112 protein-coding genes and 2 other RNA genes (1 of these 114 only partly in view) are annotated in these 115343 nt (G+C 32.5%); 12 read left to right on the plus strand and 102 right to left on the minus strand.

All coding sequences use genetic code 11. The features are described from left to right. From B5D14_RS07415 to B5D14_RS07620, 42 genes are all read right to left on the minus strand, one after another. Positions 1 to 811: the 5' portion of a family 4 glycosyl hydrolase gene (locus B5D14_RS07415; protein ID WP_078711968.1), read on the minus strand. The gene continues 596 nt to the left of window position 1, outside the view; 811 of the gene's 1407 nt are visible here — the first part of the coding sequence; it begins with the start codon at positions 809 to 811; its stop codon lies beyond the left edge, outside the window. A gap of 206 nt (positions 812 to 1017) precedes the next feature. Further along, a complete protein-coding gene (pyrR, locus tag B5D14_RS07420) occupies positions 1018 to 1527 on the minus strand; it encodes a bifunctional pyr operon transcriptional regulator/uracil phosphoribosyltransferase PyrR (protein WP_078711969.1) in 510 nt (169 codons plus the stop codon). Between the two features lie 49 nt (positions 1528 to 1576). Beyond that, complete coding sequence (locus B5D14_RS07425; RefSeq protein WP_078711970.1) at positions 1577 to 2080, minus strand: hypothetical protein; 504 nt, start codon at positions 2078 to 2080, stop codon at positions 1577 to 1579. Between the two features lie 14 nt (positions 2081 to 2094). Beyond that, the gene (locus tag B5D14_RS07430) at positions 2095 to 3279 is read right to left on the minus strand and encodes a nucleotide sugar dehydrogenase (protein WP_078711971.1); all 1185 of its coding nucleotides are present in this window, start codon (positions 3277 to 3279) and stop codon (positions 2095 to 2097) included. 233 nt (positions 3280 to 3512) lie between these two features. After that, positions 3513 to 4088: a dTDP-4-dehydrorhamnose 3,5-epimerase gene (gene rfbC / locus B5D14_RS07435; protein ID WP_078711972.1), complete on the minus strand. Its 576-nt coding sequence runs from the start codon at positions 4086 to 4088 to the stop codon at positions 3513 to 3515. A gap of 873 nt (positions 4089 to 4961) precedes the next feature. Then, entirely contained in the window at positions 4962 to 5882 is a 921-nt protein-coding gene (gene rfbD, locus B5D14_RS07440) for a dTDP-4-dehydrorhamnose reductase (protein WP_078711973.1), read from the minus strand. A gap of 1171 nt (positions 5883 to 7053) precedes the next feature. Then, positions 7054 to 8514, minus strand: coding sequence for a flippase (locus B5D14_RS07445; RefSeq protein ID WP_078711974.1), 1461 nt, complete (start codon positions 8512 to 8514; stop codon positions 7054 to 7056). Positions 8515 to 8759: 245 nt separating this feature from the next. Further along, entirely contained in the window at positions 8760 to 10052 is a 1293-nt protein-coding gene (locus B5D14_RS07450) for an O-antigen polymerase (RefSeq protein WP_078711975.1), read from the minus strand. 33 nt (positions 10053 to 10085) lie between these two features. Beyond that, complete coding sequence (locus B5D14_RS07455) at positions 10086 to 11219, minus strand: glycosyltransferase (protein WP_078711976.1); 1134 nt, start codon at positions 11217 to 11219, stop codon at positions 10086 to 10088. A gap of 1 nt (position 11220) precedes the next feature. Next, positions 11221 to 12189, minus strand: coding sequence for a glycosyltransferase family 2 protein (locus tag B5D14_RS07460; protein WP_078711977.1), 969 nt, complete (start codon positions 12187 to 12189; stop codon positions 11221 to 11223). Further along, a complete protein-coding gene (locus B5D14_RS07465) occupies positions 12164 to 13093 on the minus strand; it encodes a glycosyltransferase family 2 protein (protein ID WP_078711978.1) in 930 nt (309 codons plus the stop codon). Before B5D14_RS07465 ends, B5D14_RS07460 begins: the two co-directional genes overlap by 26 nt. Positions 13094 to 13103: 10 nt before the next feature. Then, complete coding sequence (locus B5D14_RS07470) at positions 13104 to 13931, minus strand: glycosyltransferase (RefSeq protein WP_078711979.1); 828 nt, start codon at positions 13929 to 13931, stop codon at positions 13104 to 13106. A 7-nt stretch (positions 13932 to 13938) separates the two neighbouring features. Continuing rightward, complete coding sequence (locus B5D14_RS07475) at positions 13939 to 14553, minus strand: sugar transferase (protein WP_078711980.1); 615 nt, start codon at positions 14551 to 14553, stop codon at positions 13939 to 13941. 716 nt (positions 14554 to 15269) lie between these two features. Further along, positions 15270 to 15782: an antiterminator LoaP gene (loaP, locus tag B5D14_RS07480; RefSeq protein ID WP_078711981.1), complete on the minus strand. Its 513-nt coding sequence runs from the start codon at positions 15780 to 15782 to the stop codon at positions 15270 to 15272. Beyond that, on the minus strand, positions 15779 to 17602 hold the full coding sequence (locus B5D14_RS07485; RefSeq protein ID WP_200804778.1) for a polysaccharide biosynthesis protein: 1824 nt from the start codon (positions 17600 to 17602) through the stop codon (positions 15779 to 15781). Before B5D14_RS07485 ends, loaP begins: the two co-directional genes overlap by 4 nt. 210 nt (positions 17603 to 17812) lie before the next feature. Further along, on the minus strand, positions 17813 to 18835 hold the full coding sequence (locus B5D14_RS07490; protein ID WP_078711982.1) for an LCP family protein: 1023 nt from the start codon (positions 18833 to 18835) through the stop codon (positions 17813 to 17815). Positions 18836 to 18838: 3 nt separating this feature from the next. After that, positions 18839 to 19606 carry a tyrosine-protein phosphatase gene (locus tag B5D14_RS07495; RefSeq protein ID WP_078711983.1) on the minus strand — a complete coding sequence of 256 codons (768 nt, stop codon included), beginning with the start codon at positions 19604 to 19606 and terminating at the stop codon, positions 18839 to 18841. After that, positions 19606 to 20319 carry a CpsD/CapB family tyrosine-protein kinase gene (locus tag B5D14_RS07500; RefSeq protein WP_159443755.1) on the minus strand — a complete coding sequence of 238 codons (714 nt, stop codon included), beginning with the start codon at positions 20317 to 20319 and terminating at the stop codon, positions 19606 to 19608. Before B5D14_RS07500 ends, B5D14_RS07495 begins: the two co-directional genes overlap by 1 nt. Continuing rightward, positions 20312 to 21025 carry a YveK family protein gene (locus tag B5D14_RS07505; RefSeq protein WP_159443756.1) on the minus strand — a complete coding sequence of 238 codons (714 nt, stop codon included), beginning with the start codon at positions 21023 to 21025 and terminating at the stop codon, positions 20312 to 20314. Before B5D14_RS07505 ends, B5D14_RS07500 begins: the two co-directional genes overlap by 8 nt. A gap of 226 nt (positions 21026 to 21251) precedes the next feature. Continuing rightward, positions 21252 to 21953, minus strand: coding sequence for a biosynthetic peptidoglycan transglycosylase (locus B5D14_RS07510; protein ID WP_078711986.1), 702 nt, complete (start codon positions 21951 to 21953; stop codon positions 21252 to 21254). Between the two features lie 71 nt (positions 21954 to 22024). Beyond that, on the minus strand, positions 22025 to 22237 hold the full coding sequence (locus B5D14_RS07515; protein WP_078711987.1) for a YneF family protein: 213 nt from the start codon (positions 22235 to 22237) through the stop codon (positions 22025 to 22027). Between the two features lie 66 nt (positions 22238 to 22303). Next, a non-coding RNA gene (gene ssrS / locus B5D14_RS07520) (6S RNA) lies at positions 22304 to 22464 on the minus strand. Positions 22465 to 22511: 47 nt separating this feature from the next. After that, entirely contained in the window at positions 22512 to 24164 is a 1653-nt protein-coding gene (locus B5D14_RS07525; protein ID WP_078711988.1) for a Na/Pi cotransporter family protein, read from the minus strand. Between the two features lie 163 nt (positions 24165 to 24327). Next, positions 24328 to 24483, minus strand: a complete 156-nt coding sequence (locus B5D14_RS07530; protein ID WP_078711989.1) for a rubredoxin — start codon at positions 24481 to 24483, stop codon at positions 24328 to 24330. A 100-nt stretch (positions 24484 to 24583) separates the two neighbouring features. Continuing rightward, the gene (locus B5D14_RS07535) at positions 24584 to 27115 is read right to left on the minus strand and encodes an FAD-dependent oxidoreductase (RefSeq protein ID WP_078711990.1); all 2532 of its coding nucleotides are present in this window, start codon (positions 27113 to 27115) and stop codon (positions 24584 to 24586) included. A gap of 100 nt (positions 27116 to 27215) precedes the next feature. Beyond that, a complete protein-coding gene (locus B5D14_RS07540; protein ID WP_078711991.1) occupies positions 27216 to 27902 on the minus strand; it encodes an alpha/beta fold hydrolase in 687 nt (228 codons plus the stop codon). Positions 27903 to 27995: 93 nt separating this feature from the next. Continuing rightward, the gene (gene tsf / locus B5D14_RS07545) at positions 27996 to 28883 is read right to left on the minus strand and encodes a translation elongation factor Ts (protein ID WP_078711992.1); all 888 of its coding nucleotides are present in this window, start codon (positions 28881 to 28883) and stop codon (positions 27996 to 27998) included. 2 nt (positions 28884 to 28885) lie between these two features. Beyond that, complete coding sequence (gene rpsB, locus B5D14_RS07550; protein WP_078711993.1) at positions 28886 to 29935, minus strand: 30S ribosomal protein S2; 1050 nt, start codon at positions 29933 to 29935, stop codon at positions 28886 to 28888. Between the two features lie 157 nt (positions 29936 to 30092). After that, on the minus strand, positions 30093 to 31013 hold the full coding sequence (gene xerA / locus B5D14_RS07555; RefSeq protein ID WP_078711994.1) for a site-specific tyrosine recombinase/integron integrase: 921 nt from the start codon (positions 31011 to 31013) through the stop codon (positions 30093 to 30095). Beyond that, on the minus strand, positions 30983 to 32290 hold the full coding sequence (gene trmFO / locus B5D14_RS07560; protein WP_078711995.1) for a methylenetetrahydrofolate--tRNA-(uracil(54)-C(5))-methyltransferase (FADH(2)-oxidizing) TrmFO: 1308 nt from the start codon (positions 32288 to 32290) through the stop codon (positions 30983 to 30985). Before trmFO ends, xerA begins: the two co-directional genes overlap by 31 nt. Continuing rightward, positions 32287 to 34308: a type I DNA topoisomerase gene (gene topA / locus B5D14_RS07565; RefSeq protein ID WP_078711996.1), complete on the minus strand. Its 2022-nt coding sequence runs from the start codon at positions 34306 to 34308 to the stop codon at positions 32287 to 32289. Before topA ends, trmFO begins: the two co-directional genes overlap by 4 nt. Positions 34309 to 34396: 88 nt before the next feature. Continuing rightward, a complete protein-coding gene (dprA, locus tag B5D14_RS07570) occupies positions 34397 to 35131 on the minus strand; it encodes a DNA-processing protein DprA (RefSeq protein ID WP_200804779.1) in 735 nt (244 codons plus the stop codon). Between the two features lie 46 nt (positions 35132 to 35177). After that, a complete protein-coding gene (locus B5D14_RS07575) occupies positions 35178 to 35798 on the minus strand; it encodes a ribonuclease HII (RefSeq protein WP_078711998.1) in 621 nt (206 codons plus the stop codon). Continuing rightward, positions 35791 to 36666, minus strand: coding sequence for a ribosome biogenesis GTPase YlqF (gene ylqF / locus B5D14_RS07580; RefSeq protein ID WP_200804780.1), 876 nt, complete (start codon positions 36664 to 36666; stop codon positions 35791 to 35793). Before ylqF ends, B5D14_RS07575 begins: the two co-directional genes overlap by 8 nt. 22 nt (positions 36667 to 36688) lie before the next feature. Then, the gene (gene lepB / locus B5D14_RS07585; RefSeq protein ID WP_078711999.1) at positions 36689 to 37240 is read right to left on the minus strand and encodes a signal peptidase I; all 552 of its coding nucleotides are present in this window, start codon (positions 37238 to 37240) and stop codon (positions 36689 to 36691) included. 51 nt (positions 37241 to 37291) lie between these two features. Beyond that, positions 37292 to 37639 carry a 50S ribosomal protein L19 gene (gene rplS, locus B5D14_RS07590; protein ID WP_078712000.1) on the minus strand — a complete coding sequence of 116 codons (348 nt, stop codon included), beginning with the start codon at positions 37637 to 37639 and terminating at the stop codon, positions 37292 to 37294. Positions 37640 to 37801: 162 nt separating this feature from the next. Beyond that, positions 37802 to 38527 carry a tRNA (guanosine(37)-N1)-methyltransferase TrmD gene (gene trmD, locus B5D14_RS07595; protein WP_078712001.1) on the minus strand — a complete coding sequence of 242 codons (726 nt, stop codon included), beginning with the start codon at positions 38525 to 38527 and terminating at the stop codon, positions 37802 to 37804. Next, positions 38524 to 39030: a ribosome maturation factor RimM gene (rimM, locus tag B5D14_RS07600; RefSeq protein WP_078712002.1), complete on the minus strand. Its 507-nt coding sequence runs from the start codon at positions 39028 to 39030 to the stop codon at positions 38524 to 38526. Before rimM ends, trmD begins: the two co-directional genes overlap by 4 nt. 42 nt (positions 39031 to 39072) lie before the next feature. Further along, positions 39073 to 39327: a KH domain-containing protein gene (locus B5D14_RS07605; RefSeq protein ID WP_078712003.1), complete on the minus strand. Its 255-nt coding sequence runs from the start codon at positions 39325 to 39327 to the stop codon at positions 39073 to 39075. Positions 39328 to 39329: 2 nt separating this feature from the next. Beyond that, a complete protein-coding gene (rpsP, locus tag B5D14_RS07610) occupies positions 39330 to 39605 on the minus strand; it encodes a 30S ribosomal protein S16 (protein WP_078712004.1) in 276 nt (91 codons plus the stop codon). Positions 39606 to 39691: 86 nt separating this feature from the next. Continuing rightward, entirely contained in the window at positions 39692 to 41041 is a 1350-nt protein-coding gene (ffh, locus tag B5D14_RS07615) for a signal recognition particle protein (protein ID WP_078712005.1), read from the minus strand. A gap of 82 nt (positions 41042 to 41123) precedes the next feature. Beyond that, on the minus strand, positions 41124 to 42353 hold the full coding sequence (locus B5D14_RS07620) for a S1C family serine protease (RefSeq protein ID WP_200804781.1): 1230 nt from the start codon (positions 42351 to 42353) through the stop codon (positions 41124 to 41126). Between the two features lie 141 nt (positions 42354 to 42494). Between B5D14_RS07620 and B5D14_RS07625 the strand changes: the two genes are divergently transcribed. Next, positions 42495 to 43259 (plus strand): Cof-type HAD-IIB family hydrolase, encoded by a 765-nt coding sequence (locus tag B5D14_RS07625; RefSeq protein ID WP_078712006.1) that lies wholly within the window; start codon positions 42495 to 42497, stop codon positions 43257 to 43259. A 25-nt stretch (positions 43260 to 43284) separates the two neighbouring features. Here the strand turns inward: B5D14_RS07625 and B5D14_RS07630 are convergent, their stop codons facing one another. Together B5D14_RS07630 and B5D14_RS07635 are read right to left on the minus strand one after the other, a co-directional pair. Then, the gene (locus B5D14_RS07630; protein WP_078712007.1) at positions 43285 to 44727 is read right to left on the minus strand and encodes a nicotinate phosphoribosyltransferase; all 1443 of its coding nucleotides are present in this window, start codon (positions 44725 to 44727) and stop codon (positions 43285 to 43287) included. Continuing rightward, positions 44717 to 45304: a cysteine hydrolase family protein gene (locus B5D14_RS07635; RefSeq protein WP_159443757.1), complete on the minus strand. Its 588-nt coding sequence runs from the start codon at positions 45302 to 45304 to the stop codon at positions 44717 to 44719. The genes B5D14_RS07630 and B5D14_RS07635 overlap by 11 nt, the downstream gene beginning before the upstream one ends. A 109-nt stretch (positions 45305 to 45413) precedes the next feature. Here B5D14_RS07635 and yfmF point away from each other — a divergent pair, with 109 nt between their 5' ends. The 3 genes from yfmF (at position 45414) to B5D14_RS07650 (ending at position 48389) form a co-directional block, all read left to right on the plus strand. Further along, positions 45414 to 46667, plus strand: a complete 1254-nt coding sequence (gene yfmF / locus B5D14_RS07640; RefSeq protein ID WP_078712009.1) for an EF-P 5-aminopentanol modification-associated protein YfmF — start codon at positions 45414 to 45416, stop codon at positions 46665 to 46667. Then, positions 46660 to 47940 (plus strand): EF-P 5-aminopentanol modification-associated protein YfmH, encoded by a 1281-nt coding sequence (yfmH, locus tag B5D14_RS07645; protein ID WP_078712010.1) that lies wholly within the window; start codon positions 46660 to 46662, stop codon positions 47938 to 47940. Before yfmF ends, yfmH begins: the two co-directional genes overlap by 8 nt. A 119-nt stretch (positions 47941 to 48059) precedes the next feature. After that, a complete protein-coding gene (locus B5D14_RS07650) occupies positions 48060 to 48389 on the plus strand; it encodes a single-stranded DNA-binding protein (RefSeq protein WP_159443758.1) in 330 nt (109 codons plus the stop codon). 48 nt (positions 48390 to 48437) lie between these two features. Here the strand turns inward: B5D14_RS07650 and B5D14_RS07655 are convergent, their stop codons facing one another. The 27 genes from B5D14_RS07655 to B5D14_RS07780 all read right to left on the minus strand — a co-directional run bounded on the left by B5D14_RS07655 (position 48438) and on the right by B5D14_RS07780 (position 76237). Further along, on the minus strand, positions 48438 to 48875 hold the full coding sequence (locus B5D14_RS07655; RefSeq protein WP_078712012.1) for a GNAT family N-acetyltransferase: 438 nt from the start codon (positions 48873 to 48875) through the stop codon (positions 48438 to 48440). Positions 48876 to 48980: 105 nt separating this feature from the next. Further along, positions 48981 to 49151: a hypothetical protein gene (locus B5D14_RS12160; protein WP_159443759.1), complete on the minus strand. Its 171-nt coding sequence runs from the start codon at positions 49149 to 49151 to the stop codon at positions 48981 to 48983. A gap of 164 nt (positions 49152 to 49315) precedes the next feature. Further along, entirely contained in the window at positions 49316 to 49876 is a 561-nt protein-coding gene (locus B5D14_RS07660) for a TetR/AcrR family transcriptional regulator (RefSeq protein WP_078712013.1), read from the minus strand. A gap of 74 nt (positions 49877 to 49950) precedes the next feature. After that, positions 49951 to 51714, minus strand: coding sequence for an FAD-dependent oxidoreductase (locus B5D14_RS07665; protein WP_078712014.1), 1764 nt, complete (start codon positions 51712 to 51714; stop codon positions 49951 to 49953). A gap of 122 nt (positions 51715 to 51836) precedes the next feature. Then, the gene (locus B5D14_RS07670) at positions 51837 to 52796 is read right to left on the minus strand and encodes an ABC transporter permease (protein WP_078712015.1); all 960 of its coding nucleotides are present in this window, start codon (positions 52794 to 52796) and stop codon (positions 51837 to 51839) included. Further along, complete coding sequence (locus tag B5D14_RS07675) at positions 52793 to 53905, minus strand: ABC transporter permease (RefSeq protein ID WP_078712016.1); 1113 nt, start codon at positions 53903 to 53905, stop codon at positions 52793 to 52795. Before B5D14_RS07675 ends, B5D14_RS07670 begins: the two co-directional genes overlap by 4 nt. Continuing rightward, entirely contained in the window at positions 53898 to 55433 is a 1536-nt protein-coding gene (locus tag B5D14_RS07680; protein WP_078712017.1) for an ABC transporter ATP-binding protein, read from the minus strand. Before B5D14_RS07680 ends, B5D14_RS07675 begins: the two co-directional genes overlap by 8 nt. Before the next feature lie 126 nt (positions 55434 to 55559). After that, entirely contained in the window at positions 55560 to 56651 is a 1092-nt protein-coding gene (locus tag B5D14_RS07685) for a BMP family lipoprotein (RefSeq protein WP_078712018.1), read from the minus strand. Positions 56652 to 56865: 214 nt separating this feature from the next. Then, the gene (locus B5D14_RS07690; protein WP_078712019.1) at positions 56866 to 58365 is read right to left on the minus strand and encodes a YjjI family glycine radical enzyme; all 1500 of its coding nucleotides are present in this window, start codon (positions 58363 to 58365) and stop codon (positions 56866 to 56868) included. A gap of 3 nt (positions 58366 to 58368) precedes the next feature. After that, complete coding sequence (locus tag B5D14_RS07695; RefSeq protein WP_078712020.1) at positions 58369 to 60612, minus strand: DNA translocase FtsK; 2244 nt, start codon at positions 60610 to 60612, stop codon at positions 58369 to 58371. Between the two features lie 16 nt (positions 60613 to 60628). After that, positions 60629 to 62293, minus strand: a complete 1665-nt coding sequence (locus B5D14_RS07700; protein ID WP_078712021.1) for a ribonuclease J — start codon at positions 62291 to 62293, stop codon at positions 60629 to 60631. 78 nt (positions 62294 to 62371) lie between these two features. Continuing rightward, positions 62372 to 63811 (minus strand): tRNA (N6-isopentenyl adenosine(37)-C2)-methylthiotransferase MiaB, encoded by a 1440-nt coding sequence (miaB, locus tag B5D14_RS07705; protein ID WP_143254414.1) that lies wholly within the window; start codon positions 63809 to 63811, stop codon positions 62372 to 62374. Between the two features lie 113 nt (positions 63812 to 63924). Continuing rightward, positions 63925 to 64098, minus strand: coding sequence for a 4Fe-4S binding protein (locus B5D14_RS07710; RefSeq protein ID WP_078712023.1), 174 nt, complete (start codon positions 64096 to 64098; stop codon positions 63925 to 63927). 128 nt (positions 64099 to 64226) lie between these two features. Further along, positions 64227 to 65006, minus strand: a complete 780-nt coding sequence (locus B5D14_RS07715; protein ID WP_078712024.1) for a TIGR00282 family metallophosphoesterase — start codon at positions 65004 to 65006, stop codon at positions 64227 to 64229. Continuing rightward, positions 65006 to 66562: a ribonuclease Y gene (gene rny / locus B5D14_RS07720; RefSeq protein WP_078712025.1), complete on the minus strand. Its 1557-nt coding sequence runs from the start codon at positions 66560 to 66562 to the stop codon at positions 65006 to 65008. Before rny ends, B5D14_RS07715 begins: the two co-directional genes overlap by 1 nt. 94 nt (positions 66563 to 66656) lie before the next feature. Then, entirely contained in the window at positions 66657 to 69443 is a 2787-nt protein-coding gene (locus tag B5D14_RS07725; RefSeq protein WP_078712026.1) for an ATP-binding protein, read from the minus strand. Position 69444: 1 nt separating this feature from the next. Further along, positions 69445 to 70059 (minus strand): DedA family protein, encoded by a 615-nt coding sequence (locus B5D14_RS07730; RefSeq protein ID WP_078712027.1) that lies wholly within the window; start codon positions 70057 to 70059, stop codon positions 69445 to 69447. Between the two features lie 90 nt (positions 70060 to 70149). Continuing rightward, positions 70150 to 70461 (minus strand): hypothetical protein, encoded by a 312-nt coding sequence (locus B5D14_RS07735; RefSeq protein ID WP_078712028.1) that lies wholly within the window; start codon positions 70459 to 70461, stop codon positions 70150 to 70152. Positions 70462 to 70473: 12 nt separating this feature from the next. Beyond that, positions 70474 to 70938, minus strand: a complete 465-nt coding sequence (locus B5D14_RS07740) for a GyrI-like domain-containing protein (RefSeq protein ID WP_078712029.1) — start codon at positions 70936 to 70938, stop codon at positions 70474 to 70476. 88 nt (positions 70939 to 71026) lie between these two features. Next, positions 71027 to 71620 (minus strand): nitroreductase family protein, encoded by a 594-nt coding sequence (locus B5D14_RS07745; protein ID WP_078712030.1) that lies wholly within the window; start codon positions 71618 to 71620, stop codon positions 71027 to 71029. Positions 71621 to 71706: 86 nt separating this feature from the next. Then, positions 71707 to 72051 (minus strand): DUF6054 family protein, encoded by a 345-nt coding sequence (locus B5D14_RS07750; RefSeq protein WP_078712031.1) that lies wholly within the window; start codon positions 72049 to 72051, stop codon positions 71707 to 71709. Positions 72052 to 72085: 34 nt separating this feature from the next. Further along, the gene (locus B5D14_RS07755; protein ID WP_078712032.1) at positions 72086 to 73336 is read right to left on the minus strand and encodes an MFS transporter; all 1251 of its coding nucleotides are present in this window, start codon (positions 73334 to 73336) and stop codon (positions 72086 to 72088) included. Positions 73337 to 73445: 109 nt separating this feature from the next. After that, the gene (locus B5D14_RS07760; protein ID WP_078712033.1) at positions 73446 to 73757 is read right to left on the minus strand and encodes a nucleoside triphosphate pyrophosphohydrolase; all 312 of its coding nucleotides are present in this window, start codon (positions 73755 to 73757) and stop codon (positions 73446 to 73448) included. 48 nt (positions 73758 to 73805) lie between these two features. Next, positions 73806 to 74837, minus strand: a complete 1032-nt coding sequence (recA, locus tag B5D14_RS07765) for a recombinase RecA (RefSeq protein WP_200804782.1) — start codon at positions 74835 to 74837, stop codon at positions 73806 to 73808. 44 nt (positions 74838 to 74881) lie between these two features. Continuing rightward, positions 74882 to 75475 carry a CDP-diacylglycerol--glycerol-3-phosphate 3-phosphatidyltransferase gene (gene pgsA, locus B5D14_RS07770; RefSeq protein WP_078712035.1) on the minus strand — a complete coding sequence of 198 codons (594 nt, stop codon included), beginning with the start codon at positions 75473 to 75475 and terminating at the stop codon, positions 74882 to 74884. Positions 75476 to 75570: 95 nt separating this feature from the next. After that, positions 75571 to 75913: RNase P RNA component class B (gene rnpB, locus B5D14_RS07775), an RNA gene on the minus strand. A gap of 6 nt (positions 75914 to 75919) precedes the next feature. Continuing rightward, the gene (locus tag B5D14_RS07780; RefSeq protein WP_078712036.1) at positions 75920 to 76237 is read right to left on the minus strand and encodes a DivIVA domain-containing protein; all 318 of its coding nucleotides are present in this window, start codon (positions 76235 to 76237) and stop codon (positions 75920 to 75922) included. 103 nt (positions 76238 to 76340) lie between these two features. On the opposite strand from B5D14_RS07780, the gene recU reads away from it, so the two are divergent. Both recU and B5D14_RS07790 read left to right on the plus strand, forming a co-directional pair. After that, positions 76341 to 76919 carry a Holliday junction resolvase RecU gene (gene recU / locus B5D14_RS07785; protein ID WP_078712037.1) on the plus strand — a complete coding sequence of 193 codons (579 nt, stop codon included), beginning with the start codon at positions 76341 to 76343 and terminating at the stop codon, positions 76917 to 76919. After that, the gene (locus tag B5D14_RS07790; RefSeq protein WP_078712038.1) at positions 76916 to 79690 is read left to right on the plus strand and encodes a transglycosylase domain-containing protein; all 2775 of its coding nucleotides are present in this window, start codon (positions 76916 to 76918) and stop codon (positions 79688 to 79690) included. The genes recU and B5D14_RS07790 overlap by 4 nt, the downstream gene beginning before the upstream one ends. Before the next feature lie 63 nt (positions 79691 to 79753). On the opposite strand, the gene B5D14_RS07795 is transcribed toward B5D14_RS07790, so the two are convergent. The 3 genes from B5D14_RS07795 to B5D14_RS07805 are packed head-to-tail and all read right to left on the minus strand — an operon-like array spanning position 79754 to position 81231. After that, entirely contained in the window at positions 79754 to 80053 is a 300-nt protein-coding gene (locus B5D14_RS07795; protein ID WP_078712039.1) for a prepilin-type N-terminal cleavage/methylation domain-containing protein, read from the minus strand. 1 nt (position 80054) lies between these two features. Further along, positions 80055 to 80696, minus strand: a complete 642-nt coding sequence (nth, locus tag B5D14_RS07800; RefSeq protein ID WP_078712040.1) for an endonuclease III — start codon at positions 80694 to 80696, stop codon at positions 80055 to 80057. Beyond that, positions 80683 to 81231 (minus strand): DnaD domain-containing protein, encoded by a 549-nt coding sequence (locus tag B5D14_RS07805; protein ID WP_159443760.1) that lies wholly within the window; start codon positions 81229 to 81231, stop codon positions 80683 to 80685. Before B5D14_RS07805 ends, nth begins: the two co-directional genes overlap by 14 nt. A 95-nt stretch (positions 81232 to 81326) precedes the next feature. On the opposite strand from B5D14_RS07805, the gene B5D14_RS07810 reads away from it, so the two are divergent. Further along, a complete protein-coding gene (locus B5D14_RS07810; RefSeq protein WP_078712042.1) occupies positions 81327 to 81872 on the plus strand; it encodes a DUF6568 family protein in 546 nt (181 codons plus the stop codon). 113 nt (positions 81873 to 81985) lie between these two features. Here the strand turns inward: B5D14_RS07810 and B5D14_RS07815 are convergent, their stop codons facing one another. The 7 genes from B5D14_RS07815 to B5D14_RS07845 are packed head-to-tail and all read right to left on the minus strand — an operon-like array spanning position 81986 to position 86570. Then, entirely contained in the window at positions 81986 to 82669 is a 684-nt protein-coding gene (locus B5D14_RS07815; protein ID WP_078712043.1) for a 5'-methylthioadenosine/adenosylhomocysteine nucleosidase, read from the minus strand. Continuing rightward, positions 82663 to 83358 carry a class I SAM-dependent DNA methyltransferase gene (locus B5D14_RS07820; protein WP_078712044.1) on the minus strand — a complete coding sequence of 232 codons (696 nt, stop codon included), beginning with the start codon at positions 83356 to 83358 and terminating at the stop codon, positions 82663 to 82665. Before B5D14_RS07820 ends, B5D14_RS07815 begins: the two co-directional genes overlap by 7 nt. Then, entirely contained in the window at positions 83355 to 83693 is a 339-nt protein-coding gene (gene rsfS, locus B5D14_RS07825) for a ribosome silencing factor (RefSeq protein ID WP_078712045.1), read from the minus strand. Before rsfS ends, B5D14_RS07820 begins: the two co-directional genes overlap by 4 nt. After that, entirely contained in the window at positions 83686 to 84714 is a 1029-nt protein-coding gene (gene nadD, locus B5D14_RS07830) for a nicotinate (nicotinamide) nucleotide adenylyltransferase (protein WP_078712046.1), read from the minus strand. The genes rsfS and nadD overlap by 8 nt, the downstream gene beginning before the upstream one ends. After that, positions 84711 to 84998, minus strand: a complete 288-nt coding sequence (gene yhbY, locus B5D14_RS07835) for a ribosome assembly RNA-binding protein YhbY (RefSeq protein WP_078712047.1) — start codon at positions 84996 to 84998, stop codon at positions 84711 to 84713. The genes nadD and yhbY overlap by 4 nt, the downstream gene beginning before the upstream one ends. Further along, positions 84998 to 86047, minus strand: a complete 1050-nt coding sequence (gene yqeH / locus B5D14_RS07840; RefSeq protein WP_078712048.1) for a ribosome biogenesis GTPase YqeH — start codon at positions 86045 to 86047, stop codon at positions 84998 to 85000. The genes yhbY and yqeH overlap by 1 nt, the downstream gene beginning before the upstream one ends. After that, on the minus strand, positions 86034 to 86570 hold the full coding sequence (locus B5D14_RS07845; protein WP_078712049.1) for a YqeG family HAD IIIA-type phosphatase: 537 nt from the start codon (positions 86568 to 86570) through the stop codon (positions 86034 to 86036). The genes yqeH and B5D14_RS07845 overlap by 14 nt, the downstream gene beginning before the upstream one ends. A 90-nt stretch (positions 86571 to 86660) precedes the next feature. On the opposite strand from B5D14_RS07845, the gene B5D14_RS07850 reads away from it, so the two are divergent. Beyond that, positions 86661 to 87305 carry an HAD family hydrolase gene (locus B5D14_RS07850; protein ID WP_159443761.1) on the plus strand — a complete coding sequence of 215 codons (645 nt, stop codon included), beginning with the start codon at positions 86661 to 86663 and terminating at the stop codon, positions 87303 to 87305. On the opposite strand, the gene B5D14_RS07855 is transcribed toward B5D14_RS07850, so the two are convergent. The 8 genes from B5D14_RS07855 to parE all read right to left on the minus strand — a co-directional run bounded on the left by B5D14_RS07855 (position 87306) and on the right by parE (position 96994). Continuing rightward, the gene (locus tag B5D14_RS07855; RefSeq protein WP_078712051.1) at positions 87306 to 87623 is read right to left on the minus strand and encodes a nucleotide pyrophosphohydrolase; all 318 of its coding nucleotides are present in this window, start codon (positions 87621 to 87623) and stop codon (positions 87306 to 87308) included. Between the two features lie 57 nt (positions 87624 to 87680). Beyond that, on the minus strand, positions 87681 to 88319 hold the full coding sequence (locus tag B5D14_RS07860) for an ABC transporter permease (RefSeq protein WP_078712052.1): 639 nt from the start codon (positions 88317 to 88319) through the stop codon (positions 87681 to 87683). Beyond that, positions 88319 to 89311, minus strand: coding sequence for an osmoprotectant ABC transporter substrate-binding protein (locus tag B5D14_RS07865; protein WP_078712053.1), 993 nt, complete (start codon positions 89309 to 89311; stop codon positions 88319 to 88321). The genes B5D14_RS07860 and B5D14_RS07865 overlap by 1 nt, the downstream gene beginning before the upstream one ends. Continuing rightward, entirely contained in the window at positions 89304 to 89957 is a 654-nt protein-coding gene (locus B5D14_RS07870; RefSeq protein ID WP_078712054.1) for an ABC transporter permease, read from the minus strand. The genes B5D14_RS07865 and B5D14_RS07870 overlap by 8 nt, the downstream gene beginning before the upstream one ends. Further along, the gene (locus B5D14_RS07875; RefSeq protein ID WP_078712055.1) at positions 89950 to 91140 is read right to left on the minus strand and encodes an ABC transporter ATP-binding protein; all 1191 of its coding nucleotides are present in this window, start codon (positions 91138 to 91140) and stop codon (positions 89950 to 89952) included. The genes B5D14_RS07870 and B5D14_RS07875 overlap by 8 nt, the downstream gene beginning before the upstream one ends. 353 nt (positions 91141 to 91493) lie before the next feature. Next, positions 91494 to 92468, minus strand: coding sequence for an SPFH domain-containing protein (locus B5D14_RS07880; protein ID WP_078712056.1), 975 nt, complete (start codon positions 92466 to 92468; stop codon positions 91494 to 91496). Positions 92469 to 92546: 78 nt separating this feature from the next. Beyond that, positions 92547 to 95075: a DNA topoisomerase IV subunit A gene (gene parC, locus B5D14_RS07885; protein WP_078712057.1), complete on the minus strand. Its 2529-nt coding sequence runs from the start codon at positions 95073 to 95075 to the stop codon at positions 92547 to 92549. After that, the gene (gene parE, locus B5D14_RS07890; RefSeq protein WP_078712058.1) at positions 95075 to 96994 is read right to left on the minus strand and encodes a DNA topoisomerase IV subunit B; all 1920 of its coding nucleotides are present in this window, start codon (positions 96992 to 96994) and stop codon (positions 95075 to 95077) included. Before parE ends, parC begins: the two co-directional genes overlap by 1 nt. Positions 96995 to 97132: 138 nt before the next feature. Here parE and plsY point away from each other — a divergent pair, with 138 nt between their 5' ends. Continuing rightward, positions 97133 to 97750, plus strand: coding sequence for a glycerol-3-phosphate 1-O-acyltransferase PlsY (gene plsY / locus B5D14_RS07895; RefSeq protein ID WP_078712059.1), 618 nt, complete (start codon positions 97133 to 97135; stop codon positions 97748 to 97750). A 14-nt stretch (positions 97751 to 97764) separates the two neighbouring features. Here plsY and B5D14_RS07900 read toward each other — a convergent pair whose 3' ends face one another. From B5D14_RS07900 to B5D14_RS07935, 8 genes are all read right to left on the minus strand, one after another. Next, the gene (locus tag B5D14_RS07900) at positions 97765 to 98265 is read right to left on the minus strand and encodes a GNAT family N-acetyltransferase (RefSeq protein ID WP_078712060.1); all 501 of its coding nucleotides are present in this window, start codon (positions 98263 to 98265) and stop codon (positions 97765 to 97767) included. After that, entirely contained in the window at positions 98262 to 99662 is a 1401-nt protein-coding gene (locus B5D14_RS07905; RefSeq protein ID WP_078712061.1) for a M24 family metallopeptidase, read from the minus strand. Before B5D14_RS07905 ends, B5D14_RS07900 begins: the two co-directional genes overlap by 4 nt. Positions 99663 to 99781: 119 nt before the next feature. Beyond that, a complete protein-coding gene (locus B5D14_RS07910) occupies positions 99782 to 101152 on the minus strand; it encodes an aminopeptidase (RefSeq protein ID WP_078712062.1) in 1371 nt (456 codons plus the stop codon). Positions 101153 to 101204: 52 nt separating this feature from the next. Beyond that, positions 101205 to 102761 carry an amidohydrolase gene (locus B5D14_RS07915; protein WP_078712063.1) on the minus strand — a complete coding sequence of 519 codons (1557 nt, stop codon included), beginning with the start codon at positions 102759 to 102761 and terminating at the stop codon, positions 101205 to 101207. Between the two features lie 2 nt (positions 102762 to 102763). Continuing rightward, positions 102764 to 103780 carry a Gfo/Idh/MocA family protein gene (locus B5D14_RS07920; RefSeq protein WP_159443762.1) on the minus strand — a complete coding sequence of 339 codons (1017 nt, stop codon included), beginning with the start codon at positions 103778 to 103780 and terminating at the stop codon, positions 102764 to 102766. Positions 103781 to 103848: 68 nt separating this feature from the next. After that, positions 103849 to 104544 carry a polyphosphate polymerase domain-containing protein gene (locus B5D14_RS07925; protein WP_078712065.1) on the minus strand — a complete coding sequence of 232 codons (696 nt, stop codon included), beginning with the start codon at positions 104542 to 104544 and terminating at the stop codon, positions 103849 to 103851. 549 nt (positions 104545 to 105093) lie between these two features. Then, a complete protein-coding gene (locus tag B5D14_RS07930) occupies positions 105094 to 105429 on the minus strand; it encodes a hypothetical protein (RefSeq protein ID WP_078712066.1) in 336 nt (111 codons plus the stop codon). Next, on the minus strand, positions 105419 to 106039 hold the full coding sequence (locus tag B5D14_RS07935) for a hypothetical protein (protein ID WP_078712067.1): 621 nt from the start codon (positions 106037 to 106039) through the stop codon (positions 105419 to 105421). The genes B5D14_RS07930 and B5D14_RS07935 overlap by 11 nt, the downstream gene beginning before the upstream one ends. Positions 106040 to 106558: 519 nt before the next feature. Between B5D14_RS07935 and B5D14_RS07940 the strand changes: the two genes are divergently transcribed. Next, positions 106559 to 107128, plus strand: coding sequence for a GHKL domain-containing protein (locus B5D14_RS07940; RefSeq protein ID WP_078712068.1), 570 nt, complete (start codon positions 106559 to 106561; stop codon positions 107126 to 107128). 329 nt (positions 107129 to 107457) lie between these two features. On the opposite strand, the gene B5D14_RS07945 is transcribed toward B5D14_RS07940, so the two are convergent. Genes B5D14_RS07945 through glpK form a run of 5 tightly spaced genes read right to left on the minus strand, consistent with a single transcriptional unit; the run spans position 107458 to position 112554 of the window. Next, positions 107458 to 108012 (minus strand): CDP-alcohol phosphatidyltransferase family protein, encoded by a 555-nt coding sequence (locus B5D14_RS07945; RefSeq protein ID WP_159443763.1) that lies wholly within the window; start codon positions 108010 to 108012, stop codon positions 107458 to 107460. Beyond that, positions 107996 to 108385 (minus strand): DUF1667 domain-containing protein, encoded by a 390-nt coding sequence (locus tag B5D14_RS07950; RefSeq protein WP_078712070.1) that lies wholly within the window; start codon positions 108383 to 108385, stop codon positions 107996 to 107998. The genes B5D14_RS07945 and B5D14_RS07950 overlap by 17 nt, the downstream gene beginning before the upstream one ends. Beyond that, positions 108382 to 109632, minus strand: coding sequence for an NAD(P)/FAD-dependent oxidoreductase (locus B5D14_RS07955; protein WP_078712071.1), 1251 nt, complete (start codon positions 109630 to 109632; stop codon positions 108382 to 108384). Before B5D14_RS07955 ends, B5D14_RS07950 begins: the two co-directional genes overlap by 4 nt. Further along, complete coding sequence (locus B5D14_RS07960) at positions 109619 to 111058, minus strand: NAD(P)/FAD-dependent oxidoreductase (RefSeq protein ID WP_078712072.1); 1440 nt, start codon at positions 111056 to 111058, stop codon at positions 109619 to 109621. The genes B5D14_RS07955 and B5D14_RS07960 overlap by 14 nt, the downstream gene beginning before the upstream one ends. After that, positions 111058 to 112554 (minus strand): glycerol kinase GlpK, encoded by a 1497-nt coding sequence (glpK, locus tag B5D14_RS07965; RefSeq protein WP_078712073.1) that lies wholly within the window; start codon positions 112552 to 112554, stop codon positions 111058 to 111060. Before glpK ends, B5D14_RS07960 begins: the two co-directional genes overlap by 1 nt. A gap of 87 nt (positions 112555 to 112641) precedes the next feature. On the opposite strand from glpK, the gene B5D14_RS07970 reads away from it, so the two are divergent. Both B5D14_RS07970 and B5D14_RS07975 read left to right on the plus strand, forming a co-directional pair. Beyond that, the gene (locus B5D14_RS07970) at positions 112642 to 114357 is read left to right on the plus strand and encodes a glycoside hydrolase family 13 protein (RefSeq protein WP_078712074.1); all 1716 of its coding nucleotides are present in this window, start codon (positions 112642 to 112644) and stop codon (positions 114355 to 114357) included. A gap of 34 nt (positions 114358 to 114391) precedes the next feature. After that, the gene (locus tag B5D14_RS07975) at positions 114392 to 115291 is read left to right on the plus strand and encodes a class I SAM-dependent methyltransferase (protein ID WP_078712075.1); all 900 of its coding nucleotides are present in this window, start codon (positions 114392 to 114394) and stop codon (positions 115289 to 115291) included. The last annotated feature ends 52 nt before the right edge of the window (positions 115292 to 115343 follow it).

Here is a 115343-nt window from a genome sequence, read left to right on the forward strand (position 1 = left end):
ACAAGTTATAGGTATTAGGTAATGAATAAGGGAAATCCTTAATCATTTTTAGATGATTGTAGAATACAATACCCCAATGATCATCATCATTTCTTATTCTTTCTTTTGCTTGTGCACGTAGTTCCTCATAATGTTCTACAATATACTCAAGCAATCCTGGTAACAAATCTTCGCCTGTCTTCTTATCTAATACTGCTGTAAACCAACCAAAATGATTTAATCCAAAATAAATGCAATCTACTTCACTACGTTTTTTACCTATCAATGGTAAGTAACGTCCAATTACATCCGTAGGCATATCACATATATTTACGATTTTCTTATCATTAGGGAAAACTTTTTTACATGCTTCAGCTACAATTGCAGCAGGATTTGAATAATTGATGATCCATGCATCTTTTGCATATTCTCTAACATCCTTAATAAGCTCTATCATTTGTACTACACTTCGTACTCCATAAGATAATCCACCTGCACCACATGTTTCTTGTCCGATTCTTCCATATTTATATGGAATTTTCTCATCGTTCTTTCTTTGTTCCAAGCCCCCTGCACGAATTTGTACAAAGACGAAATCCATTCCTTCAAATGCTTCCTTTTTATCTGTAGTATAGTAGAATTCAACCTCTGGATAATATTCTTTAAAAAGAACTTTCCCAAATTCCCCTACTATCGATTGACGCTCAGCATCAATATCGTATAAAACCACTTTATTCAATGGAAATGGTTTTTGTAACATGACAAGTAATTCCATCATATCTGGTGTATAGGTACTACCACCCCCACAAATAACAACATTGTACTTCTTCATAATTCCTCCTTTTTCTGTTCAACTAATTTACCGGCATGTATTGATCAGTCTTCTATGCTTTCATTCTAGTTGATAAAATTCGGAAATAAATAGCTGAAACAGAGATAGGTTTTTGTTTCAATATGTTGGTACATGTTTCACTATAAAACTAAATAAACAAAAAAAGTAGTAGTATCTATTTAGACACTACTACTTTACAAGTTATACTATTCAATACAAATACTATCTACTTCATCAACTTCCGCCATTTTAACTGAAACGATTTCTTTTTTAGATGTTGGTAAATTCTTTCCCACATAATCAGCACGAATCGGTAATTCTCTATGACCTCTATCCACCAAGACAGCTAAATGAATCTCAGCAGGACGAGCATAGCTCATAATGCCATCCATCGCCGCACGAATCGTACGTCCAGAGAAAAGAACATCATCTACTATAATGACGATTTTTCCCTTTAGATCAACATCAATTGCAGGTATCTCTCCTACCTTTTTCTTTTCATCATCTCGCCAGTAGTTGATATCAATACCTACATAAGGAACTGATGTTTCTTCAAATAGACTAATTTTCTCAGCTAAACGCTTAGCTAAAAACTCTCCTCTTGTTTTAATACCAACAAGTACAATGTTATCAGTACCTTTGTTCTTTTCTATTATCTCATGCGCAATTCTTGTAATGGAACGAGACATTCCTATAGCATCAACAATTTCTTTCATAGTTATTCCTCACAAAGGATATCATAGCATATTTCGTTTCAATAATTAACTATTTCTCGTTCATTAAGTTAGTATATTCTTTGATTTTATCTTCTATTTTTGATTTATCATCATAAAGATTAGACTTCTCTTTTAAGAAGTCAATTGTTTCCTTATACCCTTTATCATTAGCAATATCTTTAGCTTCATTCAAAACTAAGTCTAAATAAGAATTAAGTGCAGATGTCTTTAAATTATTAACATGATATAAACTTTGTTCTTTCTTGCTTAATCCATTGATATAATTAATCGTATTTAAATATCTTGCATCTCTCATATATGACATAATATCTTCAACAATTTCATCTTCTCTATCTTTGGTAAGTTCACAGTTTTTTCCAAAAAAAGTACATAACTCAATTTGAATCTTATCTAAATTGATATAGGTGAACATTCCAATAATTATTGATACACCTATTGCTGCAGACACAAAAATTCTTACATTCTTCTTAAAAACAAATGCAAAGATTAGTAAACCTAGAAAAATAAGAATCAACAAGATTAAGTAAATCATACTACCTCCTAGAATCAGTCTCTACTAAACAAATCTCTAGTATATACTTTTTCCTCAACATCTTTAATTTCATCTGATAATCGATTTACAACAATTATATCAGATATTTGCTTGAATTCATTCAAATCCTTAATAACTTTAGAGTTAAAAAAGAAATCTTCATTCATAGCAGGCTCATATAATACAATTTCAATACCCTTAGCCTTAATTCTTTTCATTACACCTTGAATCGCAGACTGCCTAAAATTATCTGAATCCATTTTCATTGTTAATCGATAGATTCCAACTATTTTTGGATTTCGTCTAATGATCATATCTGCAATATGATCTTTGCGTGTCCGATTTGCATCAACTATAGCAGACATAAGATTTTGTGGCACATCTTCATAATTTGCAAGTAGTTGTTTTGTATCCTTAGGTAAACAATATCCTCCATAGCCAAATGAAGGATTATTATAATGTTCTCCTATTCTTGGATCTAGGCAAACCCCTTCGATTATTTGGCTAGTATTCAACTCTCTTAGCTCAGCATATGTATCTAACTCATTAAAAAATGACACTCTCAGTGCCAAATAGGTGTTCGCAAATAATTTAATCGCCTCTGCTTCTGTAAATCCCGTATAGCGAACTTCAATATCTTTTTTCAATGCACCTTCTTTTAATAAATTGGCAAATATTTTCGCAGCTTCAACAAGTTTTGAATCATTTAAATCTGTTCCAACAATAATACGGCTTGGATATAAATTATCATGTAATGCTTTACTTTCTCTAAGAAATTCTGGGCTAAATAATATATTTTTATTCCCTGTTTTTTCTCTTATGCATTCTGTATATCCAACAGGAATTGTAGATTTAATTATAATTATTGCCTTTGGATTAATCCTTGTTACATCCTCAATAACACTTTCAACAGAAGATGTATCAAAGTAATTCTTTTGCGAATCATAATTTGTTGGTGTAGCAACAACTACAAAATCTGCCATTTTATATGCATCAGTAGCATTTAATGTAGCAATTAGATTTAAATTCTTTTCATTAAAAAATCTCTCAATTTCATCATCTTGAATTGGAGAGATTCTCTTATTAATCATATTCACTTTATCCTCTATTAAATCTACTGCTATTACTTGATTATTTTGTGATAATAACGTAGCAATTGATAATCCTACATATCCTGTGCCTGATATAACAATATTCATATTATTACCTCTTTCCATCGATATAAAAATCTGTGTATAATTTTAAAAATAATCTTCAACAGTTAATTATAATTGTATTCGCTTTATAAATATCTCAAAATAATAATAAAGTAAATTTAATTAGCGAATATACTCCAATATTATATTACTATTTTTTCATTAATTATTACGAACATATTTTTATACATAATTCTCAACTAAATACTAATAAGAATGTATATAAAGATATTTTATTAAAAAAATTTAAAATCTCCCTCTTTAAATTCTTTAAAAGTAGGATGTTTTTTATCTTTCTCACTAACTATAATTTCATCAATAATACTTATTGGCCAATCTATAGCTATTTCTTCATCATTCCACAATAAGCCACCTTCATCTTCAGGATGATAAAAATCTGTACATTTATATGAAAATATCGCTTCATCAGAAAGAGCAACAAAACCATGTGCAAAACCCTTTGGTATATACAATTGAAAGTGATTTTCACTTGTTAACTCTATTCCAAAATATTTACCATAAGTCGGACTTCCACTTCTAATATCTACAGCAACATCAAATACAGAACCCTGGATTACTCTTACTAATTTTGCTTGCGAAAATTTTTTTTGAAAATGTAACCCTCTCAATACACCTTTAGTTGATAAACTTTCATTGTCTTGAACAAAATCAATATTAACACCAAGATTATACATTACACTTTTATTATATGTTTCACAAAAATAGCCTCGTTCATCTAAAAATACTCTTGGTTTTATTACTATTAAACCTTCAATATTATTAGGATTTTTTTCTATTGATAATTGTTTCATTTTTTCCTCCATGACCACGCTTTACGTGGTCTCAAATAGTTCACCAAACTCATCTCATCTTGCAGTTGTAGAAAGTCCTTATTATGATACGTGTAAGGAGTGATAAACTACAGAGAACGAAAAGGAAAGTAGGTAATTTGTACCTTGAATATCCTGAATAATTATAAGTCGCCGCCATCTTTACAAGCACAAATAAATAGGACTCAGAGCCTGGACACTTATCATTGATTTTATCAATTGAATAAAGTTCGCTAGATGGCAGTCAATGTCACTCCTCCATTTTTTAAGGGAGGGGTTTTTTATGAAAGTGATTCGACCCATTTGTTGTGGCATAGATGTCCACAAAAATCTTGTTGTCGCTATCATCGCAACGACCGACAACTCAGGTATTGCACAGTATCTTCAATCATCCTTTTCTACTCAAAACTATGACTTGCTTAACCTTAAGTCTTGGTTGAAAAGAATTAGACAATCATATTGTTTGATTCTTTCTTCCACATCACCAAATTACCTGGTATCTCATCGATTACTGCTATTAAATCTAAACAAGAATCTTATTTCAGAATCAAATACAATTGTATCAAGAAACGTCGTGGTCACAAGAAGGCACTTGTTGCAACTGCCATAATGCTACTTGTTTCTATCTATCATATGATTCAAACAGGTGAAGACTTTCATCCTTCTGATTACGATCCTCTTAAAATCCTACTCCTGTAAAATCTGTTTTAACTCCTGAAATTGCTTTAGACTATTTAAAGTCTCTTGGTGTTGATATTTCTTCTCTTCAACTCCCTGCGTGACTCTTTTTCAGGCTATTTTCAAATACTCGACTTGGTTCGTTCTTTTTTTCGTGCTCACTTTTGCTAATTTGTTTTACACTTCTAACTCCTTTAAGAATCGACTGACTGCATCCTTCCATACTGGCAAAGGTTTAAATCCATTTTCAATTATCTTCTCCTTATTTAATCTACTATTCAAAGGTCTAATAGCCTTATTAACACCATACTGTTCGGTTGATACAGGTATAATTTTTGTTGAAATTTCCTTTTGGAAAAAAACTTCTTTTGCTAATTCATACCAGCTTATATACTCTCCCTCATTAGTTATATGGTAATATCCATATTTATCAGTTTCAATCATATCAACAATTAAACGAGAAAGATCGAATGAATAAGTAGGTGAACCGATTTGATCATTTATTACTTTTATTTCATTATGCACTTTGCTTAATTCAAGGATTGTCTTAATAAAATTCTTACCATTTTTCCCAAAAACCCACGATGTTCTAACAATAAAATATTTTTCAAGAGCATTAGTTATTTTCATTTCTCCATATAACTTAGTTAAACCATAGAAATTTAAAGGATTATAATTATTACAATCTGGCTTCCATGGATCCACACCCTCTCCATCAAATACATAATCAGTGCTAATATAAACTATTTTTATATCCAAATCTTTGGCGCAAGATGCTAACACTTTAGTACTTTCAACATTTATCTTTCTAACTAATTCTTGATTTTCTTCAAATTCTGCCAAATCAACCGAAGTCCAAGCAGCACAATGAATAATTATATCTGGAGTAACTTTGTTAATAACATCCCTAAGAATGTCTTCATTTTTAATATCTAATTGAAAATACATTATTTCATCATTAAATTTAGTTAATAAATCATAGTCACATAATTCACATAAATCTGTCGCAATTACTTCATATTTTCTATTTAGTAGTTCATTTACTACATCTACACCTATTTGGCCACAAGCACCAGTAACAAATATTTTTTTACTCATGTTATCCTCCTTTTTATATAAAAATTATTTATTTAAAATCATTTTAAACTATATTTTGATAGTAACTTTTTGTTATCTCTCATATTTATTTTTATTTTATCGAAATTGAGTAGATATTATAATCAAAAATATAATTTTGTAATATTTGTAATTCTAAAACATTTACATTTAAGGTAATGTAATTTTTGTCAATAAAAACATAAAATGATGACAAATAATTAAAACTTATTAATAATTAGATAAATGCATATACAACTTAAATTTATAGCTTTAAGATAATTTAATTTTCTTAATGATTTAGTTATACTTTAATGTCATAACAATTAACCTTTAAAAACCATATGATTCTATTCTCTTTCCCTCACTTATCACGACAACCACTTTGTAGAAATTTTAATGACTGTCTTTTCAAAAACTCTTTTGAATATTGCTTCAATCATAAATCTAAAAATATATAAACCATCTTTAAAATGATAGATTCATTCAGATATTCAATAACTTTTTCTTTTAAATTTTTTGAATAGATATTTGTATAATTAGAATTAATTCAGGCATGAAGTTAGTGATATATATGGGGTTTTCTTCTTAGCTCAAAATATTTCTCTCGAGTTGGAAATTAATGAAGCTAAGTACTTGAATAATACTTAGAATTATATAAACAAATGATTGTTATAAATATATGATTTTCATGCAATATTTTGGTTTTCTAAAATTATCATAATTACGCCAAGTATACAATTTACTTCTGAAAAATTAATAAGTAAGTTATCGACTATTTATTAGAAAATATTTTACTTTTCTACTTGTTAATATAGTTATCTATAATATATTTAGATAAAAATCATACATGTCGAATATTTACAATTTATAGCAATCATTACATTGGCTATCAAACGCATACCCATAATAAATACGAAAATATTAGCATATTTTATACTCTGCATATATTAATATTCTGAAAAATAATAATATATGCATTATCAAAAATAAAAGCACCCAATAGAAGTGCATTGATAAACTCAAAAATAATATGCAGTAAATCAAACCAATTCACTTACAGTAACCTTAAAAGTATAGATTCTCTCGTAATTATATGATGCAAAATATTCATAATAATTAAGAATATTTTAATATAAGATCCTCTATTTTTCTTTTCCTCCTTCATACATTCTTAATTTCTTTTCAAATATTTATTCAACGTAATCTTTACTCGATTAGCTAATAGTGAATTAGAATTAAACAAATACACTCCTATGCCCACGCAATACACAATGATTCCGAAAATCACTTGAACAATTAGTGATGTTAATGTTATTCCCAAATACCTCCCAATACCTCTCGTAAATATTGACATCGCAAAACCAGGAATAATGAATATAATACTATTCTTAAAAAACATATAGACCGGTAGTTCTTTCCTTACTGCCCAAGTTTGTATGAATGCTACAACGAATTCAGCAAATATAGTTCCAACTACTGCCCCAATATCTTTTAATCTAGGGATTAAAATTAAATTTACAATTAAATTTACTATAGCTCCGACACATACAGATAAAATATATATCTTATCCTTACCACACGGTATAAGATATTGTGTGCGGATTACATTTGCCCATGCAATAAATATTATCGTGATTGAAAAAAGCTCCATCATAAAACTGGTTCCCTGAAATTCTCCTCCAAAATAAATAATCGTAAATGTTGGTGCAATTGCTGCTAATCCAAAAGCAATAGCAACTGAAAAAAAAGAAGAAAACTGCATAGACATATCAATGTAAGTATTTACTTCATCTCTTTTACCATTTGCTACAAGATTCGCTATTCTTGGAAGCATAACAATTCCCAATGCAGTAACCAATCCAGTCGGTATTGTCATTATTTTTTGTACATTATCATAGAAACCTAAGTTTTGCATTCCAGACATTTGACCAAGCATTATTTTATCCATTACTGTATAGATACTAACTGCAATAACTGGAATAAAAAGTATAAAATTCGACTTAAAATGTGAATATACCAAAGAGATTCGTGGTAATTTGAACGATACATATCGATGTAATTTTGTCCATAAAACCACTGCGCTCAAAACAAAGCTTCCAGAAATCAGTGCAATATATATATTTATATCATTTTGAGAACGAACAAATAAAAATATTCCTATAGTGGTTAGTATCTTGATTACAACATTTCTAAATACTGTAATAGAAAATTTTTCGATTCCCCAAAAAAACCAATTTATATCAAAAAGTCCGGAAATAACATATGGACTCCAAATTACTGATGGAATAAAATATATACTAGTTGTCGTATATAAATATATTAAGTATAAAATATATATACTCGCTACTATAATACCGAAAGATATCTGCATAACTATTAGTTCTGAGAATACCGTATTCATTTTTTTTTTATCATCTCTAACGCTAGCAATAGATCTATTTCCATAGTTAGAGATTCCTAGCATAGCAAACAAGTAGAAATAATAAGCAACAGAATTGGTATATGAATATATTCCTAATTTTTTTGCTCCCATTACACGGGTCAAATAGGGAGCTGTAATCAATGGTACAATTATAATCAGTATTTGATATAAAACACTATATATGTAATTTTTTTTAATACTTGATTTCATGATATTACCTTTATACTTCCTAAATTGCTATACTAGAATACTATTGTATATAGAAGAAATTCTTTAATCCAAAAAGTATTCCAATAACGCAAATATGCTATAATTATCTCTTTTTACTCAAAAGCGAAATAACCAATTTCAGCATGTATCTAAATATTACTGTATTTGATGTTATTTTTTCATTCACTGTAGTTCCTTATTCACTTCTAATCTCTAGACTGCAGTAATTTGATTGGGTAAGCAATCTATTTTCCCCTCTTATAACAAAAATTCATATAAAAATATGCAAACGCAAAATAGACAAGCGATGGACTGAATCTTATCATACTAGTTGCAATATATATTATAATCAATAGATATTTTGCAAGCCTCTTTTTGTTATATTCCCTCACGCTTTTAAAGAATACAGTTCCACAAAATAGCCCATACAAAAATGATTCAATAACAACCGCTATCACCCCACCATCAAAATAAAAATAATAAAATGGAAGAACAAAAGCATTAAATGTATGCCCCTCACTTATCTTTACTGCGGTTTGAAGCGTGACCCCAATATCAATTGTTCTTTGATAAATAGCAGGAAATTGACCACTTCCCAAATATTTTAAAACAAGCATAATCGGTCTTAATAGTCCTGAGATAAAAGTCATTCCATATGTGTAATCAAAATTTACAGTTTCTAATCTCAACGAAGTATGTGGCATACACCCACAAAAATAAACATATATCTGATAAAAGAATTCATATGTTCCACTACCAGTTCTATTTATTGATAATTGATACATCACATACACCAAGAACGCTAAAACAATTAAAATAACAATATTACGTTTATTGTTACGTAGTTTAACACGATTACTATTTTTTATAAATCGATGGGATAAAAAAGCCATTACTAAGACAACTGATAAATTATAAATTAACACACGCCCACCCGAAACAATACATGACAGCACAATCCAGACTAATGCTATTACTATGGTTCTAGTTCTCAGCTCTTTTTCTTTCTTACCATGAGTTAACTCTATTGATACTATAGGAATGAGTGCATAGAGAAATGGTAAATTGACAAACATTTCAACAATCGTATCAATTCTATTATAAGAATAGCCTGCTACATCATTACCGAAATATACCATTCTTATCATATCTAATGAATAACCACCACGCAACATTGGCAAAACCATTGTTACAAAACGATATAAAGTCCAAATTAGCAAAACTGTAACCAGAGCAAAAATAAACTTATCATTTACAATATTTCTCTTAGTTCCTAACAAATCTAATTTCTTGTTATTTATCTTGAATGTATATTTATGGCTAATAGATACTCCAATAGAATAAAAAACAACACCTAGTATTACCAGAATATATGTAAAATCACTTGTTTGTGATAATCCGAAAAGTCTCAAACAAGACAAAAATGAAATTATTCCTATAAATCCACAGAAAAGTACTTGGGGATTCATAATATTCTTATAAGCTATCAATGCAAATACCGCACAACCTATACATATAATTGTGGTTAACAATCCCATAAGTTATAACCCCCTTGCAATGTTTTTGATAAATTATTCATTTTTCAAAAAATCTAAAACAGATTTCATTGTTATTTCATAAGTAAAATGATCATTTGCATATTTTCTAATCTCGCTTCTTACATCAACTGTATTTTCTCCACAATAGATTTCATCACAAAAATTATGTACCTGTTCAAAGTCAACAGGTGTATCATCTGCAGGAATTCTCTTATAATATTTATATGTTTTATCATAATCTAACTCTGTTTTTACTCCAGAAATAATAGGTAAGCCTTTTGCAACATATTCTTTTCCTTTTAAAGAACTATTATAACTAATACCCGAACGATGACGCCCCATACTATCAAACCCAATATCACATTGTTCATATACCAAATCCAATTTTTTGCCAAATAGTTTTCCATGTAAAATAACATTGTTATTTAAGTCATAGGAATTAATCATTTTTTTCAACTTGTTATACTCCTCTCCATCTCCAACTATATGTAATATGAAGTTGACTGTTCCACCATTCTTATAATATTCATTTAAGCCTTCAATAGCCCTATCATAACCATGCCAATAAGACAATGTAGCACATAACATTACATTTATTTCGCTTGATTTATACTCTTTAATATTTGCGATTTTCACATCATATGCATCCACAGCATTTGATATTTGTATTGTTGGAATCTCAAAAATGACATCATCATCTGAATATGTTGCTATTCTATCAATATATTTTCTTAAATATCTTCTCCAAAACTTGTCTTTTAATACTAAAGGAATATTTGTCAAAGCATATCCTTCTTTGTCATATGGATAAGTCGGAATTTCTAGTACAATCCTAGCTTTAGGATTATTTTTTCGAATATTTTTTAGATTTAAAATCAAATCTCCATCCATATGCCATGGCTTTCTAATATAAATTCCCTTAATAGTCTTAATTTTTAGTTTTGGCTCATCCCACTTTGTAAAGCAAAAAAAAGGAAGTCTTCTTCTAATTCGTCGCTTAAGTATTTGCTTTTTTTCATATGGATTAATGAAATTAATTTTTAATTGTGCATTCTCAAACGTCTTATACTGCCAATAAATTTTTTTCTTTATTCCGCTTTCGCATTTTGAGTACTCTTTGCCTGAAATTAAACTAAATTCAAAAGCAATATAATAATAGTTTTCCATTTTAATCTCCCTTAGTAATCAATTTTCTAATACCAACCAAAGTTAAATCAAATATTATTGAAAAAGATAAATTATTTCGAATCAATCGATTTACTTTATACTGGATAAAATATTTTCTTATTTTTCCCCGATAATATTTCGATTTTAAACAAAACGGACACAAAATAGTTCCTAATATATTTCTTACAATAATATTACTTAAATATCCTCCATGAATCTCCATATCTTTCCGTAGCTCTTCAAGCTTATTTGCAATATATATTTTGTCTTCACCAAGTTTAACTCTACGAATAATATCTTGATTATTTCTTGTTGACCCCAAATTATCTCGTCTATAAAAATATACTATGGTATTAGAATGCATTATTCTCTTTGCGCTTAAAATAGCATACGAAGAGTCATAAGCATCTTCAGCATAATGTCCTTCAGTGCATTTAAAATTAATTTTTTTCATATAGGAATGTTTATAGAGTTTATCGCAAGGTGATAGACTTGGTTTAAACTCAAAGAATTCTTTCCCATCATATATTTTCTGTTCATCAATTCTCAAGAAATATTTATTTCCAAATACTTTTTTTTTCATAAAAACATCTTGATAGCAGCATTCCATAATATCCAAATTATGTTTTTCGCATGCCTGAATCATTATTTCAAACATTCTAGAATCAATAAAATCATCAGCATCAACAAAAGAAATATACTGACCTGATGCCTTTATTAAACCTGTGTTTCTAGCTTTCGCCTGACCACCATTTTCCTGTTGCAACAAAACAATATTCTTATACTTTTTTGCAAGACATTTTGCAACTTCAAAAGTAGAATCCTCTGATCCATCATCTACTAATATAACTTCTATATTCTTATATGTTTGTTTTTCTATACTATCAACACATTCCTCCAAATATTTCTCAACATTATACATAGGTACAATTACAGAAATATAATTATTTCTTTTCTGTATACATTCCATAACAGCCTCCAAAGTAATCTCTAAATCCTGCTAAATAATATTTGATATTTTTTGGTTTCAAAAGCATGTTAATTAATCTTGAAGCAAAAAAATACATGTAAAATAATAATTTCTTCCCAGTTGGTTCTGTCAGTTTAGATGCAAAAAGCATACGATTTCGCGTATTATAGTATGCTATCACTGGTTTAAATTCAGATGATCTGCTTTCTTTATGGTAAATAACTGACTCCTTTGTACATGTCAGTTTATACCCCTCATTTTTCATTCTATAACAGTAATCAACATCTTCTACATATAGAAAAAATCTTTCATCAAGCTTTCCAATCTTCTTAATTGCTTCCAATCGAATGAGCCAAATACAACCAGATAAAAATGATACAGATTGCTTGTTTGCCTTTTCAGTATCATAAAAATGATATCCTGAGCATTTACTTGTATCAATATATCCACCCAATGTATATTTTTCTCTATTATAATATTCAACAATTTTACTACCCACCATTCCTACCGAACGATCATCCTCTATTAAATCAATCATAGGTTCAAGAAAGTTTGATTCAAGAACAGTATCATTATTTATCATTAAAATATACAGTGTACCTAGTTTTTCCGCTATATCTATTCCTAAATTATTTCCACCAGAAAAGCCAAAATTCTGAGATGACTGACAAAAGATGACCTTTTTAGATTCCAAATCATTTAAACTTTCCGTACATATACATTCTTCATAGTCACTTTCTAAAATCCATTTTCGAAGAATTTTAACTGAATCATTGGTAGAACCATTATCAATTAAAATTAAGTGAATATCATCATTTTGCAGAGTGTTCCTTAAACTATTTAAACACTCAATGGTATCTTTCCAGCCATTATAATTTAATATTATAATTGATACTTTAATCATATTATTACCTCTATTCTTTTCTCAATATCAATTTATATACAATCTCTTTCAATCCAACTGACATATAGATAAATCCTCTGACTGCTATCATATTTCTATAATATTCAAATCTATTTATCATTCCATTATGCAACATATAACTACTTAGTACTTTCCAACTCTTTATGTATTCTCTATTTCCACGACGTTTTATCATACAATTTCCAACACGTGCATGTACTAATACACTATCAATATTAGCTAATTTTTTTCCATTAATTATTGCTCTGACCCATAATTCATAATCTTCCACATATGGAAGATTATGATATGAACCAATCTCAATAATATCTCTTTTTCTAAACATTACTGCCATATGATTCAATGGATTTCTAAACTTTGCCATGTTAACTAACTCAGCATGTTTTAATGGCAATTTTTTTATATTTTGCGGTTTTGTATAATCTGTATTAAACTCATCTATATATGAACTAATAATTGAAATTTCAGGATGTTGTAACATAAATATTAATTGAATTTCGAATCTATTTTTTTGACAAATATCATCACTATCAGCTCGTGCGATTAGTTCATATCTACATTTAGTTAGTCCAAAGTTTAATGCTTTTCCTAATCCTTGATTATTCTTCTGTCTATAAACCTTCAAAATATTAGAAAATTTTTTCTCGTATTTTTCAATAACAGCATCTAATTTTTCATTTAATGCTCCATCACAAACTAAAATAAACTCATTTGGTATTTGAGTCTGTTCTATCAAAATACTTCGGAATGCTAATTCCAAATTACTTGGATCTTCTTTATAATATACTGACATAAGTACAGAAAATGCATTTCCCATTATTTTTCTATCCTTTCTCGCCTTTTTTTGTATCTCCAGTTCCACCTTCAACTACACCTTCTCTTTTCAAAACCTTAAGAACAGTGCCACTGAAACAGCGTAAATCCATTATAAATCCTTGCTTTTTTACATAATCTCCATCTAGCTTTGCTTTTTCTGAAATTTCTAACTCATCACGTCCATTAATTTGAGCCCATCCCGTAAGTCCAGGCTGAATATTATTGGCTCCATATTTATCTCTTTCCGCAATCAAATCATCTTGATTCCATAACGCTGGTCTAGGTCCAATAATAGACATATCACCCTTAAAAATATTCCACATCTGTGGAAGTTCATCAATACTCGTCTTGCGAATAAAAGTTCCCACTTTTAATATGTACTGTTTAGGACTTTCCAACATATGTGTTGGTATATCATGTGGTGCATCCACCTTCATGCTTCGGAACTTATATAAATTAAAAAACTTCTTATTTTTTCCAACTCTCTTTTGTTTAAATAGCACTGGACCATGATCTTCTTTCTTAATCATTAAAGCAATGATTCCCATCGGTACAGCTAACACAATCAAACCAATTCCTGAAAGAATGATATCAATTAATCTTTTAAAAAATTTTATATACACACCAAACTCCTCCTTTTTTCCTGATTTTATATAACGACAAGGATATATTCTACAAAAAATTATCCGATTTTAATCTTTATTAAAGTATCAACTAGATTACATACATTAGTAATAGAGCGTAGGCTTATATAAACTCTAACCTCAACATTTGCATTATTTAATTCAAAGGCCATTATTTAACATATATTCCTATCCAATAATTTCATTATCTTAATCTTCCTTCATCTATTTCCAACTACAAAAAAAGACACTATTTAGAAAATTTTCTTCGATCCGAATCCTTTTTATAAGATATAATTTCTTGATTACTCTATCAACCCACACAAAAAAACTCAATTTAACGGAGAGTTATTGGCTTATTTCATAATCAAATTCTAGTAATTACAAGGATTTTTGTCATTGAACCTAAAGTTATCCAGCTACAACGAAAATTATCTGTTACTTCACTAATCTCAATATTCGAAATATTATGAGGAGAAAATGAAACATTTTTTCACATTACTTATTTAAACTTTTCTTTTAACAAATTATATTACAAGTAATAGTATTGCTTAATTAAATTTTTCTATTGTTTATATCAACTTTTTAACAACCGATGTACAATCTAGTAAATTACTACTGATTAATGACGCAATTTTCCAACCCAGACTACCTCTAGGCATGTAATTATATCTTTAATTTGTGTTATAGTGCCTCAACAACTAATAACTTACAAACTATGTCTTTGTTAATATTTCTAATGATACTGTAACTTCTCTTTTTGATCCCAATAAATCAATTTCTAGTTTTGCTTCTTTTTTGTGACGATTAATATATACGATGCTACTTTCAAATCCCATAAGAGGACCATCCGTGATGATTACCTGATCATTCTCAATCAACCCAATTGATGATTCGACAATTTTGTTTAATCCCAAAAGTTTTTTAAGAAATTGAATTTCATCATCTCGTAAAGGTGGTGTTCCTTCAATATCATAGCGTAGTTGTTTAATCAAGTTTTTGTTTTTGATTTTTATCTGATTAAATGTTTCAGTGAATTCTATGTAATTTTTATCAGATTCAATGAAGACATAATTTGAAAACAAGATTTGATGAACTTTCAGTAATTTCCCATCCTTCTTATGATATTTTTCTTTCATAGGGATGAAAGATGTCAAATGATGTTCATTCAGAAATGTACTTATCTTGTTTTCTTGTCCACCTCTTACATAGATGATATACCACATCATTTGATTGTCTCCAGAAGTTCATGTCTTATTTTTTCTAGTGGCAAATCTTTATACATAATCGTCTCTAATTGATTGATCTTTGATAGCAAATCATCCAATTGTATATCCATAGGCTCATTGATGAAAATCAAATCATTTTTTGTTTTGTGCCTAATTTCTTCACCAAGCGATAATTCTTCATACATCTTCTCACCAGGTCTAAGTCCTACATATTTAACTTCAATTTCTTCATATGGTCTTAATCCAGATAAGCGAATCAAATCTTCTGCAAGCTTTGAAATCTTAACTGGAATTCCCATATCCAACACAAAGATATCTCCTTTATTAGCATATACCCCTGCTTGAAGCACAAGCTGTGTTGCTTCAGGTATTGTCATAAAGTATCTTGTTATTTCAGGGTCTGTTACAGTAACTGGACCCCCTGATTCAATTTGTTTTTTAAATAGAGGTATCACTGAACCACTAGAACCAAGAACATTACCAAAGCGTACTGCACCAAGTTTTGTAACGCCATTGTTTCTATAAGCTTGTATTATAAGTTCACACATTCGTTTAGTAGCTCCCATGACATTCGTTGGATTGACAGCTTTATCTGTTGAGATAAGTACCATCTTTTCAACTTTATTTTGTATACAAGCTTGCACCACATTCAATGTCCCAAAAATATTATTTTTTACCGCTTCTCGTGGTGAATCTTCCATTAGAGGTACATGTTTGTGTGCTGCCGCATGAAATAGTACGTTTGGATTGTATTTATTAAACACATAGTTTAATCGGTTCAAATCTCGTATAGAACCGATTAGAAATATAACCTCTGTATCAAGATAATATTTGTTTTTTCGTCTTTCAATTTCAATTTCTTGCTGCAAGTCATATAAAGAATTCTCATTGATATCAAAACAGATTAATTGTTTTGGCTTAAATTTTAATAACTGTCTACATAACTCTGATCCAATTGAACCACCTGCGCCTGTTACACAAACAACTTTATTTTCGATATAATCACTGATTTCATCTTGCTCAAGATGGATTTCTCCTCGTCCAAGTAAATCTTCAATAGATACATCACGAATCACTGGTTTATTAAACTCTTTGACTTCTGCGATGCTCATAATTCTTACACGCACATTTGATTTTTGACAAACATTCAAAATTCTTCTTAATTCTTCTTTTTTAGCACTAGGAATTGCAATGAAAATTGTTTTGACTTCATAATTATTCACAATGCTTTCGATATCATCACATGTACCTAATATTTTTACACCATTAATGAATCTTCCGATTTTACCTCTATCATCATCAATAAATCCAATTACTTTATTCTCATACATAGGATTCGAATTAATTTCTCTTAGTAGAAAATAACCACCATCACCTGCACCAATAATTAGTGATTTAATATTCTTATTCGCAGATTTTCTTTGTATTCGTAAATAGCGATAAATGACACGTGATCCAATGGTTCCCACGATAATCAAAATCGTTGCAATGATATATACTCCTCTTGGTATTAAAGGAAAATGTGCAATGATAAGTAGCATTGAAGCCAAACTATTTGCTACTACTGTAGATATTGTAAGTAATAGGGCTTCTTCGATACTTACATATTTCCAAAGGCTTCGAAAAACACCTAAAGAAAGATATAACGCAAGGTGAATAAGTAGAATAATAGGTAATGCTTTAAAAATGGCATATGCATAGTTCAAATGATTCATAATTTTAAAATCAAATCTTAATACATAGGCTAAAAAATATGAAAGAGTAATTACAATCATATCTAAGCATATTAATGCGATTACACGTAATTTGCGTATTGTCACCCTAATCTCTCCCTTAAAAAAAAACAGATTTTGTGTTCTGTGTTTTCTTCTATAAAATTATATCATTTTAGCATTATGGTTTTATTGATATGAAATCGCGTTTGTTTCATTAACTCTTCATTTTATTACATTACTATACTTTAGGTAAAATAAAAGAATGTACATATAAGCAAAGTACATTCTCAATCGATTTTAATATCGCTTTACTAATTAATTTGGGCTTACAAATTCTCCAAAGGTATCAATGATTCTTTGCTCATTAGTCACTACATTTTGACTAACATGGTAATCATCAATTCCATAAATATCTTTGTGGATCTTTTTCACTTGCTCTTCATAACTTCTTAACTGATATACAGGATTATATCCTTTATATGTACGAGAATTTGTATCGTTAAAGTCATCATTAGGAACATGATATTGATTTATATTTGTTAGATTAAACGAAAGAATATCTGTTAAGTAATCTTTGATTTCATTTGTTGATAAGTTTGTTTCTACATAAGGTAATACCTTGTTAACGATATCTAGAATTTCTAATACATTTTTAGATTTTATTTTATTAATTACAGCGATGATAACTTTAGTCTGCCGATCCATTCTGCTGTAATCACTATCAATTTTTCGAATACGTGCATATTCCAATGCTTTCTTACCACTTAAAGTTTGGTTTCCCGATCCCATATGAATCCATCCTGCCTCAGGTCCACTTAACTCAATTTCTACGCCACCTACAATATCAACTATTTTCTCCAACGAACTGAAGCTAAGCGTTACATAACGATTAATATCTAAATCAAAATTATAGTTAATTGTTGCCATTGCAAGATTTGCACCACCATACCAGTATGCATGATTTATTTTATCAAAATCATTGGATTCATCAGCTAAAACAATCATCATATCTCTTTGAAGCGATGTAATCGAAATGTTTTTTAAATCATAGTTAAGCGAGATAACCTTAATTGCATCAGAACGATCTGTATCTGTTTTGTTGCCGTCATTATCTGTGCCAAATAAAGCAAAATTGACAACTTTATACGCTTTTTTTTGTTCTTTTACAGTTTCATCGATAGCTAGTTGTGAATCATCAACTCTTTTTGTTTGATTCATTCGAGATAATAATGAATCCACATAGACATTAGCTAACAATGCTCCTGCAAGTATTGTTGATAAAATAATAATTGTGATTAATATGACAATATTTTTAATGTTGTATTTTCTTTTTTTCATACATTACTTTCTAAAAATGCTAAATACACTTTTCTTTTTTATTTCTAAATTAGTAGATAGTAGTTTTTGATTCATGATAATTCGTTTCGGATTATCACTCATTAATAAATCAGCAATATCTTTTCCATAGCTATCTAAAACAAAATCATATGCTTCATCTAAATCTATTCTTCTATTCTTACTATGCGCATCACTTGATATAATATGTACTAGATTATTTTCTAATAGAGTTATAGCAGTTTTCTTTGCATCTCTGCCATTGTATCCCAATATACTACTCGCATTAACTTGAATGTAACACCCTTCTTTAATAAAATCATTCACGATATCTATTTTCTCTTGAATAAATTTATATCGTTCTGGATGGGCAAGTATTGGATGATAACCAGAAATATTACTATCATACATCTCTCCAATGATATCTTTGTTGAAGCTTGTAAAATTTAGTTCAAATAGATAATAAGCACTACCTGCCAATGTGTGTACAACTTTATTTTCTAACATATCAACTAAGCTTTGATTGTTGTAGTAAATTTCATTTCCTAAGTGAACTGTAATTGGAATATCTAGAATTTGATCTTGAAAATGATCGAATAAAACCTGGGTCATTTTATATTCGAATTTATAATTTCCATTTTCTATAAAATGAGGTGTACAGATAATGTCTGTTATTTCCATCTTTACCGCATCAAGTAATAGTTCTCTAGATTCTTCAATGCTTTTACACCCATCATCTATGTTAGGTATCAAATGCGTATGAATATCAATCATTATTTCTTCTTCCTTTTTCTCGCTTTTGGTTGATATTGATAATTATAATGCGAATAATATTTCTTTCCAAAATCTGCTTTTGTGATGACAACCCCGAGAACCTTACTTTCGACTTCATCAAATTGATATTTTACTCTTATTAATGTTTTTTTATCGTTTTTGTCTGACTCGCAAACTAATATAGTTCCATCACTATATTTACTAACAATCAACGCATCCGTTACAATACCAACAGGCGGACAATCAAGTAAAATAATATCGTATTCATCTTTCATTCTTTCTATAAAATTCATTAATGCTGTTGATTGAATAAACTCTGAATGATAAATGATTTTAGTTCCTGTCGTTATGACATCAATATTCTTGAACACAGGTTTAACAACATTATCGACTGTTGCTCGTCCATTTAATAAATCAGTAATCCCCATTGTATTTCGTATGCGTAATTTTTTATGAATCGTAGGAATTCTTAAATCTAAATCCATGACCAGGACTTTCTTATTCAGTTGAGAAAAAACAACTGCTAAATTCAAACAGGTTGTACTTTTTCCTTCTCCTTGTGTAGCACTTGTTATGTTAATGACCTTTATTGGTGCATCAAAGTTTTTGTACATTATATTTGTACGCAAAGCACGATATGCTTCTGTTGCTGGGTTGCTGCTATCATAAATTGAAATTAAATCTTTCAACATCTTATTTTCAACATTAGTCATTTGATTTCTCCAATCTAGCCATCTCATCTCCAAAATCCGGAATAACTCCAATTATTGGATATCCTAGAGCATCTTTGAATTCTTGTTCAGATTTGATTGTTGTATCCCTAAAAACATAAACAAAGACTATAATTCCGCTCAGCATAATACCAATTACAAGACCAATTAACATGTTTTTTATTAAGCTTGGGCTATCTTGATATTCAGGAAGTTTAGCTTCATTGAGAACACTAACATTTTCCACATTCATAATGTCATAGATTTCATTTTGGAAAACATCAATAATAGTATTTACCATATTGGTTGCTTCTTGAGCATCTGGAGATACAACTGAAATATTAATAACTTCTGTATTACTTGCAGCACCTACTTTAACCATTTCCTTATACTCATTTGAAGAGAAATCAAGTTGTAGTTTTTCTAATACTAGATCACTAATTCTTTCACTCAATAAAATTTCAGAATAAGTTGTAACAAGTTTTTGACTGACATTAACATCATTGATATTTAATTGCGAATTCTGCGCATCACTTCTTTGAACTACAATAATTTTTCCTGTTGCCTTATACTTTGGAGTAATTAGAAAATTGGTTATTAAAAATGATAATGCTAATGAAGCAATACATACCACCACACATCCAACCCAAACTCTTTTAAAGGCTTCCCAAATTTTGACTAAATCAATTTCCATATAATTATCTTCCACAATTAATCCTCCCCCAACTAAGTTAATAAATCTTTCCTTAAACAAAATAAAAAGATGATATATATAAATCAGTCTTCTTAATATTTCAAATGTGATAATTTTATTATCAATTTGAGCATATTTATTATATATCATCCAATATTTTTATTTAGTTATATGTAATGTATAGCATATTTAATGTAATATATCTATCGCGAATAAGACGCTTAAGCTCTCATTGAGCTCCTTATTTCACTTGTTGTAAAAGAACTTCTTCTCTCTGACTATTATTGATATAACCATACTCAACCATTGCATTCAAAATCTGTGATTGCCTTTTATTGATTAATTCATAACCGTTACTCAATTGAAATCTACTAGGTGATTGTGGGAAGCCCGCTAACATTGTTGCTTCGTATAAAGTCAAATCATTTGGTGCTTTGTCAAAATATCCTTTTGCTGCCTGTTTAATACCGTAGTAGCCATCACCATAATAGATAATATTTGCATACATTGCAAAAATTTCTTCTTTGGTATAATGATCTTCTAAATCCCATACAAAGAATACTTCAGCTATCTTTCTTGTAAATGAAGGCTTATTGCTAAAATAAATATTTTTCGCTACTTGTTGAGTAATAGTGCTACCACCTTGTTGAATTTCTTTTGATACTAGATTCGCCACTAATGCTCTTCCAATCGCAACAACATCAACACCTTTTCGTTCAAAGAAACGATGGTCTTCTATCGCTATCAAAGCATCTACAAAATCAGAATCTATTTCAGCAAAGGAAACATAGGTTGGATCGCTTTGAATATTACTTACTGCAATTGCTAATGGAAGTTCTTTTATTGCTTCTTTATAGCGATTATATCCTTCCAAGGTAAAAAAGCCTCCAATTGCAAGCCCTAGAATCAATATAATTAATAGCATTCTCTTAAATAGTTTCATAATACTCCTTGTCGAATATTCCATTAGAATTATAACCTACACAGACAATAAAAAAAAGGGATATCCCTTTTTTATTGACCCATTGATTTCATAACAGCACGAATTTGTGCTTCTGATGGTTTACGTCCCATTTGCATAAACATTGCACGAATCATTTTTTCGCTTACAGGAGGATTTTCCTTCATTTGTTTTTCAAAAGTACGACGAGTGAAATAGAAACCCAATCCACCACCAATAAGTAATCCAACTACTAAACTTGATACTGATGCCCAAAACATATTCATAACTTCCACCACCTTCAATTAATTTACTCTATTATTTTAACTGGTTTAACACCATTTTACAACTATATAAGCCCAAAAGGGTTGATATTTATCCCTGTTAAGTACAGGTGGGTATTCTGCTACTAATTTTAGGATTCTTAATCGTATTAAGCTTTCACACAACTACTAGACATCTGAATTCCCTTATATCACTATGTAGGAAATATATGTGTTCCCTTTTGGGACTTCATTATAGCACAAGAAAATCGAAAAGAAAGGAATTGACTTTTAATCATCAATCCCCTTGCCTTAATTCTTCTCTAAATTCTTTTAAACTTGAATGCAATTCTGCAAGATTTAAAATATGATCTCCAATACGTTCATAATCTGATAATAATTCTGAGTAAAGAATAGCAGACTCAATTTGACATTTTTGGCTATTCATTCTTTGAATTTGATTTGTTCTAAACAGTGATGTGTTATCATCAATAATTTGTTCAATTTGCCCCGCTTTGATAAGAAGTGCATCTTTATGAATATCCTCAGTAAATAAGTTCAAACCTTCTAAACAATCTTTTTTCATTTCAATAATTTCTGAAGTTGCTTCTTTTGTAATGTCCCAATTGTTTTCACTTATTGTTTGAGCATATTCTGCAAAATTCATTGCATGATCACCTATACGTTCTAAATTTGTTAGAGCTCTAAAATAATCATTAAGTACTTTCACTTCTTTATAAGATTGTTCAATAGATAATACTTTTGATATCTTTTTAGAAACACTATAATTCAATTTATCAATCTTATCTTCATTCTCTTTTACTGAGTCAAATACCTTAGCATCATATTTTGATAATAAATCAAACCCATTATCAATATTATTGCGTACAAGTTTAAACATATCGCCAACCTCTTGCCCAATGTAATGAATTGCAAGAATTGATGTTCCTAGTACATAATTACTATTCATAATTTCATCCAACCACTTATCTTCATCTTCCACTGTTTCAGATTTCTTATCAGGTAAAATCATAATTGCTAGTTTTGCAAGATAATTACCAAATGGAAGCAAGAGTAAGGTTGTTGCTATATTGAATACTGTGTGCACATTTGCAATTTGTGCTGCAGCATTGTTTGGTGTAAATGACTCCATGAAAGGTACAAATGGTGTGTTCATACAAATAACAACAAATATCACTGTTCCTATAATATTAAATAACAAGTGAATAATCGTTGTTCGCTTGGCATTTCTATTGGTTCCTATCGATGCAAGCACAGCCGTAATACATGTTCCTATGTTTTGACCGAATAAAACATAAACAGCACTATCTAAACCAATTAAGCCGCTCATAGCCAAAGCTTGTAATATTCCAACTGAGGCAGATGAGGATTGAATGACAGCTGTAAAAAGAGCCCCTGCTAAAATTCCAAAGAAAGGATTTTTGAATGTTGTCATTAAACTAATAAAAGCTGGTGAATCTCGAAGTGGTAACATTGAATCACTCATGATTCCCATACCAATAAATAAAATACCTAATCCAGCAATAATTCCACCAATAAAACCAAGTTTCTTACTCTTGCAAAACATGATCATAACAACCCCTGCAAAAGCAATGAGCGGTGCAATCATACCTACATCAAGTGCAATTAACTGTCCTGTTATTGTAGTACCGATATTTGCACCCATGATAATCCAAACAGTTTGTTGTAGTGTCATTAAACCTGAATTAACAAAACTTACTACCATGACAGTCGTTGCACTAGAAGATTGAATTAAAGCCGTTATACCAGCTCCAACTGCAACACCAAGGAAACGATTAGCAGTAAGTTTTTCTAAGATACCTTTTAGTTTATTTCCAGCTATACCTTCCAAATTGGTACTCATCATGTGCATACCATATAAAAAGAGCGCTAGCCCACCAAGTAAACTTATAACATTCCCTATTCCCATATTTATCCCTCAAATATATTCTATATCCACAACAATTCTAACACTTTACATTAACTTTACAAAGACTTTACAAAAGACTTTACATAGATTTAACAATCTTTATTTTAGCTAAATTAAAAACTCCCTAGATAGAGAGTTTTTAATTAGAAGTTAATCTTCTATACTAAATTTTTTCAAAAACGTCCTTTGGTGCTCCACATACTGGACAAACCCAGTCTGCAGGTAAATCTGCAAATGCTGTTCCAGGATTTATTCCATTAGCTTCGTCGCCTACTGCTGGGTCATAAATATAACCGCATGGGCATTGATATTTATCCATGATTAACCCTCCTTATTACTTATAGTTTCCTACTTTTTGAACTATTTGTAAAGCAAAGTACACTGTATCATTAAGAAATTGAATAAATATGAGCTTTCACTTATTTCAACACATCTGCGAATGATGCTTTCGCAAGATATGCATTTGTTAATTCCTTCATCTTCTTTAAATCGCCTAGCAAGATAAATCCACAAATTAAGTTGTTTGCGAAATACAATTTTTCATAAGTTCCTTTTTGTGAGTCACTAACTTCTACCGTTTTATATTGAATATTTGGATTTTTCCCAGTATCACCTATTGCGTATAAATTTGTATTCAATCCAAAGAAAGATAATGCTCCTAAAACAGTTGTATACGCTTTATCATCTCCTGCTGCATTAGCACCAGCAACTTTTCCCATTTCAACTGCTTCTGACCAAAGAGAATAATTAATTTGATCAAACTCTGCGCAATCTCCTGCTGCATAAATATCCTTATTACTTGTTTCCATATGATCATTGACTACAATTGCACGATTGACTTCAATACCTGCATCTTGAGCAATTTTCGTATTTGCACGTACTCCAGCAGATATAAGAACAAGATCCGCAGGAATTACTATTCCATCTTCTAATTCAATACCTTCAACTTTTGTTGTTCCTAAGATTTTCTTTATCTTTACACTTGTATGTAGATCTAAACCATTCTTTTGCAATACGTTACGTAAAACATTGGAAGCACCTTCATCAAGTTGGCGTGGCATTAAGTGTGGTAATAATTCCAATACAGTTACATGGCATTTTGATTTATGCATCTCCCATGCAGCCTCAAGTCCTAGAACTCCTCCACCAATTACTACAACATTTTTAGTGTTTGGTAATAATTCAGTAATACGTTTTACATCACTTACGCTGCGAATTGAAATTACCTCTTGAAGTGTACTTCCTTCAATTGGGGGTACAAATGAGGTTGATCCAAGTGCATAAATACATTTGTCATAAGTAATCACTTCACCTTGATTTAAGGTAACTTCTTTTTTATTTGGATCTAAGCTAACTACTTTTGTATTTAATCTTAAATCTATTTTATTATTTTTATACCATTCTGCTTTTTCAATTGCCATTTGGTTTTCTGTAAAGTTTGCAAGTAATGCTTTAGTCAACATTGGCCGATTATATGGTAAATATGCTTCCTCTGATATCATCGTAATCTTGCAAGTATCATTTCTAAAACGAATTTCACGTGCAGCGTTGTATGCAGCTACACCACCACCTAAGATAACAAAATGTTCTTTCGTATCGTGGTGATGGGTTAAAGTTAAATCTTCCACTGCTATAAAGTTTTCTTTCCCTACACCACATACTGGGCAAATATCTTCTGTATCATCCAAAATCGCACCACAAATCATACATTTAACTTTACCACTTTTCTTTGGTTCTAATTTTTCATTTTTTTTATCTAAAAGTACACAACCAAAGTTATATCCAAAGTCGTATGCTTCAACCAGATTTGCTTCACTTGGTTTAAAACGAATTCTAAAACCATCTACTACTTTTAAACGAACTTGTTTCAAACGCTCAATAATGTGCGGAACACCTTCACCACTCCAACCATAGCTTCCAAAAGCACTTGCAAGTTTACCACCATGAACAGGTCCATGAAGAGAAATCGCTAGCTCCCAGATAGGTTCTAATGCTTCACCAACTATAGTTGGTGTACCAAACAAGATACCATCTGCATACCCTATCTCTTCAAGCACTTTTGCTTTATCAGAATGATTCATATCATAAAGTCGTACATCTACCGTTCCACTTGCCTTAATACCCTCTTTAATCTTATTCGCAAGTTGTTCCGTGTAGCCATAAGCACTAACATATGGAATGATCACGGTTTTTCTAACATTTGGGTTCTTCGCTTCACACCATGTTCTATACGTCTTCATAATTTCATCAATCTTGGTATCTAAAACAGGTCCATGTCCCGTACAAATCATATCAATCTCTAAATCTTGAATACGGTTTAAACCCTTAACCATGAATGGATTCTTAAATGGTCCAATAATATTATCAAAATAATATTTAAGTGCTTCTTGGTAATCTTCTTCATTAGTTACCTTGCTTCTTAAAACATCTTCAAAACTGTAGTGTGCACCAAAAGAATCACATGTAAATAAAGTCTTATCTTCATTAATGTAGGTAAACATTGTATCTGGCCAATGAAGATTTGGTAATGGCATAAAATAAAGTGTCTTATCACCTAGTGATAAAGTATCCCCTTCTTTAACGGGTAAACTGTAAAAATCACGATTCATAATTTCTTTCAAGAATCCAATAGCAACTGGTGTTGCAACAATAATAATGTTTGGATTAATCTCAATTAATTTTTCTAAGCTTCCTGTATGATCAGGTTCAGTGTGATTCAGTACAATATAATTAATTTTTGAAATATCTATTAATGATTTTAGTGTTGATAAATAATCTTCAAAGAAATTTAATTTTGCAGTTTCTATCAATGCAATTTTTTCACTACCTTCAACTAAATAAGAGTTGTATGTAGTTCCAAACTTAGTTTCCATAATGATGTCAAATATTTTTAGTTCCGGATCAAGTACCCCCGTCCAAGTAATTCCTTTTTTTAGTGATAATGTTTTCATATGTATCCCTCCAATGATATCTTATTCCTTCTAAATATTGGTTGCAACAGATTTACTCTTCTTCTTAACCACTATTTTTTAGTTCGTAAAAACTAACCATTTAAACCAACTTATTTTCTATAAATTCATCCACCACTTTATTAAATAATTCTGGATTTTTTTGTGCTATAAAATGATCTCCTGGAATGATTTTAAGTTGGCTATCTTGAATCATTTCAGCTATCAATTGTGTATGACTCTCTTTAATATCATCCTTAGAACCTGCAATCACCAGTGTCTTCGCTTTTATCTTCTTTAACTCTTCTATGTGTATGTTTGGATCTTTTACCATTAAGCGTACCATCTCATAGGTTGATATTGCTTTTTTATTAACCCTTGAATAGAGTTTATACCAATTGTATTGTAGTGTTGTTGGAATCTGAAATCGTAGTTTAACCCCTCCAGTATTCAAATTAGCACCATTGATGATTAACTTATCTACGACATGGGGATACTTTGCAGCAAAAAGAAGTGCAATATTACCACCATCTGAAAATCCTAACAAATGGAATTTATCAATCTTATTTACAGTAACATAGTCATATAAATCCTCAACAAACTGTCTTATTGTAAATGGTTTAGTACCTCTTGGTGACAAACCATGACCTCTTGTATCAATCGTAATTACTTTATATCGTTGACTAAAGTATTCCACTTGGTAATTAAAATAACTACTATCTTCATTGTTACCATGTAATAGAATGAATACTTTACCCTCTCCTTTTGTTTTAGAATAGAGTTTTATCATATAATCCTCCTCATAACTAAATTCATTATATCACCATGAATCATCATGAATACAAAAAAAATCCCATCAAATGATGGGATTCATATCTTTGAATTAAGCTCCGATTTTTGCTACTTCTTCAGCAAAGTTTTCTTCACGTTTCTCAATACCTTCACCTACAGCATAGCGAACGAATTCAACTACTTCAGTGTTAGCTTCTTTTAAAACTTGACCAACTTTTTTGTCTTGATCTTTGAAGAAGATTTGATCAACTAAACTCATTTCTTGTAGTGATTTGCTTACACGACCTTCAACGATTCCTTGTAATACTTTTTCAGGTTTTCCTTTTAAAGATTCATCATTTTTCATGATTTCTTCTTGGATTGAACGTTCATGTTCAACGATTTCTGCAGGCATATGAGCTCTTGAAACATAGCTTGGGCTCATTGATGCAACTTGCATTGCCATATCTTTAGCAACTTCAGCATTTGTACTGTCTTTTAATACAACACATGCACTGATTTTTCCACCCATATGGATGTATGAACCAAAGATATCACTATCGTTTTTAGTTAATACTACGAAACGACGAAGAGTAATTTTTTCTCCAATTGTAGCTGTAGCATCTACAAAACATTCTTCAACTGTTTTACCTTTCATAGAAAGCTTATTTGCTTCTTCTAAAGTAGTAACACCAGCATTTAATAATGTTTCAGTAGTTGTATTTAATAAATCTAAGAATTGATCATTCTTAGCAACGAAATCTGTTTCTGAGTTAATTTCCACTAAGCAAGCTTTGTTTCCATCAACGATAACTTTTGATAATCCTTCAGCAGCAATACGATCAGCTTTCTTTGCTGCTTTAGAAATTCCTTTTTCACGTAACCAGTCGATAGATTTTTGGATATCGCCATCACACTCAGTAAGTGCTTTTTTGCAATCCATCATTCCAGCGCCAGTAATTTCTCTTAATTCTTTTACTTGTGCAGCAGTAATTGCCATGTTTATTCTGCCTCCTTAGTTTCTTCTACTTTTTTTCTAGGAGCTCTTTTAGGTTTTGCTTCACCCTCTACTGCAGCTTCTTCAGCTACTTTTTTAGGAGCTCTTTTTGGTTTTGCTTCTTCAGCTTCTGGAGCAGTTGCTGCTACAGGTGCTGCTTCAGTTTTTGGAGCTTCTTCTATATTTTCTCTTTTAGTAAATGAGCGACGTTCACCGAATTGACGACGGTTTTGACCATCTCTAGGACGGCGTTCTTCCATTCTTTGACGACGACGTTTTTCATTTTCTTCAGCTTGTTGTTCAACATTGATGATAACATCTTTCATTGTGATATCTTCAACTGACATATCTTCTTGATATGCAACTGTTAATAAACCACCCTTAGCTTCAACGATAGCATCAGCCATAAGTCCAATCATTAATTTAACTGCACGAATAGCATCATCATTAGAAACAATTGGGTAATCCAACATATCAGGATCAGCATTTGTATCGATAAGACCAAATACAGGGATGCCTAATTTTTTAGCTTCTGCAACTGCATTGTGTTCTTCAGTAGGATCTACTACGAACAATGCATCTGGAAGTTTCTTCATTTCTTTAATTCCGCCTAAGAAGTTTTCTAGACGAGTTTGTTTTTTACGCATTAATGCGATTTCTTTCTTTGGATATAAATTAATTGTTCCATTTGCATCCATTTCTTCAATTTCTAATAAACCTTTGATTGATTTTTGAATTGTACGGAAGTTTGTTAAAATTCCTCCCAACCATCTTTGGTTTACATAGAATGAACCTGAACGTAAAGCTTCTTCAAGAATTGGAGTTTGAGCTTGTTTCTTTGTACCAACGAATAATACTTTACCACCTTTTTCAGTGATATCCTTCATTGCTGCATAAGCATCATCTAACATAGTTTGTGTTTGTGCTAAGTCGATAATGTGTACCCCATTCTTTGCTGTGTAGATATATGGTTTCATCTTAGGATTCCATCTACGTGTTTGATGTCCGAAATGAACACCATTTTCTAATAACTTTCTCATTGAAACAACTGACATTTTAATTTTCCTCACCTTCCGTTGTTTTCCTCCACCATTTCTAACATTGACAACTCTAACTTGAGCACGGAGTCAATGAATCCATGATGTGTGAATTAAGCACTGTCGTGCCGAGGTATAATATAGCATAAAATCCCTTTAATTACAAGGGATTTTGTTATTTTCTAGACCGCGGATGTGACATCTTAACAACTTTCTTCAAACGATCTACCGTAATATGGGTATAAATTTGAGTAGTTGCTAAATTTTCATGTCCCAAGAGTTCTTGTACAACCCTCAAATCTGCACCATTATCAAGCAAATGCGTTGCAAAAGAGTGCCTTAACATGTGGGGATGAAGCTCCAAAGGAATACCACAACGATCCCCAGCATCCTTCAACATGTATTGTACATATCGATTTGAAACTGGTTTACCACTCTTTGAAACAAAAAGATAACCATGTTCCTCTTTGATAAATTGACTACGCGCTTCTTGAATATATTTTTTTAGTAATCTGCCACATTTAGGATAAAAAGGAATCATTCTCTCTTTATTTCCTTTTCCAAGTACAATTAAAACTTCTTGATCAAAATGGACATCATTTACTTTAAGTGTAGTTGCTTCACTTACACGTAAGCCACAAGCATAGATAGTTTCAAGGATTGCTCGATCACGCAAACTTCCAGGATCTCTTATATCAAAGCTCGAAAGAATATCTAGCACTTGATCCAGTGTTAAGAAATCTGGCAACTTCTTGCTCGTCTTTGGATTTTTAAATCCTTGCACTGGATTGTTTTCAATATTTTCATAGCGATTCAAGTAACGAAAAAAAGACCGCAAAGAAGAATACACTCTAGAAATACTTGAGTTGGTAACTTTCCTGCCACCAATTTTACCATTTCTAAGTAGTGCAACATAATCCATTACAATCTCTTTGGTTACATCTTCAAAAGAAGACACATCTAAACTAATCAAGTATTCAATAAAACGGTTGATGTCTCTACGATAAGCATCTTCTGTTTTACTTGAGCCTGATTTACTCATTTTTATATAATTTAAGAATTGATCTAAACTTTGATCAAGGGTATCACTTCGCATAACTTATCTTGTAGTACTTTAAGAGCTTGAGGTGCATAGGCATCCTTCTTATCTTTTTTCTTAAAGTCTCCTTCTAATCTAAGTATACCAAAGTTCGCATTCATTGGTTGAAAATGTTTTGCATCAGCATGAGTAATATAGTGCACCATTGCCCCCATCATGCATTTGTTTCCCAAGATGACTGGTTCTTGTTTCTTTAATACTTGAGCCATGTTGATTCCTGCAAGCAATCCCGACGCAGCACTTTCAACATAACCTTCAACTCCAGTCATTTGTCCTGCAAAAAACAAATCATCTCTTTTTATAGATTGATAAGTTTCTTTTAAACATACTGGCGAATTTATAAATGAGTTACGATGCATGACACCATAACGTACAATTTGACAATTTTCCAAACCAGGAATCATATTTAAAATTCTTTTTTGCTCAGGCCAAGTTAAATGAGTTTGAAATCCAACAACATTATAAAGAGAGGCAACTGCATTATCTTGTCTAAGTTGAACCACTGCATAAGGACGAACTCCATTGTGTTCAAGTCCTACTGGTTTCATTGGACCAAAAAGTAATGTTTGCATTCCTCTTTTAGCCATTACTTCAAATGGCATACATCCTTCAAAGTATACTTCTTCTTCAAATTCTTTAATTGGTACTGTTTGTGCTTGTATTAATTCACGATAAAAAGCATCAAACTCATCTCTTGTCATTGGACAATTGATATAGTCAGCTTCACCTTTATCATAACGTGATTTAAAATATGCCTTAGAAAAATCAATACTCTCTTTTTCAATAATAGGCGCTGCTGCATCATAAAAGTAAAATTGCGCAGATTCTAAGAAAGCTTGAATACTTTTCGATAATGGTTCACTAGTAAGTGGTCCACTTGCTAAAATACAAGGACCCTCTGGTATTTCTATGATTTCATCCATGACTACTTCAATGTTTGGATGATTATGTATTTCTTCACTAACACGACGAGAAAACTCTTCACGATCAACCGCCAATGCACTTCCAGCAGGAAGTTTTGTTTCATCTGCAATTTTCATAATTAAAGAATTGCACATTCTCATTTCTTGCTTCAGTAAACCAACTGCATTGGTTAATGCATCACTGCGCAATGAATTTGAACATACAAGTTCTGCAAATTTTTCTGTTTTATGAGCAGGTGTCATTTTCTTTGGACGCATTTCAACGAGTTTCACTTTAAAACCTTGATTTGCTAAATGCCAAGATGCTTCACATCCTGCAAGTCCTGCTCCAACTACAGTTACATCACTCATTTTTTCTTTGCTGCCTTTCTTCTAAACTTAGGCGCTTCTTCACCTTCAATGTTTTCAATATGTTTACATTTAGGAAAATTACTACATCCTAAGAAGTAATTACCATAACGACTTTTGCGTTTTAATAATTCTGCACCACACTCTGGGCACATTTTACCTGATGGTTCTGGTTTTTCTTTTTCAGGTTGTTCAATCTTACGTGTATATTTACACTCAGGGAAAGTACTACATGAAATAAATTTACCAAAACGACCTACACGATAAACTAAATCATTTCCACACTCTGGACATGCTTCACCCACTTTTTCAGCTTCGATCTTTTCCATATTTTCATATGCATGATCTACAAGTGGTTCAAAACGATTATAGAAATCTCTTAATGATTTAACATAATCTGTTTCCCCATCAGCAATTCCATCTAATTCACTTTCCATTTGTGCTGTATATTTAACATTAATGATGTCATTAAAATACTGATCTAATTTCTCAGTTGTTAACTCACCTTGCTCTGTTGGGAAGAATACTTTCGTCTTTGATGTTTCTGTACTTTTTTCTAAACTTACATAACCTCTAGCTTGAATCGTATCAATGATCATTGAATAAGTACTTGGTCTACCAATACCTTCTTCTTCCATTTGTTTAATTAAACGAGCTTCACTGTAACGAAGTGGTGGCTCAGTAAAGTGTTGATTGCTTTTTAATTCTTTTGCATTCATTGTTTCTTTTTCATTTAGTTCTGGTAAAATTACATCTTTACTTGATTCATAATCAGAATAAACAGCCAAATAACCATCAAATGCCAGCTCTGTTCCATTGGCAGTAAAATCATGTTTATTTTGTGATAAGGTAACCGCAACTGTATTTGTTTTTGCAGGTGCCATTAAAGATGCTAGTGCTCTAGCATAAATCATTTTATAAAGTTTATATTGTTCTGCACTTAAATAGTCTTTCACTTCTTCTGGCGTATTCGCTAAATTAGTTGGACGAATCCCTTCATGGGCATCTTGACTGTTTTCATCATTCTTAACTTTATAGTTTCCTAAATAATCCTTACCAAAATCATCTACGATTTTTTCGTGAGCTGCTTTAATAAATACATCACTTAAACGAGTACTATCGGTACGCATATAAGTAATTAACCCCTCTGTACTACTTTTTAATTCAATCCCTTCATAAAGTCTTTGTGCAATTGACATAGTTCGTTTTGCACTAAATCCTAACTTAGTTGATGCTTCTTGTTGAAGAGTAGAAGTAATAAAAGGTAGTTTTGGTTCTTTCTTACGTACTTGTTTCTTAACGTTGGTTATTTCAAATTCACCAAGACATGCTTCATAAGCAGCTTTTGCATCAACTTCATTTTTAAGTTCTGCTTTCTTGCCATTTATCTTAGCTAAGCTCGCATTGAATTCTTTACCATCCTTATTAAAGATAGCATCCAGTGTCCAATACTCTTCTGGAATAAATGCTTTGATTTCTTTTTCTCTATCTACAATCAATTTTAAAGCAACAGATTGAACTCTACCTGCAGATTTACTCTTAATTTTATTTTTCAATAGTTTTGATAATTTAAATCCAATGATACGGTCTAAGATACGACGAGTTTCTTGTGAACGCACAAGCCCCATATCAATGGTACGAGGATGATCAAAAGCACCCAATACGGCATCTTTTGTGATTTCATTGAAAACAACACGATTGACATCATCCACATCTAATCCTAATACTTGTGCAAGATGCCATGAAATTGCTTCTCCCTCACGGTCCGGGTCAGTTGCAAGATAGACTTGATCTACTTTTTTAGCACGAGCCTTTAAATCTTTTACAACATCCTTCTTTTCCTTACTTACAGAATAGCTAGGTGCAAAATCATTTTCAACATCGACACCGAGTCCATCTTTTCCTTTTATTGCAAGATCACGAATGTGTCCCTTACTTGAGACAACTTCGAAATCCTTTCCTAAATATTTTTCAATTGTTTTTGACTTTGATGGTGATTCCACAATCACTAAATTTTTCATACTTTTCACCTCGAAATGTTATTATCCAAACTCTTGTATTGTTTACGATATCCTAAATTAACACACTTTTCAACACATTGCAATGTATTTAAATTTCTATTTTATCAAGCGATGGAATGATTTGAGCTCCTTGATCAATCAATAAATTGCATCCCTCACCCTCTTTTTCACCCAAACGATGAGGTACCACATAAACCTCTTTTGATAAGGAAATAGCCTCATTTACCGTGAGCATTGTGCCACTTTTAATCCTTGCTTCACACACAATACAAGCTTTAGATAATGCTGCAATGATGCGATTTCGCCAAGGAAAATGATGACGTTTTACTTTGGTATAAAACGGATATTCTGATAAAATCAGATGTTTATTCTTTAGTTCATCATATATCTTTTGATTACAACTTGGATAATTTATGCTCAATCCACTTCCAATAACTGCAATTGTTTTACCCTTTTTCAAAGCTACTTCGTGCGCTTTTGCATCAATTCCTTTAGCAAGACCTGATACAATTACATAGCGATTCGCCAAATCTTCAACTAATTTCTCCGTTACAAAATTTCCATATTCACTTGGATTTCGAGTACCAATAACACTCATACATGATTTTTTAGTTAATGATAAATCTCCTTGATAAAATAAAATCCAAGGAGGAAATCTTAAATCTCTTAATTGATTTGGGTACTCATGATCAACAATGGTCACATATTGTTCCAGGATAGGTGTAATTATAGGTTCATCATGATTTTTGATTTTGAGTGCAATTTTATCCCAATCACCTTCTACTTCATAAGCATAGTAAGCTATTCTCTCTGAATATTTCATCATATCACCTACTTTTATATACGAAATAAAAAGTGGTTTCCCACTTTTATAAATCCAATTTCATTTGCAAGCAGTTTTGAACAGGTCCATAACTTCTTCTATGTATTTCTAAGACACCATACTTTTCTAGTGCTTCTAGATGTTGTTTGGTAGGATATCCTTTATGTTGCTTAAATCCATACGCTGGATACTGTTTATCATATTCAATCATGATGCGATCACGTGTTACTTTTGCAAGAATACTTGCAGCAGCAATACTTATACTTTTTTGATCACCTTTAATTAAAGAGACAACTTCTTTTGTTTGGTTTGGTAAAGGCATTGCATCGGTTAAAACAACCCCTACACTTGCCTTTGATGCAATTCGATCCATTGCATTTTGAGTAGCGCGATAAATATTCTCATCATCAATTACTTTTGGTTCTATAATTTCAATAAAATATTCTTTTGCTTCTTCAAGAATTAAATCATAAAGTGATTCTCTTTTCTTTAATGATATCCCTTTTGAATCATAAATATCATCATTCTCATATCCTTGATTAAACACAACACCCGCAACAACCAAAGGCCCTGCAAGTGGTCCTCTTCCTGCTTCATCAAGTCCAACAATCAGTCTTGATTGTCCCCAATAAAGAGTTTCGTATTCGTTTGTAGTATGCTTAGACATCTACTTTCTCCCACGTAATTCTCCCACATTTGTCAGCTCTAACATCTTTGATAAAGAAATCAACGGAACGATCATAATCCACTTCATTATTTGCTTTAATTAAGTTTTTACTTCTTCCAATTTCTTCAATCATTTTGTAAGGATCATCCACCACTTCTATACCATAAAGATGGGTAAGATTTTCTGGATATTGTGCAATTAATCGTTTCATCGCAAATGCTGCAATTTCTTCTAAATTTAAGATTTCATCTCTTATTGCACCTGTCAATGCCAAATAATATCCTACTTCAGGATCTTCAAATTTTGGCCACAACACACCTGGTGTATCCAATAATTCTAAATCTTTATTTAACTTAATCCATTTCAAAGCACGTGTAACTCCAGGTTTATTGGCAGTTTCCGCAACTTTCTTCTTAACAATGCGGTTAATCAATGTAGATTTACCAACATTGGGAATTCCACACACCATCGCTCGAATTGCTCGTGGTCTTATCCCTCTTGAAATTTGTTTATCAATCTTAGGCTTCATTACTTTCTTACAAGCATTTACAATAATTTCGACAACGTTATCATGGATTAAATCTACCGAAACAACCATCGTTGTATCATTCGATAATGCTTGAATCCATTTCTCGATTTCTTTGTTATCCCCTTTATCTTTTTTAGATAAAAGAATTAAACGAGGTTTACCTTGAATAAGCTGTTCAATCATTGGATTTTTACTCGCATTGGGTATACGACTATCTCTTAATTCGATGACCATATCTACAGTTTTCAATGCTTCTTGCATTTGCCTTTTAGCACGAGTCATATGACCTGGAAACCAGTTAATATTCATCATTTCTTGATTATTCTCATTCTCTGGCATAACTTCACCTCCTCTTTATTATTTAATCAACACTTCCAAAACGATTAAATGGATAAAGAATAAAAATTCCTTTTCCCATTACTTGTGATTCTTTAAATGGACCATACTCTCTTGAATCTTTTGAATAAGGACGATTATCACCTAAACAAAATATTTCATCAGGTCCTAGTGTAATTTCTTGTATATCATTTGTAAATAAACCAAATTTTTCTTTTTCTTCATCTACATATTTTTGATCAAAGAATGGTTGTTCAATAGGTAGTTCATTAATATAAAGTACATCATTCTTAAAAGATAATGTTTCATTAGGTAATCCAACTACTCTTTTAATTAAATTCTTCCCATCATCCGTTTTGACCACAACAATATCAAATCGATTGATATCATGCAATACTTCTACTGAGAAAATATTGGTTACTCCCACAGATTGATCAATCACTGTTGGATACATTGAATTTTGATTAACACGTACTGGCCTTGCAATAAACTTTGTAATTACAAAGATGATAATAAAACTAATTAACAATGTTTTTAAGAAATCCAATATTTCAGCTTTCCAATTTATATCTTTCATCACCGACACCTCATGTCTATTATACAATAAAAGCCGGATAACCGGCTTAAATTAACGAATTTCTTTAATACGAGCAGCTTTACCAGAAAGTCCACGTAAGTAGAATAGTTTAGATCTTCTAACTTTACCTTTACGAACTACTGTAATTTTGTCGATAATTGGTGAATGAACTGGGAAAGTTCTTTCTACCCCAACACCACTACTAATTTTACGAACAGTGAATGTTTCTCCAATACCTCTTCCTTGCTTAACGATTACTAATCCTTCGAATGCTTGGATACGAGATTTGTCTCCTTCTTTAATTCTTACGTCAACGCGTACTGTACAACCTGGACGGAAGTCAGGAATGTCTGTGCGAAGTTGATCTTTAGTAATTTCATTTACTAAGTTTAAATTCATCTTCATTTTCTCCTTTTCATCAAGTAAATCAATTGTTCATTCATCCAGTGATCAGCGGAACATTGACGCCATTAGGCTAGAAAATGATACCATAGTCCTACTTGAATTGCAAGTAAACATTTAGTGGTAATCTTTTCTTTATTTCAATGTCTTCATTCTATCTTAAAGTTTATTTTCTGATTTTATAGCTTCAAGTAGCTTTACTTCTTCTTTGCTAAATTCACGATTTTCTAACAAATCTGGACGATTTATATAAGTATTCTTTAGTGATTCTTTTAAGCGATATTGTCGAATGTTTTCGTGATGTCCAGATAAGAGTACATCAGGAACTTTTTTACCATCATATTCAACCGGTTTTGTATAATGTGGATACTCCAATAGTCCATTTTCAAAGGATTCATCTTGGTGACTCTCTTCCATAATGACACCATCTAATAAACGAATAACTGCATCAGAAACAATCATCGATGCTAATTCTCCACCTGTTAAAATATAGTCACCAATGCTAAGCAACCCATCAACATAATCATAAATACGGGCATCTAACCCCTCATAGTGACCACAAATTAAGATCAAGTGTTCAATTGATGCATACTCACGAGCTTTCTTTTGTGTAAATGTTTCCCCTGCTGCCGCAAGTAACAATACCTTTGAATTCTCAGTTCTTACCGATGCCAATGCATCCAAAACAGGTTGGCACATCATCACCATGCCACGACCCCCTCCAAATGGAGTATCATCAACATGATTGTGCTTATCCAATGTAAAATCACGGATATTTATACATTCAACTGTCACTTTTTCTTGCTTGATAGCACGAGCAATAATACTCGTATGAACAAATCCATCAAACATTTCAGGGAATAGCGTTAAAATTGTTATTCTCATAACAATCCCTCAATAACTTTAATTTGGATGATTTTCTTTGCCATATCCACACGCAATATAAATGCTGGATTATATGGAACAAGGCCTGTAGAACCATCTAATTTCTCTATGCGTAATAAGTTGTGAGCTAAGCCTTCTTCTACTCTTAATACAGTACCCAAAGGATCTCCTGTTTCATTTACAACTGTAAGACCTACTAACTCAAAGAAATAATATTCACCATTTTTAAGAGGATGTAAATCACTTTTGTTAATATACAACTCAACGCCTTTAAAACATTCTACATCATTGATATTTTCATATCCTTTGAATTGAATGATCATCATTCCTTTATGCTCTTTAGCACTTTGGATTGTCATTTCTTTGTACTTGTCCTGAATGAGCAGTTCCACTTTACTTCCTTTTGCAAATCTTTCCTCAGTAAAATCAGTGAAACTTTTTATTTTTAGTTCCCCTTTAATGCCAAATGTATTTGTAATAACGCCTATTTTTAATTTATCCATCGTATTTCTCCTATCAAGAAAGAAAAAGGATGCACAAGCATCCTATAGTGTTAATGTTTCAAATTTGATCGTAATCTTCTTATCTTCAATTCTAGAAGCAATAGACATCATTTGTCTAAGTGCTGATGCCATAGAACCTTGACGTCCAATTAAACGAGCAACATCTTCACTCTTAGCGTAAACATAAAGTATGATTTCGTTCTCATTTAAGCTAGGCATCTGACGAACATCCAAAGAATTTGCCTCTTCCACCATTGGTGTTACAAGATTAAGCAATACTTTTTCTAATTCTACCATAACTATTTTGCGCTTTTCTTAGATTCGTGGAAAGTTTTCATAACACCTTCTTTGGATAAGATATTACGAACTGTATCAGAAGGTTGAGCACCTACACTTAACCATTTCATCGCTAATTCAGTATCTAATTTAACTGTAGCTGGTTGAGTTGTAGGGTTATAGAAACCGATAGTTTCAATGTCGCGTCCATCTCTTGGAGAACGTGAATCTGCTGCAACAATTCTATAGAAAGGAGCCTTCTTTGCACCCATTCTTTTTAAACGTAATTTAACTGCCATTGTGATTTCCTCCTTGTTATTTAACCTTTACTATAATATAAGAAACGAAACAAGGTGTCAAGTCTTTTTGCTTAACACCTTGAAATTTATTTTTTACCAAACATACCACCAAGATTTGGTAGTTTACCACCTTTACTTAAAGCACCCATCTGTTTCATCATTTTTTGCATTTTCTCAAACTGACTTACCATCTTGGATACTTCTTGTGGCGTAGAGCCACTTCCCTTGGCAATTCTATTCTTTCGACGATTATTTAATATGGAAGGATCTTCTCTTTCTTCTAGTGTCATACTTTGAATGATTGCTTTTTGCTTCTTTAATCCTTTTTCAGCATCTGCATCATTAATCATGTCAGCATATTGGTTCATGCCTGGAAGCATCTTTAAGATACCACCAATAGGACCCATCTTCGATACTTGTTCAAGTTGGCTTAACATATCCTCCATCGTGAATGTACCTTCCATCATTCGTTTTGCAGCTCTCTCAGATTCTTCTAAATCCATTTTTTCTTGGGCTTGCTCAACAAGAGTAACAATATCACCCATACCCAAAATTCGATCAGCCATACGATCTGGATAGAATAACTCTAAATCATCAATCTTTTCACCTTGACCAACAAACTTTACAGGAACTTGTGTAATGGAACGAACAGATAGAACACCACCACCACGAGAATCACCATCAAATTTAGTAACAACTAAACCTGTAACATTCAATTGTTCATGGAATGATTTCGCCACTTGGACAATATCTTGTCCTGTCATTGCATCTACTGTTAATAAGATATCATTAGGATGAACTAAATTCTCGATTTCTTTTAATTCATTCATCAATTCTTCATCAATGTGCAAACGTCCTGCCGTATCAATGAACACTGTATCATAGCCTTTTTCTTTTGCATAAAGCATCGCTTGTTTTACAGTTTCTGTAGCCGGTGTTTCAATTCCCTTTGTAAATACTTCAACATCAATAGATTTACCCAATGTTTGAAGTTGTTCAATTGCTGCTGGACGAATAATATCCGCTGCAACAAGAAGTGGATTACGATTATGTTTTTTCTTAACTAAATTCGCAACTTTTGCGATAGATGTTGTTTTACCTGTACCTTGTAACCCAACCATCATGATGACAGTCATACCATCTTCTGCATAATTAAGAGTTGCTTCTTGTGTTCCTAATAGTTCAACGATTTCATCGTGTACAATTTTAACCACCATGCTTGAAGGATCAACTGCTTCCAATACATCTGTCCCGAGTGATTTTTCCTTAACACGCACTAAAAAATCTTTTACGATTTTATAATTTACATCTGCCTCTAGAAGTGCAATTCTGACTTCCTTTAGCATATCCTCCATATTTTTTTCTGTAAGTCTTCCTTTACCTGATAAATCACGTAAAGCTTTATTCAGTCTATTACTTAATGAATCAAATGCCATAATATCAACGCCTTTCCACACTATGATACCATAAAACAAAAGAAAACAGACGCATTTTTTGCATCTGTTTTATAAGTTTATCCTATTGTTTTGATTCAGTAAGCGTTACATCTGTAACAATTTGTTTACCATCACGTACCACAGTCATTTGGATTGTATCACCTACATTGTATTCTTTAATAATTTTCTTCAAATCACTATAACTTGTAATTTCTGTATCACCTACAAAGATAATACGGTCATAAGCTTGAAGTCCAGCCTTTTGAGCACCTGATCCTTCAATAACTTCACTAATGTATAACCCAGGAACAACTTGTCCATTGTTTTGTGTTACTTCTGATAAATAAACACCAATTGTTGCACGATTTGAAACATAACCATTGTTGATAAGTTGGTCTGCAACATTGACTACATCATTCGATGGAATCGCAAATCCCAATCCTTCAACATCGCTACCACTTGATTTTGCATTAACAATTCCAATTAACTCACCAGCACCATTAAATAGTCCACCGCCTGAGTTACCAGGGTTTACTGCAGCATTGGTTTGAAGTAAATTCATCGTTTCGTTATCGATTGTGATTTCACGATTTAATGCACTAATAATACCATCTGTAGCTGATCCACCAAGGGTACCTAGCGGATTACCAATAGCGATAACCCCATCACCAACTTTTAAGTTATCTGAATTTCCAATAACTGCCGCACTTAATCCTTTTGCATCAACCTTAATGACTGCCAAATCTGTCGTTGGATCTGTTCCAATTAATTCAGCCACATAAGTTGTACCATCTGATAAGGTCACATTGATGTTTCTTGCATTGTTGATGACATGGTTATTTGTAACAATATACCCATCACTTGTAAGCACAACACCTGAACCTGCACCTTCTGATACATATTCTTGAAGCATGAAGCCATTAGAAACTGTTTCCGTTCTAATTTCAACCACACTCGGTGCTGTATTTTCAATAATTTTTTGCATTGATAAACCATCACTACCTAGACTTGTATTGGCAATATTTGACGTACTATTTTGAACAATAGTACTACGTGGTCCTTGAATTTGATTTGCTAAATAACTTCCACCAAATCCAAATGTTCCCGCCACTAGTGCAACTGAAACAAGTAATTTAGTTGTAGAGTAATTTTTAGGTTCTTTTCTTTCAACCTTTACCGATTCTTTTACAGGTTCACTTTCAACTTTTACTTCTTCACGTACTTCTTCTGTTTTCATTTCTTCTTGTTTTTCTTTATTTTCTGTCTCATTCCAGACTTTATTAATCAATTTATCATTTTTTGATTCAAACATTGTATTTCCTCCTTTGTACGTTCATACTATACCAACTCTTTGTGAAAAGAAAATGTTTTGAACTTGAACTTTATGTGAAGATGTACTTATATTATAGTTAATTCAGGAGTATTATAATAGGTAAAAAGGGAGGTTTGACATATGAAATTATTAGCTATTGATTTAGACCAAACACTACTCCATACAGACAAACTAGTTTCCGATTTTACAAAAAATGTATTTGCAAAATTAGATAACAGGGACGATATCAAAGTAATTGTCGCGACAGGACGCTCTTATTTAAGAGCGAATAATTATGTTGAAGCTATTAAAGCGGATGGGATTATATCCTTAAATGGTGCAAAAACTAGTTATCATTCTAAAATAGTCAGTGAATATCCAGTTGATGAAACAAATGCAAAAGACCTAATTGAATCCTTATTAAAACTACCTGATACCTATGTAAACATAACTTATCCCGATGTAATCCTTACAAACAATGAGACTTTAGTAACAGGCGATCATGTCCATGAATATACTAATTACTCTTTAATTAATACAAAAGAAATACAAAAAATCTCTCTTGTTACAAGGCATCCTGAATTAATACTCAATTTTGACACAAGTCCTTATCATTGCAAACTCATTACCGCAAAGAATAATCCAACATACTTTGTACTACTCAATGAGAAAGTATCAAAACTAACAGGTTTAGAAGATTTGTGTAGACACCTTAACATAACACTAAAAGATGTCATTGCTTTTGGTGATGATTACAATGATCTTGACCTATTGATGAATGCTGGGCAAGCAATCGTTGTAGATAATGGCGCACCTGAAATCAAACAATATGCTACTACTATTTGTGAGTCAAATGATCAAGATGGTGTCGCTAAATGGATTGCTCAACACATCCTTAATGAATAAATCAAAAACACGGTTTCCCGTGTTTTTATATATCCATCGTATTTTGTTTAATTAAATCATTTTTCAAATCAAATAATTTTTGCGAATAATCAACATAATAACGATGTGGATAACGCAAACGCTTTACTTCTTCCCACAATGTATCCATTTGTTCAACGCAATATTGTCTTACTTCTTCTGTACTTGGTGCATGATAGACACATTGACCATTTACGAAAATAGGGACTTGAAGTTCAACATAGTGATAGTTACGAATTCGTTTTTGTTTCCATGGTGCTGTTGGATCAAATAGTAAATATTCATCTTTACTAATCACTTCATCTTTAAGCGCTAAAATATCCGCAATAGCTTGATTTGTATCATTATCATAGAAACGAATGACTTTCTTAAATCCAGGATTTGTTACTTTCTCTACATTGCCACTGATTTTAATCTTTGGTATAATTTCACCATTCTTTTCATTGGCTACCACTTTGTATACACCACCAATAACAGGTGTACTCTTTGCCGTAATCAAATTCTCACCTACACCAAATGAATCAATCTTCGCATCTTGTAAAATCAAATCATCGATAATGTATTCATCTAGTGAATTGGATACTACAATTTTACAGTCTTCTAACCCTTCTGCATCCAACAATTTACGTGCTTTTTTTGATAGGTAAGCTAAATCGCCTGAATCAATACGAATTCCTTTTAAGCGATGACCATTTGGAATTAAATATTCTTTGGCTACTTTGATTGCATTGGGGATCCCTGAATGAAGGGTATCATAAGTATCCACCAACAAGGTGCAATTATCTGGTGTTACTTCCGCATAACTTCTAAATGCTTCAAGTTCTGAATCATGTAATTGAATATAGCTGTGAGCGATTGTACCCGTTACTGGCACACCATACTTTTCACCAGTCGCTGTACAAGCAGTTGCACTACAACCTGCAATATAAGCTGCTCTAGCACCCTCAATCGCTGCATCCACACCATGGGCACGACGAGAACCCATTTCAAGTACTCCTCTTCCCTGAGCTGCACGAGCGATACGATACGCTTTGGTTGTAACTAGCGTTGAATAGTTTATACAAATTAATAAGATTGTTTCTAGTAGTTGTGCTTGAATAAGTGTTCCACGAATTGTTACTAACGGTTCATTCGCAAAAATAGGTGTACCCTCTTTTACTGACCAAACATCTACATTGAGTTTCAAATCTTTTAAATAAGCTAGAAATTCTTCATCGAAATAATTTGTCTTACGCAAATAATCAATGCATTCCTCATCAAATTTAAAGTCCTTCACAAAATCAATAAAACGATGAAGTCCGTTAAATATCATAAATCCGCCACCATCAGGTATTCTTCGAATAAACATATCAAAATATGCAATTTCATTGTGCTTGTTTTGCTTGAAGTAAGCATATGACATCGTAAATTCATAGAAATCAGTCATCAACATCAATTCTTTAAAGTCCATTGCAAATCTCCTTTGCACTTTCAGCTATATAAATACCTGCACCTCTTAAAATAGAAAATGCCATTTTATTGTATTCATTTTGACTATGCCCTGGCATTCCAAAAGTTTCAACACTATCTTGAACTACTGTAACTTTAATATCTAAATTGTGTTCATTAATATAACTTTGAAGAGATATCGCAAATTGTAGAACACAAATATCTGTACAACAACCCACACAAATATATTCATCACAATCCAATGCATTAAATGTTTCTAAAAATTTAGGAGCCATAAATCCATTCGTTGAATTTTTAAGTATTGTAACCATATGATTTTCATATGGTTTTAATGCATCTATTAATTGAGATTCACTTGTTCCTTCTAAACAATGAGGAGGAAATGCTCCAAATTCTTTACTCTCTTTTTGATGAGAATCTCTAAAATTTAATATTGGATACTCTTTCTCAATAAACTTTTTTGATAAATCAGAAATATTACTTGTGATTGAATTTATTGATTGATCGCTTAGCGCTCCTTCAAAGATAAATCCATTAATCATATCAATTACTACTAAACATGGTTTTCTCTTGTTCATATTTGTCATCTCCATTTTATTTATTATAAACTTTTTGTATCAAGAATTAAAGGCATAGGCGTGCTAATTCAATCGAAATACGCTATACTTGTTAGATAGGAGGAATCATATGAAAACACTTGAAATCAGCAAAAATGTGAATTTACATCACCATAAAACTGAAAAGTTTAATGATATTACTTTATCATTTCGTTATAAAAACTTAATTTCTAATACCAATCGTGCAGCACGTACCTTTCTTACCCAAATATTAAATGATACGTGTATTGCCTATCCAACTAAAGATGCGGTGACACGCTGTTTAGATACATTATACGGTTCAAATTATAAAGTCTTACGCGATACTTATGGCAAACTAGATGTGATTGAATTTCGTCTATCAACACTAAATGGGAATGTGGTAAATGAAGATTTACTCACAAAGCAAATTGATGTCTTGAATGAATTTATTTATCACCCTAGAATTATGAATGGTCTTTTTGATGAAACACTTTTTAAAGAAATGAAAGAGCGATTAGTACTTATGATTCAATCATTTCATGATCAACCAGGTAATCACGCAAATGATCAAGCAAAGCGTCTTTTCAATACAACACAAGAGTTAAAAGCATTGCCTACCATTGAGGAAATAAAGAGTTGTACAAATGAAGATGTCGTTAAGGCATATCATCAACTTATTGAAGACGATGCTTTGGATATCTTTGTACTTGGAAATTATGACGAAGAGGATGTTACAGCAAGAATACAATCAAAGTTTAAATTCAATGAAAAACATTCTATTCTTGATGTCCTTGATAAAAACATTCGCGAAAATCATGATGAGATTATTGAGCAAAAAGCAATCTCACAAACACGTGTTGTCATGATGTTTACAACAAATCAAACCATGTTGGATGAGAGTTACCCTGCTATACTTCTTGCTAATGGGTTATTTGGAAGTTTCCCAACATCCTATCTATTCCAAGAAGTAAGAGAGAAAAGAAGTCTATGCTATAGTATTTCATCACGTATTGATAATTATGATGGATTAATTACAGTTCAAACTGCAATTGATGGAAAGAATTATGAAGAAGTAAAAGACTTAATCCTTAAACAACTTCAACGTATCAAAGAAGGTGACTTTGATGATGAATTACTTGAGACAACAAAGAAAATGAACATCAACATCCTACGTTCAAGTATTGATTCACAAAAATCATGTCTAACTCTTGATTATCGTGAAGTCTTGTTTAATGATTCCTTGCGTATAGAAAATGTAATTGAAAAATTAAGGCAATGTACAAAAGAAGACTGCATCAACGCATTCAAACAAGTTGAACCAAAACTTACTTATTGTTTAATGCAGGAGGATCATCATGAATAAATTAAAAAACACACTCAATGAAATGATTTACACCGATACTTGCGATAATGGTTTAAAGATTGTTGTTTGGCATAAGCCAGATTTTGCAACTACAGCCTGTTTATTCGCTACACCCTATGGAAGTTTAGACTCATCACAAAAAACAAGCGATAATCAAATTCTTAGCTTTCCAGAAGGTATTGCCCATTTCCTTGAACATAAATTGTTTGAATCTGAAGAAGGCGATGTTATGAATGAATATTCAGCACTAGGTGCAAATGTAAATGCCTTTACCTCATACAATGAAACTGTATACTATTTTGATACAAGTGATGAAGATGTTGATAAACCATTAAATCTTCTTCTAGATTTCGTACAAGATTTAAGAATAACAGAGCAATCTGTTGAAAAAGAAAAAGGAATTATTTGCCAAGAATTAAACATGTACCTTGAGATGCCAGATAGCCGATTAATCTTTGAAACCTTTAAATCAATGTACAAAAATCATCCAATTAAAAATGATATTGGTGGTACCTGTGATTCAGTAAATAAAACAACTAAACAAGATTTAGAAACATGTTACTCTTTAAATTATCATCCTCAAAAAATGACACTTATTGCTGTAACTCCAAAAAATCCTGAAATGATTATTCAATTGATTAAAGAAAATCAAGCAAGAAAAACATTTCCTGAATTCAAAGAAATTAAACGCTATTTTGACAAAGAGCCAAATGAAGTCTTACTGCAAGAGAAGATAATTCATATGGATGTTCAGAATCAAAAAACATGTATTGGATTTAAGTTCAGTGGTTTAAATCAAACCGACTTAAATCGTGTTAAAACAGACTGGGCATTTCGTTTTATCTTTGAAAGTCACTTTACTACAATGAATCCCGATTACCAAAAGTGGATTACAAATCACAAAATATCGCCTTACTTTGATTATGAATCAGAGTTTTCAAAAGATTATGCACTTACCCTTTTCTTTGATGAAGGAATTAATGAGAAAGAATTCGAACAATTTATTCTAGATGAAATCCAAACACTCAAAGAAAAAGGAATATCAAAAGAAGCTTTAATGCAATTAAAGAATCGATCACTTGGTGAAACTTTATCGGTATTCAATCAGCCAGATAACATCACAGTTCAATATTTTAGACATGAGTTAACTGGTGTTAATATGTTTGAAACAATTGATGTGATTAAGAATCTCACAGTCGAAGATTGCAATGAAATTGTTAAAGAGATGGATTTTAGTAATTATTCTATTTCAATTATCAAATCTGCTCAATAACCACCAAATATACAAATACACCTAGGCCATATTTGCTTAAACACACCCGTTTATGCAAATATGGCTTTTTGCATGATTACTTTTCTCTATTTATACTAATTTTAGAAATGGAGGGTTTTATGTTAAATCAATGTGTATTGGTAGGAAAAGTTAAAGAGATGCCAGTTATTAAAAAAACAGCAAATGGTATCGCAAATGCAACCTTGTTACTTGATGTAGAGCGAGGATTTAGAAATGCTAACGGTGAAGTTGACATTGATACATTCAGTATTACACTCTGGCGTGGTGTTGCTGAGGAATGCATGTCAATTTGTACTCCTGGATCATTGATTGGAGTTCGTGGTAGACTTCAAGCAAATGTTCATAGCGCTAACAACGATGTCACTTATTACAATGCAGAAGTTATTGCAGAGAAAGTATCATTCTTATCAAGAGACTCAAAAGATTAATACTTCGTTTGCATAAAAAAGGTTCGGATCTCCGAACCTATTATATCGTTATAAACTTAAAATCATTTCAATGTGAGGAATTCCATCCTCCAGAAATTCTTCACTACTTTGAACAAAGCCAACATTTTCATAGAATGTTTTAGCATAGGTTTGTGCTTCTATTTTAATTTGTGAAGCATTATACTTATTTTTTGCAACATCAATTCCTGCCTTAATTAAGGTTGTACCTAAACCTGTTCTTCTTTGTTTAGAAATTACACGTCCAATAGAAACATCCTCATAGGAGATACCCGCTTCAAGAACTCTTAAATAAGCTTGAATACCCTCATCATCTTTTAAATAAACATGATATGCAAATTGGTCTTTATTATCCACTTCAGGATACGGACAATTTTGTTCAACAACAAAGACATCAGTTCTTAATTTTAATATTTCATACAATTCATAGATTGTTAACTCTTCAAATTTCTTTATCACTAATTCCATAGTTCTACCTCAACTTTATTATCCTTACTATATCATATAAGAAATAAAATAAGGAAGCATTGCTTCCTTATTTAATAGATTGTTTTATTCTTTTTTGTAGTTTTCTTAGAAGCTACGTCGGGCAGAAAAAAGTGAACTCAAACTATTGAAAGTTTGGTTTTCCATAGATTTTTTGTTTGAGTTATCATTTAACAATTCAGTTAAACTTGAATACTCCTTAACTTCATCTTCTACTTGAAACATTTCTAATTCTTCAATACCATTAAACTCTTTCATACTTTTTTCCTCCTAAGAATGAACATAGTGTAACGCAAATGTAAATTTATTTCAATAGTTTTCTGTAAATTTTACATATTTTTGAAACAAATAGCAATTATCCTGCCATTTTATCTCATTTTCGTATTAAAAAATGACTTCCTTAGTGAAAGTCATTGTATCAATCATTTTTCAATAATACGTGCTAAAGATTTTTTAATCATCTTTAAGTCGCTTGAATCCTTCTTAATCCAAGATGAAATCATAGAACCATGAATCAGTGCAAATACAGCTTGTGCTTTTTCATAAGACTCTTCTTTTGAATAACCAAAGTCGAAAAATTTTTGGGCATATAATGCTTGCCATTCATCATAAATATGTTTGCATGTTTGGTTGACATCTTCATCAAGATAGACAGATTCAATGGATATCATTGTTAATAACAAGGAACTGAAGTAAGATCTTTTTTCAACGTTTGCAGCCAAGAAGTCAGCCATATTTTCAAATGCTTTGAGGGGATTTGTCTCATTCTTAAAATGAGAGTTTTCTATGCCAGTTTTCATTTGAATGTAACTTGCATCTAAAACCTCTTTAATCAGTTGGATTTTACCATCTGGAAAATAATAATAAAAACTTCCTTTTGGAATCTCACAAACTTTCAGCAGTTCTGTAAGTCCAACTCCATAGTAGCCTCTTTCTGAAAATAAATAAGCCGCATGCTGTATGATCATTTCTTTTTTATTCATAATTCCATTATACAAGAAAATAAAAAATTACGAAATAAAAACCACAAATTCATCTGAATTCATGGTTTATTACTTTATTCTTCAATTACACTTAAACCAGCATTATGACCACTTGTAACAGCCCATCCAAATAATGATCCACCATAGTAGATATCTCCTTCAAGACCACCAACAACTTCTCCTGCTGCATATAAACCTTGAATTGGTTCATTCTTTGTATTGACTACTTGCATGTTGTCATTGATTTTTAAACCACCCAATGTTGCATAATAACGTAACCACATTTGAATTGCATAATAAGGCCCTTCTGTTGTGATTTCACCCTTTAATTCACGACCATATTCATCTTTACCTTGTTTTACACTTGCATCAAATTTCTCGGCAGATGCATTAAGTGATCCCCCTGGTAAAGAAAGACTTGTTTCTAAATCAGCAAGTGTTTTTCCTTCAATCATGACTGGATTTGAAACTCCTGCATTTGCTAACCATTCTTTTACATCATCTTCGCTATAAATTTTACTAGCCATCATTCCTTCATTGAATGCATTGAATGCTTCTTCATTTAGAATTAAGTAGTTTGCTTTGTTTACTTTCATTGCTTGAATTAAATCATATGCATTGCCTTGTTCGTTAGTAAAACGTTCACCATTTTCATTTACTAAGAATGCTCCTCCTACTGCGTAAGCTTTACCAACACCAGGATTTGTATATTGTCCAAGACCGCTTGGCATAACAATACTATTTGGTTGAACATTGATGAATTCCATATTGATTGTAGCTGCATCAACTGCCTCTGCCATCTTTAATCCATCACCATCTGCACCAGCTGCACCTGCATATACATATTCATTTTGAATTTCTTCTGGAATCATTTCATCATTGTTTCCAAAACCACCTGTTGCTAAGATAACTGCATCTGCATGTATTGTATATTCTTTACCCTTTGCAGTTGCCTTAATACCTTTTACAACGTTATCTTCTACAATAAGTTCAGTTCCCTTTGTTCCTAAGTAAAGAGTACCTCCACCTTCAGTAAAAGAGTTTGTCAGGCTAGTTACAACACCTGCTCCTCTTCCTTCAGCAGAATATGTTCTTCCTCCACCCTCAGTACGTACATAAGGAACATGAGCACCCTCTTCACTTACGATCCAATCAAATGCCGCACCTACAGTATTGACAAAGATATCAAGAGTAGCTTCATCATTGTAGTTGTGACCATTTTTTAGCATATCTTCCTTTAATGATTCAGGAGAATCTTTATAACCGTCCTCTTGTTGCCATTTACTACCAGTTGCAGTTGTACCTGCTCCTGCCATTGCAGATGCACCACCCGCAATGTTCATTTTTTCAACTAAAATAACTTTCCTTCCTTGTTGTTGTGCTGTTAAAGCAGCAGATAATCCTGCAACCCCACCACCTACGACAACAACATCAGTTGTTTCTTCTACTTGTTCAATACTCTCATTTCCACTAGCATTTGAAAACTTCGATAAGTCTGCTCCCGCTTGTGTCATCGCATCCTTTAATGCTACCTTAAATCCTTCTGATGTAATTGTTGCACCTGTTACTACATCAACTTCAACGGTTTGATCCTTTACAGCTTGCTCTACTAAACTAGGTAAAGCCGCTTTCCCAATACCCTCTGTTTCATTTTCATCTGTTACTTCAATTGACTTAATACTGCCACTATCAACAGTTACCGCAATTGTAATATCACCATGATAACCTGCTGCTGAGGCAGTATAAGTACCTGCCTTCATTGAATCATTGTTATTTGTTGGTGTATTACACCCAGCAATCAACAACAATGAAAGTAATAAAGAAATAATTTTTTTCATGTCATCCCCCTTTGTAGACGACCGGTCTACTTTTAATATGATAAATCAATTCACTTGTTAATTCAAGCACAAGTTCAAATTAAGTATTAAAAAAGAGTTAGTTTAGAACTAACTCCTTCTTGTTATCGTTTACCAGAATCGTAGATTTCTCCCGCCGCCTTAGGTCCCACTGTTTTACCACTAAATACAATTAGGGCAATGATTGTGAATACATAAGGAATACATGCGAAGAATTCCGACGGTAGTTTATTAAGTATTGGAATCATACTTGCATAAACACCTAGTGCTGATGAGAAACCAAAGAAAATGGCTGCACCAAGAACTCCAAATGGATTCCATTTACCAAAGATTAATGCTGCAATTGAAATGAACCCTACTCCATGAATTGAAGCGATTGTGTATTGAACACCTGAAGTAAGAACCATGACAGCACCTGCTAATCCACCAAGACAACCTGATAGGATGACACCTGCATATCTCATCTTATATACGTTGATACCCATTGAAGCACTTGCTTGTGGATTTTCACCACATGAGCGAAGTCGTAATCCAAAAGGTGTTTTGAATACAACGAAGTAAACAATGAATACAAGGATTACCGCTAAGAAAATTGTTGGATAAATATTTTTAAACATCATATCACCAAGAATAGGAATATCGGATAGTATTGGAACTGCTTTTACTTTTGAAATTCCTTTTGCAAATGATTGTGTTCTTTGTTGATTAAAGATAATTTGGCACAAGTAAATTGTAATACCACCTGCAAGTAAGTTAAGCGCTGTACCTGCAATTGTATGATCCGCTTTGAAGTTGATTGTTGAAACAGCAAGCAGAATTGAATAAAGAGCTCCTGCTACTAAACCTGCTACAAGCCCAATCCAACCCGCATAAGGACCTAGTGCTGGATTTGTTTCAAGAAGAACACAAACAGTTGCGCCTGCAAAACCTCCAACCATCATAATTCCTTCAAGAGCGATATTTACGATACCTGAACGTTCTGAGAATAGACCACCTAGAGCACAAATGATAATTGGTGCTGCAATCATGAGTACTGATGGAAACATAGAAATAATTAAACTCATTTCACATCACCTCCTTGTGGTTGTAACTCTTGTTTTTTCTTTTTCTTACCTGATGTAAATTTAAGCAGATAATATTGAATTGCATATTGTAGTGCAACGAAGAATACGATTGAACTTGAGATAATTTCTCCAATTTCTTTTGGAACTCCGAATGTTTGAAGTAGTGGTTGCGTTACTTTTAATAATCCAAATAACATTCCCGCAAACGTAACACCCAACGCTGTACATCCACCAACTAAAGCAACTGCAATTCCATCAAATCCATAGTTATCCATCGCAACCATAACACGTCCATAACCGAAAGTACCTTGTACTACGATAGCCCCTGCAATTCCTGCAAGGAAACCAGAAATCATGATTGATAAAATGATACTCTTATTAACTTTAATTCCAGCATAACGTGCACCTTCTTTATTAAATCCTGTTGCACGTAATGAATAACCAAATGATGTTTTTTCAATAATAAACCAAAACAGAACAACTGCAATAATCACGATAATAAATCCCCAGTGGAAACGAGAATTATTTGTGATTTGTTTAAACAGTTCACTTCCAAGCATTGCATTCTCTGGAATATTCACTGTTCTTTGTGCACTTGATCCAGGTAATGCACGCAAGAAATAGTTTGCACCATATAAAGCTGTATAGTTTAACATAATCCCTGTTACTACTTCTGAAATATTAAATTTCGATTTAAGTAATCCTGGAATAAAAGCCCAAAGAGCTCCAGCAATTCCACCCACTATGATACAAACTACAACAGCAATAAAATTAGGCATAGGCACTAAAATTGCAACCATACAACTTACTAAACTACCCATAATAACTTGACCCTCACACCCGATATTAAACATACCTGTACGATAAGCAAAGCTAATTGATAATCCAGTTAAGATAATTGGCATTGTACTTACTAGGAATTCTCCTGGATATCGAAGATTAACTGCAGATCCTGCTTTTAACATATCATATCCTGTTAACCCTTTTACAAGTCCTGCAAATAGAGTTGCTATATCTTTACCTGATAAAAGTAAGATAATCATTCCCACTAAAATTCCTAAACCAACTGCTATTAATGGGATAATGATTTTTTCGTTTTTCTTACTCATGATCACTTACCCCCTCAATTTTAGATCCAGCCATCATTAGACCAAGTTGTTTTTCATCCGTTTCTTTGTCATTAACAATACCAGTAATACCACCATTGTACATAACTGCAATACGATCACTTAAGCCTAAGATTTCATCTAATTCAAATGAAACTAGTAATACTGCTTTACCAGCATTTCTTTCATTTACAATACGACTATGAATGTATTCAATTGCACCAACATCAAGACCACGAGTTGGCTGAACAACAATTAATAAATCTGGACTACGGTCAATTTCACGAGCAATAATTGCTTTTTGTTGGTTTCCACCTGACATTGAACGCGTAATAGTTTCTTTACCTTGTCCGCTACGTACATCAAATTCATTAATTAATTTATCTGCATATTGATCAATCTTTGTAAAATTAAGAATTCCATTTTTACTAAATTGTTCAGTATTGTATCCATGAATAATAAAATTTTCTTTTAATTTGAAATCAAGAATCAAACCGTGTTTATGACGGTCTTCTGGAACATGTCCAATTCCCGAATCAATACGTTTCTTGATTGAAAATCCTGATACATCTTTACCATTAAGAATTAAAGTACCTGACGTAATTGGGCACAACCCTGTAATTGCTTCTACTAATTCTTTTTGACCATTACCATCAATACCTGCAATACCTACAATCTCACCAGATCGAACAGATAAAGAGAAATTTTCTACAGCACGTGTACCACGTGTATTTTTAACACATAAATCTTTAATCTCTAAAACTTTATTACCAAGTTGAATTTCTGGTTTATGAATTTTAAAATCAACCTCACGACCAACCATCAACTCAGCCATTTCTTTTTCAGATGTTTTGCTTACTTCAACTTCAGCAATAAATTTACCTCTTCGAAGTACTGTACACTTATCTGCAACTGCTTTAATTTCTTTTAACTTATGCGTAATTAGAATAATTGTTTTACCCTCTGCCGCTAAGCTTTTCATAATTGCGATTAACTCATCAATTTCTTGTGGTGTTAAAACCGCAGTTGGTTCATCAAAAATTAATATATCTGCATTACGATACAACATCTTTAATATTTCTACACGTTGTTGCATCCCTACTGTAATATCTTCTATCTTTTGTGATGGATCTATATCAAATCCATATTTCTTCGATAGTTCATCAATACGTTTCGCTGTTGTTTTTGTATCAACAGTTCCAAACTTAGTTTTAGGTTCACTACCTAATATAATATTTTCAGTAACAGTAAAATTATGTACCAACTTAAAGTGTTGGTGAACCATCCCTATACCCAAATCATTAGCAACATTGGGATTAGTTATTTTTACTTCTTTCCCATTAACTTTAATGATTCCTTCAGTTGGCTCATACAAACCAAATAAAATCGACATTAGTGTAGATTTACCTGCACCATTTTCACCCAACAAAGCATGTATTGTACCACGTTCAACTTTTAATGTAACATTATCATTTGCACGTATGCCTGGGAAGTCTTTGGTTATGTTAAGCATTTCAATAGCATAATCCATTTGATACCCCTTACTAGTAAGCTAACCGCTTACAAATCTAGAATAATTATACCATTAATTGTTGCAATTAAAAAACCCCAAATTGCAAAAAAAAGGTACTCTTTCGAGTACCTCGTAGCACATAAACTATTTGTTAGAAGCTCCGTTTGCAATTACAGGAACAGCACTAACTTCGATTTCTCCGCCTTTAATCTTTGTAGCATATTCTTCGATAGCTTTAATTGTTTCATCACTTAAATTACGTCCTGTTGAAAGTTCAGCTCCAACACCTTCGTTTTCAAGATTGAATACAACTGGCCCACCTTGGAATTTGCCTTCAAGGATTGCTTGTGCAGCTGTTTTTGTAGAAATGTCTACACGTTTAATCATTGATGTTAAGATAATTGATTTTCCATCAACTTCTCCATCTTTGTATTGGTCTTTATCAACACCGATAGCCCAAACACCACCGCGTTCTTTAGCTTCTTTGATAACTCCATTACCAGCAGCTCCAGCAGCTTGGTAAATTACTGTAGCACCAGCATCGTATTGTTTAACAGCTAATGCTTGACCTTTTGAATCATCACTGAATGAATCAGCATAGTCAACATAAATTGTTGCATCTGGGTTAGCAGCAAGAACACCTTGTTCATAACCAGCTTGGAACGCACCAATTAAGTCACCTTCCATACCACCAACGAATCCAACTTTGTTAGAACCGTTAGCTTTAGCTTCAAGACCTGCAGCAATACCTACAAGGTATGAACCTTGTTCAGCATTATATACAGCACTCATAACATTTGCATTTTCTGAAACTGAATCGATAAATAAGAAGTTTTTGTCTGGATAGTTAGCAGAAACTGTATCGATAGCTTCTTGGAATAAATATCCTACTGCGATAACTAAATCAAATCCTTCGTCAGCGAAAGTTGATAAGTTAGGAATATAGTCTGCATCTGATGTAGATTGTAAGTAATCAATACAAACACCTTTTTCAGTAGAGAAACCATTTTCTTCAGCATAAGCAACTAAACCTTCCCAAGCTGATTGATTGAATGATTTGTCATCAACTCCACCAGTATCAGTAACTAAACCAATTTTAACTGGACAAGTTGTTGCAGTTTTTCCTCCGTCTCCTTCAGGTGTTGGTGTAGCAGTTGCAGCAGGTTTACTTGAACATCCTGCAATCATCGCACCAGCAAGAAGAAGAACTAAAGCGCTTTTAAAGACTTTTTTCATTTCTTTTCCTCCGTTTATGGCTTTTTTTGCCTATAAAAATATTAACCTCTATAGTATGAATTGTCAAATGAACCCATTATAAAATCGTGAAAACTTAGTGCGATTTTTACATGAAAATTTACATTATTTTCTCCTTATTTTCAATAGAGAGAATACATCTTTTTGAGTATCACGTATCATCATTTTAGAAATTAAAAAAGACAACCGAAGTTGTCTATTTATTAATTCTACGATCAAGGGCAGCTGAAGTATCACGAGCACCTTTACCAAATACTGAAACATTGTTTAGTGATTGTTGACCTTTATCAAGTTTTTCAAGTTCACTACGTTTAACAAGATATCCTGTAACACGTACAACATCATTGTTTGCAAGGTAACCTGAGAAGTAGCGCATACCATTGTTTAATGCACCTTTGATTACGTCAAGTAAAGCTTCAGGTGTCTTAGCCCAAGTTTCTTCAAACTTGAAGATATCACCAACTCCTGTAGGGAAATACTTATGGAACATACATGCATGTTTAATTTGTTCAATCATTTCAGGTTCGCTTCCAACTGGAATACGTACTCCTGGAGAGTTTTCTCTACCATCAGTATCAATTCCAACTTGAGCATGCAAACGATAGTGATGATCAAATGCTGCTGCATATTTTGATTTGTGTTTAGCAACTAAGCCTTCAAGCTTGTCCATAATTTTTTGTCCAAGTTTATCAGCTTCAGGATTATTACCATAACCGTTTGCTGGATCTTTTATTTTTAGTAAATGGTTAACACATTCTGCAAGTCCAACCATACCCACCATACCTGTAAACTTATCTAACTCTACAAATCCTTCAGTTACTAAGAAATTAACTTTGAAGAAATTACTTGTTTCAACAATGAAGCCAATACGATCATCCATCATTTTTAAGATAAGTTTTGTATAGAAAGGTAATGTTTCTTTTATAAATTGTTCAGGTGATTTTGCCTTCTTAGCCATTTCATACATTCTTAAACGAGGTAATGTGAATCCACCTCCACCAATTTTAAGTCCGTTATAGCATGAAGCAATTGCGAAATCTTTGCCCCAATCTTTTGCATACATTTTATAATTTGCAAATGATGGTTTTGCTGTTTTCATCATGCACTTAGCACATAAGATACCAAATTCATCACTTGTAAGTTTTGGATCATATTTTAATGTTAAGTTAGGAATTGCAAGTTGCATTTCTTCTGTTAACTCTAAAATGATTCTTCCTGTTGTTGTATCTTTTGGACCAATATCAGCATGAACAAATGAATCTGTCAATGTACGATCAATATGAGTTAAGAATAGTTTCAAGCATTTCTTTGCCTCACTTCGATCCATTTTCTTTACAAATGGTTCAAGTAAAACATCCAAATCACCAAGATAAACTGGGAATGTAGTAATTGATGGAACATGTTTATACATAATTAATAAACTATTACATGCTTCCCATAAATCTTTAGGTTTACTTAATCCTAAAAATTCACTTCCTTTTTTCATTAAAATTGAGTAATCAGGACAAATATATCTTGGTCTAAATGGTGCATTACCTTCTCCAAGATCACAAATAATCGCATCTTTTTTAGCCTTCTTTAATTCAGGGCTAATTACTAATGTATGATCTGTATTTTCTCCCAATTTTGCTAATTGAACTAGTTGTTGATTATAGGTTAATGTTTTATCAGTAATAATTTTTAGAGCTTCACCCATACGTTAATCCTCCTTTTTCATGTAAACGTCTCGAGGTTTAGAACCTTGTGCAGGTCCAATAATTCCACGTTCTTCCAATAAGTCAATCATACGTGCAGCACGATTATATCCAATACCAAATCGGCGTTGCAACAATGACGTTGATGCTTTTTGAACATCAATGACATATTCCTTTACTTCATCATACATCGGATCATCTTCAATTTTCAATACAGAAGTTGATTCATTGTTGTCAACTCCCTCCAATCGAATAAAGGCATCTTCATAGTGGGGAATGTCTTGACTTGAACAATACTCAGAAATTTTATGAACTTCATCGTCAGTTACATAGACCCCTTGCAAACGAATTGCGCTTGGTTCTCCAATAGGAAGATACAACATATCACCATTACCAAGCAAGCGTTCTGCTCCAATGTGATCTAAAATTGTTCTTGAGTCAATTCCACTTGAAACACTAAAGGCAATGCGTGATGGAATATTTGCTTTAATAATTCCAGTAATAACATCTGTACTTGGTCTTTGTGTTGCAACAATCAAATGTATTCCAGCAGCACGAGCAAGTTGTGTAATTCGTTGAATGCTTAACTCAACTTCTTTACCTGCAATTGCCATTAAATCTGCTAACTCATCTATAATAACAACAACATAAGGCATTGCTTGAAGTTTTTCATCAGGGAAATTTTTAATCTTCTCATTGTAACTATCAATATTTCTCACTTGTGTTTTAGAGAAGATTTCATATCTTTCTTCCATCATCAACACAACAACTTTAAGTGCTCTTGCAGCTTCAGCTGCATCACTAATTACTGGGCCAATTAAGTGTGGTATTTTTTGATAAGGTGTAAATTCTACTTTCTTTGGATCAATTAATAATAACTTGACTTCATCTGGTGTAGTTCTTAATAAGAATGAAGTGATGATTGTATTCATACAAACTGACTTTCCAGAACCAGTTGCACCAGCAATCAGTAAATGTGGCATTTTATGTAAGTTACAATATACTGGTTTTCCCATCAAATCTTTTCCTAATACAAATAATGTTTTCACATCTTTTAATTCATTTGGAACAGACTTAATTAATTCAATCATTCTTACTGCTGTAGGTTCCACATTTGGTATTTCAATTCCTACCGCATTGCGTCCTGGAATTGGTGCTTCAATACGAATATCTCGTGCAGCTAATTCCATTTTGATATTATCAGATACACTATTAATTTTACTTACTTTTACATTTGATTCTGGTTTCACTTCGAATTTTGTAACAGCAGGTCCAATATGAGTTGCGATTAGTTCAGCATCAATATCGAAATTTCCTAATATTTCAATCAAGCGTTGTCCTTTTTCAGTAGCAGCCACTTGATTCAAATTACTTCTTTGTTTTGGTCCTATCGGTTGAAGTAAAGAAAGTGGTGGTAATCGATAAGATTTCCCACTTCTCATTTGTTTTTCTACTTGAGTTGGTGTTATCTCATAATTGGTTGTCGTTGTTACCTTCTTTTCTTGAGGTTTATTTTCAACCACATTTCCCTTTTTCTCTACATCCACAAAAATTGATTTCTTTTGTTTTGGATCTAATTTACCAATCATTTTTGGCTGAGGAAATATTTCTTCATCCTCTTCTTCAATTTTTTCTTCTACCTCGACATATTCATATTCTTCTTCATCTTCTCGCCATTGATTCTTAAGTTCAAAGAAATTTTTGATTGAAGCTATCGCTTCTTTAAAACTATCCAAAGAAAGAATTAAAATTAGTGCCAAGATAACTAAGGCAATGGATAAAATCCAAGTTCCTTCTTTCGCAATTAAGACAGATGTCATTGAATAGAGGAATGCACCAAAGAAACCACCATAAGCAGGTATGGTAGCTGTTTCTTTAAAATAATTCGGTGTATTTTCAACAAATGTTTTCAAGATATCAAAACCTTGAATAGTTGGATCAACTAGAGTAGCAGACCAAAGCAAAATCGCAAAGAGAATACACAATGCTGCAATGATCGTCTTTGCGTTTACCACACCTTTTTTCTTATGCGTTAAAATAATCGTAGCTAAAACAATTCCAATTATACAAGCGGCATAATAGAAATCACCAAACAGATAACGTACAACATTATTTAAGAATAATCCGACAATTCCAAATTTAAATAATGCAATACATAAAACCACAATAAGTGCTGTACTTATAATGTACATATACAACTCTTGGTCTTTAGGCTCTTGTTTTTTCTTTTTCTTTTTTGCCTTTGCCATGGTTTGTCCCCCTTACTTAATCTTGCGTATTTATTTCCACAATTGCAGGTAATATCATTGGTTTCTTACCTGTTTCTTTCATTACATATTTACTAATACGATCACGTGCATCCATGCGGCATGAAGTATTTTCATAACGTTTTTCTTTAACTGCTTCAATGATACAGTTTTCTAAAATATTACCCACTTCTTTCATGATGTAGTCAGCATCTTTCAAATAGATAACCCCTCTACTTTGAATATCTGGTCCACCAATTACTTCTTTTGTTTTGTGGTTAATAACTATTCCTACAACTATTGCACCATCAGTTGATAGTGTTTCTCTATCCTTTAAGACCATACCACTTGCATCTAAGTTATCTTTACCATCAACAAAAACATCTTCAAGTTTAATAAAGTCACTACTCTTTGATAAACGACCATCTTCAAAAAGTGCAATTTGACCATTATCTAAAACAAGTATCTTGTCTGCAGTATATCCCATTGATAGGGCAATGTTCGCATTAGTTACTAGTTGGCGATACTCACCTTTTACTGGAATATAATATTTCGGACGTAATAAATACATCATCATCTTTAAATCTTCAATTGCTGCATGCATAGAGAACATACGTTTTGAATCCACCGCACAAACTCTTGCACCTTCTTTATACAAATCATTTTCCATTTTTGTTGCTTCGCGTTCAGTTCCTGGAACTGCCGGTGATGCAATGATGATGGTATCAGATGGTTTGAATTCCAACACATCATCTTCTTTAATCGCAATTTTATGAACACGCTTAAAGATATTAGCCCCATCCCCTGAAATTAGTACAACAACATTATCCATGTCTTGATTAAATTTTGATTTAGGTAATTCTAAACCAGCAGGTATATGATAATAGCCAAGCTTTTCAACATCTTTTAATAATTCTCTTAATGCATCATCATAGAATAATATTTTTCTACCATATTTATTCGCAAGTTCAATCACTTCGATAATTCGATATAGATTTTGATGATACATTGTAATCATGATTCTTCCCTCTGCATCTTCAAAATAATTTTCAATCAATGAAGTAATGCGGTGATGTGGTGCAGAATGCCCCACACGAGTTGAACCTACAGATTCTGCAAGTAGTGCTAAAACACCTTTCTTACTTAAATCTGTGAATTGTGTAATATCTGTTCTAAATGCTTCATTTTGAGTATCATAGTCGATAATAAATTCAGAAGTATACACAACATATCCCTTTGATGTTTCAATCGCTAAACCAAATCCATCCGCAATCGATTGTGTAACACCAAAAGTTCTACAATTAATTCCATTAATTTCAAATGATGAATTTCGTTGTATACGATGAATTTCAGCGTTTTGTACACCTTCTTTTTTTAATCTTCTTTCCAATATTTCTGCAGTAAGTGGTGCAGTATAAATTGGTACTCGAATTTGTTTTACCAAGTTTGGTAAAGCAGCCATGACATCATCATGACCATGTGAAATAAAGATTGCTTTAACACGATCCTTATTTTCTATTAAATATTTGAAATCAGGAATAATCATTTCAATTCCTAATTGTCCATTTTCGGGATATTTTAAGCCTGCTTCGATAACGAAAATAGAATCGTTAACTTCAACACAGTACATATTTTTCCCGTCTTCATCCAACCCTCCAAGGGCAAAGATTTTTACAGTATCCATTATAATTTTCTCCTTTTAAACCTTTAACTCATTATACTTCAAAAGACTATTCAATACAACGAAAAGCCCTCTTTCAGTTTACTCTTCAATTGCTTCCCCATTCAACGACCAACTTTTTACATCCGTAATCTTAACACGCACAATATCGCCCTCATGAATATTTTCACCTGTAAAATTAATCAGTTTATTTTCTTCACTATAACCACTATAAACTTGATCATTCTTCTTACTAAGTCCATCCACAAGTACCTTGACTTCTTTACCCACATACTTTTGATTATTCATATTTGAATATTGACCTACTTTTTCATTTAAACGTTGAAGTCTTTCCGATTTAACATCCGCTGGCACATTATCAATCATATTGGCAGCAGGTGTTCCTTCACGCGGTGAATAGATAAAGGTATACGCAAGATCATATTTGCAATAATCAACCATATCAAGAGTGTCTTGAAATTGTTCTTCCGTCTCATTTGGAAAACCAACAATAATATCTGTTGAGAATGTACAATTTGGTATTTTCGTAATAATACGATCATACAAAGAACGATATTCTTCACTAGTATAGCGTCTACCCATAATTTTCAACATGTCACTATTTCCTGATTGAACAGGTAAGTGAATTGCAGGCATGACATTATCGTGTTTTGCAATCACATCAATCATTTGGTCAGTAAAATCCCAAGGATGTGATGTAGTAAAGCGAACTCTTGGAATTCCAATCTTCGCTACTTCATCAAGTAATGTCGCAAATCCCGATTCAATGCCCAAATCTTTTCCATATGCATTTACATTTTGTCCAAGCAGTGTAACCTCTTTATATCCTTGATCCTTTAATTCTTGAATTTCAATCAAAATATCATTCATTAAACGACTTCTTTCCTTACCACGAGTATAAGGAACAATACAATACGTACAAAACTTATCACATCCATACATAATATTAACCCAAGCTTTATGTTTCCCAAAACGCTTAACAGGTAAATTTTCAATAACGTCTCCTTCTTTGGAGTACACTTCGACTGTTCTTTCCTTGCTCATCATGGTTTGATATAAAAGTTCTGGTAGACGATGAATGTTATGCGTACCAAAAATCAAGTCAACTTGTGGATATTTCTTTAATAAAAGTTGAACAATTTCTTCTTCTTGTGCCATGCATCCACATAATCCAAAAATCAAATCAGGATTGCTTGTCTTTAATTTCTTCAACATTCCAAGTTCACCCAATACTTTATCTTCCGCATTTTTACGAACCGCACAAGTATTCAATAAAATAAAATCTGCATCTTCTTCATTTTGAGTTTGGCTAAATCCCATCGCTACTAAAATTCCTACAATTGTCTCCGAATCACGTTCGTTTGCTTGACATCCATAGGTTCTTAAATAGAATTTTCGACCAACACCTAGGTTTCTTGTTGTCTCTGGCAACTTAAAAAGCGTGTGTTCAATTTTCACCGCTTCTCTGGTTCTTATTTTTGCGTCCTTTAATGACGGTAATTGATAATTTCCTTTGGGCATTAATTTGTTTCTCCTCATCTAAAAATACTAATGAAGTATATCATTTTTTACTACTTTAATCAAATAAACAAAGCAATATAAAAGCCAGATTTCTCTGGCTCTTTTGAATTAAATTATTGAGAAATTGCTGATACAGGACATGTTCCTACACATGCACCACAATCAATACAAGTTCCTTCATCACATGTTGCTTTTCCGTCTCCGTCTAAGCTTAATGCTCCTACTGGACAAACGCCTACACATGCACCACATCCGATACAAGTGTCTTTATTTACTGTAACTGCCATTGAATTGCCTCCTTTTTCTAACTGAGTAGATTATAGCATAAAGAAATCGCAACCTCAATATGTTAGGCAAGGTTAATTGATATTCATTCTTGATTATAAAAAATAAAAAAAGAGCTAATTGCTCTTTTCTAATCTACTGTTGGTCGTATTTGAATACGTTTGATTTGTGTTGCTTTTTTGGTAGCTTCATCAATTTCAATAATGACTCCACAAAGAAGTCCATCTCCTTTTGCAGGAGTATAGTGGGTAAATTCACCACGTACAACATGTGAAAGTACTTCTTCTTTATCACGTCCTAATATGCTATCATAAGCGCCGCACATTCCTACATCTGTAATATAGGCACTTCCTTTTACAACACACTCATCCGCTGTTTGCACATGTGTATGCGTTCCTACAACTATTTGTACACGATTACGATAATTATGCCAGAATGTTTGTTTCTCTGCTGTTGCTTCCGCATGCAAATCAACAAAATAAATATCTGCATTTACTGTTTCAAGTAACTCATCCATGCATTCATAAGGTGTTCGATTCACACGATCTAGAAAAATAACACCACATAGATTAATAACCGCAACTTTTAAACCACATACTTCTTTAATAAGTACACTTTTACCTATATCCGCTGGTAATAAATTCATTGGACGAATAAGATTTGGACACTCTTCCATTGTAGTAAGAAGTTCTCCTTTAGAGAATGCATGATTCCCTAAAGTGATAACATCTACTCCAATCGACATGAACTGATGATAAATGCGGCTGGTAATACCTTTACCATGCGCCGCATTTTCTCCATTTAATATTGTTATGTCAATCTTTTCATCTTCTTGAATTTGTTTAAGGTGTTGATTCACAATTGATCTTCCAACAGAACCAACAACATCGCCCAAAAACAAGATTTTCATTATTTCGCTAATTCATTAACTCGTGTTTCACGAATCAATGTTACTTTAATTTGACCAGGGTAAGTTAACTCTGACTCAATCTTTTCGCGGATATCTTTTGCAATCTTAACCATACGAATATCATCCACCTTTTCAGGCATAACCATAACACGTACTTCTCTACCAGCTTGTATTGCAAATGAACGTTCAACACCTTCAAATTGATTTGCAAGTGTTTCTAATTGCTCTAAACGATTCACATAGTTTTCCATTGACTCATAACGAGCACCAGGTCTTGCAGCACTTAATGCATCCGCTGCAGCAACTAAGTTAGAAATAAGTCCAGTAGGTTCAACATCTCCATGGTGTGACTCAATTGAATTAATCACGATTTCGTTTTCACCATATTTACGAGCTACTTTAGCTCCAAGTTCCATGTGTGAACCATCTTGTTCAAAGTCAATTGCTTTACCAATATCATGTAATAACCCAGCACGTTTTGCTAAAGCTTGGTTTAATCCAAGTTCAGCTGCCATCATGCCACATAAATGAGCTACTTCCATGCTATGTTGCAATACATTTTGACCATAACTATAACGGTATTTAAGACGTCCTAATAAGCGAACAATCTCTTTATCAATCTTACCAATACCAAGTTTGAATACTGCATCCTCACCTGTTTTTTGGATTGTTTCATTCATTTCTTTCGTAACTTTATTCACTACCTCTTCAATACGTCCTGGTTGAATTCTTCCATCACGAATCAAAGTTTCAAGTGCTAAACGAGCTACTTCTCTACGGATTGGATCAAAACAACTAATTGTTATTGTTTCAGGTGTATCATCAATGATTAGATCAACTCCAGTAATTTGTTCGATTGCACGAATATTACGACCTTCTCTACCAATAATTCTACCCTTCATTTCTTCACTAGGTAAACCAACAACAGATACTGTACGTTCAATCGTTTCCTCTTGAGCATAACGTTGAATAGCAAGTGCAATGATATTCTTCGCTTTTTCAGAAGCTTTTGATTTTGCTTCATCTTCTTTATCACGAATATATACCGCAACATCTTGTTCCATTTTCTTTTCTACAACTGACATTAATTCCTTCTTTGCCTCTTGTTCACTCATATGAGCTACTGTTTCAAGGACAATGATTTGATGATCAATTCTAGCTTGTAATTCTTTTTCCATCTTTTCTAGATTATTGAGTTTTTCGGTAACATTTAAATTTTTCTCTTCAATTTGTTTTTCTTTAGCTAACAAAGTTTCATCACGAAAATTCATACTATCTTCTCTACGAAGTAGTTTGTTTTCCATTTCTTGAATTTCTGTTTTCTTTTCTTTAAGCTCTTTTTCTGCTTGTAACTTTAGTTCATAAGCTTGTTGCTTACCATCCAAAGCTGCTTGTCTAAGCATACTTTCTGCTTTACTTGAAGATTCTTCAATCAGCAATTTTGCTTTTTGTTTTTCTCGATTTAAACCTATTTTGCTTACAACTATCATTATGATAATTCCAAGCACTACCCCTATAACACCAGACAAAATGGATGAAATATTAAATCCATTCATAATAATTCCTCCATTATTTTTTAAAACTGAAGTAAAACTTCACCTATATTATATATAATAATGCATGTTTTCACAAGCAAATGTGAAAATGAGACTATTTTAGTCCCATTTTTGTCTTATCATACTTTGTAATTAATTGATACAATGTCTCATATAATCGCTCTACTTCGATTGGTTTATTTAAATATCCTGACATCATTTCATCCAAATCATGTCTTCTTTCATCATCAAATATATCTGCAGAAATTGCGATGATTGGCAAAATTGTTGCATCTTGACGCACAATCGAACGAATTTCACGCGTCGCCTCGATTCCATCCATTACTGGCATTTTGATATCAATAATAATGGCATCATAAGTAAATACCTCTGATTTTGCGAACATTTGTACACCTTCAAGTCCATTTGTAGCACAATCAACCTCATAATTACCCTTTTCCAATATTGCTTTAGCTACTTTTATATTTAATTCATTGTCTTCTACCAGTAAAACTTTCTTTTTATCACTGAAGTGATAATTTGTTGATTCTATAGCTTCTTGGTTTGCGTGTTCCTTATCAACAACATCGAAATCAAAAATCATCGTGAATGTAGTTCCCTTAGTTTTTGCACTTTCTACTTCAATTGTACCTTGGTTTAAATCTACCAAGCTTTTAACGATACTCATTCCTAACCCTGTTCCTGTAATATCGCTTTGATTGCTTTTCTCTTGGCAAAATGGATTAAAGAGTGATGGAAGAAATTCTTCTGACATCCCAATTCCTTCATCTTTTATCTTTAATTCAATTTTCATTCTATTTTGATTTTCTTCAATTTTCTTTAACGACACATTGATATTGCCCTTTGGATAAGAAAATTTAATGGCATTGGTTAATATATTCATAATTATTTGTTGGAAACGAAGGGAATCGACCAAAAGATAAACACTTGAAGACAAGTTTGTAAAAAAGTGAAGTTGAATTTCTTTTTCCATTAGTTGTGTATTTAAAATCTTTTCACATGTACGATATACATTCACAAGACTTGTAGGTGTTGGATGAAGTGACATCATGTTACTTTCAATTTTCGACATATCCAAAATATCATTTACTAATGCAACTAAGTATTTACTCGAACGGTTGATATCTTCTAGACGCTCTTCCATCTTTTCTGGGTTCTTAATTTCAGTAATCGCTAAATCAGATAAGTTTACAATGGCATTCATTGGTGTTCTTATTTCATGTGACATTTGAGATAAGAAATTACTCTTTGTTTTGTTTGCTAATTCAACAGAACGGATTTCTATTTTTTGATTCGCTTCTTTTCTTTTTACCCTACTTACAAAATAAACTAACACTAAACAAAGAACAGATAGTACTCCAATAATAATTAGTGGCAAGCGATAAGGATAAAAATAATCATACAAGGTTATATTGCGGTTTACATGATTACTGTGTGCTAAAATAAAGAGTTTTACATCTTCCTCAGTTACACTATCAATCGCTTTATTAACGACTGTTATAAGTTGACTCTTATCATCTTTTAACCCCACCAAATTTGTCGCAATGTTTTTTGTATAGTATGTTTTGACTTCTAAATCATTAAAGTATGGATTCTTAAATTCAAAGTTATATACATAGGAATTAATAAGTGCCATATCCACATCTTCTCTCATCACTGCAGATAAGCATTCATAGGGTGTCTCATACATTGTAGATGTAGCTTTTGGAAAGTCAGATGAAAATAAATCCAATATTTCATTTTCATCAAAATAAATTGCAATATCTTTGACATGCAATGGAAAATTTTCAATTGTCGCTTTGCTTACAACAACATAATCAGAAGTAAATATAGGTAGACTCCCCATTAAGTGCTCATCACGATAAGATGTATCCAAAGACACAAGCAAATCCAATTGATGTTGATTAATATTTTCCTCTGGTAGTAATTTTTTATCCGCTTTTACATAGTTAATTTCTAATCCAGACACCCGACTTACTTTATTTAGAATATCAACAAGAATTCCATGTGGATTATTATCAACCCACTCACTCAGTGGTGAATTATTGTCATATAAACCTATCGTGATAGATTTCTTTTCTTGAATATATAAACTATCTTCCTTTGTAAAAAGAGGATTGTATATTTTCTCATTTTCAAAATACTTTATATACAATTCGTCCAAATCTTGTTTTTTTTCTGAGTAAGCTTGGCGAAGTGCAAAATCCATTTCATCTAGTTTTGGATTGTCTTTGTATGTCATTGCATAATAAGGGCTAGATCCATAGTTTAATACAACGCGATAATCTTTATGATCAAAAATATTAGAAGATGCAATAAAATCAATTTCATTATTATCCAATGCTTGCTCCAAATCTTCAATTTGGTCATAATAGATTACTTCTGTTTCCAAATCCAATCGCTCTGTATACATTTCAAAAAATGTATCATAGGCAGTAAAACTTAAAATACCAATTTTTTTATGATTGATTTCTTCATAATCACCATAATAAATTGCTTTTTCTGGTAAAGTATAAAGATACATTTTTTCCAAACCAGTTTGAAATTTTGTAAATTCATATATACCTTCTCGCTCTTCTACATTTGAACCAGTAAAAATGAAGTCAATTTGATGTTGATTAAGTGCTTCCATAGCATCTGCCCATGTCATATAAACAAACTCGACATCACTTACTAAGTATTCATCCAAAATATCAATCATTTCAGGAATATAACCACTCACTATGCCATTTGTATTTTGATAAAGCTCATCTACAGATTCAACACAAGCAATAATTATTGCCTCATTTTTTTCATTAGCATTTGCATATACAAAAAAAGGTGTAATTAAACAAATTACACTAAATAAACAAAATACACCTTTTATCAATTTCTTAAACATTTTATCCTCTATTTTTTATTTTCTTAAACCAGAAATAAACAAAGCCAATAGCAGCAATACCAAATAATACCACCATAACATTTGTATACGTATCAAAGAAAACAATAACTTCTTCCCAATTCTGTCCTAATTTTACACCAAGAAAGACAAGAAGTATATTCCAAGCTAATGTTCCAATTGTTGTATAAAGCAAAAATTCTGAAAATTTCATCTTTGCCATACCAGCAGGTATCGAAACGATGCTTCTTACAACGGGAACACAGCGTCCAAATAGAGTTCCATATTTACCCCACTTATCAAACCAAGCGAGTGTTTTATCCAAATCTTGTTTCTTAAATCCTAACCACTTGCCCCACTTACTCTCAATAAAAAATTCAATTCTTTCTTGAGAAAAAATAGTACCCAAATAATAAAGTAAAACTGCACCAACTATTGCTCCAATAGTTGCAGCAATAACAACACCTATGGGAGTTAGCTCACTCTTTGTAGTTAGAAATCCACTAAAAGTTAATATTACTTCTGATGGAATAGGTGGAAATATATTTTCTACTGCAATTAAGAATGCAACACCAAAGTACCCAAAGCTATTAATGATCCCCAATAACCATGCTTCCATTAATTTCACCTCATTTACCTAGTCTATCATTCCTTATTTAAAAATCAAGAGATGGATAAATGAGAATTGTTAAATTTATGTAAAGTATTTCTAAAGAGATCTTTCGTATTGCTTAACAAACTCCGAAATCGTCATACGACATGTCGTCATTTGAATAAAAGAATAAAAATGTTTTGCTTGTATAGTTCCATGACCCACATCAAGTCCATTATTCGCATCATCTGTCGATTCCCACATTACAAAATCAGTCCATGTTGACTCTTGTTTATATTGTTGCCAAAAAATAAATCCTTTCGCTTTTGATAAAACTTCATCATGAAGGCATTGTGTTGCGTCTATAAAATCTTCTTCATCAACACCTTTCTTCAACTTGTAAGTGATAATCCACGCTGTTTTTTTCATACTTTCGCCCCTTTATTTTATAGGTATCATCATTTTTGTTAGATAGTGATTTGATGATTGCTCCGTTTCATTTAAGTACTGATAAATAATTGCACCTTGTGGTTTTAGATGATGTTCTTGTATAAATCCAAATAAATCTTCTAGGGTTGGATCTTGATTTTCATATTTTCCCAGATCAATTGCAGTTACAATTTTTTGTTTATTTATTTGTTTAATTGCAATTTCAGAATCTGCTTCTACTACTTCTAGTACTGGAAAACCTACCTCAACATCCAAGTTCTCTAAATCCATATTGTGAAAGTAAACCATGGGTCCATCCATTATTAACCTATTTTGCTTATTCAAGTATTCTTGAATTGAATGAAGCGATATTTCACTAAACAAACTAAACTCTTTCATAAAATCAATGTTCTTTCGAATCGCAACAAAATAATGTTGTGGGTATTCTTTAATTGTAATATTTGATATTCTTACCATAATATTCTCCGTTTCTAACATTATTCTACTAAAGTTCAGTTGTCATCTTCTGTCAGGTTTAAAGAAAAGAATGAATTATTATTCATTCTTACTTAAATACAATAAATCGATTTTCAATTGGATCAAATTCTTTCTCACCTGCTCCTGCAGTAATGCCTCCTATTGGCATTTGAGACATCAAGCGCCATGAAGTAGGTAAATTGAATGTTGCATGAACTTCTTCATCAATAAGGGGATTGTAGTGTTGTAAATTTGCACCTAGTCCTCTTTCTTCCAATGCTGTCCATACAGCCCATTGAACCATGCCACTACTTTGTGTTGACCACAATGGGAAGTTATCTTTATAAAGAGGGAAATCTTTTTGTAACTCACTTACCTTTTCTTGATCTTCAAAGAATAAAACTGTTCCATGTGCTGATGCAAACCCTGCAATCTTTTCATCAGTAGGTTGCCACTTATCCTCGGGTATCATCCTGTGTAATGTTTCAAGTACAATATCCCAAATTTTCTTATGATTATCACCTAATGCTAAGACAACGCGAGCTGTTTGAGAATTAAATGCAGATGGTACATGCAATACGCATTCCTTAATAATCTTTTCTACTTCCTCATCACTGATGGGTAATTCATTATTTAAACCATAAATAGTTCTTCTATTTTTCATTGCTTCAATAAACTCCATAAAATCACATCCTTTCTTGTTTGATATGTTGTTTATACTCTAACCATAACAAACTAATTTCTTTTATCAAGAAAAGTGCTCTTTTATTAGAAGTAGGTACATTCAAATCCATGGTCAATAAAGAATTTGTGAATCCCTTTTACGCTTTTGTTTTCAGCACCCCATGATAAATCTAATATACCCGAACCTGCTCCAAGTGAAACAACAAGTACTTCAATTTTTTGCTCACTCGCAAGTAGCGAAACAGAAACACCTGTCGATGAATTATTTCTAAAAAAGTATTGTTCCATAAAAATATTGATTGAAATTACATCATTGATTGATGTGGATTCAATAAAACAATCTGGAAATTCACGCTTATAATCTGATTTTATTATTTGAATCAATTGTAGACCGTTTTCCTTTTCAATTTTAAACTTCTCTATTTTCATAACTCTCCCTGACTTTCTATTTAACTCGTTTATACTAATTTCTCTTCATCATTGCAAGATACACTCTTTTACTACACATTGTAAAGAAGAAAATAATACTGATTAAAGCACAACCCATTAAGACCATTTCAGTACTCATTACATTGACTGCAAGACTTACAAGAAAAGAAGCGACTGGTATTGATGCTGAAGACAATGCATAAATAATCGAATTAATGCGTCCTAAATATTCTGGTTTTACTGATTGAATTGTAAGAACGCCTACAAAAGTATAAAGCAAAGCAACTGCTCCTCCACAAAATACACCAAACACAAAGACTACAAAATACATTAGTTTGTCATTTGCAATCAGTCGTCCAAAAATAAGTGGTCCCAAATACATGATAATTAGTGCAAAAGCTCCCAATCGAATTAAGCGATACTCTGTTAACTTCTTTTTTACTTTAGGAAACAGGAATGAACCCATAACACCACCTAGTGTTAAGCTAAGTCCAATCACAGATAACATGATTTCACCAGAGTGCAATATTTCTTTAACAAGCGGTGCCTCCAATGCGTTTAAAGGTGCATAGATGCCATTCATAAACGTTGCAAGAATCAAAATATAAGTAATGACCTTGTTGTTTTTAATGATACTAAATCCTTCTTTTAAGCGATCAAAATAATGTTCACTTTCTTCTAAAACCTGATGCACCTTTGGTTTCATTTTTACAAATACCATCAACAATGCACAAATAAAGAAAGTAATCGTATCAATGATAACAGCACTTAGCATACCAAATAGTCCAATAATGACACCTGCACTAGCAAGACCACTAAATTCTATTGTCCGCATCAATCCATTGTTTAAGGATACTCCTTGTTCAAACTTATCCGGACTTAGTAAACTAGGTAACATCGAAGCTGCAGCTGGCATACGAAAAGCTTCTGCTGTTGAGATAATAATCGTCGCAAATAACAAATGATACTCATTAAGCCATCCTGAATAAATACCTATCGCAATTATCGTGACACAAATTCCACGCACAATATCAGAACCAATTAAAATCATCTTCTTATTTAATTTATCCACATATACACCAATAAAGGGTTGAAGTAAGATTGTCGGTAAACGATTGATTCCAAATATGAGAGCTGACCAAAATGCACTTCCAGTAATTGTATAAATAATCCATGTAAAAGCGATACTATCTAGTGAATCTCCAAAGCGGTTAATTAAATTAGCACTTAGATATAGCAGGAAGTTTTTATCTTTTAAAAACTCTCCATAACTCTTTTTATCCATAAATCGTGTTGCTCCTTATCAAGTACTACTCTTTCAATCTACATCTAAGTCATTGAATATGCAATCCTCTTGCAAAACAAAAGGATGTTTCCATCCTTCGATACCTCTATCATTCTTTTTTACTTTTTTGAATTAAGAAGACTTTTTGTTCAAATCCTCCACGCTCTTTGTATTTGTGGTTTCTAATTTCTTCTAATGTAGTAATTGCTATTCCATCATTTTTTGAAAGTGCATAAACAACTTCCATAATATCTGCCAATTCTTCAACTTCACCACTTTCAAGATATTCATTCACTTCTTCAACTAATTTTCTTTTTAACTCCTCTTGAAATCTTTCATCAGAGAGTATCTCAGTTACTGGTATTTCATTCTGACTCACTATGATTTCAGGTATTTTATCTCGAACTAGTTTATTGTACATTCCACTTCTCCTTTGAAAAAAGGCAATTTTTATGATTGCCTTTAGTATTTATGCTTCTTCTTTTTCAGTTACTTCTTCAGTTGCTGGTGCAAATAATTTTGCCTTAAGAAGTGTCATAATTTCTGCTTCAATTTCAGGATTTGCAATTAGGAAAGCACGAACTGCTTCTTTACCTTGCCCAATTTTTTCTCCCTTATAACTAAACCAAGCACCTGCTTTTTGAATGATATCAAAGTCTGCAGACATTTGAATTAATTCACCTTGCCTTGATATTCCTTCACCATACATCATATCCACAGTTGCGATTTTAAATGGTGGAGCTACTTTATTTTTAACTACCTTAATGTTTACTTTATTCCCAATTACATCTGTACCATTTTTAATTGCTTCACCACGTCTTACATCCAAACGAACAGAAGAATAGAATTTAAGTGCTCTTCCTCCTGGTGTTACCTCTGGATTACCAAACATGATTCCAACTTTTTCACGTAATTGATTAATGAAAATAGCTGTTGTACTTGAACGATTCATAACTCCCGCAAGCTTACGCATCGCTTTTGACATTAAACGAGCTTGCAAACCTACATTGGCATCACCCATTTCACCATCTAATTCCGCTTGTGGTACAAGTGCTGCAACAGAGTCAATTACGATTAAATCAATTGCCCCTGATTTAATTAAAACTTCTGTAATTTCTAAAGCTTGCTCACCCGAGTCTGGTTGAGAAAGAATTAATTCTTCAATATTAACCCCTAATGCTTTTGCATACATTGGATCAATTGCATTTTCCGCATCAATAAATGCCGCACGACCACCCGCTTTTTGACACTCTGCAATCGCATGCAATGCAATTGTTGTCTTACCTGAAGATTCTGGTCCATAAACTTCTACAATTCTTCCCTTAGGATAACCACCAATACCCAATGCATAATCAAGTGCAATTGATCCACTACCAATCGCATCAATTTCAACATTAGCACGATCCCCTAATTTCATGATACTTCCTTTACCATATTGTTTCTCAATTTGTTTTAACGCTTCTTCTAATAAAGCATCTTTTTTTACTTCTTTTTCAGCCATGTTTTTCTCCTTCAACATATTTTATGCAATAGGTGGTATTTCCCCTATTTACTTTCGAAAATATACTCTTTCATTTGATTAAAATATGAAACTCCACTTGCAAGTGATACAAATGCTGCAAACCATAAGACAAAATCAGATATTGGTAAACGATACATTTCAAATGGAATATTATTTAATAAGATAAGAATGATGCTTACCATTTGTAAAACTGTTTTTACTTTACCTAAGTAACCAGCTGCTACAACAACACCATTTTGTGATGCAATCATACGACATCCATCCACGATGGTATCACGTATAACCATAATTAATACTGGAATTACTGGAATAATTCCTTGAGCTGCAAATAAGATAAACATTGTTGTTACTAGTAGTTTATCTGCAATTGGATCTGCAAATTTACCAAAAGTAGTCACTAAGTTTCTTTTTCTAGCAATTGCACCATCCAAGTAATCAGTAAAACTTGCAGCTGCAAAAATAACTAAGCAAATTATATTCACTAATGAAATTGATACCTGCCCAACATAAAATGTTGGAAGTACAATATTAAACTGTGCATATGGAAATATCCAAATCAAAACAATGATTGGAATTAATAATATACGGATAACGGTTAATCGATTGGGTAAATTCATGTTATATCTCCTTACTCTTCCTGCTTGAAATTATATCAAGTTTCCCTTTGAAAGTAAAACAAAAGAGACATTTTAATGTCTCTTTAATTTTCACACTCTGTAAGCCATGTTCTGTCCCCTTGCGGGTGGCAACCATTTATCTATACTTTTCAGTATCCTTTCATTTCTTCAAGTTAGTCATGAAAGATTCCCCTACCAAATTTGGGTTTCTCGCTTATGGGGTTTATCTCGTTCCACTCTATAAGTTTCCCTATAGACTCCGTCACTGTGACACTTTTAAAGCCTTTTACCATAGTTTCCCTTAGGTAATTGGTCAGCCGTTAGGTTTTTTCCCTACCTAGCCTTATTGATTGGGCTAGCATAAACACTACAATCATCGCAGATTGTGCGAGCATGGACTTTCCTCTAATGCCGAAACATCAGCGATTGCCCGAGTGAGATGATTTATTCTTTTGAATAAACTGCTTGTTCTAAACGAGAAAGACGTTTAAGAATATCCAATTGAGATACACTTTGTCCACCTTCGTCATTTAAACGTGATTTTCCTTCTAACTCAATACATTGAGCACGAAGTGTTGCGTTGATACGTTCAAGTTCAACAACTTTATCATTTAAGGATTTTGCTACATCTTGAAAAGTTTCATAATCTTCTAAGACCATATCCAAGAAGCTATCTACTTCTGTTGCACTATACCCTTTAAAATCGATATTAAATTGTTTATCAAGGATTGTTTGAATATCAAGATTTAATTTAGTTGACATACCTTTTTTCCTCCATACTTAACATTATGACAAACCCACCCACTAAAATCAATATATCTTCCAATTTTTCACTTCAAAATGTATAATAGTACAAGGTGATAATATGATTAATTACCCAAATGGTAAGAAACAAAAAAACACAACAGATAAAACTCTTTCTGCAACCAACCGCGGAATGACATTAGAGAATGATATCAATCTTTCTAATGATTTTTATTTAGAAGTGGAAAAAGCCAATATTCATAAGAAGCCTACACCAGTACAAATTGTTACAGTAGACTACCCTAAACGAAGTGCTGCAAAGATATCAGAGGCTTATTTTAAGGTTCCTAGTACTACCGATTACAATGGTGTTTATAAAGGAAAAGCAATCGATTTTGAAGCTAAAGAATGTTCAAGCAAAACATCATTTCCTTTCTCAAGTATTCATCCTCACCAAATAAAACATTTAAAGAGTGTTTTATCCCATGGCGCAATAGCTTTTGTCATAATTCGATTTTCGAAGTATAATGAAACTTACTTTGTTGAAGCACACAAAGTAATAGAAGCATATTCTGGTGAAAAAAGATCTTTGCCTTATGATTGGTTTAAACAAGAGGCAATTTTGATACCAACGGGCTTATGCCCTCGGGTTGATTACTTAAAGGTAATTGACCAACTCTATTTAGGAGGACAAAAATGACACTGAAAAAAAGAAAAACTACAAAAACAGCACCAAATAAAACACAAAAACCAAAACAAAAAAGAAAAGTAAATCAAAGAAATCTCGTTGCACTGATTATCACAATTTTAGTTACATGTGAAATTATTGTTGGATGTGCAGGATTATTCCTTCTGTTTAATATGCTCTCTGACAAACCTGCATTTGATATCAATCAATATGAGAGTAAAGAATCATCTCAAATCTACGATCAAAACGGTGAACTCATTGCCGATGTTGGTAAACAAATTCGTACAAATGTTACCTATGATCAAATTCCTACTTCATTAATTGATGCCTTTGTATCCATTGAAGACTCTCGTTTCTTTGGACACAATGGATTTGATATGGCTCGTTTTGGTAAAGCGATGTTAGAGAACTTAAAATCTTTAAGTTTCTCTCAAGGTGGTTCTACCCTAACCATGCAGCTTACAAAAATGACTTACTTTATGGATGATGAAAGTGGAATTGGTGCTGCTAAGAGTGTTGCCCGTAAAGTTCAAGAAATCGCATTGGCTTTAGAACTAGAAAACAACACAAATAAAAAAGCCATCTTTGAAATGTATTTAAACAAATCAAACTTCGGTGGAACTGGTAATATTCGTGGTGTTCAAAAAGCCGCAAATTATTATTTTAATAAAGATGTTAGTGAATTAACATTACCTGAATCAGCAATGCTTGCAGGTGTTGTCAATGCTCCAGGTCTTTATAATCCATTTAGATACTTAGACTATGCTACAAATCGTCGTAACACTGTTCTTAATATGATGTTGCGTCATGGTTATATTACCAAAGAAGAAGCAGAACTTGCAAAATCTATCAAAGTTGAAGATTTGCTTGTTGATCCAAATACAAGAAAATCTGATGCAAACACATCCGAAGAATATGCGTATCAATCCTACATCGATACAGTAATCCGTGAAGTACAAGAATTAACTGGACTTGATCCTACATCATCATCTATGAAAATCTATACTTACATGGATAGAGATGTACAAGCTACAATGGACCAAATCCAATCCGATTCATATGAAGGTATTGAATTCCCTGATGAATTAATGGAAATCGGTATGGTTTCTATGAATAACCAAAATGGGCAAGTCATTGCCGTGGGTGGTGGACGTAACTATGGTCGTGGTGGAAGTTTATTACTAAACCATGCAACTGACCAATACAAACAACCAGGATCTGCTGTAAAACCTTTCCTAGATTATGCATTAGCCTTTGAATATTTAGGTTGGTCAACAAGTCATGTCGTTACTGATAGACCTATCGCATATCGTGGTACAAACAAAGTTATTAAGAACTTTAATGGTAAGTATTATGGACAAATTACGCTTGAATCAGCATTAGGTAATTCATGGAATACCCCTGCTATGCAAGCGTTAGATGATGTTATTCTATCAATAGGTAGAGATAAAGTTGTAGATTACCTACAAAATTTAGGTTTCTCAAAAGTAACACTTGATAAATTCGATCTTGGATACGCTATTGGTGGTTCAAGTTTCGAATGTAATGTATTTGAAATGGCTGCAGCTCAAGCTGCAATGATGAATGGTGGTAATTATTATAAACCACATACAGTATCACGTATTGAATTCTCAGATGGTAGAGAACCACTAGAACCTGTATACCAAGGTACACAAGTACTTAGTGCAGAAGCTGCTTACCAAACTGCTTACTTAATGAGTAAAGCACCTTATGCACCTTATACAAACTATATGCAAATGGTTAGTAAGGGTAAAGATTACCAAGTCTATGGTAAGACAGGGACAACTGACTGGGGAACTGATGGATTGCAATTCAACATTCCTAAGGGTGCTGCCAAAGATAAATGGATGGTCATTGAAACCTCAGAAGTAACCAATGTTGTTTGGGTTGGATATGAAAAAGGGGTTAAGGACAAAGAGACTTGGTTCACATCCGCAAAAAGTAATATGAATATTCCTGGTAAAATTAGTAGAGCATTACTTAGCGTTACCAGCGATGAATCTAAACCTGCAGCAATAGCAAAACCTGAAGGGGTTACTCAAATTACTCACATCTTAGGTACATGGCCTTATGCTGCAACGATTGAAGGCATGGATCCTCGCTTTGTAACTACGGGATATATTAAAAATGAATTCGCAACACTTGTATCACCTGAAACCGCAAATGTTGAGCAGTTAAATAGTTTCAATGCTTCTGGAAGTAATGATGGTACTGTATCGATACAATGGGGTGCTTACCCTAATCCAGATCAACTTCAAGTAGCACCAGAAACAATGGATTTGAGTCTAAATGCAAATGGTACCTATGTAGAAGCATGGGGAGCTCGTATCTTCGATTACACTTGGATTTTTGGACCAATTCGTTATAAAGCTAGAATTAGTGAAGGTGGATCTGTCATTAAAGAAGTTGTATCTGAAACAGATACATGGTCAGAAAACCTAGGACTTGGTGGTGGTAATCATACACTTCAAGTTTGTGGTTTCTATGCCTACGACTGGTTAGGAACACCAAGTAATGAAATTTGCCAAGATGTACAAGTCAATATTGCACATGATACATCAAATCAAGAAGGATGTGTTGCCTCTGGAAAATTCTGGTGGAACAATACCTGTAATGAGAAACAACCAGATGAAACAAGCGAACCTGGTTGTATCGCTCTAGGTAAATATTGGTATGATGGTGGTTGCCACACTGATAAAAAACCTGAACCAACACCTACTGATCCAGCAGTAACACCCCCAACACCGACAACGACACCGTGATTTGGGTATTGATAATACAACAAATAATAAGAAAACCAATTCAACTGAATTGGTTTTTTTACTTTAATTATCGAGATAACTTCCATGTTTAGAACAAGATAATTTATTATCTATTCTACTTATTAAACCGTTATTAGGACAAATTTCATTTGCATTTTCTACTAAAATCTCTCCCAAGATATCTCCTGATGTATAGGGTGCTTTTGCATAGTATTCACTCATTATTGCTTTTTGGTGGTCTTTACACACTTGAGCATTACTTGATTCAATAGTAGACATAATTTCAGGTGCACTTAATAATGCTAAGATGGAAATAATCGCAATAATCACAATCATTTCAACTAATGTAAATCCCTTTTTCATACTACACAATTCCTTTCATTTTTTTTGCTTTCGTATCACAACATTGTTCAGTAAATGGACATTCATCACATTTTGGATTTCTAGCAGTACAGAAGTAGCGTCCAAAGAAAATAAACAAATGATGTGCACGATTCCAACGACTCTTATCTATCTTTCTCATAAGTTTTTTTTCAACTTCTAAGACTGTATCATTTTTATAAGCAAATTTTAAACGTTTTGAAATTCTTTCAACATGTGTATCGACTGCAATTGCAGGCACTTCAAAACATACCGACAAAATAACATTCGCACTTTTTCTTCCAACCCCTGGAAGTGTGATTAGCTCATCCATTGTTTGAGGCATTACACCATCGAACTCACCAACTAAACCTTGCGCTAATCCCAAAATACTTTTTGCTTTGTTGTGATAAAGACCGATTGTTTTAATGTATTTCTCAATGTCTTTTATATCCGCCTTTGCCATCGTCTGTGGTGTTGGATATTTTTTAAATAATTCCGGAGTCACTTTATTAACAGAAACATCAGTTGCTTGTGCTGATAGTACTACAGCTACTGCAAGTTGAAATGGATTTTCATGAATAAGTTCACACTCAGCATTTGGAAACATTTCCTCAAGCTTGTCCAAGATTTCATTCGATGTCAATTTTAGTTCCCTCTTCTATCATTTTAGCAGTTATCCCTTTATCATTCCACGCTTGCAAAATCTTTTGAATATAATTCATACTTACTTTTTGATACATTGATGATTCACGAAGTGCATAAATAATTAGTTTTGAATCATACATTTTTACCCAATCACTTAATTTCATCATTTCTGCATTACTTAATGGTCTTGCGAATTCTGTTTCAAATAAATCAAATAGTGAACTATTTAAAGCATTTTGTGTTTTCGCAACCTCAATATCAAATAACCCATCAAGAATAAATGAAACTTGTTTATTGGTTGCTCTTATTTCCAAATATTTTTTAGCTGCTAATACACTTAATATTTTATCCAAATCTTCTTGTGATATCGCTGCTTTTTTTGATAAAATATCCATCGTAATCTTAATTTGATTACAATTTAAGAAATCAATTAATAAGACAATGATTGCTTCTTGATTTGATAAACCTAATACTTCTAAATTCTCAAGAATCCAATCACGATGATTTACATATGTTTGTTTATACCATTTCATTTTCATACCTCTACCTAGTATTATACTAGACTTCTTCACAAAATTGCACTATTTAAAGAAAAGTGATACACTATTACAACCGAGGTGACAAATAAATGATAAAAAAGCTTTTAATTTCTTTAATGAGTTTATGCACAGTAATTAGCCTTTTATTAGTTTTCTATTGTTTTTTCACTCCTAAAAATAACGACAATATCGTACAGGCATATAGTAATACACTAATTATTCCATATCCTGCACTCAATGAATATTTATTAACAAATGGTGATTCTTCTACATCTTATTTATTTTTCTGTAAACCAGATAGTGCTGATTGCCAATATATTCAAAATACAGTAATGAAAACTTTAGAAGCTGAACAAGGAAGTAGTTTAAGTGAGTTAATTGACTATGTTGATGTAACTGAACTTGAAGATAACCTAATGATTAATCAATTAACAGATGACTGGGGAATTAAAAACTATCCTGCATTTGTATCTGTAACAACCGCAAATGGTGAATTAACAATCAACAACTCCATTCAATGGGATATTGAAAACCCAATGAGTGCACGAGAATTAAAACAATGGATGATGACAAATAAAATTTGGTCTGGCCTCTTCGAAGAAAAAGATGCTGAAGTCTTAGTGCCTACAAACTAAAAAGATTGCGAATATTCGCAATCTTTTCTTTAAGTTCTCACCTTTATTATCAACAATTACATTTATTAATAAATCTAATGAAAAATCCAGATTTTTCATTATCACATACTTTTTTATTTTTCATAAACTTGAATGAATTTCTCACACCAAATAGCACTTCTTGATGAAGCTTTTTCAGCGTACTCATCAAAAGTCATCTCGTTTCCTTCTTTATGGGTAATATCTGAAAGTGAGCGAATAATAACAAACGGGCAAGCATAGTGACGACATACTTGAGCAATTGCAGCACCTTCCATTTCAGCACAAAGTGCTGTAGCATAGTCTTTTTTAATACGTGCTATTTGATCATCACGGTAAATAAAACAATCTCCTGTGACAATATCCCCAAACCAAACACGGTCATTACCTTCTGTAACATTACGCAAAGCATTGATCATCTTTTCATCTGCTTTAAATGAATTTCTTTCTTGATCAAAGCCAACTTCCCAATCAGGTACATCAATATCATGGTGTGCCACTCTTGTCGATACAACTACATCTAATACTTCTTCACGCTCATCTAGACCACCTGCAGTACCTATGTTGACTACACCATCAATATCAAAGTGTTCAAACATGATCGTTGTACTTATTGCCGCTGATACCTTTGCGATACCACTTCTCATAAGTAAACATGGTTTATTCGCTAACTCCCCTGTATAGAAATCAATATTGCTTATCACATGTTTTTCTACATGTTGCATTCGTTTTAAAAATTCTTGTACTTCTAATTCCATTGCTCCAATAAATGCTAACATTTTTCTCTCCTTGCAACTATAAATAGTTTTTCACCCTCTTGTATTCCCTCTTTTTCAAAATCTGTATAGGCTTCACACCTAAAACCCAATTCATACAAACTTGTCATGATATCGTTTGGATGAAACACGGTTTGAATATGTTGTTCCTGAATGATTCGATCTTCTTCAAAAAAGGCAAAGTGTTGATGGATTTCATTATCAATGCTTTGTATTGTCCATTGATAAGGTACATCCAATTCTCCCTCTTCAATATAAAGTTCACTAAATTCTTCTAAGCGATCTAATGTGTGCATATCAAAGATAAAAATACCCTCATCACTAAGACAGTCTTTAACTGATTGAAACATACGTTTTACTTCTTCCATTGAATTTAAATAATTGATGCTATCACAATAACAAATCACACCATCAAATTTCTTATCCAATGTAAATTCTCTCATATCAAGTACTTGTGTCGCTACACTTGGATATTTTGAATTAAGACGTTCAATCATAGATGAAGAAAAGTCAGTCGCAAGTAAATCATAACCCTCCTGTTGAAGTTTGTAGGATATTTCACCAGAACCACAGGCTAATTCTAAAAGATTTCCCTTTGGACAAAACTTCTTTGTCAAGTCAACCCATTTTAAAGTTGCTTCCTCATCACCTACTAAATCATCATAGTATTTTGCTAGCCCTTCATAAATCATACTTGAACCTCAATTCTTGGTAAATCTCCCCATAATCGCTCCAGTTGATATACTTGACGCTCTGATCCAACAAATATATGAACAACAACTTCAAAGCAATCAATTAATTGCCAATCACTATCACTATTACCATCTATTGCACGTATTTGTCCACCACACGCAATTACTTTTTCTTCTACTTGGTCAATAATGGATTTAGCCATGCGGTGATTTAATGCAGTCGCAATTACAAAATAATCATAAAAAGGATGCTGGTTTTTAAAGTCCAGCACAGTAATTTCTTCACCCAATCGATCATCAATTGCCTTAACAATCACATCTAATAACTCACTCAACTGGTCGACCCTCCTTTATTAAATATTCATCTCTTTCTCGTAAAACTCGTTGATAGCCTTCCTTTAAATCCTTGCACGATAGATCATATAATTCTTGACTATCATACCCTCTTCCAGGATCAATTTTATCGGCAATAAACACAATTTTACTTAACTTACTTTTACTATTACATATTGTATGATTAAAAATTGCATTCAATACTTTTTTATTGGTATATCCCATATTCGCCTTAATCCATGGTATTGCGGTAAATGAATGATATATACTAGGAGAATAATGTAGTTTATCCTTAAAGTAGATATTCATTAGATGCAATGTTTCATCATAATTCATCTCTTTGCATAAATCATGCAACATCCCTGCCATTTTAGCCTCATGTACACTTACATGATGACATTTCGCAAGATGAATACAAACTTGAGTCATTGATAGTACATGTTTTGCACGTTTCTCACTACAATGTGCATAGACAACTTCTTCTAAATATAATTCGTTTTGTAAAATATAATTCCGTACACCCTTTGGACAATCATTAAAATATCCTGAGCGAACTCGTGTACTACTTTCTTTTCTATTTAAATCACTAATTACCCATAATCGTTTGTCATTAATTTCTACATGATTACGATTAACCGCAATAAATTGAATCATCTCTAATAACTCATCAATGCTTTTCCAAGCATTGAATTGTGCAACTTGATCATCGCCAACAATCCAATGAAATTGAATTTCTGGATAACGTTTTTTTAGTTCTTTAACTGTTTGTATGGTATAGGATGGCGTAGGTAATTCATTTTCAATTGTACAAACTTTAAATTTACGATACGGTTTACACGCTATTTTAAGCATGTTTACACGAACAGAAAAAGGAGTACATGTTCTGTCTTTAAGCGGTGTATCTTTGGCAGGAATAAACCAAATCTCATCCAACTTAAATGTTTTCATGACTCTTTTTGCTAGTTCTAAATGCCCTGAATGAACAGGGTCAAATGTACCACCTAAACACCCTACTTTAATCATGGTAATTGTATTTTTTGTTCCTTACTCTTACGATATAAAACCACTGTACGACCAATTGTTTGTACAACTTCACTATGCGTATTCATTGCCAAATCAAATGCTAATTCTTTGAAATCTTCAGTACATGTTTTAAGAACACTTACTTTTACAAGTTCATGTGCTTCTAATGAATCTTCAATTGTTTTATACAAATTGTAAGATAATCCATCTTTACCAACTTGAAATAATGCATTTCTTGTATTCGCTAAACCTCTTAAATAACTTTTTTGTTTTCCTGTTAACATTACAACATTGCCTTTCTAAATGTCACATGGACATTTCTTGGATATGATACAACAATTTCACTGATATTACCACTAACACTTACCCAACCAAGTCCATCAATTACTATATCCATTTTATCAGCTATTTTTTGAGTTTTTGTTTTTGTGAAATCTTTTTCGATTGGTGTTGGTTGATACAATGTGCCATAGTGATTTAACCATCGCTCATCAGCACCCTCTACCTTACCACGATGAATTTCACATTCATCAAATATATAGAACACGATTGATGCCGATTGACAGCCAATAAAATCTAATCTTACAAGTCCTCCAATCGCAAAGCTTTGATCATCTTTGCATTGAAATACTAACGGTTTCAAACGACGAGTAGGCAAAATTGTCTTTAAATCTTGCTCATGGACAGCCATTAACATTGTTTTATTTCCTTCAATACCTGGTGTATCAATGAAAGTATAGCCATTTGCTTCAATCTTATTAAAATCTAGTGTAGTTCCAGGATATCTTGAGCTTGTTAATACATTTTGATTTAAAAGTGCATTTAGCAATGTACTTTTCCCTGCATTTGCTTTTCCCATGACAATGATATCTCTGCCTTTTGCTAAAACATCTAAAACATGGTAAACCTCATCCACACCCTCTTTGATATTCTTGCCTGTTACAACTAAACCTTGAATTGTGATATTCAATTCTTTCAAGCGATGAAAGATAAATTTAGCTATCTTTTCATTACCTAATGTTTCAGGTAATAAATCTCTTTTGGTTGCCACCATCACAATATCTCGATTCATTAAATGACGATTTAATCCATCAATCATGCTTGCTTCAAAATCAAATAAATCCACAACCCATAAGATGAGTCCATCCATTTTATTGATTTTATCAAGAACAAGATCTGGATCAATCCCCGTTTTCATAGAAATCATTAAATCATCATAATGCATTAAGCGAAAGCATCGCTTGCAATACTCACTATTCTCTTTTGGTGTATACCCTAATTCTTTAGGATTAGTTGTTTGCAGTTTGATACCACATCCCTTACAAATTGTCATAATATTGTTGTTTCCTCCATTTATTTTTCTTTTCTAAATAATTAAATATCATCGTTTCAATAAAACGAGTTACTTTCCCCGAAGTGTTGTCTTTGTTTGAGATTGGATCTTGAAGAATAGTAATAAACTTCATACGATTTCCACCCAATACATCCGTAATGAGTTGATCACCAATAACACATACTTCACTCGATTTACAATTGTATTTTCTTAAAATTGCTTTATATTTACGTTTTAATGGTTTTAGTGCAAAGCTAAAGTAATCGCATTGTCCTTGTTTTGCTACCTCACTCACGCGCTCTTTTACATTATTAGAAACTATCACTGGAATCATGTGATGTTTTTTTATTGCTTGAATAAATGAAATAGCCTCATTATCCAATTCATGAACTTCATGAGAAATTAATGTATTATCCACATCAACAATAAAAATCTTTATTCCCCTTGATTCAAGTTGATTTAAGTCTAGGTCTTTGTAGTGTTTTATATAACAGGTTGGTAAGAAATATTTAGCTATCATCATTCACGCTCCACGGTATTATTATACACTATTTTGCATTTTATTAGAGATTAGATATAATAGTTGTTGTAAAACTGGATGAGGAAAAGAAAAATGATAAAATGTGTAATTTTGGATTGTGATGGAACAATGTTTGATACAGAAAGATTAGCTAAGAAAGCCTATGAAGACTTCGCAAGTCAACATGGTGTTAACTTGGACCAAGAGTTTTGGAGAGGAATATGTGGAACTGGTTTAGAATTCGCAAAACCACAGCTTGATCGCTTTCCAATCATTCGTGATAATATCAAGGAAATATCAGCTTTGCGCTTAAAAAATATCACCCATGGTTCTGCTTCTAAAGACAATTTAGTAAAGAAAGGCTTATATGATTTATTAGATTATTGCAAAGAGAATCAAATTAAAGTTGCAATTGCTTCAAGTAGTCACTTTGACTATGTCAACATGTTACTCGATCATATGTCAAAACCCTATGAGTTTGATTTCATTTTATGTGGGGATATGATTACCCATAAGAAACCAGATCCTGAAATTTTCAATACTGTCATTGAAAAATTAAATGTGAAACCAGAAGAAACTCTTATTTTAGAAGATTCATTAATGGGTTTAATCGCCGCAAAAGAAGCCAATGCAATTGCTGGATTCATCGAAGACCAAGTAATAAAGAATGAAAAAATCGAAGAACTACTTGATGTAGAGTTCCCCGATTTTACTTTTGTACCTCAATATTTAGTATAGTTATTTAAAATCAGAATACTTTGTAGAATTGCCTTTAGCTTTTTCTACAGGGTATTTTTTTGCGTTCTTTTCCATCTTTGAGCGAATAATTTCTTCAGGATTTACATCCAAAGCAATGCACATTTGTAATCCATAAATTAGAACATCCGCTACTTCTTCTAATACATGTTCTTTATCGTAATCATTGTTCCATTGAAAACATTCTAGAAGTTCACCTGCTTCTATGCTAATTGATTTTGCTAAACAATCCGGAGTATGAAATTGACGCCAATTTCTCTTTTCAATAAATTCTTTAATATCATCGACTATTTTTTCCATAATACTTACCTCATTGCACTTATTATATCACAAGAAAACAGGAGTGTTATCCTTTGATTAATGGTGAATAAACACCAATAATTTCTTTTCTATTACACTGAGTAGATAATCTAGCATTACTGCCATAAAAGCTGTTGGTAATGCCCCTGCCCAAATAATTACACTACCATTTGTAACATTAATTCCTCTAGAAATGATATCACCCAAGCCACCTGCTCCAATAAATGTACCAATTGCAGTAACTCCAATCGCAATAACAATAGCATTTCGAATACCTGCCATAATGATGGATAAGGATAAAGGCAATTCTACTTTAAATAGAATTTGTTGGTTTGTCATTCCCATACCTTTTGCAACATCGATTAAGTTAGTATCTACTTCACGAATAGCGGTAATTGTATTCTTTAAAATAGGAAGCAGGGAATAAAAGAATACAGTTGCGATAACAGTATTTACACCCAAACCTAGAAATATCATTAAGATTGATAATAAAGCCAGTGAGGGTATCGTTTGTAATATATTTGCCAGACTAATGAAGATTGTTGATAACTTAATTCTTCTTGCTAGATAAATCCCCAAAGGTATACAGACAATGCAGGCAATCATTACACCATAAAATGAAATTAAAAAATGTCGTACACATTGCATCCAAATATAACCTGCATTTTGAAGGAAATAATTCATAAATAGTGTCATTATTGTTTCTCCTTCACTAAAGGTAGTACATCTTGAATTAACGCTTTATAAAGCGTTCTATCCACTAAAGGCACTACATTCTTTGATTCAAAATAATTATTTTCTTCAAGAAAATTCTTCGCAACAGTATAAGGTTCAAGGTGCTCATCATCTGATTGACGATTCAATTCTTGCATTTGTCCACTGCTAATTTCACCTTCTAGTTTTAATAATATCGTTTCAAGTTCCGGATAAATACGAAGTATCTTTTTTGTAACAACAGGACTTGTTTCATAAGGAGGAAATAGCTTTTTATCATCAACTAACAAAACAAGGTCATAGGAAGCAATTCGACCATCTGTTGAATAACCTAAAACCACATCCATTTTGTTTGCATAGACAGCGTTATAAACTAAACCAATCTCCATTGAATTGATATGTTCCAATTCAAATCCATAAATTGTCTTAAACTGTTCATATCCATCACCCTGCCTTTTTATCCATGCATTATCAACACCCACTCGAATTTTGTCTTTTACTTTTTCAAGGTCACTTACATTTATCAATTGATATTTATCCGCAATATCTTTTGTTACCATAAAAGCATAGGTATTCTCAAATCCATAAGAAGGAAACCAGATACTATCATATTGGTTAGCATAGCCTTCTACAACACCCTTCATTGCTTCTTTTGGATCTGTTGTAGAAGCTAACCCCAATTCTCCAGTTAATGATGTCCCTGTATACATTGCACCTGATATATTGGCATATTCTTTTTCTAATGATTGCACAATTAAAAGTGTAGAGCCTAAATTATTAATTAATGAAGTATTTGCACTAGGTATATAATGCATAATCATTTGCGATACAATCTCAGATAAAATCTGTCTTTCTGTTGTATTTCCACTGGCAATAACAATGCCATTCTCACTTACATTTTTTCCAAGTCCTGGAAAACTACATCCTGTAATCAAAAGAAGAAGCATAAGGTACTTACTTATTTTTCTAACCATTACTCATGCCTCCAATTTTTTTAGATGAAGTTCGAGGTGCCAGTCTTTTCTCAAGTTTCCCTAACATTAAATCCACAAACAAGGCCATTGTTGTAACCGATAATGTTCCTAGAATAATTAGAGGAATATCAAAATTTGCTAAACCTGAAAATATTAAATCACCAATTCCTCCTGCACCAATAAATGAGGCAAGTGTTGTCCACCCAATCACATAAACAGCACTCAAGCGAATACCTGCCATAATGACAGGGAGTGCCAATGACATCTGAACTTGTATGATAATTTGCTTCTCACTCATTCCCATTCCTTTGGCCGCATCTATTAAGCTAGGATCAATGCTACGCATTCCTAATACAGTATTACGTAAAATAGGTAACAAAGAATAAATAAATAAGGCAATTACTGCAGGGAGGATACCAATTCCAAACAAGGGCACCATAATCGCAAGTAACGCAAGGGAAGGAATTGTTTGAAGAATGGTACATATTGATATTGCAAATTGTGCTAACTTCTTTTTATTCGCTAATAAGATTGCGATAGGAAGTGCTACAACTATACCCATGACTAATGCTATAGATGCGATAAACAAGTGTTCAGCCATTTTATCAAATACAATAACGCCTAATTCAGATAAGTAATTAAACACGATCTGCTCTTTCCAAATCAGAGTAATTAGTTGTACTTACAATATCCTCTTCACTTTCAGCAGGTTCATAATCTCCCATTAAGCTAGAACTCATCACATCCAAAATAGAAGTTCTTGTGACAAGTCCAACCATTCTGTGTTCATCATCAACAATGGGTATATTTCGATATCCTAATTCATTAATATAATATACTGCATCACGAATCACTGTATCTTGATGCATGTATGTACTTTCTTTAATGTATTCGGATATTTTGGAATTATCTGATCGTTTTCTTTCAATATGAAAAATATCAACGACACCCAGTAATTTCTTATTCTCATCTGTTATAAATAAAGAATCTACTCTTTTATCACGCATCATACTAATCGCTTCTGTTGTTGAACAAGTAACCTCTGCAGTAATAGGATTCTTAATCATGATTTTACTTACTGTTTGATAATCAAATTGCGCTTGATTTAAACGATGCTCACCTATTAAACTTCTTACAAATTCATTTTTCGAATGCATCATAATATTTTCTGGACTATCAAATTGTACAACCTCTCCCTTATCCATAATAACGATGCGATCTGCTAACTGCAGTGCTTCATCCATATCATGGGTAACAAAAATAATTGTCTTCTTAAGTTCTTTTTGTAATTCTTTGATTAATTTTTGAAGATTGGATCTTGTGATTGGATCAAGAGCTCCGAATGGTTCATCCATTAAGATAATACTTTGATTTGCAGCTAATGCACGAATTACACCAATTCGTTGTTGTTGCCCACCTGATAATTCCGAGGGATACATATCAAATATATTTTCAGTTAAACCTACTTTCTTAACTAAACTTACCGCAACTTCATGCATTTTATCTTGTGGCCATTTCAATAATTTGGGAACAGTACAGATATTTTCATATATTGTCATGTGTGGCATCAACCCAATTTGTTGTATTACATAACCAATTTGTCTTCTTAACTCGATAAGATTCATTTTCTTGATATTTCTGTTATCAATAAAAATATCTCCCTGCGTTGGAATGTTCATTCCATTGATCATACGCATACAAGTTGTTTTACCACTACCTGATGTTCCAATGAGACATATAAATTCACCCGTTTTAAAATGTAAACTAATATTCTTAACTGCTATCTTATCATTTTGATAAACTTTTGTTACATTTTTAAACTCTATCATTTAGTCTCCTCCTTTTACGTACTATAACACGTTAAGACTTGAAGTCAAAATTAGTTAAAGTGATTTTCTTTACATCAAACCTCATTATCAGGATATCTTTTTGTTATTATTGCAATAAATCACAAAATAAAAAAATACCCATTCTCTACTTGAGAATAGGTATATTGTTTCTCTCACGCTTCACACATCGCTTTTCTTGGTTTTCTTTTTTCGCTTTACTGCATCGGTTAAAATATACTCGATTTGTCCATTGATAGATCTAAAGTCATCCTCTGCCCACTTGTTTATCTCTTCCCATAGGGTTGGTGATAAACGAAGTAAGATTGGCTTCTTACCATCTTTTTTTTCAGACACTAATAAATAGTTCCACTATTCACGATTGGTTGAGCATCTTTATTTCCACAAAGGACAACAAGCAAGTTAGAAACCATTTGTGCTTTACGTTCATCATCTAACTCTACTACATTATTGTCACTTAATTTCTTAAGTGCCATTTCAACCATGCCTACAGCTCCCTCTACAATCTTTTGTCGTGCAGCAATGATTGCACTAGCTTGTTGACGTTGTAGCATCGCTGCAGCAATCTCAGGCGCATAGGCTAAATGCGCAATTCTTGCTTCTAGTATTTCAATACCTGCAAACTCAACACGTTTTTGAATTTCTTTTTGAAGTTCTAATGCTACTTCTTGTGCTGAACCACGAAGTGATTTTTCATCTCCTTCATCAGAAATATCATATGGATATTGACGAGCTACTTGACGAATTGATGCATCACATTGAGTACTGATGTATTTAATATAGTTATCTACTTCAAATACTGCTTTAGTTGCATTAATTACTTTCCAGATTACGATTACACCAATTTCAATTGGATTACCTTCACTGTCATTTACTTTTTGTTTCTCATTGTTAAGTGTCATTGCTTTTAATGATACTTTTTTAGTCACTGCCAAATTTACATTTACTTTAACGTTTTCCTTTTCATCTAAAGAAACGCCACTGTTGTTGATTTGGGTGTTATTGAATGCAGCACAGAAAGGATTTAACCAATAGAATCCTTCTTTATTAATTGTTCCATAATAACTACCAAACAATGTATAGACAGCTGCTTCATTTGGATTAATTACTTTTAACCCACCCAACATAATAGGGAATACAATAAATGAAATGAATGCTGTAGGAACAATAATCAAGACACTCTCTTCTACACATCCATAGATAAATAGCGCAATCATCACAACAAAGCCAATTAGAATGAATAGTAACATCGGTATACCATTCATAGGTTTTAGAATTTTTTCTTCTCTTAATTTCATTTGTTCACTCATTCAAGTACCTCCTCTTGATATCATTATGATATCATTTTGTAATTCTTTGTCAAGCGAAATAAAAGACTAGAATTTCTCCTAGTCTTCAAATAAATCAATCATTTCAAAGTCATCATGAACTTTTTCTTCAACCTCGGCACTTTGATCCATCAATAACATATCTCCCATTGGCCCATCAACAATCTTACACTCTTCAATACCTTTTACATAGTACCATCCATTTTTTAAAACTAGTGGATTAGAGAAGGTTGCATCTTTTGCCATAAGTGGAATATCTTTTGCTTGTAATACTTGTTTATCTGGATCTAAGAATATACATTCATCATATGGAACAACTGCTACTGCGTTTTCAATAAGTGAAGGATTACTCTTGACCTTCTTACATATCATTTCACCTTTTACAGTTCTTGATGTTTGCGTAATATCAGGTGTTCTCAAACGCTTCATAGCACCTTTCTCAGTTAAGACAAACAAGCTATGATTTTCATCTGGAAGCACACAAGCTGTAGCCAAACGATCTTCTTTTCCAAAATTCATCGATTTAACACCTTGTGATTTTGTGTTTGTACTTGGTACAACATCCACATCATATCGTGTACAGAATCCATTTTGTGACATACATACAATTTCTTGATTACCATAAGCAATGAATGCTTTGATCATTTCATCTTTCGCTTTTAATTTCATAGCAGGCATTACTTTGTTATTACGTTGTACAACCCATTGATTCATTGGTGTCTTCTTAATGTTTCCTGAAGCACTAATTGTTACAACCCAAGCATATGTTTCAAAATTCTTTACAACAATAGCATTGATGATTTTATCATCCGCATCAATTTTCATGATGTTATTTAAATGTGACCCAACATCTTTCCACTTTGCTTCTTCCATTTGATACACTGGCAAGAATCCATAGTTTCCTTTTGATGTAAAGAGTAACATAGTATCTAACGTATCTGCTTCAAGTGAACCAATTAGTTGATCACCTTCTTTAATACCAGTAACTTGTCCCTCACTAGCAGTATAAGAGCGAAGTGATACACGCTTAATATACCCATCACGAGAAACAGTAATCATTACTCTTTCATTGGTAATCATACTTAATTTATCAATTACGATTTCTTCAACTTCATCTTGAATTTCAGTACGACGATCATCACCATATTCTTTTTTAACTTCTCTTAATTCTTTTACTATGGTGCTTCTAAGGACATTTTTATTTTCAATAATTGTCTTCGTGATTTCCATCTCGTTAACAAGTTGTGCAAATTCTTCTCTAAGTGCAACTATATCCGTAGAACTTAAACGATACAATCTTAAGTTTACAATTGCTTCTGCTTGAGCATCACTAAATCCAAATGCTTCAGATAGTCTTAACTTTGAATCCGCTTTATCTTTAGATCCACGAATGATTTCAATTACTTCATCCATCACAGAGACTGCTTTCATTAGTCCTTCCAAGATATGACAACGTACTTCCATTTTATTGTATTCAAAGTGACTTCTACGAAGAACTACTTCTTGACGATAGTTAATGAATGCATCTAAGCATTGTAGTAAACCCAATTGCATAGGTCTTTTCTCTACAATGGCTACTACATTATAGTTGTAATAAACTTGTAGATCGGTATTTTTATAGAAATAATTTAAAACTAAATTTGGATCAATGTCTTTCTTTAAATCAATCACAATTCTTAATCCATTACGGTCAGATTCATCACGAACATCCATAATACCATCAATGTCTTTCGAGATACGGATGTCATCCATCTTCTTTACAAGATTCATCTTAATCACTTCATATGGAATTTCTGTGATGATGATTTGATTCATTGTTTTCGCTTCTTCAATGATAGCCTTACCACGAACTACAATTCTACCTTTACCACTACGGAATGCATCTTCAATACCTTTACTTCCCTGCACGATACCACCTGTAGGAAAATCAGGACCTGGAATAATTTCCATAACTTCTTCCAATGTACAATTTGGATTTTGTAAACGATAGATTGTTGCTTCCACAACTTCACCTAAATTTGAAGGTGGAATGTTTGTTGCATAACCGGATGCAATACCAGTAGCACCATTGACAAGTAGTGTTGGAAATCTTGAAGGTAAGACAGTAGGTTCTTCAATGGTATCATCAAAGTTTGGTGAAAACTCTACTGTTTCTTTTTCAATGTCCGTCATCATTGTACTTGATACTTTGGATAAACGTGCTTCAGTATAACGCATTGCTGCAGCTGGATCATCATCAATAGATCCATTATTACCATGCATATCAATCAAGGGAACACGAACTTTCCAATCTTGTGACATACGTACCATAGCATCATAAACGGATGAATCACCATGGGGATGATAATTACCAATAACTAAACCTACAGTTTTAGCAGATTTACGATGAGCACGTTCAAAAACATTCCCATCATTATACATCGCATAAAGAATACGACGTTGTACTGGTTTTAATCCATCACGTGCATCTGGTAATGCACGTTCTTGAATAATATATTTTGAGTATCGTCCAAAACGATCCCCCATAATATCTTCTAGGGGCATCGGTAAAAAAATTGTTTGTCCCTCTTCAATCTTTTTCTTAGCCATTAATCTACCACCTTAAATGTATCTTCTAATGTAAACGCAACATTTTCTTCAATCCAATCACGTCTTAAGTTCGCTTTATCACCCATGAGAACTGAAACTCTTCGTTCCGCAATGACTGCATCTTCTATTGTCACTTGGATTAAAGTACGAGATTCAGGACACATCGTTGTATCCCAAAGTTGAGTTGCATTCATTTCTCCAAGCCCTTTATAACGCTGAAGTTCAACTTTTCCCCACTTATCTCTTACTTCATTTAATTCATCATCTGTATAGCAATAGGTCATTTCTTTCCCTTTACTTACCTTGTATAGAGGCGGTAGTGCAATATACACCATACCTGCTTCTACTAGAGGTCGCATATAACGATAAAAGAATGTTAAGAGTAAGACTTGAATATGAGCACCATCTGTATCCGCATCGGTCATGATGATAACTTTACCATAGTTACTATCTTTTGCTTCAAAACTTGGTCCAACCCCTGCTCCTAATGCATGAATAATTGTATTTAACTCTTCGTTTTTCTCAATATCACCCATTGAACATTTTTCAGTATTCAATACTTTACCACGTAAAGGTAGAATAGCTTGATATTTTGAATCACGACCTTGTTTAGCACTACCACCTGCAGAATCTCCTTCGACTAAGAATAATTCTTTACGTGCACTATCTTTTGATTGAGCAGGAGATAATTTACCAGAAAGAATCTTTTCAGTCTTACCTGTTTTCTTTCCTTTTCTAGCTTCTTCTCTTGCTTTACGTGCTGCTTCACGTGCTAATGCAGCCTTTTGCATTTTCTTAATCAAGGCTGTGGATAAATCTTTATTTTCTTCTAGGAAGTAGGTCATTTTTTCTAAGACTGTTTGTTCTACTGCTGGTTTTGCTTCAGCTGTCCCTAACTTTCCTTTTGTTTGCCCTTCAAATTGAAGTAAATTTTCTGGAATTGAAACAGAGATAATTGATGTTAATCCCTCACGTACATCATTTCCCTCAAAGTTTTTATCCTTCTCTTTCAATAACCCCATTTTACGAGCATAGTCATTAAACGCTTTGGTTATAGCTGATTTAAATCCAATTTCATGTGATCCTCCATCTGGAGTACGTACTAAGTTAACAAAACTATAGGTATTCTCTTGATAACTATCTGTATATTGGAATGCACAATCAACCACAATTCCTTTAAACTCACCTTTAAAACATACTGGATCATGTAAAACATCACGATCTTCATGTAAATAATCCAAGAACGCTGTCAATCCATTGTCATAATGAAACACATCTTTCTTGTTATTTCTTTCATCATTGACAATCATTGTGATGCCATTTAATAAAAACGCTGTTTCTTGAGCTCTTTCACAAACTTGTTTATAGTGAAAATCAATTACAGAGAATATTTTTGAATCAGGTTTAAATCTCACTTTTGAACCTGTTTTTGTTGATTTACCAATAACCTCTAATTTACTTACTTTTTTACCACCATTTTCAAAACGCATTTGATACAGTTTTCCATCACTTGCAACAGTAACTTCTACCCATTCACTTAACGCATTGACAACAGAAGCACCTACACCATGAAGTCCTCCTGATGTTTTATATCCACCTTCTGCTGAAAACTTTCCTCCAGCATGTAATACTGAAAAGATGACTTCAAGCGCAGGTTTCCCTGTCTTATGAAGACCTACAGGCATACCACGACCCTCATCTTCAACACAACAAACGTTACCCTTTTCTAAAGTAATCGTTATTTTATTCCCAAATCCATTTAAAGCTTCATCAACAGCGTTATCTACAATTTCCCAAATTAAATGATGTAATCCTCTACTATCAGTAGATCCAATGTACATCCCTGGTCTTTTGCGGACTGCTTCCAAACCTTCTAAGACTTGTATGCTATCAGCATCATAATTTTGATTATTTGCCATTTATTCACACCTAGATTAGAATCTAAGATACCCCTTTCTTGGTTAAACACTACCTGACTCATTATACTAAAATTTAAGCAAAAGTTAAAGTTCAAGAGCCAAAAGTGTGATAAAATATGACCAGGAGAACAAAACACTATGACGAATTTATTTACTTTAGAAAACATACTTGTAATACTAGCTGCTTATTTATTTGGATCAATCCCTTGGGCACTTGTAATTGGTAAGGTATTTTATAAAACTGATGTTAGAGAACATGGTTCAGGAAACTTAGGTGGTAGTAATGCAGGAAGAGTACTTGGTAAGGCAGCAGGTATTAGTGTAACGATACTGGATGCCTTAAAATCAACTTTCACTGTCCTTATATGTGCTACATGGTTTCCATCTGCTACAATTGTTGCAGGACTAGCAGTTTGCTTTGGACATTGCTTCCCAATCTTTGCAAAATTCAAAGGAGGAAAAGCAGTTGCTACCACTATGGGTTATTTCCTTGGGATTGGACTTGTAACTGGACAATTTATTTCAATCTTCCTTTTACCGATTATCTTATTCTTTGGAATTTTATATTTATGTAAAATGGTTTCCTTGAGTAGTATCCTTGCTATTGGAACTGAAGCCGTTGTTTCATTCTTTATTCAACCTGATTTGGTCTTATCTTTCTCATTTGTAGCCTTATTCTTATTTGTAACTTATCGCCACAAATCAAATATTAAACGTATCTTCAATCACGAAGAAAAGAAAATCACTTGGATGTAATTTCCAAGTGATTTTTAAAATATTATTTTATCAAATGCTATTTTTTCACTATAATCAAACCAAATTGTTCCTCTATAGGTAAAACCATTTTTCGTAAGAATGTGTTGCATTTTTAGATTATCTTTATCTGTATCTACACGAAATGCGCAAACACCTCTAAGCTTACTCATTTCCTCAACAAGTTGAAATACAATCGTACTTATTCCTTTGCCTTTTGCACTTTCTCTAAATGCCATACGGTGAACAACGACATAGTTTTCATCAGTATGCCACTGACCATTTAAATGTTTATATGCAGGTTCTCCATCATAATCAATACAAAGATAACCCAAAATATTTTGCTCATCAACTACAAAATATCCTTTCCCATATTGAATATCTCCTTGTATACACTCTATATCTGGATACCCTTCTTGCCATTGGTTTATTCCTTGTTTCTTTAAATCTTCTTTTGCTCCATTAATGATGCTCATTGCATCTTGTAACTCATGATTTTCAACTAATCTTAACTTCATACTTTTTCTCCATTGTATATATAGCAAAGGGCACATTGATGATTCAAAAGATATGGTCTAAAATAAGCCAGTGTACTACACATCGGTAAGACATCTGGTGATAATTCAATTCCAAGCCTAGTTTCAATATATTCTCTTCGCTTTTCCATTCTTTTCCACATCTCTGGATAAGCTTTTTTTATTTCCGCTTTCAAGTTATCATCCGCTAATACAATTGTACTTTCAGCATTTGCACCCGCATAGCCATCAATAGATGGAATAATATCTACCTGAAAAATCATTCCACTTTGTATGATATCCGTTGAATCTTTGTAGATTGGTGAGGTTAACCATTCCTCCTCCGCGCTAAGATGTCCTGGATTTAGTGTCCAATTATAAATTGATTGAGGCAGTACATGTTCTACAAGATCAAACATCTCACTACCTGTCATTCCAATTCTAATTTGATTCAACCAAGTTATATAAGCACGAAAATATGGAATCGCAATTTGATCTAAATAATCTTCTTTTCCTTTTGGTAACTCATGAAGACCATGTACGGCATAACCAGCTCTACTCGATAATCCACCACGATATCCGATTGTTAATGATATTGGATCACCAAGTTGAACTTTTTTATTAGTAGGATACATATTTCCTCTTATGTATCGAGTACCACTTGCCGCTATAGTAACAACACTATGATGTTGTCCATTCTTTTCTAAATGACTTCCTAATTCAAATTCTGTAACTCCTTCTACTACATGATTCATTGCATCCAAAATACAATCTGACGCAAGTGAAGCTCCATATTCATAGTGAGCTATTTCATTTGCATTATTTGTAACACGCACTCCGTTTTCACCGATAAACAAACTAATCTCATTACTTACTAAATCTTTATTCGCCACAATATTCATGACTGTATCCACGATGAAATAAGGTACATCAAACATATTTTGATTCTCTTTTTTGCTAGTAAACATCTTCCAACCAACAATGCCTGTCTTCACATTACTTTCTAATCCTGCATCAATTAATAACTCTGCAAATGTTCGATCTTCTCTATTTGGTTGATGTGGAAGTGAGAAAAGTGAAACATGGATCGGTGTGTTCTTGATTCTTGCTTTAGCTGCCTTATTCAAATTTTCATTTCCTAGAATTAAACTAACTTCACCAGTATCTTTTATTAAAAGAAGTGCTTCTTCAAATCGAGGAAAATAACCTACAAGATATTCAAAATTACCACCATGTTCGCTATCACCATAAACTAGTAATTGTCTAAGTTTCCTTCTTTTCATTTCAAGTAAGATCTTCGATAATCTTTCTTGAATTGTAGCATCACTTAGTTCAACACAAACTTCAGGATTATCAAATTTTGGTTCTTCTACTTCAATCAATTTAATTGTTTTATTCATTATGTATATACCTCTATTTGCTATTATCATACCATAGCTTAATTAATTAATTTTTATAAATGAAAAGCAAGTAAATATTATAAGAAAACCTGATGAATTTCACCAGGTTTACCAAACTTCTATTTCATTTTTTCTAAGAATGCTTTGTAACCACGATATGCTTCATAGATATCTGCTTTAGATGCTACTTCATAAGGTGCATGCATATTTTGAACTGCAATTCCTGCATCAATAACTTCCATGTTTAGATTTGCTAAGATGTAGGCAATTGTTCCTCCACCTCCAGCATCTACTCTTCCAAGCTCTGCTGTTTGGAATTGAACTTTTGCTGTATCAAATAGATTACGTATTTGAGCAATAAATTCTGGATTTGCATCACTGCTTCCACCTTTACCACGAGAGCCAGTATATTTATTTAAACATAAACCCATTCCTAAGAATGCAGTATTTTTCTTTTCGAATACACTTGGATAATTAGGATCAAATCCAGCTGAAACATCACTTGATAACATCTTTGAATTCTCTAATGTTTTTCTGAATTTCAAATCTGCAAATCCACTTGTTGCTTCTAATAATTCTGCAATTGTATTTTCAAAGAAACGTGATTGCATTCCAGTATTTCCAGTAGAACCAATTTCTTCTTTATCTACTAAAATGCAGCAGCTAGTACGTTTTGGTTTATTCATTTCTAAAATAGCGATTAGTGAAGTATAAGCACAAATACGATCATCATGACCATATCCCATCACCATACTACGATCTAAACCATAATCTCTTGCTTTACCAGCAGGTACGATTTCTAATTCAGCACTAATGAAATCATCTTCTTCAATGTTATAATCTTTCTTTAATAAATCTAGTAAATACGCTTTTACTTTATTTTCTTTTGCTTTAGCACTTGGAATTGATCCAACAAGTAAATTTAAATCTTCTCCTTCAACTACTTTAGATGCAGTTTTAGTAAGTTGTTCTTGTGCTAAGTGAATTAAAAGATCACTAATTCCCACAACTGGATCTGATTCTTTTTCTCCAATTGCTACTACAATTTTAGTTCCATCTTTTTTACATATAACACCATGAAGTGCCATAGGTTGTGCAACCCATTGATATTTTTTAATACCACCATAGTAGTGAGTATCCATGAGAACTAAACCATCTTGTTCATATAGAGGTACTTGTTTCACATCAATACGAGGTGAATCAATGTGTGCTCCTAAAATGTTTAGCCCATTTACTAAAGGTTCACTACCTATTACGTATAAGCAAAGATTTTTTTCTTTATTAATAAAATAAACTTTATCTCCTGCTTTTAATTTTTTGTTTTTCATTGCCGCAAAGTCTTTAAACCCTGATTTTTTTGCTAATGCTACTGCAGATGTAACACATTCTCTTTCTGTCTTACCTGCATCAAGATATTTCTTATATCCTTCACTAAACTCAAATACTGCTTTCATTTCAGCATTTGATAATTTTTCCCATACTGTTTTCATAATTAAGCCTCCTTGTATAATTGTACACCGTATTATTAATGAAATTCAATTCCTATAATCTAGAATAAACAGTTTTACCATTAAAAATGGTTCGATTTACTTTAATTGTATGTAAGTCGGTTGTATTTATTTCATATGGATCTTGATTTAAGATGATGATATCCGCAACCATACCCTCTTTTAATTGCCCTTTGTTATTCTCTTCAAACGATGCATAGGCACCATCCTTTGTATAGGAGTCAATTGCTTCTTGCAGTGTTAACGCTTCCTCTAAACGATATGTATCTTTACTACCAATACTTGATCGTGTTATTGCACATTCAATGCCTTTAAAACAATCCACTGGTTCTACTGGTGAATCTGAACCATTTGAGATTGTTGTAAACTTTGACAAGGTTTTAAAAGCATAGGAAGTATTCGCTGTTTCACCTACACGATTTCTTACAATACGACAATCATAATCAATAAAACAAGATTGTATGTAGCAATGTAGTTTTAATTGACCGATTAATTCCAATTGATCATTACGCGTAATTTGAACATGAACAAGCCCCGAACGAGTCGAATTCTTATCGTCTAGATATTTCTTAAAACTTTCTAATACCATATCCAAACATCCATCACCTATCGTATGAATAATTGTACCCATTTTATAATCTTGTCCCATCTTAACAAAATAATCAAAATCATCTTGAGGATAATTTACCATCCCTGTAGTTGAAGCGTCATCATGATAAGGTTTAGACATCTTCGCAGTTCTAGCACCTAATGAACCATCTCCAACTACTTTAATTGGACCTAATGTAAATAGTTCATTGGAATTTTGATTCAATTGATCTTCATTGATAAATTGTTGAAAATCTTTTCTTTCTATAAACTGACATTGTTGATGAACTCTTAATTTTAATAATCCATCTTTTTCAAGTTCTCGATACGCTTGAAGTGGTAAATGATAATCTTTAGTAAGTGATACAAAGTCATCACTTTGTACTGAGGTTATTCCATATTGATGACACTCTTTTGTCGCTTCTTGTATATAATCCTTTAAATCGGATACAGTTACCTCTGGAAAAGCATGATGCATTAATTCAATTGCCATTTCTTTAAATAATCCTGTTTCCAAATCAAAATCACCACCATCAATTGTTGTTTCACTTGTAACATGAGCACATTCAATTGCTTTGGAATTCGCAACCGCTATATGACCACAACAACGGGTTAATAGGATTGGATGATCACGTGTAATTTCATCGAGCATTGCTTTTGTTGGATACTTAACATCAACAAAATTATCTTGATTCCATCCTCTACCAATAATCCATTCACCTTTATTCTTTTGCATCGCTTTTTCTTTTACTTTATCTAAAACTTCATCAAGTGATGTACAGTCTTGAAGTTGTAGATTAGAAAGGAATGCACCTGTTCCAATTAAATGAAGATGTGAGTCATTAAACCCAGGCAGTATTCGCGAGCCTTGACAATCAATGATTTCATCCATTTCATCAAGATTAAAATCGCAAAGAAAACCTATCTTTGCGATTTTATCATCTACTATTAAAAGCGAATCATGTTCTTGATTTATCTTTGCATGAATACATAGTGTTTTCATAACTATTTTCTTTCATCTGCTGGATAAACAACACCCATTTGCTTTCTTGCTTCAGTACAAACTTCCATGATATCTAAAGACATTTGGTGAGGGAAGACAACTGACTCAATTCTACCCGCTTCAACATTCTTTATAAAATCTCTTAATTGATATGTGAAACCTTCTAAACTTGGTTTTGAAATTAACGTTTTCTCTCCTGGTTTTACACCTAGAGTACATCCTTCTGTTTTATTTCTAGCTGTTACCCAAATATCTTGAACACGGCTTAATAAATTAATTTGAATTATGCCTTCTTCTCCTTGTATTTCTGATACAACCTCTGTATCTGTTACCTTTGAGTGTTGAATTGTAACTTCAAAGCCATCATATTGCATTAAAACTGTACCCAGTCCATCTACTCCAGTATCAAGGAGTAAAGCTGTTGCGATAATTGACTTTGGTTTACCAAACAATGCAACCGCATCACCAATGCAATATACACCTAAGTCCATTAATGATCCATTGCTCATTTCACGTCTAAATGTAGTTGGATTTTCACCTCTTAAATATGCATCATAACGTGAAGAGTATTTTCCAAATGTGAAAACTGCGCGACGCAATTTACCTATTAAAGGCATTGCATCTTTTACAATTTGAAGATTCTCTGTATACATTGGAATTAATCCATCTTGTAAATACGTATTGTATTCTTTAGATAAGTCCATCATTTCCTTTGCTTCACGATAATTTGTAGCAAATGGTTTTTCAGTTAATGTGGGCATTTTTCTTCTCATGCACTCACAAGTCATTTCATAGTGTAAATGATTTGGTACAGCTAAATAAATCGCATCTATTTTTCCAGATTCAATCATCTCAATGTAGTTATCAAATACATGTTCAATATTATATTTTTCTTGAAACTTAAGTGCATTCTCTTTTCTACCACTACATACTGCGACTACTTCAATTTCCGGTACCTCTTTTACACCACTCATAAAGAAATCTGATACAAAGTTTGTTCCTACTACTCCAAAACGCATAATTCTACCTCTCATTCTTACTGATAGGATAGCATAATTCCCTTTTTATTTGTACAGTTTTTTGGTTATTAAACTAAATTATTCGTTAATTGAACTTGATTCATTATTTTCTTCATTTTCTTACTTACTTTTTGTTCCCGAATTGGTTTTAACCCACAATGGTTGATTGCTTCAACTAACCACTCAGGAAGAAATTCTCCCTTTACTTCAAGGATTGTTGTTTCATCATTAAATAAAGGTTTATTCACTGGTAAATCACATAGCCTAAAATCTTCTTTGCGATATCTCATATTCATAGAAAATGTGAGTCTTACTTGTGGATTGAATTTACTACAATACGCTACTCGTTCATACCCAATAAACATTTTGGGAATAAGTCCATGATTTCTAAGTAGTTCATCAATTTCATTATCACCACATTCATGTTGCTTTGATAATAGTTCATCCGCTTCTTCCAAATTCATTTCTAACCTTCGCTTCACAACTGAATCTTGATGCTGTTCCTTCATTTCAATATAGACAGAATCGTGTATTGAAGGAATACCATAACTCCTTAACCGAATTCTTTCTTTCATTGCTCTATGTTTAAATACTTTTGAAACTAAATCTTCACTTACATCAGCGTAGTATATGTTATAAACGGTATATTTAAAATGTTCATCTTCTTCGATATTGTTTGAAACACATTTTAAGAACTTCTCTATTTGTTCTTCACTTACAATAAACTTTTGTTCAACGAAATGACTCTTAGATAAAATCTTCATGCATGTTTCCTCCTAGTAATACTTTAAACAAAAATTATGGGAAACAAATGGGTTTCACATGAAATTTATGTGAACGCTCACATAAAAGGTAGAGTCAGCCTCTACCTGATGTTTTTGAGGAGTATATCCAATAGCTTGGGATTCTTCATGGTAACACAAAAACCTGTGGTGAATAATCACTAAGAGTAATTAGGTCAATACGGAAGCTAAATCATAATAACTATGAAGTAATCTTCATTTCATAATTCTTGTAATTTTTATTAAAATTTCCTCATTTTAATTAAATTTTTAATGAATCAATTAGAATATTTGAATATTACAGTGACTAAAATCAATTTTTATGACTTGAATACTTTACATAGATGTTAATAAAAACTAGGTTTCCAACGAGATAACATTACAATAGGCTATGTTCTTTTTATTTTCATTCACTTAAGAATTAATAGGATACTGTAAATAACTATTTAGATCAACATTTTATTCATATAACAACCAAGTATGATTCGCAATAATATATAAGAAATCTAGTGGTAATTTAAACTTCAAACATTATTCAATAATTTCTAAATTTATTAATTTTGGCTCAATGGCAACCGATACATTCTTAGTATTTTTATTTAGAAAACGATACTGTAAAGCCACTGTACATTTACTTTCTTTGACTTGACAATCATTCATATCAAAATAAATTTCTATATCACTATCACTCATTATTTCGTCAGATTTAATAGTAACATTCGCTTCAGTGATTTCTTCAACAACTTTGAATCGTTTACTTTCATCATTATTTATAAACGATATTGTCTTTGAAAAATCAGTGGTAACTTTTTCATTACATCCTACAAGTAACACAAACATCAATAAAAACAATATCTTATAGCGCATAGTCAGTAAATGTCCTAGTTGATGTTCCACCATTATCTTTAACCGTTACCTTCGACGTAAATTTTATATAACTGGAATAATTAGTTCTAGTTAATGATTTTGATTGAACAGTACAACTCGAAGTATCAACACTTTGATAAACATTTATATCTGAAAATGTGCTAGATGATGGGTAATACAAATAACTACCAGAAACAGTAATTTTAACTGTAAATAGTGTTCCAGATGAGGCACCGCCCCAATAATCAGGATGATTAAATGTTTGGTCTACATATTTTTCTACAACAGCCGCTCTTGTGGCATTTGATTTTGTGTAACTTCTATCAATTTCAAACCACACTTCATTGTCTCTCATATATTGAAATACTTCTGCGTAATTATTATTTAAGTATTCATCCTTAGTATCTAAATAAAATTGTTCTGTGATAATATTATTGCTTCCATTATAGATTGTATAATTTTTATATTCATTGTCATAGAATCCTCTAAGATCATTTACTATCGTATTGTTATCAAAATCATTTTTTTCCTCCGCAAATATTTTGAACCCCGGTAGCAATAATGATATAGTTATTAAACAACAAGTTAATAAATTTATTAATTTTTTCATATAAGATTTTCTCCTTTCAATTTTCTCAAATCCAGATGATAAATTCCTCTATAGGAAGTAGTATGCAAAGACTTCTTTGCATTTTTTATCAATTGGTTTACAACTAGATCAATTACTTTCTTTGATTTCATAATAGTACCTCCCTTTGATTAATACATATCATTGTTTTTTGGTTATCGCAATACATTTGGGCTAACTTGCATTATTATGGGCTAAATAACATATAAATTGATTTCTTATAGATATTTCTTCACGTTTTAAAAAACCAATGTTAAACTTTCATTAGGTAATGAATATGAAAAAAATATTGATTAATTATTTGAAAAATAAAGATACTGACGAAAATCAATTGTCCTTGCTTGTCATGGGTATGATATTTTCGTTAGTGATTTAATTAATTTTATTCAAATGTTCTTTGAAAGTCTCATATTTACAAATAAGATCAATAAACTACCTCTATTTATTTCATAATTGTCTTTAATTATTTCACTGCTTCTATTATTTGTAATTGTATCTAAAATGAATCAAAATTTAAAAGAGTTAAATAAACAAAAACTTGACGTAGCACTTTTAAATAATCGAATAGAACACAATGAAGAAGTACTGCAGTTTCAACAAGAAATTTATAACTTAAAGCACGATATGAAACATTTGTTACAATTAAAAGACTGTGGTAAAGGAGATTTCCCTATTGATGATTTTTTAACTAATTATTCTAATAAAATTGATGAATTACCCTTTTCTTATAATACAAATAATAAAGTTATTAATTATGTTTTAAAAATAAAAAAAGAAGAAGCACTCCTGAGTAAAATTGATTTTACAGTCACTACAAACTTAGTAGAAACACTTCCAATCGAAGACATTGATCTATACTTGCTTCTAATGAATTTATTTGATAATGCAATAGAAAATATTGGAGGAAATAAATTAATCAAAACAACTATCTCTTCAAGCAATCGTTCACTAATAATAAAATCGATTAACTCAACATCTCCTACTCTTCCATCAATGGTGCAAGATATTCAAAGTAAAAAGAAAGAAACAGGACATGGTTATGGATTAAAAACAATGAAAAAAAATAGCTGAAAAATATAATGGAAGTATAATTATTGCTCAAAAACAAAACGAGTTTGTTGTGATATAGAATTAAAAATTTAAATCCGCAATATTTTTAAACACCCATTGAATTCCTTGAATACTGGTATATTCCATTTCTATTTATATTTGTTGAAGATGGTTTTCCAAAATCATAAGTTGTTAGTGCACATAGGATTAAGCCTATACAATAAATTATAACTAGTATATTCAACAACTTGGAGTTTCTAGGGCAACATGAAAATTTAAGGCGTGTTTTACCTCGTCTAATTTAGTTGCATTTTTTTCTCAACCCAAAGTTATTTTAGATTACAATGATTTTATTCCTTATTTTCAATAAATATACTCTTTATGTCGCGATTCAATATTGGAGCTGTAGAGTTTATTAATAACTCTTCAAATGTAGCTATGCTTGCGATAAAACATAAGACGATCGCTGTTTTTTCTACATTTAAAAAGAAAAACAACACAGGAAATAAAACAAGGATTAATCCTGTAATCTTATTCATGATTGTATGCAAAAATGCAATTGCACGATATCTTATGATACCAATAAGAAGTGATAAAATTCTAAAGAGAAAAAGAAATCCTATCCAAGTAAATATCCAACTTGGTCCATCAACCATTGGTATCAATCGAATCATCATAACACATGCAAAAATAAAATCTGCAATACTATCAAATGTAGCACCAAGTGTTGTGGAACAGTTTAATTTTCTTGCTAAATATCCATCTAAAATATCACTAAGTATACACAGACTATACAAAAGAAAAAAGCTAATGGTTCTTATTTCTTGAAATAACAACATCAGTGAAAATATTATTCTCAGTAGTGTTATTGCATTGGGTATACTTTTTCTAATACTTACCATCATTGACTTCATGCTCCATCTTATTCATTGATCTTGATGCAAGAATATCTACACCCAAGCTACAAACATCTTGAATGATAACATCCTTCACGTTGATTGGAGCTTGTACTTTAATTTTATCTATTTCCCTCATCACATCCATCATTTTATCTTTTGGAATTGGTTTACTTGTAATAACAGGTAATCGTGGATATAGAGCATTTTCAATGATTACCGTTGAGGTAAGAACACGTACTGGACTAGTAATTTCATTTATTGCATATTCTTTACCACGAGGACAAGCATTTCCAGTTACTTCAATCACTTGTTTTCCTTCAACTTCAATTAGTAAATGACAACTCATTGGACATGTAATGCATATCATTTCTTGTTTCATTGTGCTACCTCTACTTGAATTCCTTCAGTTATGTTACTTATTTCATCTTTGGTAAGAATAATCTTTTCCATTTCTGATGGATTTAGATGTCTCTTCTTCACCTCTTTGATAATTCGTTGCCCATCTTTTACAAGAATAGTTGTATCCTTGCTTGGTTTGTTTACACGAAATAATATCTCTAAATTTATTTCAATATTTTTAGGTTGAACTTGCATTGGTACAACATAGCCAATTCCTTGTCCACTGGAACATGGATAACCACAGTCCATATCTAAATCATGAGTTAGATAACGTGCAACAGCAAGACCAGTTTTACTTGCTTCATGACTTACAAAATCAACCAAATCATGGACATGGAGTACATTTCCACACGCAAAGATTCCTGGAACACTTGTCATATAGGATTCATTAACAAGTGGACCCTTTGTCTTAGAATGAATTTTGATTTCTATTTCTTCACTTAAAGCATTTTCAGGAATTAAACCTACTGATAAAAGTACAGTATCCACATCAAATACTTTTTCGGTATTTTCAATGGGTTCAAATTTTGAATTGACTTGGTTGATTGTAATTTGTTCAACTCGGTCAATTCCTTTAATATCGGTAATGGTATGACTCAAGTAGAGTGGTATATTAAAGTCTTCTAAGCACTGTTTGATGTTTCTCGGTAATCCATTGGAATAGGGTTGAAGTTCCGCAACACCACATACAATAGCGCCCTCTAGTGTCATACGGCGAGCCATGATGAGTCCAATATCACCTGATCCTAGAATAAATACTCTTTTACCACACAAATATCCTTCCAAGTTTAGGTATCTTTGTGCTGTACCCGCAGTCCATATACCCGCTGGACGATAACCAGGTATGGATATTGCACCACGAGTTCTTTCACGACATCCCATTGCAAGAATGATTGAATCTGCTTGTATTTGTACATACCCTTCATTTGGATTTGTGTATTCAATGATTCTATCTTGCGTTATTTTAATCACCATTGTGTTAAGTAGGACTTTAACCTTGGTTGTTTCCAACATTTGAATATAACGCTCAGCATAAGATGGACCAGATAATTCTTCATTAAATGTATGGAGTCCAAATCCATTATGAATGCATTGATTTAAAATACCACCCAATTCTTGATCACGTTCTAAAATAAGAATATCTTCAATTCCTTGTTTAACTAAAGACAAAGCAGCAGATAGCCCTGCCGATCCTCCACCAATAATGACACACTTAATCTTTCTCATGGCTCTTCGTCCTTTCAAAAAGTAAGTTTGATCCTAGATCATCCAATAAGATTTCTTCTTTTGTTTTCTTCAATTCTCTTGCGAGTATATCCAAAACTAAAGGTTCACAAAAACCTCCTTGGCATCGTCCCATACCAGGTCTTACTCTTTTCTTAACTCCTTTAATTGTGGTTGCTCCACAAGTCCTGTGAATTGCATCAACAATTTCACCTTCAGTAATCTTTTCACATCGACAAATTATTCGTCCATAGCGAGCATCTTTTTTTACATACTCATTTCTTTGCTCAATGGATAATTCACTTAGTACGATTTGTTTTCTACAATATGGATTGTAATCACTTTTAAATTTCAGTGGATGATTGTTTAAATAAAGTTCTTCCACCATTTTAGCAATCGCAGGAGCACTTGCAAGTCCTGGTGATTCAATAGCTGCAACATTATAAAAATCTTTGAATCGCTTGCTTTCTTCAATAATAAAATCATGAGTGGTCCCAGTAGGACGATTTCCCGCAAAAGTACGAATGACTTTATCAAAAGGAATATAATCTATTAATTTACCTACTTGATTTCTTACATAGTCAAGACCTGCATGCGTATTATTAATCGCAGATTTATCATCAATTTCAAAACTCGTTGGTCCAAGTAAGGTATTGTTATGTGTCGTAGGTACTATTAAAACACCTTTTCCTTTCGATGAAGGTACTGGATAAATCACATGATTCACAAGAGGTTTATTTAAATGATCTAAAACAAAATATTCCCCTTTTCTTGCAGTAATTGAAAAATCTATTACAGGATTAATTAATTGATATATTTCATCTGCATAAACCCCTGCAGTATTAATAATCGCTTTTGCATGAAATTCACTTTGCTTTGTTTTAACTGTATAAAAATCAGAATGTGTTATTCCCACAACCTCTTCATTTAGTTTTAATACAACCCCATTTTCAATTGCATTTTCCATACTTCGTATCGCAACTTCCCAAGGATAAATAATTCCTGTTGTTGGTAACCATAAACCTTGGACTACAGCATCATTTATGTTGGGTTCACTTTGTTTTATTTGTTTGCGATCATGGAGCTGACAAGGAATATTTCGATCTTTAGCTCGTTTATATAAAATTAATAGTTGTTCTACTTCTTCATCACTAGTCGCTAGTACATACGCTCCAATACGTTTAAAAGAACAGTTTAACTCTTTGCAAACTGATTCATACATTTGGTTACCTTCAACATTTAGTTTTGCTTTTAAAGTTCCATCCAATGGATCATGACCGCTATGTATGATTGCACTGTTAGCCATTGTTGCACCAATTGCAACATCATTCCCTTTTTCAAGAACGACTACATTTATTTCGTATTTACTTAAAGCCCTTGCAATTAAACTACCTACAATACCTGAACCGATGATGATAACATCAAACATTATTCTTCCTCATAAGTCATACAAGCCTTCACTGCACGTTTCCAGCCTTTATACACTCTATTCATTTTTTCTATGTCTTGTTTTGGTTTAAATATTTCATCCATTGCTAAGTATTGTTTTATTTCTTCTTTGCTCTTCCAAAATCCAACAGCTAAACCGGCAAGAATAGCGGCACCTAAAGCAGTTGTTTCCAATATGGATGGACGATCTACATTAACACCTAACAAATCACTTTGAAATTGCATTAAGTAATTGTTTGCACACGCACCACCATCCACACGAAGCGATCTAAGTTCACCTTTACTATCTTCTTGCATTGCATCTAATATATCTTTTGTTTGATACGCTAATGAATCAAGTGTTGCACGAATAATATGCTCACGTCCAGTTCCTCGAGTCAAACCAAACATTGCACCTCGACACTTATCATTCCAATACGGAGCTCCTAAACCAACAAACGCTGGTACCAAGTAAACTCCTTCTGCATCACTAACACTAAGTGCTAGTTTTTCAGTTTCACTTGCATGTGTAAAAAACTTAAGGCCATCTCTTAGCCATTGGATTGCACTACCTGCGACAAAGACACTGCCTTCAAGTGCGTAAGTAACTTTACCTTCAAACCCCCATGCAATCGTAGTTACAAGCCCATGACTACTTTGAATTGGCTTGCTACCGGTATTCATTAACAGAAAACACCCTGTACCATATGTATTTTTAGCTTCACCTTCATCAAAACAAGCTTGTCCAAAAAGTGCAGCTTGTTGATCTCCAGCAATACCAGCAATTGGTACACAATGATTAAAGAAATGATAACTTGCTGTTGTACCATAGATTTCACTAGATTCCTTCACACTTGGAAGCATCATCATTGGTACATCTAAAATCGAACATAGTTCTTCATCCCATTTCAAATCAAATATATTATAAATTAATGTACGTGAAGCATTAGAATAATCTGTGATATGCGTTGTTTGTCCCGAAAGTTTCCACACAAGCCATGTATCAATTGTCCCAAATAAGAGTTTCCCTTGATTTGCTAAATCTCTTGCACCTTCCACATTATCCAAAATCCATTTTATTTTAGTACCTGAAAAATAAGGATCAATCTTTAATCCCGTTTTTCTTTCGAATAAATTTGTATATCCTTCTTCTTTGAGCATGTCACAGATGGTTGAAGTTTGTCTTGATTGCCATACAATCGCATGGTAGATTGGAAGCCCTGTTTCCTTATTCCAAACAACCGTAGTTTCTCTTTGATTGGTTATACCAAGTCCTGCAACATCTCCTGGATCAATGCCCGCTTGTACAATACAATCCGTCATACAAGATAAAACACTTAGCCATATTTCATTTGCGTCATGTTCCACCCAACCAGGTTTTGGAAAGTATTGTGTAAACTCTCTTTGTGCAGTTTGAACAATTTTTAAATCATGACTAAATAAAATAGCTCTGGAACTCGTTGTTCCCTGATCAATCGCCATTATAAATTTTTCCATTGATTCATCTCCTAAAATGATTTCATACTTTTATTATACAAGAACTTTTTAAAAGTTTATAATAAATCTAAAGATAGGAGTAAATTCATGATTGATTTTAAACATTCAGTAATTTATCAAATATGGCCACGATCATTCAAAGATAGTAATCATGATGGTATTGGCGATATTCAAGGAATAATTAGTAAACTTGATTATTTAAAAGAATTAGGTATTAACTGTATTTGGCTAAGCCCAATCTACGCATCACCAAATGATGACTATGGTTATGATATAAGTGATTATTATCGCATCGCTTTAGAGTATGGCACAATGGAAGATTTTGATGAATTGGTTCTTGAATTAAAGAAGCGCAATATTTCTTTACTCATGGATTTAGTCGCAAATCACACTTCAACAAAGCATACCTGGTTTCTTGATGCATTAAATAATCCAAGTAGCATCTACCGTGATTATTACTACTTTAAAGAAGGAAAAAATGGGAATCCACCCAACAATTGGTTAAGTTTTTTTGGTGGAAGTTCATGGACAAAAGAAAGTGATAATTCTTATTACTTAACTTCTTTTGCACCCACGCAAGCTGATTTAAACTGGAAGAATGAAAACGTTCGAAATGAAATTTATAAGGTCATGGAATTCTATTTAAAAAAAGGTGTTGATGGATTTAGAATGGATGTCATCAATTGCATTGATAAAAAAGAAGGACTTCCAGATAAAAATCCAGAGAAGAAAGGTTATCAATTCCCTGATGATTATATATTAAATGGTCCATTAGTTCATGAATATTTAAAAGAAATGAATGAAAAAGTTTTATCAAAATATGATGCCTTAGGCCTTGCGGAAGGATGCCTAGTAACTTTGGATGATGCCATGAATTATACAAATCCTGCAAACAAAGAAATTCATATGACTTTTCACTTTGATATCTCCATGTTAGGTTATGGCAAGTTGGGTAAATATGATTTTAGGAAACTGTATCGCCATACCACAAAAGAATTTAAAGAAATCACTCGCAAATGGCAAACAGCGATGATGGAAAAAGGTGGTTATGTTGGAAATTTCCTATCAAATCATGATAACAAACGACACATTGAACGCTTTGGTAATATTCAACTTTATTATTTAGAATCCGCTAAAGCTTTGGCGTTATATAATTTCACATTATATGGAACTCCTTTTATTTATCAAGGTGAAGAAATTGGTATGACCAATTTAAAACTTGACTACAAGGATTGGAAGGATTTCGAAGCAATCAATAGTGTTCAAGCAATGCATGATATGTTACACGTTCCTTTACCCATCGCAAAGAAGATTGGTGCATTTGTTACTCGTGATAACGCAAGAACACCTGTACAATGGTCTAATGAAGATTATGCTGGATTTTCTACAGTGATACCTTGGATAAGGTTAAATCCAAATTATATTTATATCAACGTACAAGATAACTTAAGGGATCCTCAATCTATTTATCATTTCTATAAAAAATTAATTGAACTTCGCAAACAACATGAAGCACTTTGTACCGGGAAGTTTATCGAACTTAACAAAGAGCATAAACATATACTCTGTTTCAAACGTATTAATGAAGATGAAGAATTATTAATTCTTATCAATCTTACAAAGCAAGCAGCGGATATCACATTCGATAAACCATTTCATGGTATTGAGTTACTACACAACGGATTAGATAAAGAACTTCAAAAAGTGATGAAACTTGCACCATTTGAAGCACATATTTATCAAATCATAAAAAAAGAAGAACCTATAAAAGTTCCACTTCATACAAGCAAATATCGAGTCTAAGTTAATCATCAATTCAATGAGAAGGAAGAAGAGAATGTTAAATCAACGGATTTTAGAAGAAATGTCAAAAGTAATGGAAAATCAGTTTATAACCAATATGAACAAAAATATATTTTGCAATACAAACCAGCTTTCTTTTGACAAAGACACATTGTCATCTTTATCTAAATTAAGAAAATATATTCATCTTCTTTCAAAAGAACAAATTGATTTTATGGCTTATAACTACCAGCATCAATTTTTAGATCAATTCTATAAAGTCAATCAATATCTCTATTTTAACAAAAACTCAAAACAATATATTCGCTCATTGTATCTTACTTTACTAAATGAGTTAAAAGATCTTACTCAACCAGTAGATGAAATTGAAGATAGGCATTACCAACGAATTTCAACATTTATCAAAAATAGTAACCCGTCTGTTTATCAGATGAATCACAATAACAAGAAAATCGCACAACAATTTGTTTGTGCACAATATTCTGGAGAATTCTTATGTAACTTATTAAAGCTTAGTCAAAATGAAATCAAAGGACCTGTACTCGATATTGGATGTGGCCTTCATGGAAATCTTGTCACATATCTTCAAAAGTTGAACATAGAGGCCTATGGTATTGATCGAGAAACATCGGCAAATGAATGTTCCTCCATTGATTGGTTTGCGTTTGATTATGGAAGTAATCAATGGAACACAATTATTTCTAATCTATCCTTTACTAGTCATTTTCTTTATCATCATTTACAAAACGAAGAAATCGCTAATCAATATGCAAGTACCTACATGAAAATACTAGAGTCACTCACACAGAATGGGCAATGGATTTATGCACCTTCCATTGATTTCTTTGAGGAACTTTTACCTAAAGAAAGATATCAAATAGAAAGAACTCCCATTCATAAAGATTTCTCAAAAACTGTCATTACTAAACTTTAAATAAACATGTAGAAATACATCGTCATCTAACATAATAAGGGGCTCATCTTTA

It is taken from the genome of Anaerorhabdus furcosa, assembly GCF_900167375.1.
Taxonomy (GTDB): Bacteria; Bacillota_I; Bacilli_A; order Erysipelotrichales; family Erysipelotrichaceae; genus Anaerorhabdus; species Anaerorhabdus furcosa.

Bases quoted from the DNA above. Each gene is read 5' to 3' on its own strand.
- miaB (WP_143254414.1), bottom strand. From the start codon at position 63,811: ATGCCCAAAGGAAATTATCAATTACCGTCATTAAAGGACGCAAAAATA.
- B5D14_RS07530 (WP_078711989.1), bottom strand. From the start codon at position 24,483: ATGGATAAATATCAATGCCCATGCGGTTATATTTATGACCCAGCAGTA.
- B5D14_RS07430 (WP_078711971.1), bottom strand. From the start codon at position 3,279: ATGAATATTGTTATATCAGGCACAGGATATGTAGGATTATCAATTGCT.
- B5D14_RS07710 (WP_078712023.1), bottom strand. From the start codon at position 64,098: ATGGCAGTTACAGTAAATAAAGACACTTGTATCGGATGTGGTGCATGT.
- B5D14_RS12160 (WP_159443759.1), bottom strand. From the start codon at position 49,151: ATGAAAGAGTTTAATGGTATTGAAGAATTAGAAATGTTTCAAGTAGAA.
- B5D14_RS07495 (WP_078711983.1), bottom strand. From the start codon at position 19,606: ATGATTGATATTCATACGCATTTGATACCTAACATAGATGATGGGTGT.
- B5D14_RS07490 (WP_078711982.1), bottom strand. From the start codon at position 18,835: ATGAAAAAAAGAAAATACAACATTAAAAATATTGTCATATTAATCACA.
- B5D14_RS07780 (WP_078712036.1), bottom strand. From the start codon at position 76,237: ATGTCAACTAAATTAAATCTTGATATTCAAACAATCCTTGATAAACAA.
- loaP (WP_078711981.1), bottom strand. From the start codon at position 15,782: ATGATGTGGTATATCATCTATGTAAGAGGTGGACAAGAAAACAAGATA.
- B5D14_RS07850 (WP_159443761.1), top strand. From the start codon at position 86,661: ATGATAAAATGTGTAATTTTGGATTGTGATGGAACAATGTTTGATACA.
- B5D14_RS07905 (WP_078712061.1), bottom strand. From the start codon at position 99,662: ATGAATAAAACAATTAAATTGATTGAAGTAGAAGAACCAAAATTTGAT.
- B5D14_RS07970 (WP_078712074.1), top strand. From the start codon at position 112,642: ATGATTGATTTTAAACATTCAGTAATTTATCAAATATGGCCACGATCA.
- B5D14_RS07975 (WP_078712075.1), top strand. From the start codon at position 114,392: ATGTTAAATCAACGGATTTTAGAAGAAATGTCAAAAGTAATGGAAAAT.
- B5D14_RS07925 (WP_078712065.1), bottom strand. From the start codon at position 104,544: ATGAAGATTTTATCTAAGAGTCATTTCGTTGAACAAAAGTTTATTGTA.
- B5D14_RS07810 (WP_078712042.1), top strand. From the start codon at position 81,327: ATGATAAAAAAGCTTTTAATTTCTTTAATGAGTTTATGCACAGTAATT.
- B5D14_RS07445 (WP_078711974.1), bottom strand. From the start codon at position 8,514: ATGAAATCAAGTATTAAAAAAAATTACATATATAGTGTTTTATATCAA.
- B5D14_RS07460 (WP_078711977.1), bottom strand. From the start codon at position 12,189: ATGGAATGTATACAGAAAAGAAATAATTATATTTCTGTAATTGTACCT.
- B5D14_RS07930 (WP_078712066.1), bottom strand. From the start codon at position 105,429: ATGCGCTATAAGATATTGTTTTTATTGATGTTTGTGTTACTTGTAGGA.
- B5D14_RS07500 (WP_159443755.1), bottom strand. From the start codon at position 20,319: ATGACTAATGTTGAAAATAAGATGTTGAAAGATTTAATTTCAATTTAT.
- B5D14_RS07910 (WP_078712062.1), bottom strand. From the start codon at position 101,152: ATGAAAACAGTATGGGAAAAATTATCAAATGCTGAAATGAAAGCAGTA.
- B5D14_RS07755 (WP_078712032.1), bottom strand. From the start codon at position 73,336: ATGGATAAAAAGAGTTATGGAGAGTTTTTAAAAGATAAAAACTTCCTG.
- recU (WP_078712037.1), top strand. From the start codon at position 76,341: ATGATTAATTACCCAAATGGTAAGAAACAAAAAAACACAACAGATAAA.
- B5D14_RS07915 (WP_078712063.1), bottom strand. From the start codon at position 102,761: ATGAAAACACTATGTATTCATGCAAAGATAAATCAAGAACATGATTCG.
- B5D14_RS07605 (WP_078712003.1), bottom strand. From the start codon at position 39,327: ATGGTAGAATTAGAAAAAGTATTGCTTAATCTTGTAACACCAATGGTG.
- B5D14_RS07665 (WP_078712014.1), bottom strand. From the start codon at position 51,714: ATGAAAAAAATTATTTCTTTATTACTTTCATTGTTGTTGATTGCTGGG.
- parE (WP_078712058.1), bottom strand. From the start codon at position 96,994: ATGGCAAATAATCAAAATTATGATGCTGATAGCATACAAGTCTTAGAA.
- yqeH (WP_078712048.1), bottom strand. From the start codon at position 86,047: ATGACAATTTGTAAGGGATGTGGTATCAAACTGCAAACAACTAATCCT.
- B5D14_RS07880 (WP_078712056.1), bottom strand. From the start codon at position 92,468: ATGAGTGAACAAATGAAATTAAGAGAAGAAAAAATTCTAAAACCTATG.
- rpsP (WP_078712004.1), bottom strand. From the start codon at position 39,605: ATGGCAGTTAAATTACGTTTAAAAAGAATGGGTGCAAAGAAGGCTCCT.
- B5D14_RS07940 (WP_078712068.1), top strand. From the start codon at position 106,559: ATGAATCAAAATTTAAAAGAGTTAAATAAACAAAAACTTGACGTAGCA.
- B5D14_RS07715 (WP_078712024.1), bottom strand. From the start codon at position 65,006: ATGAAAATCTTGTTTTTGGGCGATGTTGTTGGTTCTGTTGGAAGATCA.
- B5D14_RS07465 (WP_078711978.1), bottom strand. From the start codon at position 13,093: ATGATTAAAGTATCAATTATAATATTAAATTATAATGGCTGGAAAGAT.
- B5D14_RS07730 (WP_078712027.1), bottom strand. From the start codon at position 70,059: ATGGAAGCATGGTTATTGGGGATCATTAATAGCTTTGGGTACTTTGGT.
- dprA (WP_200804779.1), bottom strand. From the start codon at position 35,131: ATGAAATATTCAGAGAGAATAGCTTACTATGCTTATGAAGTAGAAGGT.
- B5D14_RS07945 (WP_159443763.1), bottom strand. From the start codon at position 108,012: ATGATGGTAAGTATTAGAAAAAGTATACCCAATGCAATAACACTACTG.
- B5D14_RS07695 (WP_078712020.1), bottom strand. From the start codon at position 60,612: ATGGCAAAGGCAAAAAAGAAAAAGAAAAAACAAGAGCCTAAAGACCAA.
- B5D14_RS07960 (WP_078712072.1), bottom strand. From the start codon at position 111,058: ATGTTTGATGTTATCATCATCGGTTCAGGTATTGTAGGTAGTTTAATT.
- B5D14_RS07655 (WP_078712012.1), bottom strand. From the start codon at position 48,875: ATGGAATTAGTGATAAAGAAATTTGAAGAGTTAACAATCTATGAATTG.
- topA (WP_078711996.1), bottom strand. From the start codon at position 34,308: ATGAAAAATTTAGTGATTGTGGAATCACCATCAAAGTCAAAAACAATT.
- B5D14_RS07935 (WP_078712067.1), bottom strand. From the start codon at position 106,039: ATGAAAAAATTAATAAATTTATTAACTTGTTGTTTAATAACTATATCA.
- rpsB (WP_078711993.1), bottom strand. From the start codon at position 29,935: ATGTCAGTTGTTTCAATGAGAAAGTTATTAGAAAATGGTGTTCATTTC.
- B5D14_RS07790 (WP_078712038.1), top strand. From the start codon at position 76,916: ATGACACTGAAAAAAAGAAAAACTACAAAAACAGCACCAAATAAAACA.
- B5D14_RS07650 (WP_159443758.1), top strand. From the start codon at position 48,060: ATGTTAAATCAATGTGTATTGGTAGGAAAAGTTAAAGAGATGCCAGTT.
- B5D14_RS07760 (WP_078712033.1), bottom strand. From the start codon at position 73,757: ATGTACAATAAACTAGTTCGAGATAAAATACCTGAAATCATAGTGAGT.
- rfbD (WP_078711973.1), bottom strand. From the start codon at position 5,882: ATGAGTAAAAAAATATTTGTTACTGGTGCTTGTGGCCAAATAGGTGTA.
- B5D14_RS07745 (WP_078712030.1), bottom strand. From the start codon at position 71,620: ATGGAGTTTATTGAAGCAATGAAAAATAGAAGAACTATTTATGGTTTA.
- B5D14_RS07535 (WP_078711990.1), bottom strand. From the start codon at position 27,115: ATGAAAACATTATCACTAAAAAAAGGAATTACTTGGACGGGGGTACTT.
- pyrR (WP_078711969.1), bottom strand. From the start codon at position 1,527: ATGAAAGAAATTGTTGATGCTATAGGAATGTCTCGTTCCATTACAAGA.
- nadD (WP_078712046.1), bottom strand. From the start codon at position 84,714: ATGATTAAAGTAGGGTGTTTAGGTGGTACATTTGACCCTGTTCATTCA.
- B5D14_RS07635 (WP_159443757.1), bottom strand. From the start codon at position 45,304: ATGAACAAGAGAAAACCATGTTTAGTAGTAATTGATATGATTAATGGA.
- rimM (WP_078712002.1), bottom strand. From the start codon at position 39,030: ATGGATAAATTAAAAATAGGCGTTATTACAAATACATTTGGCATTAAA.
- rny (WP_078712025.1), bottom strand. From the start codon at position 66,562: ATGAATGGATTTAATATTTCATCCATTTTGTCTGGTGTTATAGGGGTA.
- B5D14_RS07540 (WP_078711991.1), bottom strand. From the start codon at position 27,902: ATGATAAAACTCTATTCTAAAACAAAAGGAGAGGGTAAAGTATTCATT.
- rfbC (WP_078711972.1), bottom strand. From the start codon at position 4,088: ATGAAACAATTATCAATAGAAAAAAATCCTAATAATATTGAAGGTTTA.
- ffh (WP_078712005.1), bottom strand. From the start codon at position 41,041: ATGGCATTTGATTCATTAAGTAATAGACTGAATAAAGCTTTACGTGAT.
- B5D14_RS07670 (WP_078712015.1), bottom strand. From the start codon at position 52,796: ATGAGTTTAATTATTTCTATGTTTCCATCAGTACTCATGATTGCAGCA.
- B5D14_RS07955 (WP_078712071.1), bottom strand. From the start codon at position 109,632: ATGAGAAAGATTAAGTGTGTCATTATTGGTGGAGGATCGGCAGGGCTA.
- B5D14_RS07630 (WP_078712007.1), bottom strand. From the start codon at position 44,727: ATGGACTTTAAAGAATTGATGTTGATGACTGATTTCTATGAATTTACG.
- rplS (WP_078712000.1), bottom strand. From the start codon at position 37,639: ATGAATTTAAACTTAGTAAATGAAATTACTAAAGATCAACTTCGCACA.
- B5D14_RS07425 (WP_078711970.1), bottom strand. From the start codon at position 2,080: ATGATTTACTTAATCTTGTTGATTCTTATTTTTCTAGGTTTACTAATC.
- lepB (WP_078711999.1), bottom strand. From the start codon at position 37,240: ATGAAAGATATAAATTGGAAAGCTGAAATATTGGATTTCTTAAAAACA.
- B5D14_RS07675 (WP_078712016.1), bottom strand. From the start codon at position 53,905: ATGAGTAAGAAAAACGAAAAAATCATTATCCCATTAATAGCAGTTGGT.
- B5D14_RS07735 (WP_078712028.1), bottom strand. From the start codon at position 70,461: ATGAAAAAAACAGCGTGGATTATCACTTACAAGTTGAAGAAAGGTGTT.
- B5D14_RS07510 (WP_078711986.1), bottom strand. From the start codon at position 21,953: ATGAAACTATTTAAGAGAATGCTATTAATTATATTGATTCTAGGGCTT.
- B5D14_RS07660 (WP_078712013.1), bottom strand. From the start codon at position 49,876: ATGAATAAAAAAGAAATGATCATACAGCATGCGGCTTATTTATTTTCA.
- B5D14_RS07855 (WP_078712051.1), bottom strand. From the start codon at position 87,623: ATGGAAAAAATAGTCGATGATATTAAAGAATTTATTGAAAAGAGAAAT.
- ylqF (WP_200804780.1), bottom strand. From the start codon at position 36,666: ATGCCAGAGAATGAGAATAATCAAGAAATGATGAATATTAACTGGTTT.
- B5D14_RS07685 (WP_078712018.1), bottom strand. From the start codon at position 56,651: ATGAAAAAAGTCTTTAAAAGCGCTTTAGTTCTTCTTCTTGCTGGTGCG.
- trmD (WP_078712001.1), bottom strand. From the start codon at position 38,527: ATGAGAATAACAATTTTAACGCTATTCCCTGAAATGTTTGATGGATTT.
- B5D14_RS07620 (WP_200804781.1), bottom strand. From the start codon at position 42,353: ATGTTTGAATCAAAAAATGATAAATTGATTAATAAAGTCTGGAATGAG.
- B5D14_RS07950 (WP_078712070.1), bottom strand. From the start codon at position 108,385: ATGAAACAAGAAATGATATGCATTACATGTCCAATGAGTTGTCATTTA.
- B5D14_RS07805 (WP_159443760.1), bottom strand. From the start codon at position 81,231: ATGAAATGGTATAAACAAACATATGTAAATCATCGTGATTGGATTCTT.
- plsY (WP_078712059.1), top strand. From the start codon at position 97,133: ATGACGAATTTATTTACTTTAGAAAACATACTTGTAATACTAGCTGCT.
- B5D14_RS07575 (WP_078711998.1), bottom strand. From the start codon at position 35,798: ATGTCTAAGCATACTACAAACGAATACGAAACTCTTTATTGGGGACAA.
- B5D14_RS07740 (WP_078712029.1), bottom strand. From the start codon at position 70,938: ATGGTAAGAATATCAAATATTACAATTAAAGAATACCCACAACATTAT.
- B5D14_RS07815 (WP_078712043.1), bottom strand. From the start codon at position 82,669: ATGTTAGCATTTATTGGAGCAATGGAATTAGAAGTACAAGAATTTTTA.
- B5D14_RS07865 (WP_078712053.1), bottom strand. From the start codon at position 89,311: ATGGTTAGAAAAATAAGTAAGTACCTTATGCTTCTTCTTTTGATTACA.
- B5D14_RS07455 (WP_078711976.1), bottom strand. From the start codon at position 11,219: ATGGAAAACTATTATTATATTGCTTTTGAATTTAGTTTAATTTCAGGC.
- B5D14_RS07845 (WP_078712049.1), bottom strand. From the start codon at position 86,570: ATGATGATAGCTAAATATTTCTTACCAACCTGTTATATAAAACACTAC.
- glpK (WP_078712073.1), bottom strand. From the start codon at position 112,554: ATGGAAAAATTTATAATGGCGATTGATCAGGGAACAACGAGTTCCAGA.
- recA (WP_200804782.1), bottom strand. From the start codon at position 74,837: ATGGCTGAAAAAGAAGTAAAAAAAGATGCTTTATTAGAAGAAGCGTTA.
- xerA (WP_078711994.1), bottom strand. From the start codon at position 31,013: ATGCGAAGTGATACCCTTGATCAAAGTTTAGATCAATTCTTAAATTAT.
- yfmF (WP_078712009.1), top strand. From the start codon at position 45,414: ATGAAAACACTTGAAATCAGCAAAAATGTGAATTTACATCACCATAAA.
- B5D14_RS07725 (WP_078712026.1), bottom strand. From the start codon at position 69,443: ATGTTTAAGAAATTGATAAAAGGTGTATTTTGTTTATTTAGTGTAATT.
- B5D14_RS07525 (WP_078711988.1), bottom strand. From the start codon at position 24,164: ATGGGAATAGGGAATGTTATAAGTTTACTTGGTGGGCTAGCGCTCTTT.
- B5D14_RS07875 (WP_078712055.1), bottom strand. From the start codon at position 91,140: ATGATAGAGTTTAAAAATGTAACAAAAGTTTATCAAAATGATAAGATA.
- parC (WP_078712057.1), bottom strand. From the start codon at position 95,075: ATGGCTAAGAAAAAGATTGAAGAGGGACAAACAATTTTTTTACCGATG.
- B5D14_RS07515 (WP_078711987.1), bottom strand. From the start codon at position 22,237: ATGAATATGTTTTGGGCATCAGTATCAAGTTTAGTAGTTGGATTACTT.
- yhbY (WP_078712047.1), bottom strand. From the start codon at position 84,998: ATGTTAACAGGAAAACAAAAAAGTTATTTAAGAGGTTTAGCGAATACA.
- B5D14_RS07795 (WP_078712039.1), bottom strand. From the start codon at position 80,053: ATGAAAAAGGGATTTACATTAGTTGAAATGATTGTGATTATTGCGATT.
- B5D14_RS07450 (WP_078711975.1), bottom strand. From the start codon at position 10,052: ATGGGATTGTTAACCACAATTATATGTATAGGTTGTGCGGTATTTGCA.
- B5D14_RS07680 (WP_078712017.1), bottom strand. From the start codon at position 55,433: ATGGATTATGCTATTGAAATGCTTAACATAACCAAAGACTTCCCAGGC.
- pgsA (WP_078712035.1), bottom strand. From the start codon at position 75,475: ATGAATTTACCCAATCGATTAACCGTTATCCGTATATTATTAATTCCA.
- B5D14_RS07860 (WP_078712052.1), bottom strand. From the start codon at position 88,319: ATGACACTATTTATGAATTATTTCCTTCAAAATGCAGGTTATATTTGG.
- B5D14_RS07820 (WP_078712044.1), bottom strand. From the start codon at position 83,358: ATGATTTATGAAGGGCTAGCAAAATACTATGATGATTTAGTAGGTGAT.
- yfmH (WP_078712010.1), top strand. From the start codon at position 46,660: ATGAATAAATTAAAAAACACACTCAATGAAATGATTTACACCGATACT.
- B5D14_RS07750 (WP_078712031.1), bottom strand. From the start codon at position 72,051: ATGAAAATAGAGAAGTTTAAAATTGAAAAGGAAAACGGTCTACAATTG.
- tsf (WP_078711992.1), bottom strand. From the start codon at position 28,883: ATGGCAATTACTGCTGCACAAGTAAAAGAATTAAGAGAAATTACTGGC.
- B5D14_RS07920 (WP_159443762.1), bottom strand. From the start codon at position 103,780: ATGCGTTTTGGAGTAGTAGGAACAAACTTTGTATCAGATTTCTTTATG.
- B5D14_RS07700 (WP_078712021.1), bottom strand. From the start codon at position 62,293: ATGGATACTGTAAAAATCTTTGCCCTTGGAGGGTTGGATGAAGACGGG.
- B5D14_RS07900 (WP_078712060.1), bottom strand. From the start codon at position 98,265: ATGAAGTTAAGATTAGTTGAAAATCATGAGTTACAAGATGCAATGAGC.
- B5D14_RS07690 (WP_078712019.1), bottom strand. From the start codon at position 58,365: ATGGGTGAAGCTCTAAAAATTATTACTGATAAAACATTAACCTATAAT.
- B5D14_RS07470 (WP_078711979.1), bottom strand. From the start codon at position 13,931: ATGGGAAATGCATTTTCTGTACTTATGTCAGTATATTATAAAGAAGAT.
- trmFO (WP_078711995.1), bottom strand. From the start codon at position 32,290: ATGAGTGATGTAACTGTAGTTGGAGCAGGACTTGCAGGATGTGAAGCA.
- B5D14_RS07625 (WP_078712006.1), top strand. From the start codon at position 42,495: ATGAAATTATTAGCTATTGATTTAGACCAAACACTACTCCATACAGAC.